This is a genomic window from Spirosoma sp. SC4-14, from assembly GCF_037201965.1.
In the GTDB taxonomy this organism is placed as follows: domain Bacteria; phylum Bacteroidota; class Bacteroidia; order Cytophagales; family Spirosomataceae; genus Spirosoma.
In genome coordinates this window covers 4632544-4747886 of record NZ_CP147518.1, presented here as the reverse complement: position 1 = coordinate 4747886, position 115343 = coordinate 4632544, and the positions used below count along the sequence as shown (strand labels likewise).

At 48.6% G+C, this 115343-nt stretch carries 86 protein-coding genes and 2 pseudogenes (1 of these 88 running past the window's edge); 47 read left to right on the top strand and 41 right to left on the bottom strand.

What is annotated here, in order from left to right; genetic code table 11:
- Positions 1–96 precede the first annotated feature (96 nt).
- The gene (locus WBJ53_RS19290) at positions 97–996 is read left to right on the top strand and encodes a DMT family transporter (protein WP_338869111.1); all 900 of its coding nucleotides are present in this window, start codon (positions 97–99) and stop codon (positions 994–996) included.
- Complete coding sequence (locus WBJ53_RS19285; RefSeq protein WP_338869109.1) at positions 993–1928, top strand: hypothetical protein; 936 nt, start codon at positions 993–995, stop codon at positions 1926–1928. The genes WBJ53_RS19290 and WBJ53_RS19285 overlap by 4 nt, the downstream gene beginning before the upstream one ends.
- Before the next feature lie 15 nt (positions 1929–1943).
- Here the strand turns inward: WBJ53_RS19285 and WBJ53_RS19280 are convergent, their stop codons facing one another.
- Positions 1944–2693, bottom strand: a complete 750-nt coding sequence (locus WBJ53_RS19280) for a GntR family transcriptional regulator (RefSeq protein ID WP_338869107.1) — start codon at positions 2691–2693, stop codon at positions 1944–1946.
- Positions 2694–2901: 208 nt separating this feature from the next.
- Here WBJ53_RS19280 and WBJ53_RS19275 point away from each other — a divergent pair, with 208 nt between their 5' ends.
- The 20 genes from WBJ53_RS19275 (at position 2902) to WBJ53_RS19180 (ending at position 28769) form a co-directional block, all read left to right on the top strand.
- Complete coding sequence (locus tag WBJ53_RS19275; RefSeq protein ID WP_338869105.1) at positions 2902–3690, top strand: SDR family oxidoreductase; 789 nt, start codon at positions 2902–2904, stop codon at positions 3688–3690.
- A 52-nt stretch (positions 3691–3742) separates the two neighbouring features.
- On the top strand, positions 3743–4627 hold the full coding sequence (locus WBJ53_RS19270; protein ID WP_338869103.1) for an ROK family protein: 885 nt from the start codon (positions 3743–3745) through the stop codon (positions 4625–4627).
- Positions 4628–4743: 116 nt separating this feature from the next.
- A complete protein-coding gene (locus WBJ53_RS19265) occupies positions 4744–5571 on the top strand; it encodes an SIS domain-containing protein (RefSeq protein WP_338869101.1) in 828 nt (275 codons plus the stop codon).
- Complete coding sequence (locus tag WBJ53_RS19260; protein WP_338869099.1) at positions 5568–6458, top strand: sugar phosphate isomerase/epimerase; 891 nt, start codon at positions 5568–5570, stop codon at positions 6456–6458. Before WBJ53_RS19265 ends, WBJ53_RS19260 begins: the two co-directional genes overlap by 4 nt.
- Before the next feature lies 1 nt (position 6459).
- The gene (locus tag WBJ53_RS19255) at positions 6460–7878 is read left to right on the top strand and encodes an FAD-dependent oxidoreductase (protein ID WP_338869097.1); all 1419 of its coding nucleotides are present in this window, start codon (positions 6460–6462) and stop codon (positions 7876–7878) included.
- 173 nt (positions 7879–8051) lie between these two features.
- Complete coding sequence (locus tag WBJ53_RS19250) at positions 8052–9008, top strand: aryldialkylphosphatase (protein WP_338869095.1); 957 nt, start codon at positions 8052–8054, stop codon at positions 9006–9008.
- Between the two features lie 27 nt (positions 9009–9035).
- Complete coding sequence (locus WBJ53_RS19245; protein WP_338869093.1) at positions 9036–10454, top strand: Gfo/Idh/MocA family oxidoreductase; 1419 nt, start codon at positions 9036–9038, stop codon at positions 10452–10454.
- A 67-nt stretch (positions 10455–10521) separates the two neighbouring features.
- Positions 10522–11724 carry a Gfo/Idh/MocA family oxidoreductase gene (locus WBJ53_RS19240; RefSeq protein WP_338869091.1) on the top strand — a complete coding sequence of 401 codons (1203 nt, stop codon included), beginning with the start codon at positions 10522–10524 and terminating at the stop codon, positions 11722–11724.
- Positions 11725–12006: 282 nt separating this feature from the next.
- Entirely contained in the window at positions 12007–13731 is a 1725-nt protein-coding gene (locus tag WBJ53_RS19235; RefSeq protein ID WP_338869089.1) for a GMC family oxidoreductase, read from the top strand.
- A 257-nt stretch (positions 13732–13988) separates the two neighbouring features.
- Positions 13989–15485 (top strand): glycosyl hydrolase family 28 protein, encoded by a 1497-nt coding sequence (locus WBJ53_RS19230; protein ID WP_338869087.1) that lies wholly within the window; start codon positions 13989–13991, stop codon positions 15483–15485.
- Between the two features lie 86 nt (positions 15486–15571).
- Positions 15572–17746 carry an SUMF1/EgtB/PvdO family nonheme iron enzyme gene (locus tag WBJ53_RS19225; protein ID WP_338869085.1) on the top strand — a complete coding sequence of 725 codons (2175 nt, stop codon included), beginning with the start codon at positions 15572–15574 and terminating at the stop codon, positions 17744–17746.
- Between the two features lie 11 nt (positions 17747–17757).
- Entirely contained in the window at positions 17758–18741 is a 984-nt protein-coding gene (locus WBJ53_RS19220) for a hypothetical protein (protein WP_338869083.1), read from the top strand.
- A gap of 79 nt (positions 18742–18820) precedes the next feature.
- Positions 18821–20287 carry a hypothetical protein gene (locus WBJ53_RS19215; protein WP_338869082.1) on the top strand — a complete coding sequence of 489 codons (1467 nt, stop codon included), beginning with the start codon at positions 18821–18823 and terminating at the stop codon, positions 20285–20287.
- 23 nt (positions 20288–20310) lie between these two features.
- Entirely contained in the window at positions 20311–21414 is a 1104-nt protein-coding gene (locus tag WBJ53_RS19210; RefSeq protein WP_338869080.1) for a hypothetical protein, read from the top strand.
- A gap of 47 nt (positions 21415–21461) precedes the next feature.
- Complete coding sequence (locus WBJ53_RS19205) at positions 21462–22535, top strand: hypothetical protein (RefSeq protein ID WP_338869078.1); 1074 nt, start codon at positions 21462–21464, stop codon at positions 22533–22535.
- Positions 22536–22621: 86 nt separating this feature from the next.
- Positions 22622–24010 carry a choice-of-anchor Q domain-containing protein gene (locus tag WBJ53_RS19200; RefSeq protein ID WP_338869076.1) on the top strand — a complete coding sequence of 463 codons (1389 nt, stop codon included), beginning with the start codon at positions 22622–22624 and terminating at the stop codon, positions 24008–24010.
- Between the two features lie 104 nt (positions 24011–24114).
- The gene (locus WBJ53_RS19195; RefSeq protein ID WP_338869074.1) at positions 24115–24957 is read left to right on the top strand and encodes a sugar phosphate isomerase/epimerase; all 843 of its coding nucleotides are present in this window, start codon (positions 24115–24117) and stop codon (positions 24955–24957) included.
- Between the two features lie 20 nt (positions 24958–24977).
- Positions 24978–25733: a ThuA domain-containing protein gene (locus WBJ53_RS19190; RefSeq protein ID WP_338869072.1), complete on the top strand. Its 756-nt coding sequence runs from the start codon at positions 24978–24980 to the stop codon at positions 25731–25733.
- Between the two features lie 39 nt (positions 25734–25772).
- Positions 25773–26579: a TIM barrel protein gene (locus tag WBJ53_RS19185; RefSeq protein ID WP_338869070.1), complete on the top strand. Its 807-nt coding sequence runs from the start codon at positions 25773–25775 to the stop codon at positions 26577–26579.
- 99 nt (positions 26580–26678) lie between these two features.
- Complete coding sequence (locus WBJ53_RS19180; protein WP_338869068.1) at positions 26679–28769, top strand: alpha-galactosidase; 2091 nt, start codon at positions 26679–26681, stop codon at positions 28767–28769.
- Positions 28770–28869: 100 nt separating this feature from the next.
- Here the strand turns inward: WBJ53_RS19180 and WBJ53_RS19175 are convergent, their stop codons facing one another.
- On the bottom strand, positions 28870–29781 hold the full coding sequence (locus WBJ53_RS19175; RefSeq protein ID WP_338869066.1) for an AraC family transcriptional regulator: 912 nt from the start codon (positions 29779–29781) through the stop codon (positions 28870–28872).
- 162 nt (positions 29782–29943) lie between these two features.
- On the opposite strand from WBJ53_RS19175, the gene WBJ53_RS19170 reads away from it, so the two are divergent.
- The 5 genes from WBJ53_RS19170 to WBJ53_RS19150 all read left to right on the top strand — a co-directional run bounded on the left by WBJ53_RS19170 (position 29944) and on the right by WBJ53_RS19150 (position 36378).
- Complete coding sequence (locus WBJ53_RS19170; protein ID WP_338869064.1) at positions 29944–32061, top strand: alpha-galactosidase; 2118 nt, start codon at positions 29944–29946, stop codon at positions 32059–32061.
- Positions 32062–32244: 183 nt separating this feature from the next.
- Complete coding sequence (locus WBJ53_RS19165) at positions 32245–33084, top strand: phytanoyl-CoA dioxygenase family protein (protein WP_338869062.1); 840 nt, start codon at positions 32245–32247, stop codon at positions 33082–33084.
- A gap of 216 nt (positions 33085–33300) precedes the next feature.
- Complete coding sequence (locus tag WBJ53_RS19160) at positions 33301–34677, top strand: sugar porter family MFS transporter (protein WP_338869060.1); 1377 nt, start codon at positions 33301–33303, stop codon at positions 34675–34677.
- Positions 34678–34686: 9 nt separating this feature from the next.
- Positions 34687–35322 carry a sigma-70 family RNA polymerase sigma factor gene (locus WBJ53_RS19155; protein WP_338869058.1) on the top strand — a complete coding sequence of 212 codons (636 nt, stop codon included), beginning with the start codon at positions 34687–34689 and terminating at the stop codon, positions 35320–35322.
- Positions 35323–35379: 57 nt separating this feature from the next.
- On the top strand, positions 35380–36378 hold the full coding sequence (locus tag WBJ53_RS19150) for a FecR domain-containing protein (RefSeq protein WP_338869056.1): 999 nt from the start codon (positions 35380–35382) through the stop codon (positions 36376–36378).
- A gap of 27 nt (positions 36379–36405) precedes the next feature.
- Here WBJ53_RS19150 and WBJ53_RS19145 read toward each other — a convergent pair whose 3' ends face one another.
- On the bottom strand, positions 36406–36966 hold the full coding sequence (locus tag WBJ53_RS19145; RefSeq protein WP_338869054.1) for a transposase: 561 nt from the start codon (positions 36964–36966) through the stop codon (positions 36406–36408).
- 196 nt (positions 36967–37162) lie between these two features.
- On the opposite strand from WBJ53_RS19145, the gene WBJ53_RS19140 reads away from it, so the two are divergent.
- From WBJ53_RS19140 to WBJ53_RS19095, 10 genes are all read left to right on the top strand, one after another.
- Positions 37163–40672, top strand: coding sequence for a SusC/RagA family TonB-linked outer membrane protein (locus WBJ53_RS19140; RefSeq protein WP_338869052.1), 3510 nt, complete (start codon positions 37163–37165; stop codon positions 40670–40672).
- Positions 40673–40683: 11 nt separating this feature from the next.
- Positions 40684–42513, top strand: a complete 1830-nt coding sequence (locus WBJ53_RS19135; protein WP_338869050.1) for a RagB/SusD family nutrient uptake outer membrane protein — start codon at positions 40684–40686, stop codon at positions 42511–42513.
- A gap of 98 nt (positions 42514–42611) precedes the next feature.
- Positions 42612–45521 (top strand): TonB-dependent receptor, encoded by a 2910-nt coding sequence (locus WBJ53_RS19130; protein ID WP_338869048.1) that lies wholly within the window; start codon positions 42612–42614, stop codon positions 45519–45521.
- A gap of 22 nt (positions 45522–45543) precedes the next feature.
- A complete protein-coding gene (locus WBJ53_RS19125; protein WP_338869046.1) occupies positions 45544–47274 on the top strand; it encodes a RagB/SusD family nutrient uptake outer membrane protein in 1731 nt (576 codons plus the stop codon).
- A gap of 227 nt (positions 47275–47501) precedes the next feature.
- On the top strand, positions 47502–48782 hold the full coding sequence (locus tag WBJ53_RS19120; RefSeq protein ID WP_338869044.1) for a polysaccharide pyruvyl transferase family protein: 1281 nt from the start codon (positions 47502–47504) through the stop codon (positions 48780–48782).
- Positions 48783–48837: 55 nt separating this feature from the next.
- The gene (locus tag WBJ53_RS19115) at positions 48838–49785 is read left to right on the top strand and encodes a nucleoside hydrolase (RefSeq protein ID WP_338869042.1); all 948 of its coding nucleotides are present in this window, start codon (positions 48838–48840) and stop codon (positions 49783–49785) included.
- 18 nt (positions 49786–49803) lie between these two features.
- Positions 49804–50550, top strand: coding sequence for a DUF1080 domain-containing protein (locus WBJ53_RS19110; protein WP_338869040.1), 747 nt, complete (start codon positions 49804–49806; stop codon positions 50548–50550).
- A 24-nt stretch (positions 50551–50574) separates the two neighbouring features.
- Complete coding sequence (locus WBJ53_RS19105; protein WP_338869038.1) at positions 50575–51891, top strand: Gfo/Idh/MocA family oxidoreductase; 1317 nt, start codon at positions 50575–50577, stop codon at positions 51889–51891.
- A 337-nt stretch (positions 51892–52228) separates the two neighbouring features.
- On the top strand, positions 52229–52807 hold the full coding sequence (locus tag WBJ53_RS19100) for a TetR/AcrR family transcriptional regulator (RefSeq protein ID WP_338869036.1): 579 nt from the start codon (positions 52229–52231) through the stop codon (positions 52805–52807).
- An 88-nt stretch (positions 52808–52895) separates the two neighbouring features.
- Complete coding sequence (locus WBJ53_RS19095; protein ID WP_338869034.1) at positions 52896–53759, top strand: SDR family oxidoreductase; 864 nt, start codon at positions 52896–52898, stop codon at positions 53757–53759.
- Positions 53760–53825: 66 nt separating this feature from the next.
- On the opposite strand, the gene WBJ53_RS19090 is transcribed toward WBJ53_RS19095, so the two are convergent.
- The 4 genes and pseudogenes from WBJ53_RS19090 to WBJ53_RS19075 all read right to left on the bottom strand — a co-directional run bounded on the left by WBJ53_RS19090 (position 53826) and on the right by WBJ53_RS19075 (position 56625).
- A complete protein-coding gene (locus WBJ53_RS19090) occupies positions 53826–54107 on the bottom strand; it encodes a hypothetical protein (protein WP_338869032.1) in 282 nt (93 codons plus the stop codon).
- Between the two features lie 771 nt (positions 54108–54878).
- Positions 54879–55724: an NmrA family NAD(P)-binding protein gene (locus tag WBJ53_RS19085; protein ID WP_338869030.1), complete on the bottom strand. Its 846-nt coding sequence runs from the start codon at positions 55722–55724 to the stop codon at positions 54879–54881.
- A 550-nt stretch (positions 55725–56274) separates the two neighbouring features.
- A pseudogene (locus WBJ53_RS19080) lies at positions 56275–56344 on the bottom strand (hypothetical protein); the annotation flags it as partial.
- Positions 56345–56433: 89 nt separating this feature from the next.
- Positions 56434–56625: a hypothetical protein gene (locus tag WBJ53_RS19075; protein WP_338869028.1), complete on the bottom strand. Its 192-nt coding sequence runs from the start codon at positions 56623–56625 to the stop codon at positions 56434–56436.
- Between the two features lie 744 nt (positions 56626–57369).
- On the opposite strand from WBJ53_RS19075, the gene WBJ53_RS19070 reads away from it, so the two are divergent.
- The gene (locus WBJ53_RS19070) at positions 57370–57954 is read left to right on the top strand and encodes a Crp/Fnr family transcriptional regulator (protein WP_338869026.1); all 585 of its coding nucleotides are present in this window, start codon (positions 57370–57372) and stop codon (positions 57952–57954) included.
- A gap of 89 nt (positions 57955–58043) precedes the next feature.
- On the opposite strand, the gene WBJ53_RS19065 is transcribed toward WBJ53_RS19070, so the two are convergent.
- A complete protein-coding gene (locus WBJ53_RS19065; RefSeq protein ID WP_338869024.1) occupies positions 58044–59186 on the bottom strand; it encodes a haloalkane dehalogenase in 1143 nt (380 codons plus the stop codon).
- Positions 59187–60270: 1084 nt separating this feature from the next.
- Here WBJ53_RS19065 and WBJ53_RS19060 point away from each other — a divergent pair.
- Positions 60271–63381, top strand: coding sequence for a PVC-type heme-binding CxxCH protein (locus WBJ53_RS19060; protein WP_338869022.1), 3111 nt, complete (start codon positions 60271–60273; stop codon positions 63379–63381).
- A 201-nt stretch (positions 63382–63582) separates the two neighbouring features.
- Here WBJ53_RS19060 and WBJ53_RS19055 read toward each other — a convergent pair whose 3' ends face one another.
- Positions 63583–67620, bottom strand: coding sequence for a two-component regulator propeller domain-containing protein (locus tag WBJ53_RS19055; protein ID WP_338869020.1), 4038 nt, complete (start codon positions 67618–67620; stop codon positions 63583–63585).
- 599 nt (positions 67621–68219) lie between these two features.
- On the opposite strand from WBJ53_RS19055, the gene WBJ53_RS19050 reads away from it, so the two are divergent.
- The 3 genes from WBJ53_RS19050 (at position 68220) to WBJ53_RS19040 (ending at position 78338) form a co-directional block, all read left to right on the top strand.
- Positions 68220–71213 carry a TonB-dependent receptor gene (locus tag WBJ53_RS19050; protein WP_338869018.1) on the top strand — a complete coding sequence of 998 codons (2994 nt, stop codon included), beginning with the start codon at positions 68220–68222 and terminating at the stop codon, positions 71211–71213.
- Between the two features lie 14 nt (positions 71214–71227).
- A complete protein-coding gene (locus WBJ53_RS19045; protein WP_338869016.1) occupies positions 71228–72856 on the top strand; it encodes a RagB/SusD family nutrient uptake outer membrane protein in 1629 nt (542 codons plus the stop codon).
- A gap of 85 nt (positions 72857–72941) precedes the next feature.
- Positions 72942–78338: an Ig-like domain-containing protein gene (locus WBJ53_RS19040; RefSeq protein ID WP_338869014.1), complete on the top strand. Its 5397-nt coding sequence runs from the start codon at positions 72942–72944 to the stop codon at positions 78336–78338.
- A 258-nt stretch (positions 78339–78596) separates the two neighbouring features.
- On the opposite strand, the gene WBJ53_RS19035 is transcribed toward WBJ53_RS19040, so the two are convergent.
- The 4 genes from WBJ53_RS19035 to WBJ53_RS19020 all read right to left on the bottom strand — a co-directional run bounded on the left by WBJ53_RS19035 (position 78597) and on the right by WBJ53_RS19020 (position 81281).
- Positions 78597–78854 carry an integrase core domain-containing protein gene (locus WBJ53_RS19035; RefSeq protein ID WP_338869012.1) on the bottom strand — a complete coding sequence of 86 codons (258 nt, stop codon included), beginning with the start codon at positions 78852–78854 and terminating at the stop codon, positions 78597–78599.
- A 290-nt stretch (positions 78855–79144) separates the two neighbouring features.
- Positions 79145–79882 (bottom strand): DUF4386 domain-containing protein, encoded by a 738-nt coding sequence (locus WBJ53_RS19030; protein WP_338869010.1) that lies wholly within the window; start codon positions 79880–79882, stop codon positions 79145–79147.
- Between the two features lie 32 nt (positions 79883–79914).
- On the bottom strand, positions 79915–80577 hold the full coding sequence (locus WBJ53_RS19025; RefSeq protein WP_338869008.1) for a hypothetical protein: 663 nt from the start codon (positions 80575–80577) through the stop codon (positions 79915–79917).
- 125 nt (positions 80578–80702) lie between these two features.
- Positions 80703–81281: a Crp/Fnr family transcriptional regulator gene (locus WBJ53_RS19020; protein WP_338869006.1), complete on the bottom strand. Its 579-nt coding sequence runs from the start codon at positions 81279–81281 to the stop codon at positions 80703–80705.
- A gap of 291 nt (positions 81282–81572) precedes the next feature.
- Here WBJ53_RS19020 and WBJ53_RS19015 point away from each other — a divergent pair, with 291 nt between their 5' ends.
- Together WBJ53_RS19015 and WBJ53_RS19010 are read left to right on the top strand one after the other, a co-directional pair.
- The gene (locus tag WBJ53_RS19015) at positions 81573–81920 is read left to right on the top strand and encodes a transposase (RefSeq protein WP_338869004.1); all 348 of its coding nucleotides are present in this window, start codon (positions 81573–81575) and stop codon (positions 81918–81920) included.
- Positions 81839–82132: pseudogene (locus WBJ53_RS19010) on the top strand (DDE-type integrase/transposase/recombinase); the annotation flags it as partial. The gene WBJ53_RS19015 and the pseudogene WBJ53_RS19010, both read left to right, overlap by 82 nt.
- Before the next feature lie 446 nt (positions 82133–82578).
- Here WBJ53_RS19010 and WBJ53_RS19005 read toward each other — a convergent pair.
- Genes WBJ53_RS19005 through WBJ53_RS18995 form a run of 3 tightly spaced genes read right to left on the bottom strand, consistent with a single transcriptional unit; the run spans position 82579 to position 84756 of the window.
- Entirely contained in the window at positions 82579–82974 is a 396-nt protein-coding gene (locus tag WBJ53_RS19005; protein ID WP_338869002.1) for a hypothetical protein, read from the bottom strand.
- A gap of 12 nt (positions 82975–82986) precedes the next feature.
- Positions 82987–83865 carry a universal stress protein gene (locus WBJ53_RS19000; RefSeq protein ID WP_338869000.1) on the bottom strand — a complete coding sequence of 293 codons (879 nt, stop codon included), beginning with the start codon at positions 83863–83865 and terminating at the stop codon, positions 82987–82989.
- A gap of 21 nt (positions 83866–83886) precedes the next feature.
- The gene (locus tag WBJ53_RS18995; RefSeq protein WP_338868998.1) at positions 83887–84756 is read right to left on the bottom strand and encodes a universal stress protein; all 870 of its coding nucleotides are present in this window, start codon (positions 84754–84756) and stop codon (positions 83887–83889) included.
- A gap of 258 nt (positions 84757–85014) precedes the next feature.
- On the opposite strand from WBJ53_RS18995, the gene WBJ53_RS18990 reads away from it, so the two are divergent.
- Positions 85015–87639 (top strand): cation-transporting P-type ATPase, encoded by a 2625-nt coding sequence (locus WBJ53_RS18990; RefSeq protein ID WP_338868996.1) that lies wholly within the window; start codon positions 85015–85017, stop codon positions 87637–87639.
- Positions 87640–87933: 294 nt separating this feature from the next.
- Here WBJ53_RS18990 and WBJ53_RS18985 read toward each other — a convergent pair whose 3' ends face one another.
- The 6 genes from WBJ53_RS18985 to WBJ53_RS18960 form a co-directional block, all read right to left on the bottom strand.
- The gene (locus WBJ53_RS18985) at positions 87934–88809 is read right to left on the bottom strand and encodes a universal stress protein (RefSeq protein WP_338868994.1); all 876 of its coding nucleotides are present in this window, start codon (positions 88807–88809) and stop codon (positions 87934–87936) included.
- Between the two features lie 100 nt (positions 88810–88909).
- Entirely contained in the window at positions 88910–89935 is a 1026-nt protein-coding gene (locus WBJ53_RS18980) for a zinc-dependent alcohol dehydrogenase family protein (protein ID WP_338868993.1), read from the bottom strand.
- 96 nt (positions 89936–90031) lie between these two features.
- Entirely contained in the window at positions 90032–90400 is a 369-nt protein-coding gene (locus WBJ53_RS18975; protein ID WP_338868992.1) for a spore germination protein GerW family protein, read from the bottom strand.
- Positions 90401–90992: 592 nt separating this feature from the next.
- Positions 90993–91349 carry a LytTR family DNA-binding domain-containing protein gene (locus WBJ53_RS18970; RefSeq protein WP_338868991.1) on the bottom strand — a complete coding sequence of 119 codons (357 nt, stop codon included), beginning with the start codon at positions 91347–91349 and terminating at the stop codon, positions 90993–90995.
- Between the two features lie 377 nt (positions 91350–91726).
- Complete coding sequence (locus WBJ53_RS18965) at positions 91727–91981, bottom strand: hypothetical protein (RefSeq protein ID WP_338868990.1); 255 nt, start codon at positions 91979–91981, stop codon at positions 91727–91729.
- A 303-nt stretch (positions 91982–92284) separates the two neighbouring features.
- Positions 92285–92494, bottom strand: coding sequence for a hypothetical protein (locus tag WBJ53_RS18960; RefSeq protein ID WP_338868989.1), 210 nt, complete (start codon positions 92492–92494; stop codon positions 92285–92287).
- Between the two features lie 367 nt (positions 92495–92861).
- On the opposite strand from WBJ53_RS18960, the gene WBJ53_RS18955 reads away from it, so the two are divergent.
- The gene (locus WBJ53_RS18955; protein ID WP_338868987.1) at positions 92862–93416 is read left to right on the top strand and encodes an RNA polymerase sigma factor; all 555 of its coding nucleotides are present in this window, start codon (positions 92862–92864) and stop codon (positions 93414–93416) included.
- A 78-nt stretch (positions 93417–93494) separates the two neighbouring features.
- Here the strand turns inward: WBJ53_RS18955 and WBJ53_RS18950 are convergent, their stop codons facing one another.
- Positions 93495–93986, bottom strand: coding sequence for a hypothetical protein (locus WBJ53_RS18950; RefSeq protein ID WP_338868985.1), 492 nt, complete (start codon positions 93984–93986; stop codon positions 93495–93497).
- A 728-nt stretch (positions 93987–94714) separates the two neighbouring features.
- On the opposite strand from WBJ53_RS18950, the gene WBJ53_RS18945 reads away from it, so the two are divergent.
- Complete coding sequence (locus tag WBJ53_RS18945; RefSeq protein ID WP_338868983.1) at positions 94715–95518, top strand: WecB/TagA/CpsF family glycosyltransferase; 804 nt, start codon at positions 94715–94717, stop codon at positions 95516–95518.
- A gap of 32 nt (positions 95519–95550) precedes the next feature.
- On the opposite strand, the gene WBJ53_RS18940 is transcribed toward WBJ53_RS18945, so the two are convergent.
- The 18 genes from WBJ53_RS18940 to bla form a co-directional block, all read right to left on the bottom strand.
- Positions 95551–96738, bottom strand: a complete 1188-nt coding sequence (locus WBJ53_RS18940; protein ID WP_338868981.1) for a glycosyltransferase — start codon at positions 96736–96738, stop codon at positions 95551–95553.
- 11 nt (positions 96739–96749) lie between these two features.
- Positions 96750–97883 carry a glycosyltransferase family 4 protein gene (locus WBJ53_RS18935; protein ID WP_338868979.1) on the bottom strand — a complete coding sequence of 378 codons (1134 nt, stop codon included), beginning with the start codon at positions 97881–97883 and terminating at the stop codon, positions 96750–96752.
- The gene (locus WBJ53_RS18930) at positions 97862–98986 is read right to left on the bottom strand and encodes a glycosyltransferase (RefSeq protein WP_338868978.1); all 1125 of its coding nucleotides are present in this window, start codon (positions 98984–98986) and stop codon (positions 97862–97864) included. Before WBJ53_RS18930 ends, WBJ53_RS18935 begins: the two co-directional genes overlap by 22 nt.
- A gap of 33 nt (positions 98987–99019) precedes the next feature.
- Positions 99020–100117, bottom strand: a complete 1098-nt coding sequence (locus WBJ53_RS18925; RefSeq protein WP_338868976.1) for a glycosyltransferase family 4 protein — start codon at positions 100115–100117, stop codon at positions 99020–99022.
- Between the two features lie 2 nt (positions 100118–100119).
- On the bottom strand, positions 100120–100674 hold the full coding sequence (locus tag WBJ53_RS18920; protein WP_338868974.1) for a hypothetical protein: 555 nt from the start codon (positions 100672–100674) through the stop codon (positions 100120–100122).
- Positions 100675–100680: 6 nt separating this feature from the next.
- Entirely contained in the window at positions 100681–101466 is a 786-nt protein-coding gene (locus WBJ53_RS18915; protein ID WP_338868973.1) for a glycosyltransferase family 2 protein, read from the bottom strand.
- On the bottom strand, positions 101459–102673 hold the full coding sequence (locus WBJ53_RS18910; RefSeq protein ID WP_338868971.1) for a hypothetical protein: 1215 nt from the start codon (positions 102671–102673) through the stop codon (positions 101459–101461). Before WBJ53_RS18910 ends, WBJ53_RS18915 begins: the two co-directional genes overlap by 8 nt.
- Positions 102674–102748: 75 nt before the next feature.
- On the bottom strand, positions 102749–104119 hold the full coding sequence (locus WBJ53_RS18905) for an oligosaccharide flippase family protein (RefSeq protein ID WP_338868969.1): 1371 nt from the start codon (positions 104117–104119) through the stop codon (positions 102749–102751).
- A 136-nt stretch (positions 104120–104255) separates the two neighbouring features.
- Complete coding sequence (locus tag WBJ53_RS18900) at positions 104256–104924, bottom strand: sugar transferase (protein WP_338868967.1); 669 nt, start codon at positions 104922–104924, stop codon at positions 104256–104258.
- 93 nt (positions 104925–105017) lie between these two features.
- Complete coding sequence (locus tag WBJ53_RS18895; protein WP_338868965.1) at positions 105018–107348, bottom strand: polysaccharide biosynthesis tyrosine autokinase; 2331 nt, start codon at positions 107346–107348, stop codon at positions 105018–105020.
- Between the two features lie 11 nt (positions 107349–107359).
- Positions 107360–108166 carry a polysaccharide biosynthesis/export family protein gene (locus tag WBJ53_RS18890; RefSeq protein ID WP_338868963.1) on the bottom strand — a complete coding sequence of 269 codons (807 nt, stop codon included), beginning with the start codon at positions 108164–108166 and terminating at the stop codon, positions 107360–107362.
- A gap of 16 nt (positions 108167–108182) precedes the next feature.
- Positions 108183–109367 carry a YjbH domain-containing protein gene (locus WBJ53_RS18885; protein WP_338868961.1) on the bottom strand — a complete coding sequence of 395 codons (1185 nt, stop codon included), beginning with the start codon at positions 109365–109367 and terminating at the stop codon, positions 108183–108185.
- A complete protein-coding gene (locus WBJ53_RS18880; RefSeq protein WP_338868959.1) occupies positions 109360–110172 on the bottom strand; it encodes a YjbH domain-containing protein in 813 nt (270 codons plus the stop codon). The genes WBJ53_RS18885 and WBJ53_RS18880 overlap by 8 nt, the downstream gene beginning before the upstream one ends.
- Before the next feature lie 126 nt (positions 110173–110298).
- Positions 110299–111027, bottom strand: a complete 729-nt coding sequence (locus WBJ53_RS18875; RefSeq protein WP_338868957.1) for a hypothetical protein — start codon at positions 111025–111027, stop codon at positions 110299–110301.
- Positions 111028–111067: 40 nt separating this feature from the next.
- A complete protein-coding gene (locus WBJ53_RS18870) occupies positions 111068–112144 on the bottom strand; it encodes a hypothetical protein (RefSeq protein ID WP_338868955.1) in 1077 nt (358 codons plus the stop codon).
- 906 nt (positions 112145–113050) lie between these two features.
- Entirely contained in the window at positions 113051–113194 is a 144-nt protein-coding gene (locus WBJ53_RS18865) for a hypothetical protein (RefSeq protein ID WP_338868953.1), read from the bottom strand.
- A 204-nt stretch (positions 113195–113398) separates the two neighbouring features.
- Complete coding sequence (locus WBJ53_RS18860; protein WP_338868951.1) at positions 113399–114547, bottom strand: cellulase family glycosylhydrolase; 1149 nt, start codon at positions 114545–114547, stop codon at positions 113399–113401.
- 615 nt (positions 114548–115162) lie between these two features.
- Positions 115163–115343, bottom strand: the 3' end of a protein-coding gene (bla, locus tag WBJ53_RS18855; RefSeq protein WP_338868949.1) for a class A beta-lactamase. Its footprint extends 863 nt past the window's final position; only the last 181 of its 1044 coding nucleotides appear in the window; its start codon lies beyond the right edge, outside the window; the stop codon is at positions 115163–115165.

Genomic DNA, 115343 nt, shown 5'->3' with positions numbered 1-115343 from the left:
AGCGGGCTGGCACCCCAGCGAATGGATGGCATATAATTCTTGTTGACGCGCCAGCCCGCTCTTTCACTCATTCACTCTTTCACTCATTCAATTTATATGAAACACTGGATTCTGTATTCGATAGCAGCTGCCTTTTTCTGGGGCACATGGGGCGTTGTGGCCAAGCTGATCTCTGACCAGGTCAGCCCGTTTACCAACCATGTGCTGTTCAGCATAGGAATGCTCCTGACCCTGCCGCTGGTGATCAAAAAGGTCAGAATCACGACGCCTAATCGTAAAGGTATTCTGTGGGGTCTGGTCGCGGGTGTTCTGGCGGTCATTGGCAATGTTGCCGTATACCAGGCCTTTACGTCGGGAGGACTGGCCGCTATTGTAATACCCGTAACGAATCTGTATCCCCTCGTGACCATCGGAATAGCCTTGCTAGTGTTCAGGGAAAAGCTGAACTGGGTCAACGGGATCGGCATTTTGCTGGCCATTCCTGCTGTGGTCATGCTTTCGGGCGAATCACTGTTGTTCGACAACCCAACCGCTTTTTTTAGTAGTATCGGTCTGAACTCCTGGCTGCTGTATTCGCTGGTGGCGTTGTTTTTCTGGGGGGTGTTTAGTGCGGCCCAGAAAGAGACAACCAACTATATTTCAGCCGAATGGTCGTATGTGAGCTTCATCATCTCCTCGGTGCTGATTGCGCTTTTATTCGTTGTTTTTGGCTGGGCAGACTTTGCCATGTCCACCAAAACGCTGGCAATCGGTTCGCTGGCAGGTATGCTCAATGGCCTTGGCGTGCTGGCTAGTTTTGCGGCTTACAGCGCCGAAGGCAAAGCGTCTAAAGTGACCACAATTGCGGGTGCCTTGCAGCCTGTTTTTACAATAATACTGGCGATGATTTTCCTGAACGAAAGTCTTTCCATAATTGAATCGCTGGGCATTGCGCTGGCGATCATTGGTGCACTAACCTTATCGTACGAAAAACCACCTCTAACCCAACCGCTATGAATCCTATTCTGAACGAAATTCTGGAAATACCGGCCCGAGCCAGGGACGTGTTGAACAGCCCCACTACTTCCTTGCCGGTATACGTACCCTACCTGGGTATGGGGTCATCCTACTTTGCTCCATTAGCATTTAAGTACATGGGGGTACCAATCCAGCCCGAGCTGGCGTCAGAATATGTATACTACAGCACTAAAGGCCAGAAAGCGCCAATGGCCGTATTGCTCTCGCAATCGGGCCGAAGCAGCGAAGTACTCTGGTGTCGGGAAATAGTCGATCAGTACGTAGCGGTATCGAACTACTCAACCAGCGATCTGTGTACTGCGCCGAATGTGGCCCGCGTAGTACCTATCATGGCGGGGGAAGAATACTACTCATCTTCTAAAACCTACGTCAACACGCTGATTGCCCTGTTCAAAGGGTTTGGACTTTCGCCCGATGCAGCCGTAACTCTGATCGCTGAAAACTTTCAGCAGTACCGCGAGCAGGGCCACAAACTGGCCGAAGAGGTGCTGGCGGTCCGTAGCCAATTTCCTATTCACGGCATGTACGTAACGGGTAGCGGTCCCAACATTGGCACGGCTTACGAGGCCGCCCTTATTCTGAGCGAGAGCACAAAACTGAATTTTCACGGCCTTCCAATGGCGCAGTACGACCACGGTCCAAAAGAAACGGCTAAAGACAGTATCGTGATTCAGATTCTGGCGAAGGGACCAGCCTATGAACGGACACAACGACTATCGGAGATGATCACAAAAGCGGGAGCACATGTGTTCACGGTTGAAGTCCCCGTTCAATCGGCTAATGCGGTTGACGAACACTTATCTATCCTTCACAACATTATCCCGTTCAATTTCATGGCCTATTACATGGCCGAGAAACTAAATATCGGCGAAACGTTTGTGGTGGGGGGTAAGGTCACCGAAGCGGATTGATAGCGGTTAAGGGTGTCAGAACCGCCCTTGCAGCAAAAACTGGTCGGTACGGGCGAATAGGAGCGAATAAAAACTAAAATCACTTTTATTGGTGTCAATCCGTTTTTCCAGCCTCAAAACGGGACTGCCCGGTTCAACCTGAAGTTGATTGGCTATGTGGTTCTCAGCAGGCAAGGCCTGAATTTTTTGCTCCCCCCCCGTGACCACCAGGCCATATTTTGTTCGCAGCAGATCAAAAAATGAGCGGTTCGTCAGCCGTTGACGTGATAAATTGGGTAGATACCGATTCGGTAAAATCAACTTTTCGAAAAACACGGGATTACCGTTCACCGACCGAAGTCGCTCCAGACAATAATATTGGGTATCTGGCGTCTCATCAGTGGGGTAAAACAACAGTTCGTTAGGAAAGGGGCATAGAATGGGTTTGGCCAGGATGATCGTGGTAATCACTTCAGCGGAAAGCCCTTCTGAGACTGCCTCGTTCTCGTCAATATGCGCAACATGCGTTTGCAGCGACATGACCCCCAACCCGATCGGAATCGCCTGTACGATGCTGCCTTTTCCCTGATGTTTCTTGATATAGCCCTCCTGGACTAGTAGCGATAGCGCTTGCCGAATTGTAGGTTGCGTTAGCCGGTACTGCTGTTGTAGTACACTTTCGGAAGGCAATAAATCCCCCGCTTTGAATACCCCCCGGATAATGTCCTGCCGGAGCGTTTCATATAAATATTGGTACTGTGGAATGCGGTTGGGCTGGTCAGTCATATCACCTATAAAGATAATACATCAAGTATAAATGTTGCTCCAAGTCTTGGGTTACTTATAATAATATATACTGTAATATATATTTTAAAACACTGATAAACAGATTTATATACTATATATTGATAACTTATTATAATAAGTTATTTGGTTTGACTAGGAATGTTGCTACCTTCGTCATAGAAAAAAGGGAAGCAACGAATTCGATGACATGGGTCAGTGGTTAGCGCAGAAACGTATTGTAATTATCGGCGGAACGACCGGTCTGGGTTTCTCGGCGGCTAAAGCGTTTGTCGAAGAAGGGGCATCAGTCATCGTAGTCGGGCGTGATGCCGGAAATGGTCGGCTAGCCGAAGTCCAGTTGCAAGGTAGGGGCATTGCCATCAGTGGTGACGCAACAGAGCCAGCCACAGCTCAAACGGCTATAGAACGCTGTCAGGAGGCTTTCGGTGGATTCGACGGGCTCTACCACGTAGCGGGTGGCAGCGGCCGACGCTTTGGTGATGGTCCGCTCCACGAACTGAGTATCGACGGTTGGAATTACACCTTTTCTCTGAATCTGACATCGCTCATGCTGTCCAATCAGGCGGCTGTGCAGGCGTTTCTGGAACAGGGAACCGGCGGCACTATTTTGAACATGGGGTCGGTGCTGGGTTCACGACCTTCGCCCGCCTATTTCGCTACCCATGCCTATGCCGCCACTAAATCGGCGGTGATTGGCTTCACCAAATCAATCGCGGCCTATTACGCACCGAACAATATACGGATCAACGTACTGGCTCCGGCCCTGGTCGAAACACCCATGGCCCAGCGGGCCGCTCAGGATGATACTATTTTGTCGTTTATCCAGACCAAACAGCCGCTGGACGGCGGACGCATTGGCCATCCCGGCGACCTCGATGGTGCGGCCGTCTATTTTCTGTCCGACGCGTCCCGGTTCACCACGGGTCAGGTGCTGTCCGTCGATGGCGGCTGGAGCATCAGCGAAGGACAGATTTAGTGATTAGTGGCTGATCACCAAAACCTCAATAATCAATAATTCAGTAACCAATTTGACTCAGGCAATCGGCATTGATTTAGGCGGTACCCGCATCAAAGGCGTACTGATCGACACGATCACAGGAACGGTTCTCCATCAGTTGATTACGCCAACCGGCGACGGTGAGAACGGGAATTGGCAACGAGCGGTCGCGGATACTGTTCAGGCGTTGAGCCAGCAGACCACCGAATCGATTCTGAGCATTGGCTTGTCGGCACCGGGTTTGCCTACGCCCAATAACACGGCCATTGCCTGTATGCCTGGCCGGTTGCAGGGGCTCGAAGGATTCGACTGGTCAGCCTATCTGGATAAGCCCGTTCGGGTGCTGAACGACGCCCATGCAGCTCTGATGGCCGAAGCTCGTTTCGGAACTTTAAAAGGCGTACAGCATGGGCTGATGCTCACGCTGGGCACGGGCGTAGGAGGTGGCCTGTTGCTGAAGGGACAACTCTACCAGGGTTTCTTCCAGATGGCGGGTCACCTCGGACATACAGCCATCCATGCCGATAGTGTGCATCTCGATATTACCAACATGCCTGGTAGTGTGGAAGATGCCATCGGTAACGTAACGGTGGGTCGGCGGTCGTTTGGCCGCTACCAGACTACACATGAACTGGTCGATGGGTATCAGCAGGGCGAACCGCTGGCCACTCAGGTCTGGCTCACGTCGATCCGGCAACTGGCCGTGTCACTGGCCTCGCTCGCCAATGCGTTCTCGCCGGAAGTCATCGTGCTGGGTGGCGGTATCATGCAGGCTGACCGGGCTTTGCTGGACCCGCTTCACACCTTTTTTGATCTGTTTGAATGGCGACCGGCGGGTAAAAAGACGACGATACGTAAAGCTTATTTTGAAGACTGGGCCGGGGCTATCGGTGCTGCGGCCTTTTTGAAAGAGTGAAAAAGAGTCAGGAAATAGTCAGGGATTGTCAGGAATTGACCACACCTGACCAACCTTGACCACATTTGACAATTTCTTACCAATCTTGACAAGTCCTGACTATCAATCTACAAATCATGAACCTCACATCACAATACATCCAGCAGAGCCGGGCTTTGCTGGACACCATAGAAGCACAGTCACAAGCCATTCAGCAAGCCGCCGACTGGTTTAGCCAGACCATTCTCGCCGGACGCATGGTGCATCTGTTTGGTAGTGGCCACAGCCGGATTATGGTCGAGGAAATGTGGCCGCGATACGGCTCGTTTCCAGGCTTCAATCCCATTGTCGAACTATCGCTTTCGTTTCATAACCTCGTAGTCGGGGCTAACGGGCAACGGCAGGCCATGTTTCTGGAAAACGTACCGGGACTGGCCCAGCGTATCCTGCGTAATTACGACCTCTCGAATCTGGATTCAGCTCTGATTATCTCGTCCAGTGGCTGTAACGTAGTGCCCATCGAAATGGCTGAATTATTTCAGCAACAGGGCGTAAAGGTTGTGGCGCTGATCACCAAACAACACGCTGAAAAAAGCACCAGCAAACGAGCTGATGGTAAAAAATTAAGCGACTTTGCCGACCTGATTTTGGACACGGGCGCGCCCGTTGGCGATGCCATGATTACCGTTCCGGGGCTGGATACACCCGTAGCGCCGGGTTCGACCGTAGGCGGGGCGGTGGTCGTGAACTGCATCAAAGCCGAAACAGCCCAACGGCTTACCGAGGCCGGGCATCCGCCAAACGTCTTATCCGCAGCCAACGTGGTCGGTTCGGAGCGGGCCGTTACGCTGTTCGAAAGTGCTTATGACGAACACGCCCACCGGCTCGCCAGACTATACCAGAACGTGGGCATACCGTCCTACGTAAGCGATCAGGCAGATACCCTTACACCAGAGCAGCTATGATGAACCGACGCACATTTTTAGGAACGGCGGCCGGGTCGTTGGCCCTCGCTCAACAGGTGTCGCTTGCGGATATGCCCCATCAAAAACCGCTGGTGAGTGCTCATGTATGGGTATTCTCGTCCGATATGCCAAAGTATGACTGTTTTTCAGTGCTCGACAGCGTCTTTGCCGATGTGAAATACGCCGGGTTTGACGGCATTGAATTGATGGATGTAGCCTTACACCATGACGATTCCGTCGCGAAAATTGGCGATCTGATGCAGAAAACCGGCGTATCGCTGATTGGGGCATCGCATGGGCAGAGCATGTGGGACAAAAACAAACAGGCCGAAAACGTAGACATTGCTGGAAAAGTCATCGAACGAATTGCGAAACTAAACGGGCGGGTATTGGGCCTGTCAGTCGGGGATGCCCGACGCAAAAAGACGCCCGAGGAGTTCGACGTACAGGCTGAGACGCTGAAACAGATTCAGACCATCGGCAAACAATATAAGGTCGTTCCGAACCTGCACAACCATACCTACGAAGTAGAGAATGGGCTATATGATCTGACAAATACCCTGCAACGTGTACCCGACATTGCCCTGGGCCCTGACCTCGACTGGCTATTTCAGGCCAAAGTCGACGTGCCCACCTTCCTGAAAACCTACGCGGATAAGATTGTGTACATGCACCTGCGCGACCACCTTTGGACGGGTGTCTGGTCGGAAGCGCTGGGCGAAGGCATTATGGACTTCGGAGCGATTGCTCGCCAGTTGAAACAGCTTGGCTATACGGGCGATATGACCGTCGAATTGGCTTTTCCATATGGGTACAAGCCCACCCGGCCCATTCGTGAAAGCCTGAAAATGAGTCGACAGGTGGTAAAAAAACAGTTTGGTGTATAAGATGGCAACCGTTTTCAATCATCTCCATATTCCGCTATTAGCCGAAACCGATATTCTGGTCATCGGGGCGGGTTCGGCGGGTTGCGTGGCCGCGCTGTCGGCTGCGTCCCGCGATCAAAGCCTGTCGGTGATGCTGGTCGAGCGGTACGGGTTTCCGGGCGGTACGTCTACCCAGATGCTCGATACGTTTTACGGCTTTTTTACGCCCGGCGCTACGTCCCGCAACGGCGGACCGCGCAAAATTGTGGGCGGCTGGCCCGACCGCATCGTGAACGAACTGGATAAAGTGGGCGCAGTGTTTTTGCGGCCTAATACCTACGGTGCCGGAACGGGCGTGAACTACAATCCCGAACGCCTGAAACTCATCTGGGATCAACTGATTCAGCAACAGGGCATTCGGTACCTCCTGCATACCACGCTGATCGACGTAGCAACCGAAGGAGAGCACTATGCCTGTATTTTCTGGAATAAAGGCGGTTTTCAGAAAGTACTGGCCCGGCGGGTCATCGACGCATCCGGCGATGCCGATTTCTGTCATCTGGCGGGTTTTGCCTATGAAACTGCTGGAGAACACGAACCCGCCCAAAGCCTGACGACGACCTTCCGCATGAGCAATGTCGAACTGGACGAGTATGAGCGGGCGGGTGGCAAAACGATGCTGACCCAAAAAATGAACGAGGCCGTTACCAGCGGACGCCATCCCTTGCCCCGAAAAGAAGGGTCAGCCCACGAGATGAACGCGCAAAAGTGTATCTCAACCGTAGCCGTGAAAGTAGCCGGTCTGTCGGCGCTGAATGCCGACGAATTGACCAAAGCTGAAGTGGAAGGGCGACGACAGGCGTTCATTTACGAAGACTTTTTTCGGGACGACGTACCCGGTTATCAAAACGCCAATATCATTGGTTTGTCGCACCAGATTGGCGTTCGCGAAACCCGGCGCGTGTACGGCGAACATCGATTAACGAAAAAAGAATGCCTGGCGGGACTGTTGCCCGACGACCGTATTTTTCTCTGCGGAGCACCCATCGAAGACCACCGATATGATGCCAGCGGAGCCGACGAAACCTATTGGGAGTATATTCCCGGTTCAGGGATCTATGGCGTTCACTACGGTACGATTGTGCCGAAAGGGAGTCAGTCAGTTTGGGTCGTTGGTCGGTGTTTTTCGGCCACGCACGATGCCCACGCGTCCTGCCGGTCGATGGCCCAAACCATGTCGATGGGGCAGGCGGCCGGACTGGCGGCTGTGCAATCACTCCGAAACGATGAAGCTGCTAATGGCTTGAATGTGAAGCAGCTTCAACAGGATTTGTACGAACTGGGTGCCATTCTTGACATTCCTGATAATGTAGCCGATACGTCGCGAAACGGCTGGCGAAATAATGTGGTGCCGCAGACAGAAGTCAACGTTCAGCACTAACCTGATTTACCTTAAGTACTCAAGTCTAAAAAGCTTAGGTTATTTTTTGTCATGCTGAGGCACGAAGCATCTTCGGTACTTGGATTGGTGCTGCTACCGAAGATGCTTCGTACCTCAGCATGACAAAAAAATCTCAATTGAAAATATGCTACTGTAAATTAGCCGTAGTACTTATGTCCTTTATCCGAACCGTTTTAGGTGATATTCCGCCCGCACAGGCGGGCATTACGTATGCCCACGAGCACCTCATCATTGAGGAAAGCTTTCCGACGCTGGCGAACCCGGATTTTCTGCTGAACGATGTCGATAAGGTATCGGCAGAACTCACACAGGTGTACGCGGCTGGCGGACGAACGATGGTCGATACGATGCCCGCTAACTGCGGTCGGAACGTACTGAAACTGGCGGAGGTATCGCGCCGAACCGGGATTCAGATTGTGGCCCCAACGGGCATTCACCTGGAGCAATATTACCCGCCATCCCACTGGCGGTATCAGTATTCCGAAGATCAGTTAACGCGCCTGTTCATCGCCGATGTAGTCGATGGTATTGATCGCTACGATTACAACGGGCCGATTATTGACCGAACGCCACACAAAGCCGGGATGATCAAACTGGCCACGGGTGATGATCCGATAAGCCCGCACCAGGAGTTGATTTTTCGGGCCGTGGTCAATACCCACCGCGAAACGGGCGTACCGATTCTGACCCATAGTAATGCGGGTCGTCATGCGCTAAAACAAGCCGAGCTGTTCGCTAAACTCGGTGCTGATCTGAGCCACGTGGTCATCTCGCACGTAGATCGTTGTCAGGACGTAGCGTATCATCGGGAGCTGTTGAAAACGGGCGTTCGGGTTGAATTTGATAGCGCCTTTCGGTGGAAAAAAGGGGAAGAAAACGGGACGTATCGACTACTTGAAACGCTGCTCCCCGATTTCCCTGATCAGATTACAGCCGGAATGGATGCCGCCCGAAACACGTACTGGCGTTCCTACGGCGGCTCACCGGGCCTAACGTACCTGCTGACAACCTTCCGCGACGAACTCGACCGACGCGGGCTGAGCGCGTATTGGAACCGCCTGATGATCGAAAATCCAACGGCCTTGTACAGCTTTGTTAACTCCTTATAAATCAACGAAATTCTTATTCTTAAATAGATGAATTCAAGACGTAAATTTCTCCGACAACTGAGTGGCACCACCGCCTTGCTGGCGGGTGGCACCGCACTGGCCAATGCCGAAACAAGGTGTCTACACGCTGGCTCAGGTCATTTGATTACCCCGCTAAAACCACGCTCAGCGGCTGATACGATCAACATTGGCCTTATTGGCGCGGGTATCATCGGCCATTACGATCTCGATTGCGCGCTGAAAGTACCTGGTACAAAAGTCGTTGCCGTGGCCGACCTCTACGACCCGCGACTCGTTCGGGCAAAAGAAGTTTGGGGCAATGACCTCTTCACAACCCGAGACTATCGGGAAGTGCTGGCCCGAAAAGACGTTGATGCCGTACTGATTTGCGTACCCGACCACTGGCATGACAAAATCTCGATTGCCGCTCTCCAGGCTGGCAAACACGTCTACTGTGAAAAACCGATGGTTCACCATATCGACGAGGGGAAAGCGGTAATCGATGCCCACAAAAAATCAGGCAAAGTCTTTCAGGTGGGTAGCCAGCGGGCAAGTAGTGCCGCTGTGCTGGAAGCGAAGAAACGGTACGAAGCCGGTAACATTGGCGAGCTGACCTCCGTAGAAACGTTTCTGGACCGGACGGATGCACTGGGTGCCTGGCAGTATACGCTGCCGCCGAATCTCGACCCGAAAGACGTGGACTGGGACCGCTTCCTGGGCGATGCGCCCAAACGACCCTTTCAGGCCGAACGCTTTTTCCGTTGGCGCAACTACAAAGAATATGGAACGGGTGTGGCCGGGGATTTATTCGCTCACCTGCTCACGGGTGTACACACCATTACGGGCTCGCAGGGGCCGACCCGGATTTTTGCCCTGGGCGATTTGAATTACTGGAAAGATGGCCGGGATGCCTACGACCTTGTCACGGCGATTATGGACTATCCCAAGACCGATAAAAACCCCTCGTTTCAGTTTACCACCCGCGTCAATCTGGCAACAGGTGCCGGGGGCGACATTCACACGCGCCTGGTCGGGACGGAGGGCGTCATTGATATTGGCTGGAATTCGTTTGTGATGAATCGGCTCAAACGGCCCAATGCGCCCATGTACAGTACCGGCTACGACGCGTTGTTTACCTACCCAAAGACAATGCAAGAGGAGTTCATCCGTCAGTATGACCAGAAATACCCGGCGGGGCAGTTTACCCGGCAAATACAAAACGAACCCGCCGTAGCGTTCAACACCCCGGCTGGCTACGACGACCGGCTGGATCACATGATCGTGTTCTTCAATGCCATTCGGGAAAACAACCCGTCGCTCGTAAAAGAAGACGCCGAATTTGGCTTACGGGCAGCTGCGCCTTCGCTGGCGGCAAACCTGAGCGCCGAGCAACGCAAGGTGATCAACTGGGACCCCGTCGGCATGAAACTTATCAAAACCACCTAACTGTTAACTTTCAACTTTGACAAAGTTTTAAACTTTGTCAAAGTTCCTAAACCACTAACATATAGATATGCAACGAATTGCCATGCTGGGGGGCGGCTTCATTGGCCGCTTCTACGCCGAATCTCTTCACGGGCAGCGGAGCCGCGACCGTGTCATTGCCATCTATGCCCGCCGGGAGGAAACCGCCCAAAAATTTGCCGCCGACTACGGTTGCGCCATCTGGTCGACGGATATGGAGGAAGTGATTGCCCACCCCGACGTAACGATGGTGTGCATTGCCCTGCCCAATAACCTCCATGCGGTAGCCGTGTTGCTGTGCGCCAAACACAAAAAGAACGTCGTCTGCACCAAGCCCCTGGGACGTAACGCCGATGAAGCCCTACACATGATGCAGGCTGTTGAAGAAGCCGGTATTTTTGGGGGTTATCTGGAAGACCTGTGTTACTCGCCCAAGTTTTTAAAGGCGCTGGAAAGCGTTAAAAGTGGGGCGCTGGGCCGAATTTTATGGGCGAAATCCCGCGAAGCGCACCCTGGCCCGCACTCCAACTGGTTCTGGGACAAAGAGCAGGCGGGTGGCGGCTGTATGCTCGATCTGGGTTGCCACTGCGTCGAAATCGCCCGGAGTTTTATCGGGAAAGATGTTCGGCCCGTGGAGGTGATGTGCTGGGCGGCTACGCAGGTGAAGCCCATCGATGCCGAAGACCACGCCATTGCGCTGGTAAAATACGAAAACGGAGCCATCGGACAGTTTGAAGTTAGCTGGGTGTTCCGGGGCGGTATGGACCTGCGCGATGAGGTCATGGGTACCGAAGGCACCATCTGGATCAACAATTTTCTGCGTACCGGTTTCGAGATGTACACATCCGGTAAAGGGGCGGACTACGTTGCGGAAAAGGCCGAATCCAACTCCGGTTGGCTCTTTCCGGTCGGTGATGAGGTAAATGACCTGGGCTATAATCACATGTTTACCGACATGTTCAAATCCTGCGAAGAAGGGCGGCAACCCGCTGAAACCTTCTACGATGGCTACGTAGTGAACGCCGTGCTGGATGCCGCCTACCGCTCGGCGGAGTCGAAGCAGTGGGAACCCGTCAACTTACCCGTCTGGCGTGGGCAGGAAGGCTTGTCGTTCGAAAAAACGTTGACGGAATACGATGCCGATTTTTACCTGATCAAAGAAGAAATCACCCACGACGGACGCCACAAACTGATTCTGAAAGATAAAGTGAGCGGGAAAATCGTGGAGAAAGATTTGCTTGATGTAAACTGATTTTTTTTTGACAGGATTAACAGGATTTACAAGATTTTTTCTAGAACCTGTTTTAAACTTTCATAATTGAGTTGGCAATAAGTGCTTTTGTCATCCCGAGGAACGAGGGATCTTCGGTAGAAATAAAAAACAATCCTACTACCGAAGATCCCTCGTTCCTCGGGATGACAAAAACGCCTAATTCACCTTCCAGAAAAAAAGTTTAAACAGGTTCTTAATCTAATTGAAAAGAAAATCCTGTTCATCCTGTCGAAAAAACCGTACCCTAAACCTAAACACCACATGAACCTCATAGGAAAAGCGAACCAGCAAAACACATACGACGCCATTGTCATCGGTTCGGGTATAAGTGGCGGATGGGCCGCTAAAGAGCTAACCCAGAAAGGATTACGGACACTCGTGCTGGAACGTGGCCGACCTGTCGAGCATGTGAAAGATTACCCAACCACTATGTCCAGCCCCTGGGAGATGACCCACCGGGGCCGCTACCCGCTCGATGTACTCGAAAAAAGCCCTACGCAGGCTAAAGTAGGCTATGCTTTTAACGAATATTCCGGGCAGTTTTTCATCCGGGATACCGATCATCCGTACCAGCAGACCAAACCATTCGACTGGATTCGGGGCTATCAGGTGGGCGGTAAGTCGCTGTCCTGGGCGCGGTGGACGCAACGCTGGGCACCGTTTAATTTTGAGGATAATCTGAAAGACGGTCATGGTGTCGACTGGCCAATTCGGTACCCGGATTTAGCTCCCTGGTACAGCTACGTTGAAAAATTCGCGGGAATCAGTGGCAATAAAGATGGCCTGTCGACGCTGCCCGATGGCGAATTTCTGCCGCCTTTCGAGATGAACTGCATCGAAAAAAGCGTGCGCGATGCCTGGAAAAAAGAGTACGCTGATCGCCATCTGATCATCAGCCGGACGGCTAATCTGAGTAAAGCGCAACCTGTTCATCTGGCGCTGGGCCGGGCCGATTGCCAGTCGCGCAACTGGTGTGGCCGGGGTTGTTTATACGGCGCGTATTTCAGCAGCAACTCCGCTACGTTGCCCGCAGCGGCTAAAACCGGCAAGCTGACCGTCCGCCCGTTCTCGGTGGTTCATTCCATTATTTATGATGAAGCGAAACAACGGGCAACGGGCGTTCGGGTAATCGACACCAACACGAAAGAGATGACCGAGTATTACGCCCGCATCATTTTCGTGAATGCCGCTACGCTCAACTCCACGCTGGTGCTGCTCAATTCGACCTCGAACCGATTTCCCAACGGGCTTGGCAACGACAGTGGGGCGCTGGGTCATTATCTTATGGATCACAATTACCGGGGCCGGGTAGCTGGTGTTTACGAAGGCAAGGATCTGGATGACAACTATTATTACGGACGTCGGCCAACCGGCACTTACGTACCCCGATTCCGTAACGTACTGAATGACAGTCAAAAAGATTTTGTTCGTGGCTACGCGTATGCCTGTGGCGGAGGCCGGGCCGGTTGGGAGCGGGGCCATTCGGTGGCGGGTTTCGGGGCTGAGTACAAAGAAGCGCTGACCCATCCGGGCGAATGGTCGTTCAGCATGACGGCCATGGGCGAAATGCTGCCGCGCTACGAAAATCATGTTAAACTGAATCAGGCCAACAAAGATCAGTGGGGTATGCCCACTCTTGACATTGATTGCAGTTGGGGCGACAACGAAGATAAAATGACGGCTGATGCCATCGAACAGGCCAAAGCGATGATGGAAGCCGCTGGCATTCGGATAACGGCTGCGTTTGATAATCATCAGGCACCAGGTCTGGCCATTCACGAAATGGGAACCGCGCGCATGGGTCTCGATCCCAAAACGTCGGTGCTGAACAAATGGAACCAGATACACTCGGTCAAAAATGTGTTTGTAACAGACGGTGCCAGTATGGCTTCCTCGGCTTGTCAGAATCCATCGTTAACGTACATGGCCCTGACAGCCCGCGCGGCCGATTATGCTGTCCGGCAGCTGAAAGCGGGTAAGCTCTAGTAGCCATTAATCTGGCTTCATCGGTTGTCAGCGCTTTCGTTGGCACTCCCCAAAGATTTACTTGTCGAAAAGATGGGAAAAAACAGAATGGTGTCTGTTTAACAGGTATCCCCTGAGGCCCACGTATGCTGACTCATTCCATTGACCGGCTAAGGCCAACAAAACACCTGTTTCCATAGTGCAACCGCCGGAAAAAGGGTGAATGATAAAGTTGATGGTATCCGGTTTGTCAACCGGATAATGGGGCTTGTTCTACTATGAAGAATTACAACGTATTGACCCTGGTTATTGCCTTCCTGTTGAGTTGTCAGGCGTATGCCCAGACGTACGATATTCGTGATTTTGGGGCCAGAACGGATAGTACGTTTCTGAACACGAAAGCCATTCAATCGGCTATTGATCAATGCTATAGCAAAGGTGGGGGTGAGGTACTGGTGCCTGCCGGTACGTATTACACAGGCACAATTTTCCTGAAGTCAAACGTCTATCTACACTTGTCGGCGGGCGCGGTTCTACAGGGGAGCTACAAGCCCGCCGATTATCCCGAGCATACCATTCTGTCGGCCAAAAAATTCGGGACAATCACGCACAACGGCCTATATGTCGAATCCATGAAAGCCCTGGTTATTGCCGACAAGGCAACGCATACCGGAATTATTGGGCTGGGTACGTTACGCGGTCCTGGCGAAGGGAAGGCGTTTCAACTGGGGCTGAACAAAGACGGCAAGCCCAAGAACATCTTCTTTATCGGCTGTCAGGATGTGCTGATGGAAGGCATCAATATTCTCAACTCGGCGCAGGTAACCGTGTCTATATCGGGTTGTGAGCGCGTCACTATCAATAAAATATACCTCCGAAGCTGGGTGAACTGGAATTGCGACGGGCTGGATATTGACGGAAAAGACGTCATCATTTCCAACTGCCGCATCGACTCGGAAGATGACGCCCTCTGCTTTAAAAGCGAGTACCTCGATAAATTCTGCGAAAACATAACGGTCACCAACTGTGTGCTGTCGAGCATCTGCAACGGGATCAAATTTGGCACCGGCTCCCGAACGGGCTTCCGAAATATTACCGTCAGCAATTGTGTCATCAAAAAAGGATCGGTGAACGGGTATCGGCACTGGCCAATGCCTGCCAGCATTGTGCATAGGCCCGAAGAAACGAGTGTCAACACGGGTATTGTGATTCTGGGTGTCGATGGCGGCATCGTGGAGAACATTACTATCTCCGACATTATCATGACGGACGTATTGAGCCCAATTTTTATCCGGGTGGGCAGGCGGTTCCTGAACCCGGATAAAAAGCCGTCGGTGATGCGGCACATCAACATCCAGAACATCAGGGCCGAAACCCGTAGTATTATCCCAACCATTATTGCCGGTCTGGAAGAAAGTCCGGCCGAAGATATCCGGCTTTCCAATATTCGGATAACGGTGCCCAAAGGCGTTTCTGCTGATTCAATCAAAACGTTTCCGGCGATCATCCGCGAAGACGTAAAGGGGTATCCGGAAAACAGGCTGACATTCGGGACAAAGCTGCCAGCGAGTGCTTTTTATGTCAGGCACGTAAATGGGTTAGTCCTTGATGACGTGACAGTTACCTGCAACGAACCCGATGCCCGGCCCGCTTTTTATGTGGACGACGTACGGGGCATAAAACTAAAAAACGTGGCCATTGGTGATAAGAAACTGGAGAAAACAGGTGCGATGCTAACACAAAAGAATAGCGAGCGAATTGAGGTAATGAATTGACGGAGATTCTAGTGGCGTGTTAGTGGCGTCAGGTTTAAGAACCTGACGCCACAGAAAGAAGAGATTGTTTTTTTATGAAAAGCAGTATGCTCAGAAAGGGATTTGTCAGTTTTTGGATGTTGTGTTGCTGGGCGGGAAACACGTTCGGACAAAATAGAAATGCCCTTTCTGAAAAGTATTACCAACTGATTGAAGCGCCCACGGCACCGGACAAATGGGATGCGTGGCGTTCTGAATTACGGGCCTGGAAAGATTCGACGCTATACTCCCTGAATTACAAAGGTGAGAACTACCAGAAAAACAAGTACAAGTGGGCGTCCAGTGCCTATGCTACGTATTTCCTGATGGCTAACGAAACGACCCTGTATGATAAAAACGGGAGATATGACATCAGGAACTGCCTGAAAAAATACGAAGCCAACTACGGTGGTGTCGACGTAGTGGTTTTGTGGCCGACCTACCCGCAACTGGGCTTCGACAACCGGACTCAGTACTCGTTTTATCGAAATCTGCCGGGTGGTGTTGCAGGGCTCAAACAGTTATGTAATGAGCTGCATCAACTCGGCAAAAAGCTGATGATTGCCTACAATCCCTGGGACAACATCGCCCGGAATCAGGGCAAAACCGATGAAGACGAGCTGCTTGATCTGCTCACCGAAACGGGCGCTGACGGCGTGTATCTGGATACGATTTCAAACTTCGACGGCTTTTTTCAGAGAATGCAGCAGGCCAATGCCGGGGCTATTTTTCAGTCGGAAATACCGATTCGGCCGGAGGTGCTGAATCAGGTGCATCAATCGTGGCTGGAAGTGGGCTGGAATGAGAAATACAAAAACCTTGAGTTTGGTGAAGTGCCCCTGCTGGTACGCAATCGGTGGCTGGAACAGCGGCACATGATTTACCGGCTTTCCCGTTTCAGCCACGAGCAATCGACACTGCTCCAGAATGCCTGGATCAACGGCTGCGGTATTGTGATTTGGGAAAATGTGTTCGGTACGGTCAACGAAGTCAATCCGCGCGATCGGTCGCTGCTCCGGGCCATGCTGCCCATTCAACGGCGCTATTCCCAATTTTTTACGGAAGGCACCTGGACACCCCTGTTCCTGATTCAACTGAATCGGGTATTCGCCAGTAGCTGGCAACTGGGTAAAAATACATTATGGACAATCGTCAACCGGCAGGAGCAATGGACGAGGGGTAAACTTTTTGAGCAGGACGACGTACCGGGCGTCCGCTATTTCGACCTGCTGGCGGGGAAAGAGCTAAAACCAGGCCGCGCCAACGGGAAGATGAGTTTGTATGCCGAATACGGTCCCAAAGCGATTGGCTGCATTCTGGCTGTTGCCGAGTCGGAACTGACCGCCGACTTCCTGGCCTTTCTGAAAAAGCAGGCTGACATCCGCCAACGAGCCGACTATAGCACCACGTTTCACTTGCCAAAACCCCAGTTGAAACCCGTAGCGGCTACCCAACGATACGCAAGAAATAACGTACCGAAAGGCATGGTATCTATTCCTGTCGCCCCGGATTCGGTACGTATGACGTTCAGCTTCCGGCAGCGGGAGTGCGGTTTTTATCCGATTGGCCATTTTGTAGACTATTCCTACAGCCAGGCCCGCAACGAACTGACAACCGGCGAGGTGACCGTAAAACTCAGGCCGTTTGCCATGGATGAAACCCTCGTGACGAACGCGCAATTCGCCCAGTTTTTAAAAGCCAGCCACTATCAACCACCGCAGCGCGACAACTTCCTGAAGCATTGGGTGAATAACGCTCCGCCCGCTGGTCAGGAGAATTTTCCGGTGGTCTGGGTGACGCTGGACGATGCCCGTGCCTACGCCAAATGGGCCGGGAAACGACTTCCTACTGAAGCCGAATGGCAATGGGCGGCTCAAAACGGGGCGGCTCAGACCCGCTATCCCTGGGGCAATTCCTTCGATTCGACCGTAGTGAACACCGGACAATGGAAAGGAGCAACGGCCGTCAACCGCTTCGACAAAGGCCGAACAAAACAGGGATTGTTCGACATGAGCGGCAACGTCTGGCAACTGACCGAAAGCGAGCGCACCGACGGCTACAACCGATTCTGCATTTTGCGGGGAGGAGCCTGGTACGTCAATCGGGCTTCGGAGTGGTACGCCGATCAGGGCGCACAGGACACCCGTTTTGGTGCCAAATACCTGCTGACATGGCCGGGCCTGGATCGCTGTGCCACGGTGGGGTTCCGATGCGTAGTGGATGAGCAGGTAGTAAACCAGTAACCAATGTATCGATGTCTAAATTATTGCTAATCGGACTCCTGCTAACGGCTGCTTTGTGCCACGGCCAGGCGAAAAAGACAGTTGAGGAATTAATTTTTCAGACTGGTTTTGAGGGCGGTAGCCGCGTGGTGAAGGCTATTGGCAGCAATGACCACGGCGCTATGATGGAATACCTCGACGGGGTGGATACCAGCTTTCCCACCAAGAGCGATTGGCGTACCGATTGGCGATCTGTCGTGAAAAATGGCCGTATGCAGGTGCAGTATACGGGTGGCGATTCGACCAAACGGTTTGCGCGCGTCATTGCTGAACCGGGTAACCCCACCAATAAAGTGCTTCAGTATTGGTTAAATGACTCGTGGGTTGCTTCCGAAAACCAACAGAAAGCTCGTATTCAAACCAATCTGTATGGTATTCAGAGCGGCTACACCGAGTTTTATCAGTCGGTGAGGGTGTTTTTAACGGACGATTTCAACGCGCTGAAAACTTATCCCCGCCCCATAAACTGGTGTACGATTTCTGAATTCTGGAACAACGAATGGTGGGTTAAAAGCGAACCGTATGGATTTCGGATAACACTTGGCATTGGCAAGCCCAAAGGCGAAGTCAACGCGCTGAACTTCATTTTAAACGCTGAAAATGCGGGGCAAAAGGAAGTCTGGCGGGCAGACCCCACCACCTCAAACGTGGCAGTGCCCATCGGAAAATGGTTTACGATGGAGTATTATTTTAAAGAAGGTGACCAGAAAACAGGACGGTTTTATCTGGCCATTACGCCGGAGGGTCAAGCCCGGCAAGTGGTATATGACATCACCAATTTCACGCACAACACCGCCGACCCGGCCCCCAATGGGTTGACAGGCTATAATCCGATGAAACTGTACACCTCAAAGGAACTTATAAACCACGTGAAAGCACAGAACAAAACGCTCCAGGTGTACTGGGATGATTTTAAACTTTGGAAAAACAAACGGCCCAGCGATCTGAAAAACTAGGGAATACAGGCAAACACGAACACCCGTCAGTGCTGGTTTAACCCGATACCAGCACTCGTGACTCATTCACAAACTTGATATGAACAGCCGATTTATCTTTTTTCTGTTGCTGCTTTTTGGAGGAACACAAAGTCTCGCCCAAATGGTAAGGCCACATCCGGTACCCGACGAGTTTAGATCAACGTATTATGAGGTCAAGGTCAATGGACAGGTTGTTCCCGTTTTTCATGCCGGTCTGAATGTCTATTTCGCGAGTTTTGACTTTACCGGAAAGGCTGACGTGGTGGTTATGGCAACGTATAAACTGGCCGGTTATTCCGGTCAAACGGCGAACAAAGAAGCCATAACAATTGATGACAAAGGCTATTGGCGGGGAGAGGCTTTCGTACGGCCGTTGTCGAAAAACAGCCGCCCCATCCTGAATGGAAACGAAGTTCGCTTTGCTCTTTCAGAAGCGGGACAATATTCGGTAGAGCGCGCAGGAACGAGTCAGTATAAAGATGATGCGCTCTTGCTATTCGCCAACCGCCCCGACGCAAACGCTTCTGATCTATCCTCGGAAAACGTGCTTCACCTGAAGCCGGGCATTCATTATCGGAACGTTGATTTGACAAGCGGGCAGACGCTGTATCTGGATGCCGGAGCCGTCTTATTCGGTAGCATCAACGTCTGGGATGCGAAAAATGTCAGCATTTTAGGGCGGGGAGTTGTTGTGTATTACGGACCGCAGTCTGAAACGCACGACGATGGTTGGAAAAATCAGAAAAACTGGCATCCGCTCACAACGCATAACGTAGAGGGGCTAACCGTCAGGGGCATTACGTTCGTGGGCCGTAGCCGCACCTGGTCGCTGCAAACACATACGACCTTCGACGCTACGTTCGATAATATCAAAATCATCGCGGTCAACCCCCAGAATATCAATGGCGATGGCATCGACTGGTATGGCGGTGGACGTACCAACGTGATTAACAGCTTCATTCGGTCGATGGACGATTGCTTTGCTTTTTTTACGCCAGCGAGCAGCCAGGATATGTGGGCAACCACTAAAAACACCGCCGGTGAAGTCAGTGATATTACCATCGAAAACTGTGTGCTGTGGACCACGCTGGCCAATGTGTTTCGTATTGGTTTTAACGGACAAGCCCTGACCACCCGTAACATCACCATGCGCAATACAGACGTGATCCACATCTCCATAGGTAATTGGTTTGCACCGAACGCCCTTTTCTGCATGGTCAGCCCGAACAGCAAGGGTCAGGCGCAGCATAGCAACTACGTGTTCGAAAACATCCGGTTCGAGGAGCCAGCAGCCTTGTTTGGATTGCAAAACCCGGAATCTCAATTCAGCGGATTGACCCTGAAAAACATTACGATGAGTGGCGAACCGGTGCCCTCGCTCATTAAAAATAAAACCCGTGGCGTCACCTTTGAGAACGTACTGCTGAATGGAAAGCGAGTAGGGTCTGAGGCCGATATTCCCCTTCGGACGGGGAGCCTGCCCATTGAACAACCGAGCTGGCAACCCACTTCACCACTACGTTGACACACCGGAAAAGTAGAACCAATATGAACCACCTACGTATCTATTTCTGGCTCAGTGCGGCTTTGGCGGTGCTATCCATAAACAATCAGGTTGTGGCCCGGCATTATTTTGTCAATAGCGTTTCGGGCAACGATGCTGCCGCCGGTACCGAGCCGGGCAGCGCCTGGAAATCACTGGCCCCTGTTCACGCAAAAGACTTTGTGCCGGGCGATACCATCAACTTTATGGCGGGGTCAAGTTGGGACACGGGGCTGGACATAAACGACAGCGGAACTCCGCAAAAACCCATCGTTTTTCGGACGATGGGAGCGGGGCCAAATCCAGTATTTAGTCATTCGGGCAACATGGCAAAAGCCATTAACATCACCGGGAAATGGGTTATTGTCGACGGTTTTTTTGCCAAAGATACCCACCTCGCCGGGGTTTATCTGGAAAAAGGTGCCGACCACAACATCATCCGAAACTGTGAAATCGAAAACTGCGGGGGCGGGGTTATGGTCCATAGTCGTTACAACCTCATTACGCAGAACTACGCCCACGACCTGATAATGGTCAAAAACACCCAGGGCGGTGATGATGACTATGGTGCTGTAGCCTATTGGGTATTTGCCCCCAACAACGAAATTGCCTACAACCGGGCGGTGCGGTGCCGGGCGCAAAGTTTTGATTATGAGGCCGACGGTGGTTTTTTTGAAGTATACACCAATGGCGACAGTACGTATGTGCATCACAACTACGCCGAGGACTGCAACGGCTTTCTGGAAATAGGCGGAGGATCGGCGCGCGACATACTTGTGACAGATAATGTCTCCGTGGAAAATGGCGAATGGACTTTCCACCTTACCGGAAAGTTCCGGGCTGATATTCACAATTTCAGGATGACACACAACACCATCATCTCCAGAAAAGGCACCAAATGGAACAATCTATTGGGTATCGGGAAAGGAGACGTTCCGGCTAACGGGTTGATTTTTAGTAACAACCTGGTCGTTTTGGGTGGAGAAGCTGCCGAAAAAGTAGCGCGACACGGCAACTTTACCCACCACGACAATACGTACTTCCTGCTTGATGGGGCCCAGCTCGGTTTTCCAGCCGCTCGCGGAGAACAGATCAGTGAATCGCACTAACGGGAAACCAACTATCTGTCATTGCTTACTTAACTTGTCTGAAGGCTATGCATGATAAAATGGATTACCTCACACGCCGAAGCTTCCTGCAATCGGTTAGCGTTGGCACGGCTGCCGCGCTGCTCCCTGTACCACTAGTCATGGCTGGTCAGGATAGCAGTCGGCTCGCACCCTTACGTAGTTTGACGGGCAAAGTCATTCCCACCGCTACGGGTACGATCATGTCCGATCAGATGGGCATCACGAGCGTACACGAGCACATTGTGATGCCGAGTGATCCGGTTCAACGGAAAAAAAGCTTTGATTTTGCCGTCAATGATCTGAAGAAAGCAAAAGCGCTGGGGTTGAAAACGATTGTCGATGTTGGACCCACCGACGATGTTGTTGGCATACAGGAGGTATCGAAAGCATCGGGCGTGAACGTGATCTGCTGCACCGGGTCTTACCTGCTCAAAGATGAACAGCAATCCATGACGGTGGCCGATTTCGAAACCCGCATGGTTAAGGACATCGAAGAGGGGATTCAGGGAACGCAGATTCGGCCGGGCGTTATTAAAGTAGCCGCCCGAAAATTGCCCATCACACCGGCAGAGAAGAATTTGTTCATAGCTGCGGCTCATGTGCAGAAGCGCTACAGCTTACCCATTTGCACGCACGCGGTGAGTGGCTGTGTCGAACAGCAGCAGATACTGGAAGAAGCGGGTGCCGACCTGAAGCACTGTTACTTTTCGCACGTAGAAGCCACCTTTGGCTGGAGCGGACGTACCGTTCAGCAGGAAATTGACTATTTAGAGACAGTGGTTAAAAAGGGAAGCACCCTCAGTTTCAATAACTTCGGCAACTGGAACCACACCAAACCCAACGATCTGGCCCTGATTATCCAGGAACTGACCAAACGTGGCTACGACGACCGCATGGTAGCAACCATCGACCTGACCTGGACATTTGTGGATGGCAACATCAAAATACTGTGGGAAGATACCAACGAAGAGGGCAAAGACCGCACCTATTCCTACCCACTTCGAAAGGTCGTTCCCTGGTTGCGGGACAAAGGAATACCTAAATCCACCATCAATAAATTCCTGATCGATAATCCCCGACGAATTTTTACCTGGTCCTGAAACCATAGAGCCGGGGGCGGTACAGAATACGAATCAAGTAAATACGTAACAGCCTGACTAATAAGATCAATAAGTCGTTAATCGTCATGAAAACAACCGTTCTGTTTTTTATTCTCTTTTCAATCAATACGTTCGTGTATGCTGTAACCTGGCATGTTTCCGGGTCGGGGAACGATGCAAACGATGGTAAAACGCCCGAAACCGCTTTCCGGAATCTGCAAAAAGCCGCCGACCTGGTCCAGCCCGGCGATGTAGTACTGGTTGGCAACGGTACGTATACCAACGTCGATAAAGGCAACGGGAGTGCCGTACTGAACATCACACGCTCTGGTACGTCTACCGCCTGGATTACGTGGAAGGCTCGTCCGGGTCATCGACCGGAAGTGCATCCCGTTGGCTGGTGCGGCATTCAGATTTCGGGCTCATACAATATCATTGATGGATTGAGCGTCATCGGCAACAACGATTCCATTGTGCTGCTGAAAGCTCAGGAAGACGGTAAAAAACCAACGCCCGACCCTTATTACAACACGAACGGAATTTTCTTCAATGGCCGGGGTAAGAAACCGGACGAAAAACCGCACCATTTGATTGTTCGCAATTGTGTAGTTGGCAAGTGTGCAGGTGGTGGCATTGTCGGTATCGAGATCGACTATTTCACGGTTGAAGATTGTAAGGTGTTTGACAATGCCTGGTTCATGCGCTACGGCGGCTCGGGTATAACGACATTGAACAACTGGGCATACGATGATGCGCCAGGTTACCACATCGTGATCCAGCGTAATTTTGTCTGGAACAATAAAACGCTGGTGCCCTGGGAGAAAATCGGCAAACTGAGCGACGGAAACGGAATCATTCTCGACGTAACGGATCAGGAACAGGGGCAGGGTGCCACGAATCCCAACGCCGATGCGGTTGTCAAACCAGCCACCAGCCAGACGGCGGTTTCCACAACTACCGTTGCCGGTGCACCAGCACCAGAAAAGCCAAAGCGGCCTGAGTGGAAAGGGCGGGCGCTGATAGCGAATAATGTGAGTTGCTTCAATGGCGGCTCGGGCATTCACACCTTCCGCACGAGGCACGTCGATATTATCAACAACACAACCTACTGGAACGGCGGGATTGTGGGGTATCAGGAGTTGTTTCCGAACCGTTCTGAAGATGTGGTTATCCTGAATAATATCATTGTGCCACGTCCGGGTGGAGCCGTAACCTCCAACTACCGCAATACCAGTATCCGCTGGGACTATAACATCTACCCAACTGCTCAGACTGTTTTTGCCGGAGCCAACGACATTGTGGCCGACCCCAACTTCATCGACATTCAGCCCGACCCAACGAAAGGTAATTTCCGGCTGGCGAAAAACAGTCGTGCCGTTAATTCGGGTAGTAACGATGTTCCCTTGCCCAATGATATTCTGGGAAAGGCCCGCCCCAAAACTTCCGGACGGGATCGGGGTGCGTTTGAACAGTAAATCAGGCTAGTTTTTTTGTCATGCTGACGAAGCCGGGCGGCCGGTGCCGAAGCATCTTCGCCAGCATGACAAAAAATAATCTAATTCGTTTTGACTAACCAATCATGAAAAAAATCCTTCTCGCTTTCGTTATCCTGCTGAGCTTTAGTGTTGCTCAGGCGCAGAAAAAGGTGTTCCCACAAACGCCCGGCATGGTGTCGTACACGTACCGAAATAGCTTTGCTAAAAACGTATCGGCCACCCTCGATACCATTAAGGCGCTGGGTATTACCGATATGGAGTTTTCCAACCTCTTCGGCAAAACAGCCGCCGAACTGCGTAAACTCCTCGATGAACGCGGTATGAAATGCTCCTCGTTCGGCGTGGGCTATCCCGATCTGCAAAACAAATTGGCTGAGGTAGGTAATAATGCCAAAACACTGGGCGCTACGTTTGTCCGCGTTGCCTGGGTGCCGCACAAAGGGCCGTTCACGCTCGATCTGGCCAAGCAAACAGTGGCCGACTTTAACAACTTCGGGAAGCAGTTGAAAGATGAGTTTGGCCTGACGTTCTGCTACCATAACCACGGCTACGAGTTCGAGAAGTTCGAGGACGGCACCCTGTTCGATTACATCGTTCAGCATACCGACCCACAGTACGTTAGTTTCGAGCTGGATATTCTCTGGACATTTTTCCCCGGTGCCGACCCCGCTGCACTGATCAAAAAATACCCGAAACGTTTTAAACTGATGCACCTGAAAGACCTGCGCAAAGGGGTTGTCGGTAACTTGTCGGGGGGCACACCAGTAGAGAACGACGTAGCATTGGGAACCGGTCAGCTCGATTTGCCCGCCATTCTGAAAGCCGCTCAGAAATCGTCCATTGAACACTATTACATCGAAGATGAAAGCCCCAGCTATGCCACGCAGGTGCCCCAAACGATAGCCTATCTGAGCCAACTGAAGTGACGAAAAAACGCCTGTTATTTATGAAACATTGGCTTATCGTACTCGTCTGTCTGCTGATGACAGTTGGCCGGGTAACCGCTCAGGACGTACTGATTGTTGCCGACGAAATTCCGGCGATGGAAGTGCTGGCCAAAGGGATTCAACAGCAGGAAGGCCTGACTTCTAAGATTGTGACGCAGGCCGACATGCCCGCAACTCTGGCTAATTTTCGGGCGGTTGTTGTCTATATCCATAAAGATCTGGACTCGATACCCGAACGAGCCTTTATCCGGTACGCCCAAAACGGGGGGAAACTGATTTGCCTGCACCATTCCATTAGTTCGGCTAAGCGAAAGAATAAAGAGTGGTTTTCGTTTCTGGGTATCGACCTGCCCAAAAAAGACGTAATGGAAGGCGGCTACAAATACGTGGGCGATATAGACATGGCCGTCGTGAATCTGGCTCCGCAACATTTCATTACGTCGCACAAGATTACATATGCCTCCACGATTGCCTACACGCGGGAAGGCGGCCAAAAAGAGGGCCAGTTTCCGGGCTTTGTTTTGCAAAAAACAGAGGGCTTTCTGAATCACCAGCTCCTTAGTCCCCGGACCATTTTGCTTGGGTATAAATTCACAGATGCCGCCGGAAAGGTATGGATGCAGGATCGGTCGGCCTGGTGTATGCCGGAGGGAAAAGGCTGGCTTTTCTACAGTCAGCCAGGCCACGCGGTCAGTGATTTCGAAAATCCTACATACACGCAACTCATTGCGAATGCAATACTCTACAAACCTTAATCATTACTGCCAGGCCAAAAGCCATTCCTATTAATCCGTATGCCGATCAAATTTTACGCGCCCCACTGGGGGAATACCTTACCGTTTGCTACGTTCTGTCAGAACGTGAAAGACGCTGGTTACGATGGTGTTGAAATGGCTTTGCCGCTCGAAGCCGATGAGAGTCGGGAAATCGTAGCTACCCTGAAAGACCACGACCTCGAACTGATCGGTCAGTATTGGCAGTCGTTCGAGAGCGATCTGGACGAACACAGCCGTAACTACGAAAAATACCTCCGGCATCTGATTGCAGCCAGGCCCGTTTTTATCAATTGCCAGACCGGTAAGGATTTCTTTACCTTCGAGCAGAACAGACATCTATTCGATCTGGCAGCCCGTATTTCGGAAGAAACGGGCGTGAAAATTATCCACGAAACGCACCGGGGGAAATCCCTCTTTGCCGCCCATATCGCCCGGGATTATTTCACCAGACTCCCCGACCTGCGCATATGCCTCGATATTTCGCATTGGTGTAACGTTCATGAATCACTCCTCGAAAACCAGATAGAAGCCGTAAATCTGGCTATTTCCCGAGCCGACCACATTCACAGTCGGGTAGGACACCCCGAAGGGCCGCAGGTCAATGATCCCCGTGCGCCGGAATGGGAAGATACGCTCAATACGCATCTGGCCTGGTGGGACAAAATTGTGGAAACGCACCGGGCAAACGGTACGCAACTAACCGTTACCACCGAGTTCGGACCGGCCAACTACATGCCCGTGATGCCCTACACCCAGTTGCCAATCGGTAATCAATGGGAGATCAACGTGTTCATGATGAACCTCTTAAAGCAGCGGTATGCCTAGATCTTCTGACAGGCTTGAAAAGCACTTGTTAATCCGAACGTTGGCCCGGCTGTAATCCTGCCAAATAAAAACTTTATCCAGTAACGGAAAACCTGTCCAATGAAACGACACCTATTCCTTATTCTGCTTCCATTTTTTTCGCTCCTGGCAGGCCAGTCAGTTGCTCAATTGCAAAGCTGCCGGGCTAGCCTGAGTAACGATACGTTAGTGCTCGAAAACGACCTGATTGCCCGTCGATTCCGCTGGAATAATGGTCAGTTGATTACCCTTAGCCTAACCGATAAAAAACGGAAACAGAGCTGGGAATGGATCAGCAAAGACCCGGACTGTGCCTTCCCCGGCCATACCAGCCCGTCGGGCAAAGGCGAGCTGACAACCAAGCCTATACAAGGTCAGCCGAACCAGACCGATCATCTGGAAGTGAGCGTAACCACCCGGCTCGGTACGCTGGATGTTCGGCGGGTATTCCGGATTTATCCCAACATCGCCACACTGAGCTGTACGTTTTACCTGCGCGGCAAAGCCTCGCCTGAGTGGCAACAGGCGGCTGGTCAGTCGGCTGCCGGGCTGGATTTTAAGAACATTGAGTCGCAGGCTGATTTGAACAAACGTACCGCAACTGTTCCGGCGATGGATAAGCTGGCCTTGCCCGGCAATCACTGGCGGGGGCGGGCCGTCGAATTTGCCGATATGACCGACCGCAACAATACGCTCGTTACCGAAGTGCCTTATAATCTGTATCGTCAGCCCGGTTTTCTGAAAGGAAATTTGTTGTGGCTGACCGATGGACTTTCCGGCTCGTCGTTGTTTGTGCTAAAAGAATCACCCGTTTCCGCTATTCAACTGGCCAATCCCGGTTTCGATTTTCTGGTGAAGAACGGCAGTGTTCAAACCGTGGGCGCTGGTATTCTGCCAACAGACGTAACGGAAACAGACTGGGTGCGGGGTTACGGCTACACGCTCGGGTTGGGCGGTATGACAGAACTGGACGGACTCCGAACGCTACGTAGCTATCAGGATGCCAATCGTCCTCGTCGGGCTGACCGCGACGAGATGATTCTGATGAATACCTGGGGCGACCGCAACAAAGACACGAAAATTAAGGAGCAGTTTATCATCACTGAGTTGCAGAAAGCGGCTCAGTTAGGCATTACCCGTTTTCAGATCGACGACGGCTGGGAGTTGGGCAAGTCGATGAATTCGGCGACGCCGGGCGGCAGTAGTGAGGCCATCTGGAAAAATCCGAAGTACTGGACACCTGATCCCGACCGGTTTCCCAATGGGCTGAAACCCGTGATCGACGCAGCTAAAAAGCTGAATATCGAGCTGGGCTTATGGTTCAGTCCCAGTGTCGACAGTAGTTTTAAGCACTGGGACAAAGACGCGCAGACGCTCATCGGGCTTTATAAAGAACATGGCATTCGAACGTTTAAAATCGACCTCGTTCAGATTCCCGACAAAACGGCCGAAGTCAACTTTCGGAAATTTCTCGATACGGTGATGGCAGCTACCAACTACGAGGTGATTTTCAACATGGACGTAACAGCGGGTCGGCGCAACGGGTATCACTTCATGAACGAATACGGCAACCTGTTTCTGGAAAACCGCTACACCGACTGGACTAACTACTATCCGTACTGGACGCTGCGCAACCTCTGGAATCTGTCGAAATATGTACCACCCCAGAATCTTCAAATCGAGTTTCTGAACAAGTGGCGAAACGCTGATAAGTACCCCGCTGGCGACCGCTTTGCCCCGGCCAATTATTCGTTTGATTATTTGTTTGCCATAACGATGATGGCGCAGCCGCTGGCCTGGTTCGAGGCTACGGGCCTGCCAGTCGAAGCTTTCCAAACTGCTAAACTGATCCAGACCTACCGAACCAATCAGACGCAGATACATGCGGGGCACATCCTCCCCATCGGCGACGAACCCAGCGGGAAAAGCTGGACCGGATTTCAGTCTATCACATCGGATACAGAAGGGTTTCTGCTGCTTTTTCGGGAAGATACGCCTGAAGGACAGGATATGATCAAAACGTGGTTGCCCGCTGGCAAACGGGTGAGCTTAGAGCCAGTGGCTGGAGCCGGGAAAGCCACTAATTTAGTGATATTGAAGGAAGGCCGACTTTCCGTTACGTTGCCGACGCCTAATAGCTTTGGGCTATATCGGTATAAGGTGCTGAATTAGGATAAACGAAACGCAAAGACGCCAAGGGCAGGCGCAACGAACGCAAGGAATATCTTAGCGACCTTTGCGTTTACCCTTGGCGTCTTTGCGTTTTAAAAAACTACACTCTCCGTTGAACACCTTCACTTTTTCGATACTCAGCGGGAGAGACGCCCATTTGTTTTTTGAACAGCCTCGAAAAGTAGAAGGGATCATCGATGCCCAGTTGTGACGCTACTTCATTAATGCGCAGATCGCTGAAATGAAGTAACTGACAAGCCTTCTGGATACGGAGGTGGTTAAAATACTCGATAGGGGCATAGCCGGTATCCTGTCTGAACTTGCGGGAAAAAAACGACGTAGACAGGTTGGCCGCCTGAGCAATATTGTCCAGTATTAGGGACGTAGAGAGGTTGTTCTGCATATACAGAATGGCCCGGTTGGTTGGCGTGGCTGTTCCGCTGCCTACAATTTCTTTCTGAAAGTTTTCGGGCAAAATGAACGAGGCCAGAAAAAACGGGATGGTCAGGTTCGCAAACAGCAGGTTCGAGGTACTGTAGCCTTTCAAAAACGTATCAAACATCCGGTCGAATAAGGCAATACGCTCCTCAGAATACGGGACACGGATAGCCTGGGGGGAGTTGCCCCTGTCGTCCATAATGGCACTGACTACGTCCCGGCAACGTGTACCACTGAAGTGAAACCAGTGAATTGTCCAGGGATTTTCTGTATCTGCACCGTAAGAGTGGGGAGTGTCGGGTGTGATAGCAACTACTTTACCTGCCTGCATACTAATCCGGTTTTTTGCTAATTGAATCCAGCCCTGTCCGTCTGTGCAATACAGCAGAATGACTTGCGAAATCCCTGTTGGGCGCTGGTAATAGTGATGCAGCGCTTTGGGATAAAAACCCATCCGGGTAATGAACAGGCTGCTGATCAACGGCATCGACAAACATTTATCAACGGTTTCTTTGGGAATCTCAATGATTCGCTCCCCGGCAAATCCACGGCTTTTACGGGTTAATGGGCTCATCTTTTTTGCTTAATCGATAAAACGATATAAAGATAAAATAATCCATGTTTAGGCTAAAATACTTCATTTGGGTCTTCTTAAGAAAACTGAATTTTGTACATATAAAATATAACTAGAAGTAGGCGTTCAGGCGTGATAGCATCGTATCAGAAGCCGTTTTTCATGAAAAAACTCATTCCTCTTTTTCTACTGAACTGCCTGGCATCAGGCTTTACCCTGGCGCAGAATCCGCCCTTTGCGAAATGGACCCGTTCGGAACTCATCCTGAACAATGGTGTCGTTCAGCGAACCATCAAACTGCCTGCTTCAGACGCTCATTTTCTGACGACCGAATACAAACCCGTTGTGGGCGAGTTCAGGTATTTTCAGAAAACGAATCCCGATTTCCAGTTTGAGATAAACGATAAAATATATAGCGGCTCCGGCGACTGGAAGCTGGTAAAAACGGAGAAGATTACCGACGCCAAGCAGGGCGACGGAGCAGCCGTTACACTGCAAAGCAACGACGGGAACGTAGAACTCACCCTGAATTTTTTACTGTATCCCAACCTGTCCGTTATCCGCAAAAGCCTGACCATAAAAAACCTTGCCAACGAGCCGGTTCGGCTGGAATCGGTTGATGTCGAGAAGTTTGTGGTAACTAATTACAACGCCACTACGTTTAGCTGGATTTGTCACGACTATGGCCGACGGCGGTCCATAGGCCCTTATGATGGAAACTTTCAGGATGCCTTACTCACCGTTCACAACAGCGACTGGCAACAGGGAATCGCGATCGGAAATGAAGCCGCTGGTGTTGTGAAACATACGTCGGTTTTCTGGGATGAACCCGCCATTCTCAGCGGACTAACGCACAAAGACGCCCGTTTCCCCTTTCGGAAATACATCGCGGCAGGCGAGTCATATACGACTCCGCAGGTATTCACGATGGTGTACAACAACCACAAAGATCCCGACGAGATACTGAATACGGCCGTTCCGGAATTTGTGCGGAAACACATGGGCATCCGCCTTTCAGAACTCGCCCAGAAACCCACGTTCGTCTATAACACCTGGGTGCCATTTCGCAAGAATATTGACGAGAAGCTGGTTATGGAACTGGCCAAGGCAGCCGCCGATGCGGGTATGAAAGAGTTTATCATCGACGATGGCTGGGCCGATAATTATGGCGACTGGATTATCGACAAAACCAAATTCCCCAATGGCCTTAAACCCATTTTCGACTACATCAAATCGCTGGGCATGAAGCCGGGCATGTGGGTTAGCGTGGGCAGTGCCTCCCCGGATAGTAAAGTCTACAAAGCCCATCCCGACTGGTTTGTGCTGGATGCTAACCAGCAGCCGGCCAACCTGCACGAAGATGATCTGAAAATGCGAACCGCCTGTTTTGGTACGCCCTGGCGCGGCTATATCAAGGACGTACTGCTAAAACTGGCGCTGGAATACGGGCTGGAATACCTGAAACTAGACTTTACGGTGGTCACCAGTACGTACCGGTTCGGGAACAAGGTGACGGGCTGTTATGCCACCAATCACAAAGGGCATAAAGATCATCATGAATCCTTATCCACCAATTACGAGGCCGTCTGGAAGCTGTTCGATGAGTTGCATGCCGCCAAGCCCACGCTGTTTATCGACTGTACGTTCGAGACGATGGGCGGTTTGCAATTGATCGACTACGCTATGCTGAAACATGCCGAAGGCGACTGGCTGTCTAATTTCTACGGCCCACCCGATGCCAATGTCGACCTGCGCGTCCGGAATATGGCCTGGTGGCGTTCGCCCGCCATCCCTGCTACGGCACTGGTCATCGGTAATCCCGAAATGCAGGATGCAGGCTGGGAAATGCACATCAAATCATTAGCCGGTGCCTTGCCCATTATGCTGGGCGATCCCCGGAAATTGTCAGCGCCAGACCTGAAAAAATACCGGGCCTACGCCGATTGGCTGCAACGGATGGAAAACAAGCATCAGATTATGAGCTACCGTCAGGATCTGGCCGGGTTTGGTGAACCGATGGACGGTATGTGGGACGGTTTCCAGCGAATCAACACCGATACGAAACAGGGCGGCATCGTTGGCATATTCCGCCATGGTGCTACAGAAACAAAGCGGATGGTGACCGTGCGGCATCTTGACCCGGCCAAACGCTATCAGGTAAAATCAATGGATGGAAAGGTAGTAGCCTCCCTGAGCGGGCAGGACCTGCAAACGATTGGTTTTCCGGTAACCCTGACCGAGCGGTATACCGGTGAGCTTTTTGAGATCAGCGCAAATTGAGGAAACCGTGTGTCAGGTTCTCAAACCTGACCGTGTGCGGGTTCTCAAACCCTAACGGTATTTGGTGAAATGAGGTTTTGAGAAACCTCGCTGTGTCGGGTTGGAGAACCCGACACCACTCGTAGAGAGCCTGAAGCTATTTTTAGAAAACAAAGTAAACAAGACATGTAAAACTCAATCAACATGACAAACGAATCATTAACACCCGAACAGATTAAGCAGTATCAGCAGGACGGTTATCTGATTATCAGAAGTTTCCTGAATGCCGAAGAAGTTGAAAAACTTTACCACGTAGCCATAGACGATAGTGCGATCAGTAAACATGCGATCAATATCAACGATAGCACGGGGAAACGGAGCAAGCTGTCGCTCTGGTACAAACCCGGCGATGATGTGTATGGACTACTCACCCGTAGTCATCAACTTGTGGAGTCGGTAGATGCCTTGCTGGATAACCCCGCTTCCCCAGTTTGCCATTTTCACTCCAAGCTGATGCAGAAAGAGCCGCGGGTAGGAGGGGCCTGGGAGTGGCATCAGGATTACGGCTACTGGTATAAAAACGAATTTCTGCTGCCCGATCAGATGATGTCGGTTATGGTTGCCATTACGGATGCGAATCAGGAAAACGGCTGTTTACAAGTGATCAAAGGGTCGCACAAAATGGGGCGGGTCGAGCACGGTTTCGCGGGCGAACAGGTGGGCGCTTCGCAACGCTACGTCGATCTAGCTCTGAAAACAATGGAGCACGTTTTTGTAGAGTTAAAAGCGGGTGATGTGCTGTTCTTCCACAGCAACATACTTCACCGGTCAGAGGCCAACCTGTCGGATAAACCGCGCTGGTCGATGATTTCGTGCTACAACCGGCAGTCCAACATCGGCTACAACGAATCGTCGTCTTCGTCGGCAAGCATTACGCCCATCGATGTGGTTCCCAATGAAGCCCTGCTCACCTGGGATGCGGCCGGACTGGTTGAAGAGGGTGCTGGCTTCCTGAGTAAAGAAGCTGACGTAGCGTTGAAATAAGGTTTTGCCACAGAGAAGCACTGAGATACACAGAGTTTTCTTTGCTCCATGAATCAAGTTAAAATGAGTGATTTTGTCATCCTGACGAAGGAAGGATCTCTGAAGTATACGAATTCGAGAGATCCTTCCTTCGTCAGGATGACAAAATCACTCCAGAATAAAAGCTTAACCTCCTGCGTAACAATCCATTACTAAACCCAAAGACCTCAAGCTCTCATGGCAGTTATTATTCAGGTCCAGCCCGAAATCAGCGGGGGCGACGTAGCGGTCAACCGAAGTTACGTCTACCTCATCAGTGCCATTGCGGCTTTAGGGGGCGTTCTGTTCGGCTTCGATCTGGTCATCATTTCCGGCACCGTTCCCTTTTTTACGAAGCACTTTCAACTGGATGAGTTTCAGACAGGCTGGGCGGTGGGCTGTATCAACCTGGGTGCCGCCATTGGCGCATTGATTGGCGGTAAACTAAGCGATACGCTGGGCCGAAAAAAGCTACTGATGGGCTGCGCGGTGCTGTTTGCCCTGACAGGCGCAGGCACGGGCTGGGCCGGAAGTTTCCCTCTGTTCGTTACGTTTCGGATGCTCAGTGGCGTGGCCGTTGGCGCTGCGGCTTTGGTATGCCCGATGTACGTAGCCGAGATTTCGCCCGCACCCATGCGGGGACGTATGGTATCCTTTTACCAGCTCTCCATCGTGATTGGTATTCTGCTGGCTTACCTCTCCAATTACCTGCTCCTGAATAGCGGGGTCAATAACTGGCGGTGGATGTTTTCCTCACAGTCGGTCCCATCGATTCTGTTTTTTCTGGGTTTATTTTTTGTGGCCGAAAGCCCTCGCTGGCTTATTCGGAAACAGCGAATAGACGAAGCAGAGGCTGTTTTGAACCGAATTGGCGGGAGTAAGTATGCCACTACCGAAGCGGTTCAGATCAAGGCCAGTTTCTCGCAGGAATCCCGTGAATCCATCAGCGATCTGTTTCGGGAAAACCTGTGGCCCATTGTTTTCATTGGGATTGTCGTTGCGGTTTTCTCACAGGCCGTTGGGCAAAATTCCCTGTTTTCCTACGCACCTGAACTGTTTCGGCAGGCGGGTATGGCGCAGGATTCCGCCTTTTTACAGTCGATCATCATTGGCGTGATCAACTTCATTTTTACCTTCATTGCCATTACTACGATTGATAAAATCGGCCGAAAGAAACTCCTGCAATACGGATCGATTTTGCTTTGCTTAGATGCCCTGGCGTTATCGGGGGCTTTTTACTGGCAGTTGCCCGGTGCGTGGGTACTCGTTTTTGTGCTGGCGTTCATCGCTATTTATTCAGCTACGTTGGGCCCCGTTACGTGGGTAGCGCTCTCCGAAATCTTTCCGAACCGTATTCGGGGAAATGCAATGGCGCTGGCAACGCTGGCTCTGTGGATTACTAACTTCTTCACCACGGCTTCCTTCCCCGTCATGAAGCAATACTGGGGCTTGCCGGTAACTTTTGGCTTTCACGCCGTTTTGTGTTTCAGCTACTTTCTGTTCGTTCGGGTGCGAATGCCGGAAACAAAAGGGAAATCGCTGGAAGAAATTGAAAAGCAGCTAACTCAATCCTAATCCGCGCGTATGACTCCTCAACTTACCCCCGCCGAACATATTCGCCTGTGGAACGACTTTCGCGACGGAAGCCAGGCGGCTTTCTCCCAGCTTTATGAGTGCTTTTCGGTGGATCTGTACCGCTATGGCTACAACCTGATCCGAAACAAGCCGCTTGTCGAAGATTGCCTGCATGAGTTATTCCTGCACATCCATGAAAACCGCTCCCGGTTGGGTGCTACCGACAACATCCGGTTCTATTTATTTCGGGCCTTACGTCGGCGGCTACTGGATACGGTCGGCCGATTGAATAAGCTGGATTCGGACGACTATTTGTTCGATAACGCGGAGTTTCTGATTCAGCCCTACGAGCAGAGCCTGGTGGAGGAGCAGCTGGTTGAACAGCAAAAGCTGCTGGTGATTGCTCAGTTGAACAAATTGCCCAAACGTCAGAAAGAGATTCTGTATCTGGTATACATGAAAGGGCTAAGCTACCAGCAGGCGGCTGAGGTGATGGACATTACGATGAAGAGCGTTTATAACACCGTGAACGTAGCGCTGACGACCCTGCGGGCATATGTACGTACCTCCTTCGAGCAGGGTGGCGCTCTGTGGAGCCTGCCAGGGGCCATTCTAATTTACTTTATTAAGATTTTATTGGGATAAAGCCGGGAAAAAATAAATTGTGGGCTGTTTAACGAGTACGACCATGACGCCTATCCGATGCCGAATTCCGATTCTACCGTAGAAGACTTTTGCAAAGACCCCAATTTTATACGCTGGGTACTTACCCCCACTGACGAATCGAATCGGTTCTGGCAATCCTTCATGGCCGATTACCCCCATAAACGGGCTGATATTAGTCTGGCCATCGACTACGTCAAAACGATTCAGTTTCGCGAAATTGAGCCTACTCAACAGGACCTCGCCCGGCTTAAGCAACGTATCTGGGCCGATATTGACAAACCTGCCCGTCAGACCACCACAGTTCAGCTTATACACTGGTATCAACGTCCCTATTGGGCTGCGGCAGCCATTGTGATGCTTGTTGCTTCAATTGGTTTTGCCTGGTGGATCTATCAGGCCAATTTATCCCTGACGTATCAAACGGCTTACGGGAAAATTCAGGAGATCAAGCTGGTGGATGGGTCGGTGGTCACGCTCAATGCCAATTCCAGGCTTAAAGTAGCAGATAATATGGCTGATCGGCCTGTTCGGGAGGTATGGCTGGAAGGCGAGGCTTATTTTGATATTGCGAAACGGAAGGGAACCAAATTCATTGTTCACACGCCGGAAGCGCAGATCGAAGTGTTGGGTACCGAGTTTAACGTGAACACCCGACGCAATCAGACCCATGTTGTTTTAGAGGAAGGTAAAGTCCAGTTAAGTACGGATAATCAGTCGATGGTCGTCATGAAGCCGGGTGACATGGCTACGGTAACGCCAAAAAGCCGCCAGATTCAACTAAAACGCGTGCAGCCTGATCTATATGATGCCTGGAAGGCGTCCTATATCATATTGGACGGCAAAAGTTTACCCGAAATTATCAATAGCCTGGAAGATACCTTTGGGGTGAAAATCAACCTGAGCGATAGCCTGTTGATGAACCGAAAACTTACGGGTAAGCTACGTACCGATGTGGCCGACGACTGCATCGAGAATCTAGGCATCATTCTGGATGCCAATGTCAAAAAAACGGGCGATACGTATCGGTTTGAATAGGTTGTAGAGACAAGGCATGCCTTGTCTCTACGTGGTATAAAATTTATCCCCATCCCAGCGTTCAGGATTCTGTTCAATGTAATCGTTAATACGTTGATATTCGGCGTCGTTCCGAATGATGTGATCATGGAAACGGGCCTGCCAGCCGAAATCAAAACCCAATCGATGTGCGTGTTTGGTGACCGCCGATTTGTATCCCCCAATAATTGACGAAACCGTGTTTTTGCCCTGGTTTTGAAATCGTTGCGATAACGGCGTCGGCGGTAGAGACAAGGCATGCCTTGTCTCTACGTTTGCGTTTACGTTGTTGCCGTCGTCATTATTCAATATCAAAATGCCGTGAATATGGTTCGGCATGACCACAAACGTACCCAATTCGAGCTGTTGGGCATGATGGCGTATTTCGTGCCAGAATACATCCGCCAGAATACCAACCGACGATAATTGCATCCGGCCCTGGTTGATGTTGCCAAAATAATGATGCCGTTGTGCAGTGCAAATCGTGATAAAATAAGCCCCAGCCCAGCCATAATCCCACCAGGCAGCCCGCGCCGAAGCAATCCGGTATTTGTTTTGAAATCGTTCCATATGGCTGTGGACGTACAATCATACAATACGTAACGAATTAGGGTACCTATGAACCAATGGCATCGGATTGGCCGTAATCAACCCGAAAATTCAAAAAATTAACAGAAAATAATCATAGAAAAAACGGGAAAAGCGATACCCTCGCCTGTTTGACTACCAACTACAGCCTAGTCAATCACACGATCCGGTTTTACTTATGAAAAGACGTATCCTCTTTTATACAACCTTGTTGTTATCCTACTTTTATGGGATTCAGGAGGGAGCAGCCCAACAGACATTTGCCTCCCTGTATAAGCCGCAGGAGGGACTCCGAGGGCAGGACAATAGTACCAGTATTATAGCCCTGCTTAAAAAATTAGAACTGGCCCACCGAACGAGTTTCGTTTATCAAAAAGAACTGCTGGAAAACAAAACCTTTACGGGAACCGTCAATGAAAATGATAAACTGGAACAGGTTCTTGACCGGGTACTTACGCCCGCCAACCTGCGCTTTCGTAAACTCAAAGGCGGTGGGTACACCATACTCCCCCGGAAAGCTGCCAAAAATATACCGGCCGAAACCGAGCTGTTAAAGACATCCAGTATCCAGGAATTCCCGCAGGAAGTAAACAAAGACTTACCGGTAAATACTTTACTGTCGAAAGTAGAGGTGCAATGGGTGCCAGCGGTTAAACTCGCCGATATAGTGGTAAGTGGCAAGGTGACCGATAGCGAAAAAGGTGACCCCATTCCAGGTGCCAGTATTGTGCTGAAAGGCGCTACCAAAGGAACAACTACGGATGCCAATGGGGCTTATTCCATTTCAGTACCTAATGGAAATGCCGTGCTGGTTTTCAGCTTCGTAGGGTTTGAAAAACAGGAAGTTACGGTTGGTAACCGCACACAGGTAAACATCGCACTGAAGAATGATCTCAAGGAACTGAATGAGGTTGTGGTTGTCGGTTTCGGAACTCAGAAAAAGATCAATGCGACTGGCGCCATTTCAAGTATTGGGACTAAAGAACTGATACAGTCGCCGGTAGCCAATATCAGTAATTCGCTGGTGGGTCGTATGCCGGGCCTGTTCGCTACCCAATCAGGTGGGGAGCCCGGTAATGATGCGTCTAAAATCAGAATTAGAGGAGTTGGTACGTTTTCGGGCAGTACCGACCCGCTGACGCTGGTCGATGGCATACAGGTCGATAACTACAATAACATCGATCCGAATGAAATTGAATCCGTAACAATTTTGAAGGATGCGTCATCGACGGCGGTTTATGGAATCAGAGGTGCCAATGGTGTGCTGATCATTACCACCAAGCGGGGTAAAGTTGGGCCGCCCAAAGTGAGCTATACCTTTAACCAGGGGTTCAATTCATTTACCGACTTGCGGCAGATGATGAACAGTGGTGATTATGCCACTCATTTTAATGACGCCATAAAAGCAGATTCCTACGTAAATGGAACCGTTTACGTGCCCAAATACACAGACCAGGATATTGAACTCTACCGCAATGGGCAGGACCCGATTTTCCACCCCAATGTGAACTGGTTCGACGTGATGTTCAAGAAGGTATCGAAGCAATCGCAGCATAACGTCAACATTAGTGGGGGGCAGAACAAGGTGCGGTACTTTGTTTCAGCCGGGTACTTCAGTCAGGAAGGGTTGTTTAAAGACACAAAGGATGTCGTCGATGCGTTTTCTCCGCAGTCAATTTTTCAGCGTTATAACCTCCGGTCTAATTTTAATTTCGACGTAACAAGCCGGTTGAGAATGACACTCGACCTGTCGTCGCAGACAGAAGTTCGGAGCGGTAATAATGGGAGCAGTACGGAGCGTGTCGTTGGCGATATTGCCCGCGCCAGTCCCTTGAGCACACCCGGTGTTGTCGACGGAAAAGTGGTCAATATTCTGACCGGCTCACAAAACAACCCCTATGCCAGCTTATTATATCCTAACCTCGCCGGTGGGCTCAAACGGTCGTATCGGAACTACCTGAATGGGAATTTTCGCATGGATTATGACCTAGGTTCGTTGACTAACGGTTTGTCTGTTCACGCAAACGTGGCTCTGCAAACCTACAACGACCAGCAAATCACCAATACCAAAACGCTCATAACCTATCTGGCCGTAAAACTTCCAGACGGGTCAGTAAACTATGTGCCTTCTACAACGGAAGCGCAATTCGGGTTCAGCCAGACCGGAACCTATAACCGACGAATTACGGCCGAAGCGGGGATTGATTATAAACGAAGTTTTGGTGTACATAACATAACGGGCTTATTACTCTACAACCAGCAAAAGACCTTCGATCCGTCGCTGGCTTTTTTGGTCCCTAAAGGCTATCAGAGTTTTGTGGGTCGTGCTACCTACGATTATCAGGGTCGTTATTTAGCCGAAGTGAATGTGGGCTATAATGGTACAGAAAACTTTGCGCCGGGTAAGCGGTTTGGCCTTTTTCCGGCTTATTCGGTGGGTTGGGTAGCGTCGCAGGAACCATTTTTTCCAAAAGCAGGGTTCGTTACCTTCCTTAAGTTTAGAGGTTCTTACGGTGAGGTTGGTAACGATAACATCGGCGGAACCCGTTTCCTGTACCGGGAAACCAGCTACTCGTCAGTGGCCAATATCTATTACTTCGGAAATGTTGGGTCAACATTTAGTGGGTTTACTGGTATCCGGGAAGGGGCCACGGGCAACCCAGACGTAACCTGGGAACGGGCTGTCAAGCAGAATATTGGTCTGGAACTGTGGATGTGGAAAGATAAGATTAAGTTCACGGCCGATGTATTCAATGAGAACCGCAGTGATATTCTTGCTACACCCCAAACTATATCATCTATTGTAGGTTTGTCGCAGCCCGCCAGTAACCTGGGTAAAATGCAGAATAAAGGGTATGAAGGCGACATTACGTATACCGATAAGGTTGGGAGTGTTGGGTACCGCATTTCGGCTAATTTTAGTTTTGCACGAAACAAGGTTCTCTTCCGGGATGAAGTGCCCAATCAGTATCCCTACCAGAACCGTACGGGACAACGCCTGGGGCAAAACTTCGGACTTATTGCCGAAGGCCTATACAACACCTGGGAAGAAGTGAATGACCCCAGCCGACCTGTTTATTCCTATCAGAATAACAAAATTCAACCTGGCGATATCAAGTACAAAGATTATAACGGAGATGGGATCATCAACAACTTTGATGCCGTACCCATAGGCTTTTCAAACCTACCGGAAAAAACATTTGGGGCATCTATTGGGCTCAACTATAAAGGATTCGATTTGTCGGTACTGTTTCAGGGCGTTGGCAACGTCTCGCATTATTATACCCGCTTTCAGAGAGGTACCGGTTATGGCCAGGCACCACCCGAAGGGTCGCCCAGCTATATGAACGAAAGCTGGACCCAAGAACGCTATGATGCTGGCTTACCCATTCGGTTTCCGCGCTTTTCAGTGAGCAGCAGCCCCAATAATGAGGGTTCTTCGTATTGGCTGGCTGATGCCAGTTATGTGCGGATAAAAAATGCTGAACTAGGCTACCGGTTGAGCGAAGGATTACTCAAGAAACTGCATATCAGCGCGTGTCGCATTTATGTGAACGCCAATAACCTGTTTACCTGGAAACATATGTATCCGGGTATCGATCCCGAAAATACGGCAACTGGCGATACCAACACCGAGCCTTACCCTCTTGTCAGAACCATCAACACCGGTATAAATCTGAGCTTCTAATTACTGCCGTCATGAAAAAAATAGTATACGGTTTTACTCTCCTCTTCTGCTGTTTTATTACGACCTCCTGTCATAAAAACTTTCTGGATAAAGCGCCCGGTGTGGATCTGACCGAAGACAATGCGTTTTTGAATAAAGCCAACCTGGAGACCTTTATCACAACGATTTATCGCTATGGTGTCCATTCCAATTTCCGATACCGAGTTCAGGGCGAAGCGGTATCCTCTCCTGACAGAAACTACATCCCCTTCTCTGGTGTAAACACAACCGACTGTATTCATCCGAGTTCCAGCATCAGCGACGAAGGCGATGCATCGGAAGCCGCCTTTGTGAATAATAACCGATGGAATGAGGGTACGGTGCTTCCGGCTACCATCGTGAACGTCGAGGACTTTCGGTATTACATTCGGTGGATAGCCTTACGCCAGATTAACCTTGTTCTGAAACGGATCAACGAAGTGCCCGATGCCGATGAGGCCTATAAAAAACAGGTTATTGCCGAAGTGAAGTCCTTGCGCGCCTTGAATTACCTGGAAATGCTGAAACGCTACGGGGGTGTCCCGATTGTCGATAAGGTGTTTGAACCCGGTGAAAAAGCGATAGTACCCCGAAGCTCATTCAGCGACTGTGTAAAGTTTGTTGTCAAAGACATTGACGAATCGGTTCCCAACTTACCAGCCGCTTACTCGGCGTCGCAAACGGGCCGGGTAACGGCGCTGGTGGCACTGGCGATCAAAGCAGAAGTTTTGCTGTACGCTGCCAGCCCACAGTATAATACCGCAACGCCCGTGCTACCGATGGCCAATGCCGCCGACAATGCCCTGATCTGCTATGGTAATTTTGACCAAAACCGGTGGCAGTTAGCTGCCGATGCTGCAAAAGAGGCCCTCGATTATGCCCTGGCCAATGGCTACGGGCTGATTGATGAGCCAGCGAACCGAAATCCAAAAGAACTGGACAATGGCACCGTTGGGCCACTGGGCAATTATCGGGTATCGTGGGAAACGACCAATAACAAAGAGTTGATATTCATGTATCAGGGTGGCGGGAACAGCGCCGGAGCCATTACGAACATAGGCAATGCACCCCTGACCTTCTGGAATGCGTCCTGCTTTGGTTCGTTCTGGAGCGGCATTAGTGTGCCGTTGAATTTCCTGAAGAAGTACGAAAAACTAGACGGAACACCGCAAACCTGGGACGCTGCCGGTGGAACGGACCTGCTCGCAAAATATGCTGAGTTAGACCCTCGGTTCAAGCAGTCGATGATCTATACCAATGGCTATTATACGGCACGGGATCCTATTGCCCAGATCTATAGTGGTGGTAAAGATTATGTGAACTGTAAAGGCGGTTTGTGGCTGCGTAAATACATACCCCGCAATGCCACCAGTGGTAATTTTGTGATGAACGATGTGCTCTTTCGAGTCAACGAATTGTATCTCAATTATGCCGAAGCCTTAAACGAAGCCGCTGGACCCGTGCAGGCCGCCTATGATGCCGTCAATGCCATTCGGACTCGTTCCGGCATGCCCGATCTGCCACAGGGACTCACCAAAGAACAGTTCAGGCAGCGCGTTCGCAATGAAATTGCCATTGAAATGCTCAATGACGATCACCGGTTCTGGGACATCAAACGCTGGTTGATTGCCGAAGAAGAAGGGGTCATGAAGGGAAATATGGATGGGCTGCAAATTACCCGGACGGGAACCGCACCCAACTACAAATATTCGTGGAAGCCATACACATTTGAGACCAGGACGTTCAACAAAAATATGTACCTGCATCCGTTCCCGTTGACTGAAGTGCTTAAAGGAAATTTAGTCCAAAACCCCGGTTGGTAAGCATGGTATTTGCTGCTGGGCGGCATTCCGCTGGGCGATACCTCGCTGGGCGGCATTCCGATTACTGTCTCCACTTTTAACCAACTTCCTGAGCCACAATGAAACGATATTATACCATACATTTTTTTCTTGTCCTACTTTCAGCCCTGCTTCTGAGTAAAAACGCACAGGCGCAAAAGGGAACAAGTCAACTGTCTGCCCTGGACAGTGTCACCGTTTTGCCCATGTCAGCCAGTAAAAACATTGGCTATGGCACCCAGGCTGCACAACGGATCACCAGTGCTATTTCCACAGTATATGGGGCGGACCTGGAAAAAAACTTTTCCCTTAACCTCGGTAATACCCTGTATGGACGTTTGGCGGGTTTATCCGTTGCACAGGGCGGATCGGAGCCGGGGGTTTCTACACCCAGCCTGTTCGTGCGAGGGGTTAATACCTTCGGTGCAGCCGGTAATGCTCCGCTTTATGTGATCGACGGCTATATCAGCAATGGAGTGGGACCAGCCAATTCGTTTATGCAACTGGTGCCCGAAGAAATTGAAACGATCACGGTCCTGAAAGATGCTTCGGCAACGGCAATTTACGGGGCTCGCGGGGCCAATGGCGTTGTATTGGTTACAACCAAAGCGGGGAAAGAGGGCCCGCTGCGGATTTCATTTACCACCAAACAGGGATTCAATCAGGCGCAGTACGTACCAAAATTTTTAAACGCCTACAATTATGCCACGCTGTATAATGAAGCCCTAGCCAACGACGGTTTGCCATCTCGCTATACGAATGCCGACCTGGATGCTTATAAAAATGGGTCTGATCCCGTTTTTCATCCCGACGTGAACTGGTATAATCAGGTGTTGCGGCCAACAGCCCCGGTCTCCAGTTACAACCTGACCTTTGGTGGGGGCGACAAATTCGTTCGGTATTTTGTGACGCTGAATGCGATCAACAGCCAGGGTTTATTTAAAAAATTCGGCGAAATGAATGATGAAAGCTCCAATTCAAAATACGCGAAGTATAACTTTCGGACTAACCTGGATGTGAACCTCACCGACCGCTTGTCGGCCGAATTTAAAATTGCCGGTGCGTTTGAGCAGACCAACAACCCCAACAACTACACCACCGGGTCGACCTTTAGTTTACTGGCTCAATTGCCTCCCAACGCTTTTCCGGTTTACAACCCAAATGGTAGTTATGGTGGTAATGCGTTATATGCCAACCCAGTGGCCAACTTACTATCAACAGGGTTTTATCAGAACAACGCACGTACTGTTTTGTCGTCGCTAAAGTTAACGGAGCAGCTAGACATGCTGGTTAAAGGACTGAGTGCGTCTGTTGCTGTTTCGATCAATAACTACTTTAAATCGGGGTCGTATAAATCCAAACAGTACCCACGCTTTTCGGTGTCAAGCGGGCCAAACGGAGATGCCGTCTACAGTCCTGCCGTTGGACAGCTCACCTCGCTGGTAGGCACGGAAGAGACACTGGATCAATATCGAAACCTGATTGTACAGGGGTTTCTGAATTATAAACGGACATTTGGCAAAAGTGATGTTTCAGGTCTATTGATGGTCAATACCGATAACGTTACGGTTTTTGGCCCGGCTTCGGACCCCAGTACGCCAACCGCTAACTCAACAGATCCCTACAAGCATAATAGTGGAGCGGGCCGGTTTACCTATGCGTACGACAATAAATACATGGCCGAATTTTCGGCGGGGTATATGGGAAGCGATCTTTTCGCTCCCGGCAAGCGGTACGGGTTTTTTCCGGCTGCGTCAGTCGGCTGGGTTGTTTCCAGCGAGAAATTCCTAAATAAAAACAAAGCCGTTGACTACCTGAAACTGAGAGGTTCCTATGGGCTTGTCGGCAATGATAACATTGTTTCTCAAGGATTGTCGTCGCGCTATGCCTATACCGCAACCTTTGGTGGTGGTGGCTACTTTTTTGGAACGGGTAATACGGCTGTTGGCGGATTAGCCGAAAATGTAATTGCCAACCCCAACGTAACTTGGGAAAAAGAAAAATCGCTAAACATTGGTGTTGACGCTACCCTTTTCAAGAATTTCGACCTGTCAGTTGATGTGTTCAATCGGGATCGTTACGACATTGTTGTGGCGTCGGCGAGTACGACACCGTTGTTTTCTGGGATCGTTACACCAAGTCTGAACCAGGGTAAAGCGAACAATAAAGGGTTTGATGTATCCCTGCGCTACAATGGTACGCAAAAAAAGGATTTTCAATTCTTTGTCGAAAGTAACCTGTCCTATTTTAAGAATAAAGTGGTTTTCAATGCGGAGGCTATTCAGTTGAACACTGGTTTGTATAGTACAGGGTTAGCCATTGGCCAGCCGATTGGCCTGAAAGCCATTGGTTTTTATAGTGAGGAGGATATTGCCAGGCGACAGGTCGATCCCAAGAGCGTTCCCGGCGTGTTGAGTGAGATCATTAGAGCTGGCGACATAAAATACCAGGATATTGGCGGGCCTGATGGCAAACCCGATGGCATCATCGATGCCAATGACAGAATACCCATTGGTAACCCCGGCCTGCCTAATCTGTCGCTTGGTTTGCACACCGGTTTCCGGTATAAAGGATTTGATGCCGATCTGGTCTTCCAGGCAGTTACGGGCAACACCGTCTATTTAGGCGGTAATTATTTTCAGGCATTTCAAAGCAATGGGCAGGTAGCTGCCATTGCCCTGAACCGATGGACACCCCAAACAGCAGCTACAGCCGACTATCCACGGTTATCGTCAAAAGACAATTTGAATAACTACCAGTTTTCGAGTTTCTGGCAGCGGGATGGGCGTTTCCTTAAACTACGTAGTGCGGAAATCGGGTATTCGCTGCCAGCGGGTTTATCCGACAAACTCCGGCTCAAAACAGTGCGATTTTTTGTCAATGGTACGAACCTGTTCTCTCTCGACCGGATTCCGTATGGCGACCCCGAATCGTTGACGGGCTACCCCGTAACCAGAACCGTTACGTTAGGCCTGAAAGTCCAGTTGTAATCCATTTATAAGACACTGACGAATGAAAAAATATATCTATACGTTAACCGCTCTGGCTGCGCTGGCAGTAAGTGCCTGCCAGAATCTTGACCGTGAATTTGTGACGACTATCGGTCAAAAAGAGATTGAGCAATCCTTCGGGAATGTACAGGCCTTACTGAATGCCGTGTATGCCGATATTCCCGATGGCACCGTTTATATAGGGGGGGCAGCCATGATGGCCTCAGCAACGGATGAAGCTGAATTTACGGCTGAGACAAACCCGATTCAGAGTTTCAACACGGGTAGTTGGAATGCCGTCAATAACCCGGACCTTGTTTGGGGGACGTATTATCGTAGCATTCGGAAAGTAAATCAATTTCTGGTGTCGACGGGCAAGATCAACCTCGACCCCTGGAAACTCGACCCATCGGCATCGGCCCAGCAGGTGTATCAAACAAACCTGGCGGCCATCAAACGGTGGACCTACGAAGCCCGATTCCTGCGAGCGTATTATTACTTTGAGCTGGTGAAACGATATGGGGGCGTACCACTCATCAACAAAGCCCTGTCGCTGGACGAAGATCTCTCGAAAATACAACGTAATAGCCTGAGCGAATGCCTGCAGTTTATTACAGCTGAGTGCGATTCGGCGGCTGCTCAATTACCGCTCAATACCTCTACGTTGCCTTATGTGGCCGCTACCGACCTGGGCCGGGTAACGAAACTGACCGCGCTATCGCTGAAAAGCCGGGTGCTTTTATATGCGGCCAGCGATTTATTCAATACCCCTTCCTGGGCGGGTGGATATGGCAAACCTGAACTGATTTCATTACCAGCGGGCGATCGTGTTGCGCGCTGGAAAGCGGCTTCCGATGCCGCAAAAGCGGTGATCGATGCGGCTGCCCTGCCTACGCTGGGTGCTTATAAATCGCTGTTCAATACGTTCAACAATGGCGAAATTATTTTTACCCGAAGTAATGCGGCCAGCAATACATTTGAAAAAAATAATTCGCCGATTGGGTTCAGTTTAGGACAAAGTGGCAATACGCCTTCGCAGGATTTAGTCGATGCTTACGATGTAAAGGTGAATGCGACAACAGCGGCTAAATTCGACTGGAATAACCCGGCTATGGCGGCTGATCCCTATGCTAACCGTGATCCTCGCTTAGGGTTCACCATTGCGGTCAATAATACGCCCTTCGGTACACCCGCCCGCAACGTTCAGTTATGGACGGGGGGACTCGATGCCAGGCCAATTCCTTTTGCTTCCAAAACCGGGTACTATCTCCGCAAATACCAGATCGAAAGCCTAAATCTGATCAATGGCAATACGGGTGTACACAGTTGGATTCTTTTCCGGTATCCTGAAATCTACCTGAACTATGCCGAAGCCCTCAATGAGTGGAGTCCTGGTAATGCCGATATCAAGGCGTATTACGATCGGGTCAGGAATCGGACAGGCGTTGCCATGCCACTTTTACCGGCAGGCTTATCGCAGGCGGACGTACGGGAAAAAATACGTAATGAAAAACGGGTCGAGTTTGCGTTTGAAGATCATCGTTTCTGGGATGTTCGCCGGTGGATGCAGGCCCCCACCTACTTTAATGCGCCTTTGCGGGGGGTAGACATCACCCGGAATGCGGATGCTACGTTCACCTATAAGCCTGTTACCGTTGAAAATCGGGTATTTACCCCAAAAATGTATCTGTATCCAATCCCGCAGACAGACATCAATATAGCCGGGGGCTTAGCGCAAAACCCACTTTGGTAAGCCTATACATCTTTTTTGATCTAGATAAGTTTGCATCATAGGTTGGTTTCGTAAACGCTTCCCCACAGGTTTGGGGGAGCATTTTCTTTCCCTGAATGGCTCAATTGCTGAAACTGGCTCAGTATTCCTGCGAACGGGGTGATTTAACCGTTTTTGAACACAAATTAGTGGAATGGATAGTACACAGTTTGTTGCTATCAGCACTACCTAAAATGATATCCCTAGCTATGAAACCTAATCAACATCAAAACCGGAGAAACTTTCTGCGTCAGGCCAGTCTTTTAAGTGCGTCGTTGCTGGCTAGCCGGATCGTGCTGGCAACGGGTAAGCCTGATCCGGTTATTCTGTTTACCTCGGGCTGGCAGGATGTCAATATTGGCGATATTGCCCATACGCCGGGCCTGATTGCGCTTTTGAAAAAACGGCTGCCACAGGCCAAACTTATTCTCTGGAAACGTAGTAGTAGTGCCAAAGTGGAAACCATGCTGAACCACTATTACCCGGATGTGCGCATCATTCACAGCCAGGTGAAAGACAACGTACCGCAGGCCGAAGAGGTGAAGCAGGCGTTTCAGCAGGCTGATTTTTTTCTGCACGGCTCCGGTCCGCTGGTGGTAGCTGCCGACTATCTGGAAGCCTGGCATGCCCAGACTCATAAGCCTTTCGGACTGTTTGGCGTTACGATCCAGGATGTTTACCCCGCTCTGAAAACGCTGCTGGCCAACGCGTCGTTGATTTTTACCCGCGAAACGGCTTCTATCGAGGTATTGCGAAAAGCCGGGCTGTCGGGTAGCCATATCGCCTTTGCACCCGATGCTACGTTTGCGCTGACCATCCGGGATGACGAAAAAGCGAAGGCGTTTCTAGCGGCCAACGACTTAAAACCCCGTCAGTTTATCTGCGCCATTCCCCGCCTTCGGATGACGCCCTATTACAGGATCAATGCGAATTCCGGCTGGAGTGCGGAGAAAATAAAGGAAGTCGATACCCTGAACGATACGTGGAAAGAAGCCGATCATGCCAAACTCCGCGAGGCCATGATTGCCTGGGTACGGCAAACGGGCAACAAGGTGCTGGCTTGTCCCGAAATGACGTATCAGGTAGACATCATGGACGAGTTATTGATTGATCCGCTACCTGCCGACGTGAAAGCGAAGGTTGTCCGGCATCTGTACTGGCTCCCCGACGAAGCTGCGGCTGTGTATGCCCAGGCGCATACGGTACTCAGTTTCGAGTGCCATTCGCCCATTATGGCGGCCGTGAATGGTACGCCCTGTTTTTACCTTCGGCAGCCGCAGGATACAATCAAAGGACAAATGTATTACGATTTAGGGCTGGGCGACTGGACGTTCGAGATCGAGCAGACAACGGGACAGCAGATTACGGATCGACTGATGCAGGTTACGAAAAATTACAAAGCCGCCCAGCAGAATGTCCGGAAAGCTCTGTCCAACGTGAATGACCGATATGACGAAACGTTTCAGCTATTACGAAAAACCTGGTTATAAGGTAGTGCAGATTACAGCCTGAGTTTTTAGAATCGATTATGCCAATCGTCATCACATGTACATCAACCGCCAACTGTACTTAACTTTTAGCCTGCTACTCCTGCTTGGTTGCGCCAGCGTTTTTGCACAGAAGCAAAAAGTATGGCTCGACGCCGACACTGGTAACGAAACCGATGATGTGTATGCCATTATACGGTTGCTGGCCGAACCTTCCGTTGACGTAGTAGGACTAAGTTCGGCTCATTTCAACAATGCCGATCTGGTTGCTTTTGATAAGTGGAACCAATACCCAACGAAGAATATCAAAACGGTAGCGATCAGTCAGCAACTCAACGAAGAAATTCTGCGGGCAATGGGCAAACTATCCATTCCGCATCCGCTCGGGGCCGACCGCCAGATTGGACGGGCCTGGGGCGGTAGTGAACCCCGGCCATCGGCTGCTACCGAGCAACTCATTCGGACAGTTAAAACGTTACGGCAAGGCGAGAAGTTAGATGTAATCTGCCTGGGCGCCCTGACAAATATTGCTTCTGCTATACTGATTGACTCTACAATTCTTCCCCGAATCAGGTGGTTCGCGCTGGGTGCTAAATACAATGTCCAGACCAACGCCTGGAGCAAAAACGAATTCAATATCCGTAACGACCTGAATGCCTTCGATTATTTGCTGAATAACCGGAAGGTCGATCTTACCTTAATGCCAATAGATGCCGCCCTCCCATTCCGATTTATGCGGGATACGATCTATCATAGGATTGATGATACTGTTCTGGCCCAACGACTTCTTAAACAGCGCTGGCAGGAAACCAATCCACAGGATAAAATCCGTACGCTCTGGGATCTAGCGTTGGTGGAGGCTTATTTGCTGCCACAAAATGCAACAATACAGGGTGTGTCGACGCCCCCGGAAAACACAAAGCGGATAATAAAAGCGTATCGTAAACTCGACGAAAAAGCCTTGACGGATGATTTTTGGCGCGTCATCAGGCAATTGACAAACTGACTATTACGTCCAGAAGTTATGAAAAAGCAAATGATATTCAGTGTATTATGTCTATTGGTAGGTTTTGTGAGCCTGGCAACGGCGCAGCAGCCACCCAATACACTCACCGATGTTGAAAAACAAAACGGTTGGAAACTACTGTTCGATGGAGTCAGCTCGTCGGGCTGGAAAAGTGCCTGCAAAGATGGTTTTCCTGAGAAAGGATGGACATTAAAAGACGGTACAATTGGCGTGGCCGAAATGGGTGGACATGAACATATTGTAGGGGGCGACATCGTGACGAAAGACCAGTTCAACGCGTTCGATCTACGCTTCGAGTTTAAATTGGCTCCTGGCGGCAATAGCGGTTTAAAGTATTTTGTCACCCGTTCTGAAGGTGATAAAGGGGCCGTCATTGGGTTAGAATATCAGATTCTGGACGATAAATTACACCCCGATGCCAAACAGGGAAGAGATGGTAATCGCACACAGGCATCGCTGTATGATCTGATCAAAGCCAATAAGCAGGAGCAATTTGTGAACCCGCCTGGTCAGTGGAATACGGGTCGGATTGTGGTGTATCCCAACAACCATGTCGAGCATTATTTGAATGGCCTAAAAGTACTTGAGTACGAACGGGGTTCGCCTGCCTTTCGTGAATTAGTCGCCAACAGTAAGTACAAGGGCTTTGCCCATTTCGGCGAAGCACCAAAAGGGCGTATTCTGCTACAGGATCACGGCAATGCGGTGAGCTTCCGCAGTATTAAAATCAAAGCCCTTAACTAACCTTACCCGTTAAACCTTATTTCTATGGATCGTCGGACATTTGTTAAAAATACCGCACTGGCTACGGCCAGCACCACGATTTTAAACTTCCCTATTTACGGTAAAAATGCGCCCAGCAACAAGGTTGTTGTGGCCATAATGGGCGTCAACAGCCGGGGCGCTTATCATGCAAAGTCGTTTTCCAAACTGCCGAACGTGGAGGTGGCTTATCTGTGCGATGTAGAAGAAAAAGCCATCCAAAACGGCCTGGATGCGGTTAAAGACGCCAGCCGTCAGCCCACCATCATCAGGGACATTCGCGAATTGGTGACCAAAAAAGACTTCGATGCCCTGCTCATTGCCGCCCCCGATCACTGGCACGCGCCAGCGGCTCTGATGGGTGTTGCCAACGGCAAGCATGTGTACGTAGAAAAACCCTGCGGTCAGAACCCCTACGAAAGCGAGATGCTGATTCAGGCCCGCGACAAGTACGGTAAACTGATTCAGGTCGGTAGTCAGCGCCGGTCGTTCCCAACCCTCATCGACGCGGTAAAGGAAGTGCGGGGCGGGGCCATCGGCAACCCGTATTTTGCCAAAGCCTGGTATACCAATTCCCGAAAATCCATTGGGATCGGTAAGAAGGTAGCCGTGCCCTCGACGCTGGATTTTAACCTCTGGCAGGGACCCGCTCCGCGCCAGGACTACCGCGACAATCTGGTGCATTACAACTGGCACTGGTTCTGGAACTGGGGAACGGGCGAAGCCTGTAACAATGGTAACCACGAGATCGACTGCTGCCGCTGGTTTATGGGCGTCGATTTTCCGTCGAAAGTAACGTCGTCAGGCGGGCGGTATGCTTTTAAAGATGACTGGCAAACACCCGATACGCAGGTCGCTACGTTCGAGTTCGACAACGGGAAAGCCATCACCTGGGAAGGGCGCAGTTGCAGTTCATACCCCATCGACGGCAGTGGACGGGGCTTTATCATTTACGGCGACAAGGGTACGCTGGTCAACAAAGGTGGGGGCGATTACCAGATTTTTGATGACAAAAATAAACTGGTGAAGGAGATCAAGCCGAGTACCAAACTCGACCCCAACAACACGGTCAGCGCAACCGGTGATCTGGAACTGACGCACTTCACCAACTTCGTAGAAACTATCCGGGAGAATACAAAACTAACGGCACCGATTAACGAAGGACACAAAAGCGTGCTGCTCTGCCACCTGGCCAACATCGCCCAACGTACCGGCACAACCCTGCACTGTGACACGACGAACGGGCATATCAAAGACAATAAAGCCGCTACGCAACTCTGGAAGCGGGAGTACGAAAAAGGCTGGGAAATGAGAGTTTCGTAAATTTTTCTGGCAGGATTAACCGAATTTACAGGATTGATTCTAAAACTGTTCAAACTTTCCAATTTCGGTTAACACTAAACAGATTTTTTGTCATTCCGACATCAGGAGGAATCCGCTCCGGCGGCCCAGTCAAACTCCCAGTTAATCAAGCTTGAGATTCCTCCTGGCGTCGGAATGACAAAAAATAAGCTCATATTTTCTTTAACAGGAAAAGTTTAAATAGCTTCTCTGTTGATGCTGTCAGAAAAATACGTTCGCAAAGTGAAGAAAAATTCATTTAAAATTTGCCAATGAATTTTTCTTCACTTTCCTTTGCATCGTCAATACGCCAATCGGTATGCGCACTAAAGACGAAGCAAAAGAAAAGATCATACTCGATACGGCCCTGCGGCTCATTATGCAGACTGGACTATCGGGGCTCAAAATGTCGGACCTGGCCAGAGAAGCCGGTGTGGCTACGGGTACGGTGTACGTCTATTTCGATGATAAGCCTGCCCTGATTCAGCGGCTCTATGCCTATCTGCTTCGCAAAAGCCTCAGCGACCTCAACGCAGGGATTGCAGCTACTGATCCACTACGGGTTAAAATTCAGAAAATCACCCGTAACTATCTGGATGACAATTTAAAATATCCTGAGTATACCGCTTTTTTTGAGCAATATTTCCGCTCCCCTTACTTTGCAGAAACGGAGGTCATACGCGCCGAAGAAGCCAGCGTTATGCAACCTATTTATGATCTGGTGGTAGAAGGTCAGCAGCAAATGATCATTAAAGAAGCCAACCCGGATTTGCTGGTCACGCTGGTTTGTGGTATGCTTAATGAACTGGCTAAACAGGCTCTGTTTTCGCAGCAACCCATCAGCAAAAGCGACTGGGAGTTAACCTTCTCTGTTATCTGGGACGGTGTCAAACGATAATTATTTGTAGAGACGGCGTAGCATGTCGTCTTAATTTTTAACTTTTAATTGAATATTTTTTCACTATAGAATCGTTTATCAGATCATCATGAACAAGGCAACCAAAACCGTTTTTATTACCGGCAGTTCGTCGGGCATTGGCAAAGCTGCCGCACTTTATTTCGCTCAACAAGGCTGGAATGTAGCCGCTACCATGCGGACACCTACCAAAGAAACCGAGCTTAGCAAACTTCAAAACGTCAAGCTGTTTCGGCTGGATGTGCTGGATATGGACAGCATCCGGCAGGCACTCGCTGATGCCCGCACGGCTTTCGGGGGAATCGACGTACTGGTCAATAATGCGGGTTATGGGGCTGTGGGCGTATTTGAAGCGGCCAGCCCGGAACAGGTGCAACGCCAGTTCGACACCAACGTATTTGGCGTGATGAACGTGATTCGCGAAATTCTGCCGTACTTCCGGGAGAAACGTAACGGCCCCGACAGCGGGCCCTGCATCATCAACGTAACGTCGATGGGCGGACTCATTACGTTCCCAATCTACAGCATTTATCACGGCACGAAATGGGCCGTTGAAGGCTTCACCGAAGCGTTGTCGTTTGAGTTGCGGCCGTTCAACATCCGCGTGAAAAACATTGAACCCGGTGCAATTAAAACCGATTTCTACGACCGCTCGCAGGATTTGCTCCAAAAAGATGGGTTGACTGCTTACGATGAGTATGTGCGCGTTACGCTCGCCAACTCCCAAAAAGCGGGTGCCGATGCACCGGGCCCGGAGGTGGTGGCCGAGAAAATTTTCGTAGCCGCCAACGACCGCTCGTTCCGGCTTCGGTACCCGGTGGGCGGTCAATCGCCCTTGCTGCTGGCTATCCGGCGGATCATACCACTGAGTTGGTTCCACGGGATCGTCAGGAGTGTCGTCGAAAAAGGATTCAAACCAACGGTTGCAGCCTGAGTCAGGGATTAACCAGATACGCCCCATTCTCACGATAGGGCGTATCCATAATAAGGTCGACTTCGGTCAGGCAATAAATCGCTCCCGGATTATTTTGCCGTTCTGCCAATCCTGAATGGCTACCTCCGTCACATTCACTGTGCCTGAATCGGTCGAGTCAAAGTCGATGTGCCAAACCAGAAAACTGCGATTTCCTACAATTACTGTGCCTTTATGAGCAAAATCGCGAACGGTAGTAATGCTATTCAGCAGGTTCAGCCCCTGTTGGTAATTGGCGGCTAGCCCAACCAGGGTAACGCCGTCCAGATCTGTTTTTTCGAGATCGGGATAAACTGTGTTTAGAAGCAAGAGCTAAAGCCGCTTTTTATTAAATTTTACCCCTTGGCTAGTTACTGCAAGCATTGACGGACTAACTTATGATACCGCAATCAAGGCCACCAGATTGGGCTTGCTCGCCCCCACCAGCTGATCATACAAGGCCTTTCAAGCGGGGTTGGCTTTCTTGGCCTACATACTGGCTATGTACAACAAACTGCCGAATCCGGCTGTTGCCTATCTTACAAATATGACCTTTACCTTTCACCGAACGGCCTAACTCAAACACCCTGGGGGCTAGACCCGCAAAACTCACCAATTGTTTGGCTGACTCGAAGCGAGTAAAGCCCTGATTAAGCACTAGTAAGAATAAGGCCATCTTAGGGCCAATACCAGGAATACTCTTTAGATTAGCATACAGGCTGGCATAGTGGGTGTTGTAAAATGCTCCCAATTGGTTAGGCAGCTTTTAAACTAAATTAAGCTTGAGAAAGCCGGGGTAAAATTGTATTTTTTCTGGCCCTTCTGTTTTATTGATATACCACTAGGCAGGCGTCTGGTAGCCTTACGACTAGTGCTTACGCTGATAGTTGTAGAAGTAAAATAACGGTTTTTATATCGTTTAACGTCAGGTCAACACTTGCCGGGTTCCATACATCACCTATGATCCAGGTCAAATTGGGACGCTGTACCAGTGCCCGTTTTGAATTTCGGATCAACGCCTGAATTAAGTACCCCTAGTCAAGGGCTTTGTTCTGAAAATGTACGCCAGGACCTTCGCTTCCGCCGAAAATCGCGATTTTTTCAGGTCCATTCGGTTTTATGTTGATTGATGAATTGTGCCAGCTTATTGGGTTGTCGACCGGTCAGATACGTAAAATCAGGGCTGATGTACGGTGGTTTCTGAAACCGGGGCAGATAGTGCAGCAGGATCATCACCAGGATGAATCTCGAAGCCACGCCCTCCCGTCGTTTGGCCAGGTAGAAGCGGAGCAGGTTCGAGCTTACATACACGACGGTAAAGCCAAGATGAATTGTTAGTAGGGAACAAACCTGCTTAAACGAAAGTCGTTCAGTGCCGGTGATCGTATAGATTTTATATTGATGCTGTGTCCAGTTTTCAAGGACGACGGCAATAGCCCGGCCAATGTCCGAAACATCCACCCAAAGAAAAGGGGCCTGGCCCGCCGGTAAAAACAGGCGGTGATGACGGACAATATCATCCTTTAACGTGGTGGTCAGATTTTGCATAAAATAAGATGGCCGAATAAAAGTGTAGGAAATGCCGCTCTGACGAATAAGTTTTTCAAGTTTGGCGTGTGGAATAAACGCTAACTTGTCAGCCCCCTGGACCGATAGAAACACAATATGTTTGATGGATGCCCGCTGGCAGGCATTGATAAAAGGGATAAAATAAGCCTTCACATCGGCCAATTTAGGAGGCCTGAGCAGAAAAACAACCTCAATGCCCTGTAAGGCTGGCTCGAACGAATCAGGTTGCTCGAAATCCAGCCACCGTTCCATTTTACCCCTCGTATTGGATTGCCAAGTGGCTTTATATACCTGTTGCCGGTCGTTGCTTGGAAGATGTTCTAATAAGGCAGTTCCTACGTTGCCCGAAGCACCGGTAATCAAAAAAGTGGTTTGCATTCGCCCGATCGGAGTTGGTTTGCAAACATAATTAGTTTGATATATTTTTGAAAGTAGTTACAGAAAAGTAACCAGTTAATATGTCTACCGAAATTACAACCATACAGGACTGGACTTGCAACAGTATAGTGGAGATTTTTTAGGCGGTCATTGGGGTAGTGTAAAAATAAGATTCCTGTTGACTAGGTGTCCGGTAACATTTGGTATACTCAAAGATCGCTAACCGAGCCGCTGCCCGTGTCTCAAAATGAGTGTGGTTGACTAACCGCAACGGCGGACCGTTCGCTTTTAAGCGTCTTGAATCGGATCGCCGAAGCGAAAACTCTCGGCAACCGCGTTATCCCATCGGACCGATTTCTATGATCTAAACAAGGAGGAAGAAAAGTTTTCTTTATAATTTCGATCTTCTCGAACGCAAGCGAAAATGCGCAGCACAATCTTGTCACGAACGTTATTGAGCACCAGCATTTTGTCGCTTCGGCGATCCGATCTTGCCTTCACTCACTTTTCGCTCGTAGTAGGCCTTCAGTTGTGCACAATGTTGCACCGCCTACATGGTGCCCATATGCAACAACGATTTCACTTTTTTATTGGCCCGATGACTTACCTGGGGACGGCCTTTACGCTGACCTGAACTGCGTTCAAAGGGAACAACACCAGCGTAACAGCGGACGCCACGCGGGCAAACTTTTTGGGGTCGCTGATGGCTTTAAACCGCTACGGCGGGCCGCTCGTTCGTTGTAACAATGATCTCTGCAGCCGTTGTCTGACTAATACCCACCACAGGGGTGACCCGCTCAAAAAGTCGCTTGAGTTCTGGATCTTGCTTAGCGAGTTCAACAATTGATTTGTCGACTGATTTGAGCCGGGTCGCCGGGCGATCGGCTTTGAGTGATTTCAAGGAAGCAGCGCAAGCTTGCTGGTTTGCTTTTCGATCAGCCTTATCAATAAAACCTTCCGAGTCAGATAAGGGGGTCTGTAATATTTTGATCACCTTGACTAAGCGAGCTCGTTGGGCTGTCAACCGATGGCAGCGGCCAACCGTCCACGCCGATGAAGTAGTCAATCGGAGCGCCGAAGCGATTGCATAACTTTACAGGGTAAAAATAAATGAGTTGGCCAACGCTTAGACACCCGCTCAGGCGGCCCTTTTCAATACGCCACGGGGCGCCCCGCTTGCTTATGGGCCTCCAACCGCCCGGCGGCCCGGCCGCATTTCTATCTGAAGACAACGTCTAAAAATCCCAGCAGAGGCTTTACCGCGACGACGGACCGTTCGGTCCATAGATCGTCAGCCTTGCCGACGCGTTAAGGTATCTCTACTGGGGTTGCTCGCTCACAGTTTGTGAACGGTTCGCCGTGGCGGTGGCGTCAAGTTACACGGCTCAACTTGGAATCGTACAACGGCTCAAATCTAAAGGCCGATGCGGTTTATCCCCCAAATCTGTCCAAAAAAAGTCTCCAGTCAAATGTAGCAAGTCCAAAGTTGACCCATTCTTGACTAAGTTTGTGGAGCCGCAGTTAGGGCAATTGTGTTGAATAAACAGAATAAGTAGGTTGAGTTTGGCAACCCAAAACTACTACCTGGCTGCGGCCTTTTACTAATCATCATTACTTCTCAAGGACTACCCAAATATAATCTTATATGAATAAAATAGAAGAAACCTTAAGGTCGTATATTTTGCCATTAACTGATTTACAAATAATCGATCAAAACTTGATCGATTATTTGTGCCAAAAAGCCCTATTCAACAAATATTTAAGGGGAGAAAATATAATTAAAGCAGGTGAGCTATGTGAATACATCTTAATAATTCAAAAAGGATTTGTAAGGCGTTATTCTTTAATTGAAGGCTTGGAGATAACTCAAGAATTTGCCAAAGAAAACGAAATGATTACTTCTATGTATTCACTCGTCACTAACCTACCTTCATTAGATTATATTGAAGCAATTGAAAATTCAGAAATAATAAAACTAAAATTTAAGGACCTCGAAAAGATTCAGGAAATCTCTAAGCAAGCCTTCATGATAAGTCGGCTACTAAGAGATAAATATTTTTTAAATTTAGAAAAAAGAATCCTATCATTTCAACTCTCTTCTGCTAAAGATAGATATAATGAAGTACTAGAAAAAAAACCATATTTGCTACAAAGAGCTCCGCTGAATCAAATAGCTTCTTATCTTGGAATAACGCAAGAAACATTAAGCCGAATACGAAACAAAAGATGACAATTTCAGGTACATTTTTTAGGGTAATCCAAATAATATACCCCATAAAATGTAACATATTTTTTTAATTATTTCATCTTAAAACCCATTTAATTAATTGGGTTTTTTCTTATAAATTCTACAACTCTCCTCCCGATTTCCTCACCTTGATCTTCTTGCAAAAAGTGCGATGCTTGGCTTACTGTTGAGTGCGCTTGATTTTTAGCACCTGGGATTTGGTCAATGTATTTCTGATAAGTTTCGACGCTTCCAAGTATTCCTGGATCATTTGGCGCATAAATAACTATGAAAGGTTTTTTAAATTGCAGTAATCCTTCCCAAGCATCCTTATTTAATCCAGGCACTTGAAGCATCATTGAAGGCCAGTATCTTGGGAGAGCCATATACTTACGACTTGGGAAGGGCGCATCGTAAGCTTGCTTATCAGCTTCTGACAAGGGGAACCACGTCATTCCATCTACCGTATTATGTGGTTTGAAGGTTGGAGATTTTAATGTGTAAGCCATCCAACCTACAAATATTTTATCAAAATCAACGTCTATAATAAGTTTCCCATTCTCATCTCTGAATGGTACTTGGTTTCCATACATGTCATGCGGCCAATTTATATAAAATGGTTTTAAATCTGCGTCTAATTCATCCGGGTTGTCAACCTGTTTGTAAGGAATCATTCCTTCAGGAAGAACAGGCAACTGTCCATTCATAAGCACTACACGGCCAAAAGAGTTTGGATGCATCCCAACGGTTCGAAGACCAATATAGGCTCCCCAGTCCTGCCCTACAAAAGTGACATTCTCCAGTTGAAGTTTATCAATAAATTCTTTGATCTGATTACTCATTTTAATGTAATCAAAGTACTCAAGGTGTATCGGTTTATCGGAGCGGCCAGCACCAATAAAATCCATCGCAATGGCCCTGTATCCAGCAGCAGCCATAATTGGGAGCATTTTTCTATATAAATATGACCAAGTTGGCTCTCCATGTAACATTAATATTGGCTGTCCATCTACGGGTCCTGCCTCAACATAATGTACTCTTAATCCATCAATTTCAATATATTTTGGTCTATAATCAATTCCCGGGAACCTTACATTTTCAAAGCAACTGTCGGGCGTACGTACAAACTCAACTCCATTTGATGTTCTGTGAACTTTTAATGTATTTTCCATCGTTAAAATTGTTAATGTTTGAAATCCAAGCACAAAATTATTTTGGATCGACATGTTGTCCATTGATAAATGTCAAATAATGATGACCACTTCGACTAAAACAGCGTCGGGTTAGGCTATCTGCCAGAGTTGAACAGATTTATAGTCAGCCTGAATTTATAATCAGGCTGATTGAGGCTGTGGGTGAGCCGATCATAACTAAAATGTCCATCGGGCAAGTTGGCCATCGAGTGGCAGTTGCCTGTCTTTGAGTGACCACTAAGTGATCCGAATATAAATCGTGCTCCTGTGTTAGCCCATTCATGGTGTAAACTTTTAGATTGGCCAGAATGGATCTCACTACGTAACTTCAGTTAATCAGTAAGCTGGTTGGCATTCCAAGGTAGGCTTGCGTAACATCAGTTAAACAAGTAGGCTTTGTTAACATCGACGTCCCGAAAGATGAGAAACTTGTCGATGCAGTCGTCAGCATTGGTGTTTAGTTTTCAGGGGGAATTCGCTAATCGGGCATCTTTCTGCTTAAGGGTCAGGCTCGGGGTATCTTGCTAGTTATCGATAACGCCGTGGCAAGCTCCTACACCTTCTAGGCAATGTAGAGGTCAGGATGACTACATTGTAAAGGGATCTGCGGTGCTTCGGTGACACTGGCCAATCCGCCAGGTTTTCGGTGCTTAACTACATTTATTCTTTTCCAGAACACCATGGATCTTGTCGTGGCCTTATTGAAAGTGGTGAATTCACCTGCTTATGGCTGACGTTCACGGGTAACTTTCAACTCAATTAGGTCCAGAAACTAAGGAATAACTTATTGCCGGTTCGGGCTACTCTAAAAAAGCGGTTTCACGGCTACTCAGCAAGCACTTTCCTGCCGATGCAAACGGAAGACAACATTTTGTCGAGCCTGTGCACATTCTTCTCCTGGTTATACAGGATTTTTGCCACCATAAATGTAACAGAGGTATCAGCATACGATACGAGCATTAAGCCTGAAAGAGTTTATCGAATGAACCAGTACTAATAGTTGCTTTACGTTCTTTCAGGCGCTTAATATGGGTCTTGTAGCGAATGAGCAAGTGGCTTGTTGATTGATACGATACAGTCGATCAGAATGATTTGTAAACAACGTCTATTTATATTATTTCCAGTCATGAAACTCTTTCGCTTACCTTTCCTATCATCCCTTTCCCGACGGGCGCTAACCTTCTCCATAGCTGGGTCGATCGCAAGTGGCGTGTTTGTCGGCGCTTATCAAAACCGAAACCTTAATCAAGCGTCTGATCAATTTTTGAATCGGCTTTTTGCTAAGCTCAACGACGACGATAAACATGACCCCAAATATGCAGTCGGTAGCCTGAATATTGCGCCGGGGCTCGAAGCTACTCTGTTTGCCGCTGAACCGATGCTGATTAACCCCACCAACATCGATGTCGACGACAAAGGCCGCGTCTGGGTCTGCGAAGCTTATAATTATCGACCGGCCGTAAACGGCAATCCAACGCGTAAGGAAGGCGACCGCATTGTGATTCTGGAAGACCAGAACGGCGACGGGAAAGCTGATCTAAGTAAGGTATTTTATCAAGGTCCGGAGATCGAATCGCCCCTTGGCATATGGGTGATAGGAAATAAAGTAATCGTATCCAATAGCCCTAACGTTTACGTCCTGACGGATGAAAACGGCGATGATAAAGCTGATAAGAAAGAACTATTGTTTACCGGTATCGGGGGTGAGCAACACGACCATGGGATGCACAGTTTCGTGTTCGGGCCGGATGGCAGGTGGTACTTCAACTTTGGAAACGAAGGGGGGCAACTCCTGGATAAAGCCGGGAAGCCGGTGATCGACCGGATTACGGGTAAACCCATCAATAAAGAGAATTTCAGGCAGGGTATGGTATTCCGTTGCGAACCGGACGGAAATAATGTGGAAGTGCTCGGTCAGAATTTTCGCAATAACTACGAGGTGGCAATTGATTCCTATGGAACCCTTTGGCAATCGGACAACGACGACGATGGCAATAAAGCCGTTCGGATTAACTACGTTATGGAGGGCGGTAACTTTGGTTATACCGACGAGCTAACGGGTGCTGGCTGGCAGGCTAACCGCACCAATATAGAAAAGGAGATTCCAGACCGTCACTGGCATTTAAACGACCCAGGCGTAGTGCCAAACTTACTGCAAACTGGCGCTGGGTCACCAACAGGTATGATTGTTTACGAAGGAAAACTACTCCCCCCGCAGTTTCAGGGACAGATTATCCACTGCGATGCGGGTCCGAATGTAGTACGCGCTTACCCCGTTGAAAAAACAGGTGCGGGCTACAGTGCCAGCATCGTGAACATTCTGGAGGGAGCTCGCGACCAGTGGTTTCGTCCTTCGGATGTTTGCGTAGCCCCGGATGGTTCACTACTCATTGCTGACTGGTACGACCCGGGGGTTGGAGGCCACCAAGCGGGTGATCAGACTCGTGGTCGCGTGTATCGGGTTGCGCCCCCCAATACTCCATACAAAGCTCCTGCTGTTGATGTAGCGAAAGCCGACGGGGCCATTGTCGCACTGCAAAGCCCCAATATGGCCATTCGTCGCGCTGGCTGGATGGCTTTACACGACATGGGTAAGAAGGCAGAGAAACCATTAGCGAAACTGTATAAATCGGCGGAAGATCCACGAATGAAGGCTCGTGCGCTGTGGCTATTGAGCCAGCTACCAGACAAAGGAGAGAACTATCTCGAAGCCGCTTTGAAAGAGGCTAACCCAGATTTGCGGATTACAGCGTTGCGGGCGGCTCGTCAACTTGGCAGCGACCAGACATTGAGGGCTGTTAAACAGCTTGTCAATGATACCGATCCACAAGTACAACGAGAATGTGCCATCGCTCTGCGTCGTAGTCAGAGCGCTCAGGCTCCAGAATTATGGGCACAGTTAGCCGCTAAGCACGACGGTCGGGATCGCTGGTATCTGGAAGCACTGGGGATCGGAGCCAATGGTCAGTGGGACAGCTATTACGCAGCCTGGTTGACGAAAATGGGGAACGATCCGATTGCCAATGCTGCCGGTCGCGACATTGTCTGGCGTGCCCGGACGAAGCATTCGGTGCCGTTACTGGCCAGGCTGGCGGTTGATCCGAGTATTGACCAAAACAGTCGCCTTCGTTATTTCCGGGCGTTCGATTTCAACCCGGGTGGCGTCGAAAAATCGAATGCGTTGCTCAGTATTATTCAGTCGAGTCAGAACACAGATATTACCAGATTGGCGCTGCGTCACCTTGATCCGGCGTTTGTACAGGAAAACAACGTAGCTATGACAGCCCTACAGAACCTACTCGGCGAGGTATACGGCAAGCCTGAATATATGGAGTTGGTTACCCGCTACGAGCCTGTTACCGAAAACGCCCGTTTACGGCAGTTGGCACTTGATAAGCCTAACGATCTCATGGGCAGTACGGCAGCGAAACAACTATTGAAGCAGAACGGTAGCTCAATGGTTTGGGAGGTACTTAATGGTACAAACACCGACGCTGCCATTAGTATGGTTATGGCGTTGCGTCGTGTAGGCACCAAAGAGTCATTAGAGATGCTGAAAACGGTTGCTCTGGACAAAAACCGGCCAACTAATCTGCGTATGGAAGCGACCCGGGCTCTGGGTGGTAGCAACGACGGAGAAGATATGGTCATTGCGCTTTTGACGTCTGGCGATATCAATGGAAGCTATAAGAAAGCCGCCGTACAGGGGGTAAGTGGTGCCTGGCGTAAAAAAATTCGCCAGACGGCGGCCAGCTTCCTGGATGGTGACAGCAGTGCCGGAGGGAAGAAGCTGCCATCATTGAATGAACTGCTGGCCATGAACGGCGACGCAAGTCAGGGGCTAACCGTTTTCAAAACCAATTGCTCGATCTGTCATCAGGTCAACGGTGAAGGCATGGACTTTGGCCCTAAACTTTCAGAAATTGGCAGTAAGTTACCCAAAGAGGGGCAGTACTTAGCCATTCTGCATCCGGACGCTGGAATTAGCTTCGGTTACGAAGGATACGAGGTGAAATTCAAAGATGGGAGCACGATGGCGGGTATCATCGCCAGCAAAACTGAAACAGATTTACAGATGAAGTTTCCCGGTGGCGGTGTACAGAATTACAAAATGGGTGACGTCATCTCCATAAAGAAAATGGATTCATCGATGATGCCTTCGGGCCTGCAGGAAGCAATGAGTACGCAGCAGTTAGTTGATCTGGTTGAGTATTTAGCAAGTTTGAAGAAAAAATAAATCTGTTTTCTGCCAAATCGTCGAGTCAAGGCGGTTTGGCAGAAAACCTTGTAAGTCCTTTATACAATGATCTAACTTCGTAAAAGTGTAAAGAATAGACAAAATTGCTACCCCCTGACAGGCAAATTACCAGAAACGGTCTGTTAACCTCATCCCTAAGTCCTGTCAGGAAAGCTTGTGTAACGTGTTAGCCCGGCAGGATCAGGTTTTCTCTTTGGCCAACAGGTGTTCCGTTGGGGCGTGCCCAAACTGCTTCTTGAACGCCCGGCTAAAGTAACTCCGGTCATTGAAACCAACCCGGTAACCAGCTTCCGACACGGTTACCTGACCCGTTTCCAACAGTTGAGCCGCCCGCTGAAGCCGGATGTACCGGATGAAATCCCGTCCCGAGAGGTTGGTCAGACTTTTAAGTTTGCGATAGAGCTGCATCTGGCTCATGTTAAGGGACTCCTGCAACTGCTCAATATCAAAATTGGCATCGTCGATGTGTTCCTCAATACAAGCCGTCGCCCGTTGCAGAAATAACTCGTCCACGTTCGAGAGCTTCACGTCGCTCGGTCTCAGCCAAACCTCCTTGCCAAACGCCTGCCGTAGCCGATGTCGATTCATAATCAGGTTCTGTACCCGGCTACGTAACAATGTTGCACTGAATGGCTTGGTTACATAATCGTCGACCCCTTCCTGTAGGCCAGTTAACTGGCTCGGTAGGCTGGCTTTCGAGGTCAGTAAGACGATAGGAATATGGCTGGTCTTTTCATCCGTTTTCAGTAGCCGACAAAGTTCGGGGCCTTCCAGTGCTGGCATGATCCAATCGCTGATGATGGCATCGGGCAAATGATCGCGGGCTAATTGCAACGCTTGCTGACCGTCAGTGGCCGATAGCACTTGAAATTCGCTCGCAAAGTAGTCGGTTAAGTAAGCGTTCAGATCCAGATCATCTTCGGCAATTAACAGCACCAACGCCCCTGCCGGCAACGTACTGGGCTGATCGGGAGCCGATTCTTCGAAGAGTACAGTCGATACCGTCTCAGCTTTATCCAGCCAGTCAGGGTTAAAAGCCTCCGCCTTTGCGGGTAGCCGAACGATAAACGTACTGCCAGAACCGGGAGCGCTCGTAACCTGAATGGTCCCCCCCAGCCGGTCGATGAGTTCCCGGATTAAGGATAAGCCAATGCCAGTACCCGACGATTTGCGTTGCTCACCCTGATAAAAGCGCTCGAAGATGCGGGTTTGCTCCTGCGGAGTCATACCAGTACCTGTGTCGATAACGGTCAATTGTAGTTGATTATCAATGAGTTCGCCACGCAGGCTTATCTGGCCACCTTCTGGCGTATGTTTGAGAGAATTGGATATTAGATTCGTGACAATTTTCTCAACAAAATCAAGATCTGACCACACGCTGGCCAGTGCCGGTTCAAACCAGGTGTTGAGGTCAATGTCTTTTCCCTGCGTTATAGTGTCGAACGAGCGAACCAGCGCGTGCAGGTGCTGGATGAGGTTGTTAAGCCGGATTTGTGGCTGGAGGACTCCGTTTTCCAGCTTCGACAAATCCAGCAACTGATTAATCAATGTCAGCAGTCGACTGGCATTTCGGTGCATAACCCGAAACTGATGGAGCAACCGTTCGCCAGTGGGTAGCTCATCCGTTAATAGTTTTTCCAACGGGGTAAGAATCAGCGTCAGGGGCGTCTTAAACTCGTGCGAAACGTTCGTGAAAAAACTGGTTTTGGCATCGTCGAGTTGCCGGATAGACTGCGCCCGCATTTCCTGAATCCGGGCGTCGGCTTTCAGTTTTTCCTGAATCCGGATATTCCGTCGTATAAGCACAATGAGCCCCAGTAATAGCATTATATAGCCAGCTACGGCCCATCTGGTCTTGAACCAGGGCGGCTGTACCGTAATCAGCAACTGTTTTTCAGGCCCCCACTTTTGGTCGGTTTGTGCTGCTTTGAGTCGAAAGGTATACGTGCCGGGCGAGAGGTTTGTGTAGGTCGTATTTTTCTGCTGATCCGTGTAGCGCCAGTCCGAATCGAAACCATCCAGTTTGTAGGCATAGGCGAGGTGGCGATTTTGTCCCCAGCTCAGGGCCCCGAACGTGAGGGTAAACACGTTCTGACGTGGATTGAGGGTCAGTTCTTTGGTATTGTTGAGGGCCACCGTTAGGGGAGAATCGGTCTGGCCTGCCGCGACGGGTCGGTTAAACAACTCCAGACCAGCCAGGTACGCCTGCGGAAAAGGTAACGGTTTTGTCAACTGATCGGGGTGTAGCAGCACGAGGCCCTGGGTGCTGGCAAAGGCAATGTCGCCGTTGGGTAGCCGTACACTGCCCGGATTGACAAATTCGCTAGTAGGCAAACCATCGGCTTCACCGTAGACTGTCATCTGCCGGGTCGAACGATTCAGGCGGGTAAGCCCCTCGGTAGTGCTGATCCAGAGATTACCGTAACCATCTTCTTCTATAGCCGCAATCATATCGCCCGACAAACCATTGCGTTTCGTGTAAAGTCTAAAGCTGTCCTGATTCGGTTGTTTGCAATTGAGTCCGGCGCTGTTGGTACCTACCCATAGATTGCCCGCTGAGTCTTCGAATAAACAGGTAATATGGTTGTTACTGATGCCACCGGTACCTGAGGTAAACTCTTTCACTTGTCCGGTATGACGATTCCAGCCAATCAGGCCCTGGTCGTAGGTCCCGAACCAAAGCCAGCCACGCCGATCTTCCAGCAGGCAGGTAAACGTCGTGAACTTGCCGGTCCGCAGCAAAGCAAGGATAGGGCCGAGTGTTTTAATTTGATGGCTTTTGGGGTCATAGGTATACAGCCGCTGGTCGCTGGCAATCATCCAGACGCCCCCGGCCTGTTTGTTGGCAAACGACAAAACATGCCGACTGGCCGCGTGAGTCAGCGTAAGAACCTTTGAATGACCCTGCGCATCATACTGTACAACCCCACCGTTCCAGTAACTTACATAGAGATGGCCACTCCGGTCCGTGAACATCCGGTACACATCCTGACTGGCAAACGGTGCCGAAATAGGCTGTGTGGACCGACCATCGGCGCTAAACCGCAGCAGACCGCGTACCGAACCTACCCAGAGGTTGCCCTTCTGATCGGTACCTACAGCCGAAACTTTGGGTGAAAGCAGTCGGCGCGGACCAGTTGGGCGGTGACTAATGACTTCAATACGGGGCGGATTGTTGTACCACACGTTGATACCACCCTCCCAGGTGCCAACCCACACATTGCCTTGCTGATCGGTTAACAGCGACTGAACGGCGTGGGTTGACAGGGTCGACTCATCAGTAGGATTGGCCCGTAAGCACTCAACCTGATCCGGGTTATTGAGCGAAAAACGCCGGATACCATCGTCGGTTCCTAGCCATACCAGATGGTGTGTATCTTCGGTGATGGCTGTTATGAGGTTATCGCTCTGGTCTGAACCCACCTGCCCGTAAATCCGGTTCAATTGACCCTGGCGCTCATCCAGTACGTAAAGTCCCATATTCCGGGTTGCAATCAGCAACTGCCCTGACTGACTACGCAGACAGGACGTGATGCGTTTAGGCATTCGCGACTGTTGAACAGCAGAGGGCAATCGGTAACTACGGAAAAACCGTCCATCAGGATCGAAATGAACCAGCAGGCCATTGTCAAGACCAAACCACAGGCTGCCGTCCCGGTCTTTCAGGCCACAGGTCACGTGCCGCGCGTTCCGTAAGGAGTCGGGGAGCAGATATTGGCTGATTCGCTGTCGTTTCGCATCTACAATTAGCCAGCCACTTCCCAGGGTTCCGGCCCAGACCCGTCCCTTCCTATCGGTAACAATGCTTGAAATACCCCACTGGCTGACATCCAGGCCGTCGGTTGTCCGTACGATGTGCGTGAAAGTTCGACCGTCGGGATTAAGCTGTTGAAGGCCACCGTTGTCAGTTCCCACCCAGAGCCGTCCACCCAGATCTTCCCCTAACGCCATTACATCACCGCTTTGCAGGCTCGTAGGGTCGCCGTGGCGGTGCCGGAACGTTCGGAATACGTGCCCATCATAGCAGTTCAGGCCGTCGCGGGTGGCGATCCATAGAAAACCTTGCCTGTCCTGATAGATTTTGCGAACCGTACTCTGGGTTAATCCCTGAGCCGGACCAATTCGCCTGAAACGGATTGGCGGTACCTGAGCTGCCAGGTCAGCCGAAACCAGCAACCACAGGACTAGGCAGCAGAGGATTAGATATGTAAACCGCATGAAGTGGTTTAGGGTAGGGGAGTAGACAAGCATATCCCTAAACAGCCTATAAATTATATGATAAATAACCTTTTTAAAAGACAAATATCTATATATTCTAATGATTGTCTATAGTATCAGAACAGAATTAGAATCTAACCTCGCAGCACGGTTAGAAGCCGTCGTCGTTTCTAAAGCCGTGATTATGGCTAATAAACGCTCAACTCAAGCGATAAACTTAAGCGAAAGCGCCAGGAAACAGCTCCAGATTTAGCCTTTGCAAACCGAATCCAACAGTTTGCAAACCCAGTGAACGCCCGTCTGCAGCTACCAGCAGACTTTTGTTGCGCAATTCTGGTATAAAATATAACCCTTTCAAGTCGCAGGTTTCGCATGCTGCCGTTTCGACGAGCCACGTTCCGTTTTCGTTCATCTAGTGCTACTTCCAGACTGGTCTGGGGTGGGCACCTGCTGGTTAGTTTGTTGATGCTCGTTGTTGCGCTGCTCTTGTATGTATGGTTCTGATAAACCCTTAATTAAATCATAATATGACTAAACGAATACCTACTCTCCATCGAAGAGAGCATCTAAGGTTTTTATTCAGCTTCGTCTGGCTACTGATGTTGAGTATTCATGCCTTGGCTCAAACGGTAAACGGTCGGGTCACCGCAGCCGGAAATGGCGAATTACTCCCCGGCGTCAGTGTTATTCTAAAAGGCACTACGCAGGGAACGACCACCGATAATCAGGGCCGGTACACGCTTAGTATTTCGGGCTCTAACCCAACATTGGTATTTAGCTACATTGGCTACGTTCGCGAAGAGGTAATGGTGAATGGCCAGAAAACAATCGACCTTAGTTTGAAAGAGGATACTAAAGCCCTCTCCGAAGTGGTGGTGGTTGGTTACGGCGAAAAGCAGAAAGCGAACCTGACCGGATCAGTAGCGACTGTGAAAACCCGCGAAATTGTACAGGCTCCCGTTGCTAACATCAGCAATGCGCTCGTGGGCAGGCTACCAGGTCTAATTGCCGTGCAGTCCAACGGTGAGCCGGGTAGCGACGGCTCCAATCTACTCATCAGGGGCGTCAGTACATTTGGCAGCAGTTCATCTCCGCTGGTCGTCATTGACGGAATCCCCCGTCCTGATTATGGCTTTTCCCAAATTGACCCGAACGAAATCGAAACTATTTCAATACTAAAAGATGCGGCTTCGGCGGCTGTGTTCGGGGTTCGGGGGGCGAATGGTGTCATTCTGGTTACCACCAAACGTGGTAAAGCAGGCAAAACGAATCTGACGTTCTCGGCCCGCACTGACTGGCAGATGGCAACGCGTCTACCCAAGTACCTCGACTCTTACAACATGGCGCTACTGTTGAATGAAGGCTATCGCAATGAAGGTAAACCTGAACTGTATTCGGCTGACGCCCTGGAAGCGTTCAAAACAGGTTCCAATCCCGATGTATATCCGAACACAGACTGGGCAAAGGTGGCGCTACGCCCTTCGGCTCCGCAGCAGCAATACAACATTTCGGCTAGTGGCGGCACAGAGAAGATTCGCTACTTCATATCGGCAGGGCACCTTAACCAGCAGGGGTTGCTGGAGAACAACCAGTTCAAACGATACAACATCCGCTCAAACATTGACGCCAATATGACTAATACGACGCGTCTGACGCTTGACCTGAGCGGACGGATCGAAGACCGACGGTATCCGTACGAAGATGCCAACCAGACCTTCTGGTTTCTGAATCGTAACCGCCCCACAGCCGTAGCATACTATAGCAATGGGCTGCCCGGCAACTACATCGGCGAAAACCCGGCCGAAGCGCCCAAACACGGCTATAAGAAAGACGTGCGAAACGTGTTTCAAAGCATTGCGACCATTGCGCAGCAACTGCCGTTCGTACCGGGCCTATCCCTGAAAGGGGTGGTGGCGTATGATCAGCAGTTTCGGACGTACAGTGCCTGGTTTGAGCCTTATTCGCTCTATAATTATAACGCAACTACGGATACTTACACAGCTTTACCCACTGGTCCGGCCTCGCTGAACCAGACGTTCGATCAGATATGGAACCTGACGACAGAAGCACATCTGAACTACGCTCAAACGTTTGGCAAGCATGATGTATCCGGCCTGTTCCTGTTCACCCAGACCGACACCCGATCCAGCAACCTTGGTGCTACCCGGTCCAACTATACCCAGACGACTCTTGATCAGTTGTTTGCCGGTAACGATGCCTTTCAGACCAACACGGGTAGCGCCGACCAGCGCGCTCGCCGGGGATTTGTGGGACGAGTTTCGTACTCGTATAACAACCGGTACTTGTTTGAAGGGAACTTCCGCTACGACGGTTCAGAAAACTTCCCGCCCGCCACGCGCTGGGGCTTATTCCCCTCGTTTTCGGCCGGATGGCGAATCTCCGAAGAGCCGTTTTTCCAGAAGGCCTTAACGACTGTCGACTTCCTGAAGATTCGAGCGTCGTGGGGGCAGCTAGGTAATGATGCTATTGGCCGGTTTAAATTTCTCTCAACCTACTATTACGACCGGGGTTACGTATTCGGGCCGGATGCCCAGCAGGTGAAAGGGCTCCGACAGGGCGAATTGCCGAACCAGAATATTACCTGGGAAAAGGCTACCTCGTCGAACGTTGGTCTGGAGGGGAGCTTGTGGAAGGGTAAACTCGGATTTGAAATCGACCTGTTCTACAAACGTACCAGTAACATCCTGACCAAGCGGAGTCTGGCCGTTCCGGCTACGCTTGGGGCTCAGTTACCATTCGAGAATACCGGCATCATGGATAACAAAGGGGTTGAACTTGTCCTCACTCACCAGCACCGGATCGGCACCTTTACGTACAACCTACGTGGTAATCTGACATTTGTCCAGAACAAAGTTGTTTTTAAAGACGAGCCCGCCGACAAGAATCCAAACATCCGCGAAACGGGCCGTAGTCTGAATCAGTTTTTTGGTTATCGGGCACTTGGGCTTTTCCAGTCGCAGGAAGAAATTGATAACGCGCCCAAGCAGCCAAATTCAGTCAAACCGGGCGACATCCGCTACGAAGATATTAACGGAGACGGTAAAATTGACAGCAAAGATGTTGTGCAAATCGGGCGCAGCACAGTTCCTCAACTGATTTATGGCTTTAGCGCTGGAGCACAGTATAAGGGATTTGATTTGAGCATCTTCTTCCAGGGAGCTGGTCGCGTCAATGCCTACGTCGATTACGAAGCCGCCTGGGCGTTCTACAACAGTGGCAAAGCCCTCGAAAGCCACCTAAACCGTTGGACGCCCACCAACCCAAATGCGACGTATCCACGCATGACCACCCAGCCCACGGCCAACAACACCGAAACCTCGTCGTACTGGCTTAAAGATGCGTCGTACCTGCGCCTGAAAAACCTGGAACTGGGTTACACCTTACCGGCCTCCCTATCAACCAAAGCCCGGCTCAGTACGCTGCGTGTATTTGTCAGTGGCCAGAATATCCTGACTTTCGACAAGCTCAAAGTACTGGACCCTGAAGGGCCGGGCAACTCCGCAAACTCGACCCGGGGCGGGTTCTATCCGCAGCAAAAAGTGTACGCTGTAGGCATCAATGTCGGCTTCTAATCTTCCCTAAATCCATGAAATTATTACGTCTGTCATTACTCTTACTAACTGGTCTGGGCTTTTTTCTAGCTGCCTGCCAGAAAGATTTTCTGGACCGTAAACCCCTTAACTCGTTTTCCGATGCGGCCGTCTGGAGCGATTACTCTCTGGCCGAACAGTTTGCTAATAATATTTACTCGGGCATCATCAGCGGTTTTGAGCGGGGTGGTTATCACCTATCCGGGGCTACTGATGAGGGCGAAAATACGTTTCCCTGGCCCATCACGAACGATATGAACCGGGGCGACCTGAGTTATACGAATCCAGATAAATCACTGCGCTACGGCTACTTCTGGAATAACCCGCCAACCTACTGGACATACGGATACGACTACATTCGTCGGTGCAATATCTTTCTGGATAACGTCAGGTCGGTGCCTGGTGATACGGCCAAAATAGCAGCTCTAACCGGCGAAGTGAAGTTTCTCAGAGCCTTTTATTATCATGAACTGGTCAAATTCTACGGTGGAGTACCTCTGGTTACCCGGGCGCTGGGCGTTGAGGATATATCGCAGTTACTAACTCCGCGTAACACCTATACCGAATGCGTAGATTTCATTAGCAAAGAGCTGGCCGAAGCAGCCGCCTTGCTGCCTGCGACCCGTTCAGGTCAGTCGTTGGGTCGGGCTACCCGTGGGGCTGCTCTTGCCCTGCAGGGTCGTGTGCTGCTTCATGCTGAGCGGTGGGCCGACGCAGCGACTGCGTCCATGAAGGTTATTGATGCCAGAAACTATACCCTCTTCCCAAATTTTGAGAATCTCTTCAAAGCGGCCAATAATAACAATCAGGAAGTTATTTTCAGCAAGCAGTACAAGTCGACGCTGGTAACCCACGATTTTAACCGGAACAATGGTCTTATCAGTATTGGTGGCTGGGGGGGAGTCTGTCCGACGCAAAACCTCGTCGATATGTTTGAAATGACTGATGGCCAGACCTACGACAAGTCGCCCTTATACGACCCCAATAATCCGTACAAAAACCGCGATCCCCGTTTCTATGGTACGGTTATCTACGACGGAGCGGTACTGGGAACGGGGGGCGATGCCATTACGGTACAAACCCGCGTGAAAGGCAACAACGGCATCGACGGTGGCCCGAACCAAACCGACGGCAACGCGACGACAACGGGTTATTATCTGCGGAAGTACATCGATGAAGCATTCTTCAAGAACCCAACCAACGGCTACAATAACTGGATTCTGCTCCGGCTGGGCGAGGTATTGCTAAACTACGCCGAAGCACAAAATGAAGCTGTTGGTCCTGACGCCAGCGTATATGACGCTGTCAATACCTTACGCGCCAGAGTAAAAATGCCAGCCTTACCAGCCGGGTTGTCGAAAGAAGAAATGCGGGAGCGGATTCGGCGGGAGCGGGCCGTAGAACTGGCCTTCGAAGATCAGCGCTTCTTCGATCTTCGGCGCTGGAAATTAGCCGAAGAGGTGATTGGTGCGCCCATCTATGGTATGCGCATCAGTCAGGACGGGAAAACGTTTACTCGCTTCAAAGTAGAAGATCGGGTATTTCGAGACAGAGATTACCTCATTCCGATTCAACAGGACGAGCTGATCAAGAACTCAAAGTTACAGCAAAATCCGGGCTGGTAGGCATTTTGCCTACCCCTATCGATTCCCTTCTATCTACACCATACATATCGATTCTAAACAGTTCAACCTTTCCTTTATTTTACTGATGAAAACGACGATTCTGGGGATCGTGGCAGGGCTTATTATGCTCTGCTACCCCGCTCTCGCTCAACGCGACCCGCTCAAGTGGCCTTTCGCCAAAACGTCCATTTGGAACATTCCTATTCACAACAATGCTGTTTATGCTCCTGCTGGGATTCAGGATGCAACTTACTTTGAGGCCGATGAAGACGTTGTGATCTTTCGGCCTAATGAGCCGTTGATGAATGTAGAAACCAACTACGCTGGCTGGTCGGGGCAGGACCGTTGTCCGGTGCAGGGACCTACGCTGTTTTCCGCTCCTATCCCCACCAACTTTATCTATGATAAGAATGTATGGGTTGGCAAAACCCCCAATGCGGGCGTAGCTATCCTACAACCCGATGGCAAAATCTGGCAGGCCCAGCCATTTGCCAAATGCGGAACCGACGTTGCTACTGCCCAATACAAATGGGACCCCAGCGGCTGTGTGCTCACGGGCGAGTGTATCCAGGGCGCGCATGGCGGCAGCCATCTGTCCGCCATTGGCGGCACCATTCGAGTCGGGGAATTTACGTCGGGCAAGATTCCGCATGTGATCAAGCTTAACCTGTTTGGTAAAGAAAATTTTTACCATGATGCTACTGGTGGCTATCGCTGGCCAGCGACAAATCAGGACGGCGGCTACAATGATCCGACGGCCTACAACTATTACGGCGGAACCAACCCGGAGATGAAAATAGGGGCACTGTTAGCCCTAAATAAAGACGTAGTGCTCAACAGTGTGAGCGATAATAGCCTGGGCTTGAAAACGCAGGCGGGGCTGATTCTGGCTCGTACCCTGCGCGACTACGGCGGCTATACCGTCGATAATACAGCGGGTGATACCTATGCTTTCGTTACCGAAACAGGCCCTGAAGGGTCGGTACGTAATGAGTTCAAGCAGCTCTACGGCTATGATATAAACGGGGGGTTAGGCACATCTGACTGGGCGAATGACATCAAGCTCCTGTACAAAAACCTTTATGTCATCACCAACAACTTAGAAGGTAATCCGGGCGGTGGCCCGATCAGTGACCTAACCAATCGTCGGGCACCAGCCGCGCCCGACTTCTCGCCTGCTCAGACCTTCAAAATCATGCCTTTAGGGGATTCAAAGACGGAAGGGGGTGGGGGCGGTAATACGCAGAATAGCTGGCGGGGGTATTTGCGTACCCGGCTGATCCGAAACGGCTATAAACTGGATTATGTGGGCGACCGTCAGAACTACGCCGAGGGCGATACTATTCCTAACGATAAGGACCATGCTGGTCACGGGGGCTACACCATTGGTCCTGACACGCAAACTTTTTGTTCTACCTGCGAAACCACCGGATTATATGAGCATATTCAGGACTACCTGCCCCAGGCCAATCCGGATATTGTGCTGCTGGCCATTGGTATTAATGACATGTTTGGTGCTGATGCCCATCCGCCCGGCTACATGGCGTCGGCTCCGCAACGCTATCAGGATCTGGTTAATAAGATTCTGCAACTCAAGCCGGGCGTCCGGTTGATTTTAGGAACAATCGAGCCAGTCAAATGGGATAAAAACTGGGGCAGTAACCCCAGCGACAAGAGCCTGGGAGCACTCAATGCCAAGATTCGGGAAATTGCCAACGCTAGCGACACGGATAATATCTATCTGGCTGATATTTATCAGAAAATGTACGCTACCTGGGATCCTGGTGATTACTTCGACGATCTTCACCTGAGCAAACAGGGAGCTACTAAAGACGCGAATGCCTGGTTTGATGCACTTGTGCCGATTCTGAACAATACGCCTGCCAACGTTGCCCCCGCCATAACGCTGACTTCGCCGGTCCAGAGCGCCACCTTTTCCGCTCCGGCTACCATCAATTTCGAAGCAACGGCCAACGATTCGGACGGGAGTGTGACTAAGGTTGAGTTTTACAACGGTTCAGCGAAAATAGGAGAGGCTACTGCATCTCCCTTTCGCTATACCTGGAATGATGTCGATGAAGGTACCTATCTACTTAAGGCCGTTGCTACCGATAATCTATACGCTACGGCAGCGTCGGCCATTGATACGGTTACGGTCAAGTCGACGGATGGTTATGTGAAGTTTACCGGAACGGGCATCGGCTCACCGGGTTCGTACGAGAATAACGGCAAGACGTTTGCCAAGGCTCTGGACGGTGATCTGACAACCTATTTCGACGGGGCCTCGGCCTCAGGACAGTGGGTTGGGTTGGATATGGGGATAGCCAAAACCGTCAGAAAAGCGCGCATTGTACCCCGTACAGCCTGGGCGTTGCGAATCGTTGGCGGTAAAATACAGGGGTCTAATTCACCTGATTTCTCGAATGCGGTAGACCTATATACTTTTACCCAAACACCGATTGAAGGGTTTTATACCACGGCTCGTTTTGCCACCACGGGTTTGTATCGCTACTATCGTTTTCTATCGCCCAATAACGGGTATGGCAACATCAGTGAGCTGGAATTCTGGGGAAATCCGAACGACCCAACGAATCAGGTACCGGTTTGTAAGATCGACTCAACGCTCAATAATACCCGTCTCGCGCCGGGGGCCAGCCTTACCCTAACGGCCTCGGCCAGCGATCCCGATGGAACCATAACGAAAGTGGAGTTCTTCAGCGGCACGGCTCTCATTGGTACATCAACGGCCGCCCCTTACCAGTATGTATGGACAAATCTGTCCGTTGGTACGTACTTCGTTACGGCGAAAGCAACCGACAACGCGGGTGTCAGCAAAACGTCTGACGCGGTGAAAATTACCGTCGATAATTTAGGGTCCGATGTGCTGTACGCTGAGGACTATAATACGAATACGGCCGTTGGCTGGGTAGCCAATGGGGGCACTTGGACAGCCACCAATCAACGCTACGAAAGCACGAACACCAATGGAGAATTTACCTCGTTCTACAATGGAGCCTCCTTTTCGAACTACTCCTATGCGGTGGATGCCACGGCCAGTTGGGATAACAATATCGGGGTCGTATTCAATTACCAGAATACCAATAACTACTACCTGCTCACCTTCAATTCGAAGGCAAAAACAGTCGACTTGAAGAAAAAGGTGAACGGTACACTGACGACCATAGCCTCTACAACGTTTACCGGCGGAGGCACAGGCACCAGTCACGCGATTTTGATCACCAATACCGGTGGCACAACCACGGTTAAAATCAATGGTAACACGGTTTTCAACAATGTAGCTACGACCGACTTTACGAGTGGTAAGATTGGCCTGTACTCGTTCTATTGCCCTTCGCGCTTCGACAATGTTGTTGTTCGGTCGGTCGGCACTCAGTCGGCGCCGACGGTCGCGCTAACCAGCCCGGTAGCCAGTGCCACTTTTACGGCTCCGGCTACTATCACGCTAACGGCTTCGGCCAATAGTACCGGTGGCAGCATCAGTAAGGTGGAGTTCTACAACGGCACTACGTTACTCGGCTCTGCTACCACTAGTCCCTACTCGTTCGCATGGAGTAATGTAGCAACCGGCACCTATGCGCTGACGGCCAAAGCAACCGACAATAGCGGAGCAGTCGTTACGTCGTCGGTGGTATCGATTACAGTGGGTACGGCTACGGTACAGGAATCCATTGCGTTCAACAAACCGCCAATGGTGGTCAATCCGGGCCAATCCTACACGGTGAATGTCAATTATACGGCGGCCGCCAATCGTATTATCGACGTGTACCTCTTCAACAGCCAATGGCAAACCATTACGTCTAAGAATGTGCAGGTTAGCGCTGGTTCGGGAACGCAGGCCATTACGCTTACCATTCCGGCAGGTGCGGCTCCGATTAAGGGAGGGAACTGGTCGGTAAATTTATGGAAAAGCGACTGGTCGTCCGCTGTCAAGTCGAACTTGGTTTCAGGCGTTCGTGTCAATGCCCAGCCAACGGTTAATCTGACATCACCCGTGGCAAGCACGACATTCACGGCAGGAACCGCGGTTGAGTTAGCCGCCACGGCGAATGACGCTGACGGAACGGTAAGCAAGGTGGAGTTTTACAATGGAACTACGTTGCTCGGCTCTGCCACTACGTCTCCCTATGCATTTACGCTAACCAACGTATCGGCCGGTACGTACACACTGACGGCAAAGGCCGTTGACAATGACGGCCTGGCGGCTACATCGACTGCTCTTACCATCGACGTAAAGGCTGCGCCATCAGCTATGGTAAGAGTACTGCACAAGGATGCAGATAATGTCGTTGCGAACAACGTGATTAAGCCGACTCTTCAGGTTCTTAACGAAGGGGATGCGCCGTTAGTATATGGCCAGTTGACCCTCCGCTATTGGCTAACAGCCGAAAATTTTGCCCCGCTTTCTACGCTACCCGTTTATTACGCCCAGATTGGGAATAATAAAATTCGGGTGAAGTACGTGGCGCTGGACAAACCCCGGCAGGGCGCATGGGGCTACGTTGAGTACAGCTTTGATGAGTCGGCAGGTCAGTTGATGCCGGGTGCTAATTCGGGTGAAATTCAGAGCGGCATTGCTAAGCAGAACAACACAGACTTCAACGAAGCCGACGATTACTCCTACGCCAATGCGCAAAACCTGACGGCAAATGATCATATCACAGCGTATATCAATGGGCAATTAGCCTGGGGGACCGAACCAACTGAGGTTGCTGTTCAACAACGCCTGACGGTATACAACCAGAACCGGACCAACGGTGCTAACACTATCAATACGTATCTACAGGTACGCAACGAGGGCAACGTGCCGGTGAACTACCAGGATGTTAAGGTACGGTATTACCTGACGGCCGAAGGCAATCCGGATAAACTCCGGTTCTACCTGGATTATGCGCTGCTGGGTAACGCGAACGTTACCGGTCAGTTTGTCAAACTAAACCCGGTTCAAACCAACGCCGACGCCTATCTGGAGCTTAGTTTCAACGCTAATCTGGGCGCCCTTTATCCCGCCAGCAGCACGGGCGATGTTCAATACCGGGTAGCTAAAGACGACTGGACTGACTTCAACCAGAGCAACGACTATTCCTATCTGGCAGGAACAAACTGGCTTGAAAACAACCAGACAGTGATTTATCTGGCTGGTCAGCGGGTTTGGGGGCAGGAACCTGGCAGTGGCGCACGTGTGGCCGCTGAGGCCGAAATTCCCTTCCAGGTAACGGTACTGGGCAACCCAGTGAGTGGTCCGGAAGTAGCGGTTGAAGTGCAGGGCGCTGGAGGCCAACCCTTGCGTATTCAACTGACTGATACGAAAGGAACGCTGTTGAGCAACCAGCTTATTGAACAGGCTACATCAACCGAACAAGTTAGGGTATCCTTAGGTCAGACTCCTACGGGTATACTATTACTTCGCGTCAGTACTCCTTCGCAAAACAAAACAGTGAAGATCCTGAAAGAGAATCCTTGACAGAATGCATAGACTGCTCTAATTCATTCATGGTAACGTGAGCCATCCCGAACTTTATTTGGGTGGTTAAAAGAAGAACCTCTTTTCTTAAGTTTTGAACATTATTGCAATGTCAAAACCAGAAAAGAGGTCTTTTTTTAGGACATGTCCTCAAAAAGAATACTTGGCCCAATTGAGCGTATGCTACGGATTGAGTTGGACAGTTATTAAAATTAGCGGAAAGCGCACTCATATTGTACATTTCCGTACCGTACTTTTTTATAAGGGTACCAGTGCATCGGCGCTCCGACGAAGCTTGGACTTTCGCTTACGTTGATGCATATGATGGGGCGTCAAATAATTTAGCAATGCATGCGGGCGAACCGTATTATACGCATTAATCGCCCTTTCAATCGCTTCTTCGGCTGCTGAAAAAGAAGAAAAACCACGAGCCAACTTACAATCATCTTTTAAGGGGCGAAGTACCCGTTCAGCCATCGCATTCTCATTGGGGTCGCCTGACTCGGTCATGCTCATAATGGCAACGGCGGACCGTGATGTTTAGGATACAAAAGGGGAAGTAAACGGTAGCGAAAGTAATTGCAGTTGAGACGGCGTAGTTCCGTCATCGAGATGCCCGGAGTTTCTTCAAGCTCGGAGGCCTGGACTCGTTCGGCCCGACAGGCTTCGAGGACCTTCTAGCGGAACAGGTGTCAAGTTTTCTTTTTCTTATAGCCTGATAAATCATTAAGATGCGTATTCATATTGGTTTTTGACTAGATTTTCCAGTAGCATACGTTTCCGCAACATCATCGTCATTGGACAGTTTATTGACGCCCATGCTGTACAGCCAGCACCAGCATCCAGACTGACCAGAGCGTATTGGCGATAAAGTTGAGCAGGCCAAACAATCCGGCCTGTGCCGTACCAAAATGCTCGGCTATGCTGACCATAATCAATCCACCAATCAGAATGCCTGATGCACTAAACCAGCGGGCAAACCGGTTGGGCCGTGGTAACATGAGCGCCAGACAGATTGTCCAGCCGCCCATTGCCAGAAATCCCAGGTGTTCGCCAATGGTCATGCCTGCGTATCGGTTCAACGTGTCGTACAGCAGACTGATGGAGTCGCGCAGGGTTGGGTTGGCTGTAGCCTGTTCGTAAGCATCGGCCAGATAAGGCACCGCAAACAGCCAGCGACTGAAACCAATGGTCTGAAACAGCGCGGTGGCTACCCCTAACCCGACCAGCAGATTGCCTGCAGTCTGCGTTGCCGATGCGCTCAATTGCCTGCGCAACAATATCGACATCGGCAGGTAAAGCAACCCCGACAGCATAAAAACGTAGTACGCCGGTACAATCACGGACTGATTAGCCGCAAATAGCGGCAGGGCTACGCTGGCCGGTTCGCGCAGGATATCGGGAAAGTGGAAGCGGGCAGACAATACACTCACCGGAGCCAGTACAGTAATCAGTTCAGTAATGAGCAGGCCTACAAGCCACTGCTTCGTGACGAAGCGCCCGTAGCGCACAGCCTCAGTGGATACATCGAGCGTTGGCTGCATAATTATTGGGTTTTGACGTGAGAAAGGAACGGTTAAAAACCCAGACCAACATTCAGGCTGACGTGACTGTTGCGAAAAGGCTGGTTTTCGCCAACGCCCGTTACATCGCCCCGCCGGTTTGAAGTTTCGTATTCCAGGTCAATGTTGACAGCCGCTCGTTTTTTGAAGGCAGGAATCGAATAACCCACTCCCGCCAGCAGCGTGGTTCCTATAGCAAACTGATGGTCGTAGGTGCGGGTCTTGTTGTACTTCATTTTTTCGGTCATCTGCCCGATACCGAAGCTGCTTTTCACGTTGAAGCCTTTATTGAACACCCGGCTGAGTGGATAGTACCGCGCTCCAACGCCCACGTGGTAGTAGTTGTACAGATAGGTTTCGTCATTGCCCCCGTTGTTGGGCGTCGCGAAAAAGCCTTTTATACCCGTGCCCACGCCCAGCCCTTTCCAGCGGGCGGGAGCTACGTAGAACCAGGTCGTCAGGGTGTTGCCCTGGTTGCGCCCGAAGCCGCGTCCGTCGTTAAGGGTTTCCTTTTGGGCTAGTGTACCGGAGAAGAACGTATTACCGTAGCCAATGCTAATGTTGCCGTAGATAGGCAGTTTCGCTGGCGCTGGTTCGGTGTTCTGAGCGCGACCTGTAGTTGCCAGAGAGAAGAGAGCTGCGGTGCCCAGCGGCAGTAAAATACGAGACGTTTTCATGAAATTTGTCAGTTAGTTTTTGTGATTGAACTATGTGACAAAGTTGCACCCTGGCTTGAGCCGACCGCCTTGACTCTGGTTAGGTACGTCAGCTACTTACTTGATTTGAGTTAAGAAAAGACAATTTACCGACCATCGGCCAGCCGTTTGCGGATACGCGATAGACTTTCAGGCTTGATGCCGAGATAGGAGGCAATGTGATGCAGTGGAATCCGCTCGATGACTTTGGGGCGCTCACGCATCAGTTTGAGGTAGCGTTCTTCGGGCGTATCAAACAACAGCGAGGCCGTCCGGTATTGCGAACCGATGACCACATTTTCAGCCAGTTTCCGTCCGAAGCGCTCGAATTTGGGAATCTCGTCGTACAGTTTCTGCATATCGTTGTATTGCATCACCAGTAGTTGGGAGTCTTCCAGGGCGTCGATGTATTGTATGGCAGGCTGGCCCGTCAGGAAGCTGTGGTACTCGCCGAGCCACGAGCCTTCAAAGAAAAACTGGCCATTAAACTCGTCACCGTCTTTGAGGTAGTAATACCGAAGGCACCCCTGATTGATGAAGGCAATCTCGCGGCACACCTCGCCAGCCCGCAGAAACGGCTCGTATTTGGTCAGCTTGCGTGGGGTCAGCAACGTCACGAAGTAGACAAACTCCTCACGGGTAAGGGGTAACAGACGCTCCAGGCTATTTTTGAGTTGGTCGAACATGGGCCCAAGCTACAAATTTTGTCTGAGTAAGCTAATATCTTCTCAGATGCACGGACGCCGGAATTTTGTCGATATAATTTGCGCTCGTTGACTGCAATACTAACGAAAAGCAATGATCATCCTGATCTGTCAAAATCCTTTTACAGCGCTAAGCCTGTCGTTTGTACAAAGCAAAAACCTGAACTTGCTACATTTGACTGGAGACTTTTTTTAGGCAGATTTGGGGGACTAACTGCTTCGGCAGTCCGATCCAAGTTGATATGGTTAAACGACCGCAATGGCGGACCATGTATGTATGACGAAGCCTTCAAGGGAATGGCCCGCCCCGGCGTACCGGTCGAGTTGTTATATGCAAAAGGATCAATTCAGGATGCTGCTCGTGAATTAGGTATTGATCCTGGTCGAATCCGCAAATGGAGGCAACGCCATCAAAAAAATGATCAAATCCAGCCTGCTAATGCTACACTTTCTGATGAGCAGCAACAGATTAGAAGGTTACAGCGGGAGCTTAGAGAAGCTCAAATGGATCGGCCGGCCGAAGCCGCGCGACATACTAAGAGTTTTCAGCCGACAAGCCTAGTCAAAAGTGGGTGTCTGATATTACCTATATCCGGACCGGCGAAGGCTGGTTATACTTGACCGGTACGCCGGAGCGGGCTATTTTAGATTTAGCTGACAGGAAGGTGGTGGGCTGGGCGTTGAGTGATACGTTAAAAGCCGTTGATACCAGCATTGCGGCTTTTCAAATGGCTCTGAAAAATAGGCCGCTAGATGGTGAACTTATCGTTCATCGCTCCGGTGACCCGGTCAGACCGTGGGATTCAGTACGCCTGCACCGAATTTCGAGATGAGTTGAGTGGCTGGTCTGTTGAACAAAGTATGACCGGGCTGGCGTACCAGCCGAAAGGGAACTGCCGCGTCGGCGGTCCGATGGGACAATGCCGTGGCCGAAAGCTTTCGCTTCGGCGATCTGATTCAAGACGCTCAAGAGCGAACGGTCCGCCGTTGCGGTTGGTCAACCATGCTCGTTTTGAAACACGAGCAGCGGCCCGGTTAGCTACGTTCGACAGGGCTGCCTGAGCGGTACATTGAAGGTTGGTACAACGGCACAGGCCGCCCTGCGTCGACGGAAACATTCGGTGCTGGGCTACCGCACCCCCTGTGAACAGGAATCTTATTTTTTCACTTCCTCAATGGCTGCTTAGAAAATCTCCACTATACTATTGCCAGTCCATACAAAATCTGATCGCTCTAAGCAGCGATCAGATTTTTCATTAACAAGGGCTATATCAGGCAATCAGAACGTAGGGGTTGCAACCGTATACCGTCGTATCTCATTTTTGAACGCCCGGAAATCGGCATGAAAACTATCCATTTCTTCGCGTAGATACTGATGATCGAGCCGGGTGTCGGCATCGAGGACGTGGTCGGTGCGAACGCTCATGGCAACCTCTTTTTCGACCCCATCGATTTCTTCCATCAGCCGTTTGGTCAGCCGCCGGAAATGGTGGAGCTGACCGATTTCATGTTGCCAGTTTTCGATGGCCCGCTGGTTAGGATCAAGGTTTTCGTTGAGCGTACCAAGCAGGTCTTCCCAGAAATTGACTTCCTGAAGGGCTAATTCCAGCTCGCTATGCCAGATGCGGTGCAACAGATGAACGTCGGTAAGCTGACGATATTTTTCAGTTGTCATCGTAGTAAGGAGTTATAGGTAGGTGGTAAAGGGAACTCGATTGGCGGCTGAATCGTCAGATGCCGACGCAGCCGGAGCGTCGTAAAGCGTTAGCAGCGGTACGGTTGGTCGATAGGCTACAGCCCGACTAAGGCTCCGGTTGAAAATCACATCCATGAAACTCGTATGATGCGGTAACATTGCCAGCAGGTCGACGGTATGAACGGCAAGGTAATCCTGAATGCCATGTAACACATCGGTGTCATGAATGGTGTAGGTCTCGGAGGGGATGTTCTCGAAGGCGCTGAGTACATACTGCCGATTCGGTTCGGAGGCCAGCGTTTCCGGATGGTCGGTGTTTTCGATGGTCAGCAGGGTTAGCTCAGCCGCTTTCCGGCTGAGCAGATCGGTCAGGATCGTCAACGACTCTCTATTGTTGACAGAGGTATAATCGGTAGCCAGCACAGCGTGTTCTAGGGGGCGGATTGGCGCTGTGGCGGGCACCACGAGCACATTGGTGGTTGCCTGTCTGACCAGACCCGTTGCCACACTGCCAAAAAGCTGGCTGTTGCCCGACCCGCTGGCTCCCAGCACAACCAGATTGAAGAACTCTTCGCTCAGCAATTGCCTGACTGCACCAACCGGATCGCCCAGCATTACTTTAGTCGTATAGGTATGATATTCTGGTTCGGGCTGTTGCGTAATCGATTGCCTGAAGGTTTGCATACCAGCTTCTATGGCTCGCCGTCTTTCTTCCAGCAGCATAACACTGCTGTAATCGATTTCTGGCTCGACCAGATAGGTATTGAGCAGGCAGAAAGTAGCGGCAGTATCGGCAAAAAGCGCCTGGGTAAAGGCGATCGCGTGGCGGGAAGCTGCCGAAAAATCAGTCAAAAGCAGGATCTTATACATAGTGCTGTGTGGTTAGGGTGGCTATAGGGCATAGTCCAGATTGGACAGATCGCTCATCGTATGCGCCTGATCGCTCAGCCCGTTGTCGTATAGGGTTAAGAGGGGAACCGGTGGTGCAAAGGCCAAAGACCGGGTCACGCTCGATCCGGTGAGTATATCAGTCCAGCCTTTGTGCCGCGGAATCATTACCAGCAGGTCGACCACATGACCGTCGAGGTAGGTGTCGATTCCCTGTCGGACATTGGGAGCCTGTATACGCGCTACCGTCGGAATGACGGGCGTAAGGTATTGCCGCAGGCAGGTTTCGCGCTCGGGGTGAACATTCTTCCGGCCGGGAGTATCGATCATCAGCAGCGTTAGCTCAGCCTCTTTCTGAATCACCATATCCTTCACGGGAGCCAGCAGGTTGCAGCCTTTCTGGTTTCGCACATCGGCCGCCAGCACAATATGCCGAACCGGTTGCGGCACAGAATCACTCGGAACAATCAGGACATTGGTTTGTAATTGCCGAACCAGCGTTGTGGCACTATTGCCAAACAGAACGTTTGTTCCTTCTTTTTTTGAACCCAGCACCACAAGGTCAAAAGCATCTTCGTCCAGCACCGATTGTACGGCATCGAGCAGGGTGCCGGGCAACGCAGTTGAGCGAAAGGTATGCGTAGCCAAAACGGGCTGCGTGCGCATAGTTTGAGCCAGTTCCTGCAACGAATCGGTGAAGGCCGTGCAGGCGGTTTCTTTAACATGTTTTTGCCCATAAAACCCGTCGGGCTCAATAGGGTAGACACACAGCAGATGAAAATCAGTGTCTGTATCGGCAAACAGACTTCGGGTGAACCGAAGCGCATTGTGTGAGGCTTCCGAAAAGTCGGTCAGAACAAGTACCTTTTTCATAAGTTGTTTGGGTGTTGGCTGTTAGGAATGGATGAGTGGGCAGGGCTTGTTAAGTCTAATCGCCAGTAACCCGCATCCAGTACGTGACGTCTATCGACAGAACAAAGTTTATCGATAGACGGGGCGCAGGGTATGACGGCTGTCAGCAACTTGTCTGATTGAATTCAGTTGTGATTTTAAGATGAAGATTAAAAAAGGATTAAAGCAAATTGTGCACCTTTGTAGCTTCTGCTCAACAGGTATTAACACGCTGGTCTGATGCCGCCACACACTACGGATTCATTACTGCCAGCCACCGACCCGGCTACAGGACTTTCGGCTGCCGAAGCCCGGCAGCGTTTGATCTACTACGGTCCTAATGCCCTCGACGCTACTAAGCCCGAAAGCTGGTTTGCCGTCTTTTTTCGTCAGTTCAGGAGCCTCATCGTTGCCATACTGGCACTGGCCGCCGGTTTGTCGTTTGTGCTCAACGATTCGCTGGAAGGCTGGGCCATCCTGGTCGTACTGGCAATCAATGCCCTGACGGGGTTTGTATTGGAATGGAATGCCAGTCGGTCGATGCAGGCACTACGCCAGTTGGATACGGCCCCGGCGCGGGTCATGCGCGCGGGGCAGGTACAGGAAATTTCGTCAGAAGCGATTACGGTTGGCGATCTGCTCCTGGTCGAAGCGGGCGATCTGGTTATGGCCGATGCCAGACTGATAGAGGTCCATCAACTTGAAGTCGACGAATCGACGCTGACCGGCGAGTCATTGCCCGTTGCCAAAACAACAGCGCCAACCCCAACGGAGGCCCCATTAGCCGAAAAACATAATCAATTGTTTAAAGGAACAGCCATTACGGCAGGCACTGGCCGGGCTCTTGTTGTGGCCATTGGTAGCCAGACAGAACTGGGCAGGATCAGTCAACTCGTTGAAGGGGCCGAACGCAGTGCAACACCGCTGGAAAAAAAACTCGACGGCTTGTCCCGGGTGCTTATCGTTATCACGCTGGCCTTATCGGTGCTGTTTGTAATTGCCGGGTTAGTGCGTGGGCAGGCCGTTGTGCAACTGATCGAAACATCGGTTGCGCTGGCTATTGCAGCCATACCGGAGGGAATGGCTGTTGTGGCAACAATTGCCCTGGCCTATGGAATGATGCGGCTCGCTCAGAAAAAAGTGCTGGTGAAACGGCTGGCGGCTGTTGAAACGCTGGGTGGAACCAATGTGATCTTTACCGACAAAACCGGAACGCTGACCGAAAACCGGATCGACGTATTCAGCCTGCAATTGCCGGGTCCAGAGCAGGATGTGTATCTGGAGCTGAATCCGGCAAACACCTCCAGTACGACTATCCCGAAATCGACTGAACTGGATCGGCTCCTGGTGCTGGGGGTATTGTGCAATAATGCTGAGGTAGGGGGTGAGGGCGAGTCGTTTCGGGAAATTGGTGACCCCATTGAAGTCGCGTTGCTGAAATTCGCTATCCGTGCAGGAAACCACCCTACTACCTTGCGCACCGATTATCGGCGGCTGGCCGAGCAGGCATTCAGCGCCGATACGCGGCTGATGGCGACTCTCCACCAACGTCCGACAACCTACCTCGTTGCGGTGAAAGGCGCTATTGAAGAAGTGATGGCGCGTTGTCCGGCACTGACCGATGAGCAGCGGGACCGGCAGAACCTGCGGGCCAGCCAGATGGCACAAAGCGGTCTTCGTACACTGGCTTTCGCCTATAAGGAACTGAACGACCAACCCGATGAGGCTACCTTTGCGGATGCCGACCTGGTCTATGCCGGGCTGATCGGTTTTCTGGACCCACCCCGGCTACCGGTTACGTCGGCGCTGGAAGCGTGTCGAAAAGCCGGTATACGGGTCATTATGGTTACCGGCGACCATCCGGCTACGGCACTCACCATTGCCCGGCAGGTGAAACTTGTGCGGGCCAATGAGGCTCTGGTCATGACCGGGAACGAACTTCGGCCACTGGACCAACTCACCGAAAGCGATCGGGCGAAACTGCTTCAATGCCGGGTCTTTGCGCGGGTTAGCCCGGCTCAGAAACTGGCCCTGATCGATTTCTACCAGCAGCATGGAAATATTGTTGGCATGACCGGCGATGGCGTCAATGATGCGCCCGCCCTGAAAAAGGCCGATATTGGTATTGCCATGGGACTACGGGGAACTCAGGTAGCCGCCGAAGCCGCCGACCTGATTCTGAAGGATGACTCCTTTGCGTCGATTGTGCGGGCTATAGGGCAGGGGCGGGTTATTTTCGAGAATATCCGAAAGTTCGTCGTTTTTCTGCTGTCCTGTAACCTGAGCGAAATTTTTGTGGTGGCCGTGGCGGGGGTAGTGGGTCTGGGCAATCCTCTGTTGCCGTTGCAGATTCTGTTTGTCAATATTGTTACGGATGTATTCCCGGCACTGGCGCTGGGCGTTGGTCGCGAAAATGGTGTTCTGATGCAGCAGCCTCCGCGCGACCCGAAGAGCCCACTGCTGAATCGGGCCGACTGGCAACGGATTGTTCTGTACGCTATTGCGATCACCGTAGCCGTGTTGGGTACCTATGCCTACGCCCGCTGGGTGTGGCATTATAGCGAATCGGCGAGCAGAACGTTAACCTTCTACGCGCTTTGCTGGGCGCAGTTGCTGCACGTATTTAACCTGTATTCGGGGCGCAACGCTTCGCTGCTGGTCAATGAAATAACCCGAAACCGCTATATCTGGCTGGCGTTACTGTTGTGTGTCGGGCTGATGGTGCTTACTTATGCTGTGCCGCTGTTTCGGAAAGCACTGGCTATCCAGCCCTTCGATGCGCAGGCGCTGCTGCTCCTGATTCTGTCGGGAGTTGTGCCAATCGTGCTTGTCCGGCTTGTCAGAAACGTATTCCGGCTCGACTAGCAAAAGAAACCCCGTGGCAAACTGCCACGGGGTTATCTGAACCCTGCATGTGTTTATTACTCAACCAGAATCGCTTTACTTCCTCTCGCTTAGGCGTGTTTTCCGTGGCTATCGTTACGAATCGACATCACCCCGGTTGAGGGGTGTCTATCGACCGTTTCGGCCTCTAGCCAGACGTATGTTTGACTCCTTTGCAAACCTACCCGCAAACGGCAGGAAAGCCTATGTCGGCGGTCAGTTGCCGGGGTGATTATTGTCAGTTTGCGTTTTGAACAACGAGCCATGTCCTGCTCTTCAGAAAATGACCTCCCCTTTCAGGCTATGCTGGAGGAGGGTAGGGGCTACGGCCTCGGTTTCGTCGCTGACCAGTACTGCCAGCGGAACCATCGGTTTATAGGCTAACTGACGTGTTGTACTGCGGTTCAGGAGTAGGTCGATCAGCGAACGATGATGGCAAACCGTTACCAGCAAATCGACATAGTGCGATTCAAGGTAGTTTTCGATGCCATTCCGCAGGTCGGTATGCGATTCGATGGCTTCGGTTGTACTTAGTTCCTGAAACCCCGACTGAAAAGCCTGCCGAAGGGTTTTCGGAGGAGCCGATGTCAGCGTGTCTTTGGCCAGAATGGTCAGGAAGGTGAGCCGGGCATGATGGCGTTCGACCAGTTTATGGAGCGCATACCGGGCCGCACGAGCCAGCGGAGCATAATCGGTCGCAAAAACAGCATTGAGCAAGGGCAGGGGAGGAACCGTTGCCGGAATAACCAGTACGTTGCCGCGATTGGCCCGAATTACGGCCGTGGCGACACTCCCAAACGCAATGGCTTTTCCCGTTCCGGTTGCACCCAGTACGACCCAGTCGAATGGTTCGGCCCGAAGAAGCATATCGATCGCCAGTTCGGGAGTCGATGCCAGTGTAGCGGTGCGGAATCGGGAAGAAGCCGCGTTGGTATGGCGCTTAAGGTCGGCAATGAGTGTTTGTAGATTGGCTTCGCTCCGGCTCATCAGTTCGCCGTAGGCCGACCAGCCATCCGGCGAACTGATAAGCGATGTGCCAAGTGCCTGGAGCAGTACAAACTCGGTGTCGGAACCCGAAAAGGTATGCAGTGCATGTTGGATTGCATTGAGCGAGGCTTCCGAAAAATCGGTTGGGAGCAGGATCTTCGTCATGAGTATCAGAAATAGCGTTGCAGCAACAAACTACGTCTGCTTTCTTCGGATACACCATGACTTCCATTACCTCACCAACTGATTCCGCGCAGGTGTGGATTCACATTACCAGCACTTTCGCTCCACGGCTTTGTCCCTGTTTTATGGCCCACAAGGCTTCATTGGCCTGCGTGAGTGGGTAGGTCTGCACGGCCGATTTAATTGGAATCGTTGCCGCCAGGGTCAGAAAATTATGAACGTCGTCGCGGGTTACGTTGGCTACACTGACAATTTCTTTTTCCTGCCAGATATGATCGGCATAGTTTAGCGATAACAACGAATCCTTGTCGCGGTCTTCTTTTCGAATGGCGTTGATAACGAGTCGGCCACCGGGTTTCAACCGGCCAAGGGCTTCTACAATGGGTTTCCAGGCAGGCGTAGTATCGATAATGGCATCGAGCAGCACGCCCGGATCATCGCTGGTGTCGCCCGCCCAGACGGCCCCCAGCTCACGGGCAAACTGCCGTACGGACTCACTACGGGCAAACACATAGACTTCCGACTGCGGAAACTGGTGGGCCAGCAATTTCAGAACCAGATGGCCCGATGCCCCAAAACCAGTGAGGCCAATGCGCTGGCCATTGTGTAGATTGGTGAGCCGGAGCGATCGGTAGCCAATGGCGCCAGCACACAAGAGCGGAGCCGCCTGCGTATCGGAAAGATTGCCCGGAATAGGATAGGCAAACGCTTCACCGACAACCATATGGTCGGCATAGCCACCGTTCACATCGCGACCCGTTGCCCGAAACTGAGCGCATAGGTTCTCGTGGCCCGACCGGCAGAACGTACAATGACCGCAGGCCGAAAAAATCCAGGCAACTCCCACCCGATCGTCGATATGGAATCGGGTAACGTCTTTGCCCAGCGCATCGACACGGCCTACTACCTGATGGCCGGGTACGACGGGCAAATGAGGTGGAGCCGTACGCCCTTCAATCTCGTCAAGTTCGGTATGGCAAACCCCGCAGGCCGACACCCGTATCCGGATCTCGTGGGAATCGGGTGTCGGTATGGGCAGATCGGCCAGAATCAGGGGCGTATCGCCCTCCCGAAACGGGCCGGTTTGGGATAATAACATCGCTCGCATCGCTGAGTGGGTTTGGCTTCTGGTCTGGAGCGCCGGGTTTTATGGCAAGGACCATCGGGTTCCAGACCAGAAGTGTGGTGGGTGATTCGGTTGGTATTACCGGCGTCGTATGAGTCGGCTGAGGACAAAGCCCAGCGCTAGTCCGATGGCTATATAGCGTCTTTTGGCCAGCGGTATATAACGTGTGCCGGTAGCAGTTACTTCGTAAACACCAAGGGGTTTAATCATCAGACCGCCCCCAACGCCACCCCCTTCGCCCTGACCGCCTTCGGTGGGGTTGGTCGATGCTTTCGTGGAATGACCTTCTCCGTAGCCGCCACCGAACCCCACGCTCACGCTGGCAACGGGAATAATGGTTTTATCGGGGGTTACAATCGGGTCGCCGTACACCTTCTGCACGGAGGAGGTGCTGGTCAGATGCTCCGCCAGGTTCTGGAGCAATTGCTGGGTTGTCTGGATGCTCATGGTCGTAGGAGTTAGTTGATTGTTGAAACCCGTCGGGTGGGGAATACGCAAAAGCTGCTTAAGGGCGCTATCGGGCTGACAGGTAAACAGAATGAACGTAATGATTACTAATATAACCCAAACGACAGGATGCTGTTCAGAGAAACGCTAATTGCCGACTAATCAACGGCCATGCATAAACGGCAGAGGGAGGAAAAGGGGGAGCCAGGAAGGCAGACGCTAGCCTGTTCTCAATAACGTCGGTACGCGCCTGCACCACGGGTAAGGAAAAAGAGCGCACGGACGATCGGGTCTGCTAGTGGCACAGTAGCCCGCGCCCAGACCCATCGATAGCGGTTGTTTCTTCGCATCACCCGTTCATACGGCGATTGATCGGTCGGGGCAAAGTTGGTCCCTTTGGCCATGAACCAAAACGACGACCCTTAGGAACTGAATTGATTTTAATCAGCCGGGAAGCATTGAAAACGCAAAACGAACATTGTGGCCCGCTGTTGCGGTGCTGGCAAGTCTGAAGGGCGAATCGCGAACGATCCCATTGCTCCGTCGCTCATGCTGCCAGGCGAGTAAACCGGAGCCGCGCTGATCGGGTCGGTTAGGCCGATTGGCGAACGGGTTTGTTTTGATTGATCTGATTCATCCGATCGCGCACATCCTTAATGTTCCGACGCGAAACCTCCAGCCGCAGGCTATTGGTCATAACTACATAGCCAGATGGACGCTTACCCGTAATGAGGCTGTAGTGATGAATGTACTCGACATTGATCAGCGCGTTCTTATGAATGCGCAGCAGCGTAGGCCAGCGTTCGCTAAACCACTTAAGGGTACGACTCCGGAGCAGACAACTGCCGTTGACCAGATGCACGTAGCTATAATTAATGTCGGCCGTAATCGCAATTACTTGTTGGGGATCAAATTTATGGCGTACACCCGCGCCAGCATCCAGCTTCATAAATTAGGATAGTAAATAGGTTTGATCAGGAGTGGATTTCTCAAGTTAATACAGAATTATATATTCAGCGCAAGCCGTAAACGGCATACCGTCTTTTAATAATCCACGAATCAGGTATAGTTGATTGATTATTAGAAAGATAGGCCTGTAAATAAACTTTGTATTAAATAATGATTTTTAGATACTGATAACGATAAAATTAATATAAGTTACCGATTTTTAATTTTTTAAACATATAAATTCACTTATCCGAGCAGATTTTGCTGGCAAGTAAGTAGAGAGTGCAAGTATATTTATCTAAAAAAAACGGTACAGCCCTGGGTTTAGTCTAAGTCAATGAAACCGTCGGCATGGATACCATTGCCCTGACATCTGAATTAGTCGGTCAGCCAGCGGCTGCCGTATTTATCGATTGCCTTTTTGGCCATCGCAATTGAGCGCTTGACCCCATAGATCAGCTTGCTGTCGATACGCCTGATTTTGTAGACAGTTTGCTGGCCCTGTACAATGAAATCTGCGGTTGGCTCATCCCAGTTGCAAACGTCAATCTGGAATTCTTCTATGATAAACGATTTGTAGTGTTCAGGCATAAGGCAACTGGTTCCAGGGTCACGGACTAACGTGTAAAGCATACGGTGTGGAGTCGATATAAAGCTGGTTCAACATACTGATACGGTCTATTTTTTACCCCGGCGGGGTGTTCGTATTCTAGTAAAAAACGCATCCAGAACCCGTCCGGAGCCCCCGGAACTTAACCGCCCGACCTAAAAGGGATTGGCGAATGTTCTGAACGGGTTATACATGGTCATTGAGCCCGGTTAACCCGTTCCTTCTAACCACCATGCCTGGTAACCGAAAGGTAAGGGCAAAGAAACCGGTGCCAACGCTGATTTACAAACCTGTTTTAGCGATCGGTTAAGTCGTGATAACCGTGTTTATCTGGCACGCCAGCGCGCTCCGTTTTTGTCAATCGCTTTCCTGGCCGCTTCAACTGACCGTTTAACATCATAGACCAGATTTGATACGGAATCTTTTATTCTGTAAACTTTATGGATGCCAACTACATATAAGGTGTTGGTTTGTGAATTTAAAGTACAACTTTCAATGGTTTGGACTTCGATTGAAAAACCTTTATAGCTCATCATGGTAAGGATTTAAGTGCAGGTATATACGAGTCAGTCGATTTTTAGGATTTATGGATGAGCAACTTTTACGATTATAAAACGGAAAAGTTGCCTGAATAGGTCGGCCAACGTATGCCTTTCCATAAATTTAGACGCCTATAACCCGACTTTTATACCCAGATTTATTATATGGTATCCGAAAATAAGTTTACAAATAATAATAAAAGTAGAATTATTTATTGAATGATGAATGTGAAGCATAGGTAGATCGGTAATGTAATTTTTAATCTATTATGATAATATTTAGTTTATAAAAATCGATTATAGTATCTTTAAGTCACCATCATTAACCAATGATCGGTACTCACCATTTCCTCTGTAACCGTATATGAAAAAGGCTGTGCTGGCCGATGAACAAGTGATTGCGCAGTATCAACATACGCATGCGTCTGCTTGTCTGGAAATTCTCTACAAACGCTACGTCGATCGGGTGTACCACTACTGCCTGACGCTGATTCAGGATGAAGAAGATGCGCAGGACTACACACAGGAGATTTTTATCAAAATCCTGACGAAGCTCGACACGTTTCAGAACCGCTCGAAATTTTCGACCTGGCTTTTTTCGATATCGCACCATTACTGCATCGATCAGATCCGGCTCCGAAAGCAGATCCAGCCAGCCGTCGATACCGATACATCGGCCAATCAGTTGCTACTGATCAGCGAACCGATGGACAGCATGGAACAGCAGTTGCAAAGCCTGGCCCTGGCCATGACCTACCTCCCCGCCGACGAAGCCAACCTCCTCCGGCTCAAATACGAACAGGGGCTGTCGATTCAGCAGCTATCGCAGCAGTATTACGTAACCCATAGCGCCATTAAAATGCGCCTGAAGCGCTCCCGCGAGAAACTGCTGGCGTTATATCAACTGGCGGAGAATTGAGAAGCCTTTATTGTCTTGAACAACAGGGGCAGTTTTAAGGCAAAAGCTAAGTCATGTTTAAAGCAGAATAAAATTGAACTACTTTACTGCCTTTACATACACATGCTTACGTATATTTTTAGTATAGGTTATTTTCTCCCCAGTCGGACTGGTAAGACCTGTGCTGCTGGTAGTCACAAAGCGATCGTATTCAATTATATTGCCGACTACTTTTCCAGAGCTACTTTTATCGAGTGATCCGTAGTAGGTTGTGTAACCAACTTTAGTTCTATCTTGTACAGACGCGATAGAAAAGCTCAGATTTTGCTCTGATACCTGGAAATATAGAATCCCCAGGTTCGTGTTTTCATTAAAAAAGTAGTCTCCTTCCTTAGCTTTATAAACTGTCAACGTTCCAGCAATTGGCTGCGACGATACAGCCTCTTCAATAGTATAGGATACTGTTCCAGTGATCTGATAATTACCAGGTGAAATCCCTGGCCTTTCCGTCTGAACAATTTTTTGCTCGCAACTCATCAGCAGACCCGAAGGAATTGCCCAAACTGTGCAAACGAACAGGAGAGTTTTCATTAGATTCTGTGATAGTCAATTAAGTATAATTAAATCCGTCCATAAACTTCTGGATACTAATTAAACTTGCTACTAAATCATCGAATAATCTATATAGTTATTCTTAACACATATTACGGATATTACTGTAAGTAATGTTTAAATTAAAATTAGTAACATTTGCATTTACATAATCCCTGCTTATCAAATTATTCTCTATGAATAAAGGGTGGAGTGTTACCACGTCGCAAAGCTTAAATTCTACCTGGTTTGATTCAATACTTATTAACAGTATCAATGGGAAATGCTTAATTGACGACAGGTAAATGTTACTAAAGTCTGACAAAAAAAAACATAAGACCCGGCAATCAGAGCCGTTCTGAAATAAAAACCATTTTGTTTATTAATATTTTAATAAGTAACAAATATTGTTTGATAAGTAGTGTTTTATGCCTATTTTTGATTAATACTAGATAGATAGTAAATAAAAACAACGATATGTATATGTTTACTTAGCTAGTATTCTTTATTCTATAAATGGCTAATTAATTGTGTAGCCATTATCTCCTGTTTCGATAAATAGCCGAACTACTAACCCCAAGTCATAAAGGCCAGTGGGCATGTAAACGGACGTTAATATACTCTATATATCCTAACGATTACATTAAGCCAATCGTCTTTCTGTCTATTAGGCCGATTGAAGGCTGGCTACGCAATACCTCTATCATATCCATAATTACCATAAATCGATGCTACTCGAAGAACAGCCGATTACAACCAATCAACAGTCAGTAGACAAGCGTATCCGATTAATCAGCCTCGACGTTTCAACAGGATCTTACGAACAGACCCAGGAGTGGATTATCAATGCCGCTCATCGCCATGAGTCCCGAATGGTCTGTTTTGCCAACGTACACATGACGGTTGAAGCCGAACGAGACAAAGCCTTTGCTCAGGTAGTGAATTCGGCCGACCGGGTATGTACGGACGGACTCCCCTTAACCTGGGCCATGCGGCTACTCCACAAACGGCATCAGGATCAGGTAACAGGCCCCGATACCCTCAACAATATGGTGAAACGGGCAGCCGAAGAGCAATTGCCAATATTCTTTTATGGCTCAACGCCTGATGTGCTGGCCAAAGCAGTGGCCGTATGCCGCCAACGTTACCCTAACATCCAGATTGCCGGTACCATTTCTCCACCTTTTCGAAAACTAACACCAGACGAAGAGGCTGACATTGTCGATCAAATCAACCAATCGGGTGCCAGGCTGGTATTTGTGGCCTTAGGATGCCCGAAGCAGGAGCGCTGGATGGCACACATGCGGGGGCGGGTACAGGCCGTCATGTTGGGTATTGGCGGAGCCTTGCCCATTTTAGCTGGTGTAACGACCCGGCCACCAAGATGGATTCAACGAATCGGCATGGAATGGTTTTATCGTTTAGCCCTGGAACCCCGTCGCTTATTCAAGCGCTATGCGGTTACGAATAGCTTATATATTTGGTATGTAGGGAGAAAGTGGGTAACAGGAGTTACTCAACAGCCTGCTTAATGATAAAAAAGAAAACGAAGCAGCCAGAAGCTTTATACAATAGCTTCTGGCTGCTTCGTTTTAGCATGGCTATCAATTACAGCTTGATAAATATCCATCAACATCTCATAATTGGCTTCAGGTGTATAGTTTTTCCGATAGGTATCCAGGGCATTCTTGTAGAAAAGTTGCTTCTTCACATCCGTCAGGGACGACCATTTATCAAGCATTGTAAGCAATGAGTCAGAATCGCCAGGAGTGAAGTGAAAACCATTGTAGCCATCCTGGATCATAGACGCCATAGCACCAAGATTACTAGCAATTACAGGCGTGCCCAATGAAAATGCCTCAATAATAGTCATAGGCATACCTTCATACCAAATAGACGGAAAAATCAGAGCCTGACATTGCTGCATTTCTTGAATAACTTCTTCCTTATTCAGAATCCCCAGATAATGAATAGTTGCATTAGCCTCACTGACCTTTTTTACCTTTTCAACAAGCGGGCCATCACCCGCAATTTTAATAGTATAATGAGAGTTGAGAAAAGTATTTAATAATACTTCTATGCCTTTTTCTTGACTTAAGCGGCCAATAAATAAAAAATGAGGCTTACGCTCTGCTGAATAAGAAATTGGTTGAGTAACAAAATTCGGCTTTACAACAAACTTTTCAGATGGAACACCAAGCGAAGATGAAACAAAAAGATCTTTAGCAAATTCTGATAATACAATATATCGGTCAACAAGATTCCAGGTACCAATACGTTTGTGAAACCAAACAACAAACGCAAGCCAGAAAGTCATAAGATAAGAATTATGAAAAACTTTTTTCTGAATCGCCTTCCAAGGAAAAGAAGAATTAACACTGTCTGTGAAAATTTCACCATTATCCATCAGCGATCCAGATGGGCATAATAGCCTATAATTGTGTATAGTAAGAACTACAGGAATATTCAATGAGCGTGCAGTTCGTATAATAGTTGGACTAGCAGAATAATGAAAGTTATGAATGTGAATTATGTCTGGATGATATTTTTTAATAATTGATGCTAATTTTTTTGAAGAAATAAAATTATAAACACTAAAAATAAATTGAAAAAAACCAATTACTCCAGACTTATTGTTGAAAATAAGAGACTTAGTATTATGAACTTGCTTGAATAAATTAAATTCCTGTTGAAAAACATTGTCTTCTCCTCCTTTAATTTGATAAAAAGTATGAATAAAAAGAATTTTCATATTGAAAATTATTAGCTAACAGTCAAGTTAGAATATATTTTAGAATAATTATTAATCATTGTATCAAATGAAAATTTATCTTTTACATAGTTGAAAGCATGTGCTTTTAGTTTATTCAAGTCATATTTATTGTTAACAAGAGAATCAAATATATCTAAAAGTTCTATTTCATCATCCAGCTTAAAGAATAATGGCCAATCTTGAGGAAGTGTTTCAGTTAGTCCAGGTGCATAAGCTGCAATGACGGGTACCTTAGCAAAAGAGGCTTCGACAGATGTAATAACTAACCCTTCAAATCTTGAAGGCATAATTATAAAATCAAAGTTATGAAACTTGTCAGCAATATTCAATATAGGTTTGTAAATATAAACATTAGTATGTGAATCAAATATTTTCTTTAGTTTTCCCTCATAAGTGCCATGTCCAATAAGATAAAAGTTAAATAAACTATTATATTTTTGATTAATAGATAAAATTCTATCTGCTAACACATCAATTCCTTTTTGATGCTCAAACCTAGCACAGAATGCAATATTAATTTTAGAAGGATCAATTTCAAATGGTAGTGTATCGGTTTTAGGCGTTTTAGAGGAGTTATAAATTATACGTAGATCATTGCATATACTTTGTTTAAAACTTAACCGCATTTCTTTATATGCTTGTAAAGCATTCTCAGATACCCCAACTACAACAGAATCGGCAATATAGGATTCTGTAAATTTTCCCAATTTTGGATGAGTGTCCCACAATTTAGTATTCTGAATTGTTCTAACAATTTTGGGCTTTACTCTAGTCAACAATGATAATAGTCGTAAAGTGTTAGAGAGAACAAAATCGGGTAAGTCCGTATGAGAATGTATTATGTCAGGTTGTTCCTTATTTACAAAATGAAATAAACGAAATGGTGCAAACAGTAAAGCTACTCTTTTAGAAGCATTTACTAAAGTTATTAGCTTTATGTCTTTTGCTTTTAATTCTTCTCTTTTTTTAATAGCATATTCACTACTAGAAGGAAAAAGTTCTATAATAAAAATATCATGCTTGTCCCCTTTCTCTGTTTGGTTGCAAAACTCAGATAACTGGAAAGCAATGTTCTCTGCGCCACCTAAATTAATGGAAGTAATTAATTGAAAAATTTTTGCCATTCTGACTCGAAGTTATTTTCGGATAATTCCATTAACGATTGATGTAAATTAATATCTATATTAGACACAATTCTAACCTGTTCTAAAAATAGATCTAACCTCTCAACCGTCTCAATCTTATCTAGTGGGTCATACGTAATACCAGTATTATGATTAATTAAACTAGATGCGCCCGCATATTTAGAGCAAAATACAGGCAAACCAAAAATTAGGGCTTCATTAACAACAGCTCCAAAAGGTTCGAAAGTACTGGGTAAAAAGAAGGCTGATGCAGTTAAATACCATGCATAAAGCTCTACTGATTCATATCGACCAGGAAGAATAACTTTTTGCTCAAGATTAAATGATCTAATATAATCTTGAATGCACTCGTATTCTTCTCCATCACCAACAATAACAACTGATAAATCGTTATTCTTAATTAATAACTGTTTAATTGTACTTATAAAATTAAAAACCGCTTTTTCTTTAATTAGTCTCCCAACAAATAATAAAACTTTTTTATTATTTAATTCGTATTTATCCTGGTACACTTTAGCCATTACTTCCAATTCATACTTCTTTGCCTTAATTCTATTTTCATCTTGTAATATGGGCGAGGTTATAATTCTAGAAGACGGAAAAGAGAAAGTATTTTGGTAATATTCTGCAACTTCACGAGAGAGAACAATAAGATAATCTAAGTTATTAAGAGAAAACAATCTAGACAATGACCTTATCTTCGATTGTATATTTTTACAAATATCAATGCTATCATCAATAGTTGAAGCTAAAGGTGTTTTTACAAGTTTTAGCTTTCTAAGTAAAATCAAATAAAAAGTTATTATAGAATACTCATAGCTTATTATTAAGTCTGGTTTAAATCTATTAATGGTATTTAATATACCAAAACGAAAAACTCGGCCTTTATATCTAGGGCCAACTAATAAAAAAGAATATTCACAATTTAGTTGAGAAAGTAATTTTTTCTGATCAAACCGGTGGTTCCAAACATTATCGAAAACAAAAACTAAATGAACATTAAATAGCCTTTGTAAATTATTAAATTGATCAATCCTATATGGGGCAAGTGCAGGATGAAATATCAGAACTTTTGGTTTCATGTACAACAAAATATCAAAGAACAGAAAGCATCTTTAATTAACATTAACTAATTTATCATATAATAGGTCATGATTATTTACAAACCCACTTAAAGGGAACGTATTTAACGCTCTGTCATGAGCTTCATATGCCATCTGATTACAAAGCTGCTTGTTTTGTAAAAGCTCAATTATCTTTAAAGACCATTGCTTTTCATCATATGGATCTACTACATAACCTGTAACACCATCTACAACTAATTCTGGCAATGCGCCAGCATTAGATACAATTGATGGACACTTCATGTACATCGCTTCAGTAACTGCAATACCAAATCCTTCAGTATTAGCTGGATGAACATAAATCTTACAATCATTTAGATAGGTAGTTACGTCAGTTGAATAACCTACCAATATTACATTATTTGCCAAATTCAAATCCCCAATTAATGCTTCTAATTCTTTTCTTGAAGGACCATCACCTAATATATATAATTTGCAATCAATCTTATTATCAATTACAACAATTTTCATTGCTTTAATTAAAACAGCTAAATTTTTTCGCGCACAAAGACCTGATATTGATACTAATTTTTGTCTGTAATCAGGTTCTGATATATTTTCAGTTACATGTATGCCAGTATTATATATAATTGTATTTTTCTTATCTTTCAATATTGGATAATCAGTTTCATATAAATTTTTTATATATTTTGATATATGGATCATCTGATCTATTGGTTTCAGGACTTGGCCTAATAGATAGGACCTAGCCTTACTTAAAGGTTCATCAAATCCTACAATAGATCTTACTAAAATAGCTTTAGGGTATAATACTTTTAGGATTGGGGCAAACGTATTTTCAAAATTGAAATAGAAATGAATTACATCAATATTATTTTCTTTCGCAATTTCATATACTTTAAACGCATGCCTGATGAAATTTCTACCATAGAACCCTTCAAAAACTTTAACGTTTGATTCTCCTTTGAACCAAATCTTATTCTTAGGATAATCTTTAATTGCTTCTTTATCATACAAAGCAAAATAAACACTATGATTATGACGAGACTCCTCAATTAATTTTTTCAACTTAACAGTTGTTCCCCCTGCTTTTCCGCAAACCGAAATTACACTCAATATATTTGCCATAGTCAATTCAAAGTTCTATATGACCCGTCTTCTACAATAATATTCTTGCTCATTACATTGGATATATTAGAAACTATGCAACCAGAGTCAACATTAAAAGTTACAGTTGCATTCGCCCCGATTATACAATTATCCTTTATTGCTATAGGTCCTCCTACTAAACATCCTGAACAAAGAATTACATTATTACCAATAACCGGTCTTGTTACTAATTTGCCTTCAAAAATTTTTTTTCGTCTCATACTTCCACCAACAGTGACATTTTGGTCGATTTGACAATTATCACCTATTTCAACATTAGCATCGATAATAATATTATATGGATGGTTAAATACTAAATAATATCCCAATTTAATAGGGAACCCTATTTCTATATGATATTTACTTTTTAATATTCGACGCAATATAAAACTTAGAATATTATTATACTCAGAGCTATAATATATATATATAATAGCCCTACCTTTTATAGAAAAGAGCACATTATATATTATGCCTACCAAGCTTTTATATTTTAATTTATTAGATATAAAGTACGAACTAAGTCTTTTATTCATAACAAATTAACTTTTAATATATGTTACAACATTCCTAAAAAAAGCAATTCTCCTAAATGGTTCCTTAACAAACTGCCATGCTATCCAAAGATTGGATTTACTTAATAGAGGTGCATTATACTTCTTTTTTACTTTAATTAAATCTTTAAAAAATTTAATCTTAGAAGTATAACTTTTACTGTCTTCCCAAAATCTAAAATAAGACAGATCTTGATCTATAGTATAAACTTTATAAAACTTTGCTATTCTAATAAACAAATCTCTATCCATAGTATAATGTAAATCTTCATCAAGATATCCAGTCTTACTAAATATTTCTCTTCTAAAAAAAGTTGAATTCTGCATAACTGCAGACTTAACACCATTTAGTAGCCAATCGTAGGAGAAGGGTTTAGCCTTTATTGTCTTAATATACGCTCCATTTCTATCTATAAAAACTTGGTTTCCTACTAATACAGACTTATCAGGATTTTCTAAGAAAAAGTCATTTATTGTATGCAATGAATTCGGAGAAAGCATATCATCACTATTTATCCATGCAATGACATCACCAGTAGCTCTCTTAAAGCCTTTATTCAATCCGTCAGATTGTCCTCGATCTCTTTCTGATATCCAATTTAAGTGAGGATATTCTCTTAAAATTTCAATAGTATTATCTGTGGAGCCTCCATCTATAATAATATGCTCAAAATTATTATAGTTTTGAGCTAATACAGACTCAATATTGTCTCTTATAAATTCACCCTGATTATAAGATACAGTTACAATGGAAAACTTCAGACTATTATGCATGATATTTCAGATTAGGTAACTTTACAAAATAGAGACAGAACAGGAGAGGATAGTTTAAAAAGCTTTCTCCTTGTAGTAATAATATAAATAGCAATAGAACAAACAATGTTTCTTCTACTTTAAATGTTTTTTTAAAGGCCACAAATAGATTTATTATTAAAAAGAATAATGAACAAAGACCCATAGATGCAGCAAAGTTGCTAAAGCCATTTCCATGACCTAAATTCTTCCCATTAATACTTTCTAAGTACAAGTCAGTATGGTCTGACCATCTAGTCTTAGGATCAATCCCATTTCCAAAAAATGGGTGTTTCTCTATATATTGCAAATCAAAATAAAAAGCCCCCATACGTGTATTTGAGAAAGTATTGCCTTCCCTACCCATGGCATCTTCATATTGAGTAACTAGTTTCTCCCCTATAAAATCAATCTTTGTCAAAAAAACAGAGGTTAAAAGTAATATTACCGGAATAACTACAACAAGTTTTAGTATTCCGTTTTTTGAATTACTTACTATTTTATACATGCATACTAGAAAGAATATAATATAACCAGTAGTACTAAAAGTTGTTATTAAAGCCATTATTATTATTACAAGTTTTAATCTATCTTTTTTCCATACAATCTCTAAATCACTAAGAAATAAAATAGGTACTAATAATATATAACCAGCAAATGCTCCAGGCTCCCAAAAAGGGCCATTATTTCTATACTCAAGTATACTTAAGTCATATGGGTCACTTCTTACACTCCAAATTAATATATTTCTAACATTTGGAATATTAAATACATCAAACGTTAGTCCAATAGTATTTTGCAACGTCCAAAATATCAGACTCGCAGCACTAAAAAAAAATATTACATTAAAATACACATATCTAAACTTAGTACCCAATTTATAATATATAAATGCCCCAGCCAAAAGCATGGCTATCATGCCAAATGGATACTTTAGAGGCAAAGATCCTAAAGTTAAATACTGCCCAAATGATATAATTACAAAGAATAAGATTGAGGGAAGCACTTTCGAGATGTATGAAACTTTCTTTAATAGTATTATATAAACAATACCCATTAAAGCAGTTAAGTAAGTTGTACCAGGAAGTAAATGTATTACTGGGCTTCCACTAAGCAATATTAGCCAAAATACCAAGAAATAGTCATACAATGAAACATTGTCTACTTGCGCTACTTTTTGCTTTATCATATATATAAAATTAAGCCCCTAGTGTTTAATATCTACGTTATTAATATTTCTTTTGATAAACCAGACAATCTGAGCTTATTTATTCCAGATAGAATTAGCTTTATTATTTATTAACTTTTCAATTTGAATCTGGCTTATACAGGCATGTATTAATGATATTAATATATTACCCCATATTACCCCTTCTAACCCTTTCCACTTACATAATAGTATTACCATCGGAATATATATTGCACATAACATCATATAAACTATCAGTTGAAGTTTTATTTTTCCAATTCCATTAATCAAATATATAAATAAATTGAATCGCGTAAAAGCTAATACATAGATGCCCATTGCTAACGATACGGAAAACGGAATATGCACTTTATCTCCAATCCAGTATTTGTATAATGTGTTAGATATAAGGACCATTATTATTATTATTGGTATTGAATATAGCCAAGTTTTGTTTAGCTTTTTTACAGTTTTTTTCATCCAATAAAAATCTTGTTTAGTGTATGCTTCTGTAAATGCTGACCAAAATGGAGTTAAAATTATTATAGAAATCATGTTTAATGTAAAAAAATATTTGTAAGCAATATTATATATAGTTACTTCTGTAGGTCCTAAAAATTGCGCTATTACAATATTTGTTGTTTGGAATATAATAATTACTCCTATTTGGATAAAGAAAAATTTAACCCCAAGTCCCATTATATCTTTTGCATCATGTAATGAAAAGTATTTAATTGATGGCCTTAGTGGTTTATATTTTTCCTTGAAGTAATATATTGTTGCAAAAAATAGGACTACTACTGGAGCTAGACCCAGCACTATCGACACATGAATTAATGAACCTTTACTTACTTGTGTTAAAACAAAAATTGATATTAAGGCAATTAATTGGCCTATCATATCTGATAAGCCAGCTTTTGCAGACTTTTGATCAGCTATTAATATTATATTAATTGTTTTTAAAACTATTTGTAAACAGAAGAATGTAAAAATTAATATAGATAGTTTCGACAATTCGTCTGGATTCTTTTTTTGTACATTCAGTATTGCTCCCCAATCGATAAACTGATTTGTAATAAAAAATAACAACCAAACTACTGAAAATACAGTTATTAATGATATGTATGTTGTACTTATGTATTTTCTAATTTGCTCTATATTTCCCGAGGATTTTGCTTCTGCAAATTTATTGCGTAAACCATGACCAAATCCTATATCAAAAAATGCGAACCACGATATAATTGAGCTAAGTGTAAGCCAAATCCCGTAGTTACTTGGCTCTATATAATTTATTGTTAAAGGGACAAGTAAGAACGTTATTATTATACTTACACCCTTTATTAAAAACGATGCAATAATATTTTTTTTTGCAGCTATACTTCTCGGATGACCTTGATTCAGAAAGTTAACAATTAACCCTTTGGGATTCTTAATATATGATTCCATTTTTTCTTGTTACTATTTTTAAAGTGATATATCTACAATTCTAGAACATAGTTATATCACTTTAAAATCATCAATGACTCAGCTTTATCTACTTAGACTTTCTATGACTTGTGTTTACTTATTACTAAATCAAAAACTACCAAGCATTAATATTCCCTTTGAACATTGCTTTAACAGTTAACCAACAAATCCAAATATCTAACCAAGGTGATTTCTTACGGTTATAAAAGCGATCATATTTTACTCGATGTTGCATTTTAATAGGTACCTCTGTTTCTCCCCGGCAACCTCTTACTTGTGCCAAACCCGTAATACCTGGTTTTACGCGATATCGCTTACGGTAATCAGGCATTGTATTCCAAAATTGTGCACTATGCTGCAACGCATGAGGTCTGGGACCAACAATACTCATATCGCCAACTAATACATTCAGAAATTGCGGCATTTCGTCTAGATTGGTTTTACGTAGAAAGCGCCCAATGGGTGTTACCCGGTTATCACCTTTAGTTGCCTGTTTAAAGGATGCTTCCGGGTTGTGTGTCATGGTCCGAAACTTCAAACAGTTGAATGGCTTACCCCGGTAGCCGGTCCGTTTCTGGATGTATAAAATTGGTCCCGGCGACCCTAGTCGAATCAAGAGCCCTATTATGGGTATCATCCAGGATAACACTGTTATCGTAATTAGCAGAGAAAAGCATATATCAAATATCCGTTTTCCTGCTAATTGATACGTAAGGCTACCGTGCTGGGTCCGGGTTTCTGCATACACATACAGGGCTTTGTAGTGTGAATCTAGACTTAGCATAGGAGTAAACAGGTTTACGTTAAGTGGGTGGTTATAGGTTGACTTTTTATAATTTTGGGGAGCCGACCTTTTCAAATCGGCTCTTTATTGCAATTAGCTCTTACCCAGGCGACGGGTTTTGTCCGAGCCGGTACTTCCATAGTAATCACCGTAGTTGTAACTGTAGTAGTAAGACTCGCCTTCGCCCACTCCATTCAGAATAATGCTTAGTTTCTGGAAACGCTGCTCTTTATAGAGTGTATCGACCATTTTAATGTAGTTTTTTGGCGTATGATCGTGACGGACCAGGAACATGGTAGCATCGGCAAATGGAGCGATCAGTTGCGAGTCGGTTACTAAGCCTACTGGGGGCGAATCGACAAGCACATAATCAAAACGCTCTTTCAGTTCTTTGAAAAGCTCTGCCAGACGCGGAGAACTTAACAACTCAGCCGGGTTCGGTGGGAGTGGCCCGGCCGTTATGATATAATAGTTTTCGTAGCCCAGAATGGGGTGTAGTAGTTCGTCTATGGTAGCTTCGCCAATCAGATAATTGCTAAGGCCTGCATGGTTTTCTATATGCAAACTTTTATGGAGTTTGGGCTTCCGCATATCCATCTCCAGAATTACGGTAGTACGGCCTACTATTGCCAAACTAGCTCCCAGGTTTAGGGAAATAAACGATTTCCCTTCTCCGCTGATGCTGGATGTAAATAGGAGTACCTGGCTTTGGGTTGGATCGCTCCGTAAAAACTGCAGGTTTGTGCGGAGCGCCCGTATCTGCTCGCCTACTACCGATTGCATACGAGGTTTAAATACCAGATTATCACCAGCAATCTGACGGCTATTGACAACTTCACCCAGAATAGGAATTTGGGTGGCTTCTTCCACATCCGACCGGCGCAGAACTCGATTATTAAGTGCATCTTTTGCAGAAATAAACCCAATAGGGATCAATAGCCCTATTACTGCAAATATGCCAAAAATGGTCATTTTAACGGGTTTCACGGGCTTACTTCCGGTACGGGCAGCATCAACAGTACGACTATCCGACACGGTAGACGCAGCCGATAGAGCCGTTTCTTCCCGCTTTTGCAGCAGATACGTGTACAATCCATTTTTTATGGCCTGCTGGCGGCTAATGTTCAGCAGGGCCCGTTCTTTACCCGGAACCGTACGAATCATACCCTCAATACGCTTGTTATTCGCCAGCAATTGGTTTTTATTACTGGTTAGCTGTTGACGTATAGTTGATACGTTTTCGTTGATGCTTGCTTTTATGGTTTTAATCTGGCTATCGAGCGACTGGTAGGTAGGACTATTGGGGGCCATCGTTCTGGAAACTTCTTCTTTTTTAAGCTCCAGTTCAGATACTTTGGTTAACAGGCCGGTTAAGATTGGGTCACTCAGGCCCATGGTAGCTGGGGCTAATCCCTTCTCATCCGACTGTTTTTTAATGTAGCGTTCCACATCTTCCAGGGCCCCTAAGCGAATGTTCACTTCGTTCAACTGGCTGTCATTTTCCTGGACTGTTGTCAGAAACGTTTGCGATTGAGCACTAAGATCCGTAATGCCCTGAGTCGATTTGTAGAGTTCTACTTCCTTCTCAACTGTGGCTAACTCACCCGAAATTAAGCCAAGTCGTTCTTCTATAAAACTAAGCGTATTATTTGCCTGCTTGTTTTTGTCAACGATTGCGTCTTTGTTATACTCACTGATCAATTGATTCAGGATGGCTTCACCTTTATCGGGTACGGTTTCTTCCAGATTCATGACCAGTACCGTCGATTGCTTGGCCGTGGGTTCTACTTTTAGATTCGATAAGTAATCTTCAACAGCCTTGGTATGATCGGAAACAGAAACCAGGACAGGTTCCTGAGTTATATTGATGGGTTTGCGCGTAAAAATGCGAAGCTGACCGAAGGGTGTTTTAATACTCTGGTTAACCGGATAGACCTGACCATTTAGCTTTACTGTTTTATCATCGACAAACGTGATTTCCAGTTCCTGGTTATACAATTCCGAGTTAGGCTTTTCGACCAGTAGACGGATTGGTGATTCATTGTAAATCTCTTTCTTAAAGGTGCTGGTAGGATGGTAATACCGGACATCGAGCCCGAGATTATTGACAACCCGATCCATCAACGTAAATGACTTCAGGATTTCCATCTCGTTCTCCACTACTTTGCTGCTGCTAAAGAGATCGAGCTCTTTCATCAGGCTTTCGCCATCGATGCCTTTCTTCTCGTCTTTAATGAGCAGACTAGCCTGCACTTTATAGACAGGAGGCTGATAGAGCAAATACACATAAGCCGCAGCCAAAGCTACAAGAAGGGCACCTACAAACCAGGGCCAGTTGCGTACATAGCGCATCAAGAGGGCGCGTATGTTTGGCTGAGGTTCAACCTCATAGGCCTGATAGGGTGTATATGGGTTAGTTGTCATATTTTTTTGTGTTAAAAACGACTAACAATAATGGCGATAAAGGATAGAGAACTGACTATAATGGGTAGAAGCTGATAGATACGATCGGCGCTGGCTACCCGGTATTTCCCAGGTTCGACATAAACGATATCATTCGGGCGCAAATAGTAGTAAGGAGACTTAAAAAGATCTCGCTTAGTCAGGTCAACACGGTTAAACGTCCGCTGGCCATTCTCTTCCCGAATGATTAGCACATTGTCCCGGCGACCAAAGATGGTAATATCACCTGCCAAACCTAAAGCTGCCGGTAGCGAAATCTGCTCATTCGGAATCGAAAAGAGAGATGGTTTTGCTACTTCACCGGATACCGAAATCTGGAAATTCAGATTCCGCACATTTACGGTTGGTTCTTTCAGGTAATCGAGCAATTTCTGTTTTATCTGTGCTGAAGCTTGCGTATTGGTCAATCCCTGAACCGTTTGTTTGCCAATTAGCGGAAGTTCAATCTGCCCGTCTTCATTAACCAGATAACCCGGCGTATAGGGTAATGGCGTTGTTGGTGTGTTCATAGTCGGCGATCCTGCCCGCTCTGCCATCGCAATCGCTGCATAGGGATTAAAGAAAGCGGTAGCTTCCGGGCTAAGACTACTCACCTGTACCGATAAAACATCACCCGGTTTTATGGTTGGGATGTACCGTTGAACCAGTGCGAGTGTATCAGTCCCTTGTCCACTTTTCTGATAAAGGGCAAGTTCCTTACTGGAAATACAGCTCGACAGGGATACACATAACCCAATAAACCAAAAACACCCCCTAAGAACTAGTACGCGAACCTTCATAAACTTTATCTATGACTTATCGAAATTGATTCTGTATATAACTGGCATGGTATTGCCGGAGCAATGCATCCAGTTGATAGCCTAATCGGTAGCGGTTACCAATTTTGTAGCCTCGACTATAATTATATTCCCAGCGAAACTCTTCGGTACTCCGTAGCCGAAGCTTTTTTGTCTGGGCTATTTTGCCCGGTGGAATGGGTATCGCAAAGTTGAAGCCACCCGTTCCGCCGTTAACCGTCTTCATGGCGTAGAAACCTACTTCTACATTGCCCATTTGTCGGATTACGTCGAATCGTACGCCCCGATCCTGATACATATACTGCCCGCCAGATACTTTCAGTGTCAGGTCCCGACTTGGAATTCGGTAGGCCACATCGGCCAGCGCCATAAACTGTTGCAGGGGCTCATAGTAAAACCCATTGCTGGGGAAATAATAGAAACCCGTGTAGCTTGTTTCGATACCAAACGACCAGTTTTTTGTCAGATCAGCATGGCGGTATTGTACGTTTACGCCATATTGATCATTATAAAACAAGCCAGCCGACAGGCTCAAAAAGTTAACGCCATCCAGCGCCAGAAACTGGTTCAGGAAGGTCGGTGCTGGTCGCACATTCAGTGCCTGATTGTCCAGATCGTTAATGATCGGGAACAAGACCCCCCAGTTCAGTACCAACCCTCTACTCAGGTAAAGCTGGCTTTGCAACAGCAGGTTTGTTTTGCTTTCGACCGGATGTTCGCGATAACCAAACTGGGCAATAAATTCGGGTTGCAAGCGAAAATCGAGTTTGTACCGGCGACCATCGAACGGGTGCGAAATGGCCCAGTCTTTTCGTTCTGGCTTCGTAAGTGTGTACGTATTGACAGTTGGCGCTACCTGATAGCGGGCGATGGGTACGCCCTGAAAAAGCGGTACAAAGGTATTGATTCCTTTTGCCGAGAGTGGCTCTGCCAGTTCCATCATCCCAATGACCGGATTTCTATATAACCGCTGCTCATAATAAGCCGTATGCTGTACGCTATCGACCGTCAGGTTCTCGAAGTTCAGCAACACATTCCGCTGCTTCGTCTGCCCCCAACACACGCCCCCAACGCACATACTTAGCACACATACACACATCCACCACCCTGCTCTCCCCGCAACACCCCGCCCCTTAGGCCCCAAGCCCCAGGCTCTCCGCGCAATCCCCCCGCCCTTATTCATGCTTCCGTAGCCGTTTAGGTAACTGAAACAGATTTAACGAATAGGAGGTACCGGCCGTAAACTGATCGCCATTGAGTAGCCCGGCCTGAATGGTCCAGTGCTTAAACAAAGTTGTGTAAGCACCAACGTTGAGGTGTTGTGAATCCCACTCAACCATCAGGCCTGCCTTTTTAGCATAACTTAGCTTAATGCCGCCGAAAGGCCCAGCCAGGTAGTAATAGGGTCTATCCCGTTTGTCTTTTAGGGTATACCCCGAAAAAATATCTGAATCCTGATCGTTGCGCACATCTGCCCGATACAGCGAATAAGGGCTCCCCATGCCTACTGATACAGCCGCTTCAATGGACTTTGTCAACGAGATATGCTTTGTTGCAACCAGAGCATTTGTAATCAATGAGTTATCGATGCCAAACGGAGCCGAAAGAATAATTGCCAGAGCTGGTCTTTTTTCCTTCTCCAGAAGAACTACATATTTCAGATCAATTTGACGGTCGCCGATCCCTTTATCCTGAAAACGAATCGGTCCATTTGGATTCAATAGATTCAAATTTATTTCAAACCGGGGAAGCAGAGCCAGATTTACAAAGCTAATACTCTCCGAATTCTTTCTGTTGAATCGAAAAGCATAGTTCTCTGGGTTAAAAGTATACCCAAACGAGAATGTTCCCTCTTTCTGCACTTCGGCCGTTGGGATATACAGTAGCCCCGACTTACCAGAGACATTAACCTGTCCCCAGAGCCTGCCGGGATTCAACATGCCAAGCAGGAGAAGCCCAATCCATAAAACCTTTTTATCGGTCTTCATGTCTACTGTTATTCCTAACGATTAGGTATATACGTAACCTATTGCGGCTAGTCTACTACCTACTGAGTCAATTTTATGCTGGTTTTGTTCGAAGTAGCGGTGAGGCTACTTCGAACAAACTAAACCTTACTTAAACTTTACCTTCAGCGACAGCCCCGCTTCAAGGCCGTTCAGGCTAACTTTCTCCGTCGTTGTGGTCGACTCGGTCGTTACGACCTGGTTGTAGCTGCCCAGGTGATAGCGAACGTCGAGCGCCAGATACAGTTTCTTTACCAGTTGTTTTTCGGCACCCACAAACACCTGGAAGCCGTAGTTGTTACCCGCCTGTGTTTCATCGACCGAACCAGTGTTGTTGACCACCTGCCGGTTGAATTTGTTATTGACGAAATAGCGAGCCAGACTCACGCCCACGTAAGGCGTCAGGAATGCTGCTTTGGGTTTCTCTTCTGACGCATCGGTCGTGGCCGGTGCTGCTTTCTCGAAGGTGTATTTCAGATCGAGGGCCACCGGAACGATCGAGAGTGTAAACTTCTCGGTCCGGTTGATGCCACCAATGCTCAGCGCACTCGATGCCGATTTGCTCCAGTAGCCAACGCGGCCACCTACCGAGAACCCTTTGGTCAGGCCAACTTCAACGGCGGCTGTCGGCATAATGCTTCCGTTCAGTTTCGCGCCCTTACCACTGTTATAGTCGACCAGAAACGAACGATCGTTCCAGTAGTCGAGCGAAGGGCCCCAGTAGCTGGCACCAACGCTAATGCTTTTTAGGTTCACCTGAGCCTGAGCTGCCTTCGGCTGGAGGAAGAGTCCCAACGCCACCATAGCGGCTGAAAGGGACAGGTATCTTTTTTTCATATACTGATTGAAAAAGGTTGTGTCTTAGCGTGAATGGTTATTATTCGGCACCTACACGGCCACCGCCCTGGTTGTGACAGCTTGCAACAGCTTTGTCACGAGCGGTTGTCAGAGTCGCTACAGCGGCAGCGTAGTTTGTGTTGATCTTGGCCAGATCGGTATCGCGGGCGGCAGCAGCAGCAGCCAGTTTTGCACTGGCAACGGAGTCGCAGGCAGTGGTTTCAGCGGCTTCCAGTGTGGTAATGCCAGCGATGGTCTGTGCATAAGACACATAGGCAAACGCTTTCAGCAGGTCGTACAAACTACCCAGGGTTGTTTTAGCGGCTTCCAGGCTGGCCAGCGTGTTGTTCAACGTTTGCTGAGCGGCCGTTTTCATTGGGTCATACTTGGCCGGAATACCAGCTTTACAAGGCGCAGTTTCGGCAGCAATGGCCGCAGCTGCAGTCGAGTAGGTGGTGGTAACGGTAGCAGTCTGAGTGGCTTTCTTGGCATCGAGGGTGGCCAGTGCAGCGTTATAAGCGGCATTGGCGGCTGCTTTACAGGCATCATCGTCGGCCGTAGTAGCATAGGCGGTAGCCGCAGTCGATGAACCGTTGGAAGCGCCCGGTGTGGTAGCACCCAGACGTCCCCCTACTGCTTTGCCGTTTACGGTTGGCAGTGTGAAGGTGGGCAGATAGGCTTTCAGAGCCGGATTGCTGGCAATGGCATCGACCTGTGCTTTCAGATCGGCCGGAAGAGCACCGCCACTAGCCAATGTGCTGAGCACAGAGGGCGTAAACGCAGCCGACAGTTGAGCCGCCTGCGAAGCTGAAACCGCCTTGCTGATGTCGGTACCAGCCTGTTGCACCGAAGCCGGAACTACACCCGAAGCCGCAATGCCAGCCAGGTCGTTGTTCACCGCTGAAGCCAGCGTCGACGAGGTCACTGTGGCGGCCGTTACCGAAACCGATGCCGGAGTCGTTTGGGTGATGTCGGGAATTGTTACGTCGTCAAGCCCTTTGAAGGTGTAGGTAAATGGCGTAACAGCGGCTACGTCTTTCGTCTTACAGTTGTAGAGGACTGTTGCCAGACAAACCCCGTAAAAAAGCAGTCTGATTTTCGGATTTGTAGTTTTCATGTAAGGCTATTGTGTGATAGTGTTCTGAAAAAGTTTAGTCATGGTTGTATAAAGAATTGGGCAACTGCCACGTGGTAATGAGTGAATACAGGGCACCGGAGGTCGATTAAACATCTGTTGTTCTATAGAGTAATTGATTTTGAATCATAAAACGTTACGGTTTAACCAGCCTGGGCACACTGTACCCGCCTGCGAACTAGTTAGTTTCGCAGCGAAGAGGCCGTTTAGGGCCAGATTTAAGTCTTGTTTGCTGGTGGTGAGGAGCTGGTCGCAGAAATTTTCAGTAAAAACTTCCGGAGTAAATCCAAAGATCAGCGTCCTTCAGCCGCAGGCCGTTGCCTGGCTGTCTGTCTGCCACCCGCTTAGTTGTGAGTTGCGAAGCCACCGGTTCTCTGAATGGGTATGGAATAGAAAATAGTACGCAGTTCGAAGGTAAAATTTTGCATAGATGTAGATAGTTTACATGAACAATAACAGTTTCCCTACTTCATGATAGGACAAACATACTAAGAAATTGTGTGGATGGTAATTACTCAATTTGCCCCCCTAATTCGTATTTATTAACCGGAGTACCTGTTTTTCATGTCAGCCGTTGCCCGGCCGTATTTGCGGTTCCGTTTAGGAATAGTAAATATTGGAATAATTCTATACTGAACAGTAAAGAAAGCCGTTCGGGTGCTCTGGGCTATGAGGCAGCTAGACGATTGGTTGACGAAGTGAGATTAAAACGGCCAGGGTCTTTTAATCTATTTTTAATGTGTTACCTCTTTACTGAAACAGTATAATTTATTGCAAATTCGTAGGTGTTAAGTTTTTATTATTAAAAAATAAAAAACTTGATTGTTTAATAAATTACTATTCGTACATATATTAGTCATTTTAGAAAAAGCCCTTTCGACTACTTATTTAGGCCGTACGGAAGCATTCCCTGCCAAAGGCCGAATGGCAGAACGCCGAATAGACAAAATTGCGTATTGTCTGTAGGGGTTTATAAGCGGGTTTGTGGCCCAGAATGGCGGCCAGGCAGGTTTCCGGGCGCAGGGTGGCCAATAGCGCCCGGCTTGTCAGTGGCTTTCAGACCGTTAACTGTACATATGGATGAGAATTGATATTTAATAAGTTTACTAATGATCCTTTTGGTTAATTAGATGTTTTTTGGGCTTATCGCTAAAAAATGTTGTTTAAGTCCAAAATGGAATCGCTTCATTGGGTGAAAATATACTCATAGCAAACCACATGCCTAACCCCGTTTTCTCAGGCTTTCATGAGCAGGTTCAGTAGCTGTCGATCGAGTTTGTAACCGTGCCAGTCTTCGTAGGCAACGTCGGTCCGGCCTGAGTTCAGCACCCCAAAATCGCCGATAAACTCCCAGAGCGCAAAGCCAATCTGATGACTTCCCAGAATGTCGAGTACGTCGGTGAACCAGGCCAGAAAGACATCGTGGGGTGTCTTGTTCCAGCAGCCACATTCGCCACAGTGAACGCCCACACCCCGGTTGACGAGGTCGATCCAGGGCTGATAAAAGGTTTCGAGCATGGCGCGGCTGAGGTATTTGTCGCCCACCTGTCCCGGCCATTTGGGTTCGGGCAAATGCTCGGGATCTTTGTTGGCCCAGGGGGCTTTGTAGTGCGAAATAATGCCTGGATTGTAGCCCCGGCAGCTTTGGGCAATGTTGAGGTCGGTCAGTTCGGGGATAACGGTTGAGCCGGTGTTGTTGCCATCGGCAATGATCAGGTGGGCTGGATTTTCGGTCCGTATGGCTTCGGCAGCGGCCTGGGCCACGCTGCGGTAAACCGCACCCGGAACTGTGCTGCGCTGGGCGTGCTGGTCGTTCATGTCGGCCCGCATACTGGGTTCGTTGAGCAGATCGAAGCTGATTTTTTTGGAAGAAACGTGTTTATAGCGTTTGGCCCACAGGTTCCAGTGGAAGCAGAAGGCATCGAGTGCCGCCTGATCGGTCCAGAGGTTATAGGGTTCATGAAAGCCCGCATTGACGCAGTAGCCGGGGGCGCGGTGCAGGTTCAGACTAACGTGCAGGTGGTGCTTATGCGCCATCGCTACCAACTGGTCGATGCGGTCAACGGCCCGCGAATCGATCTGGTACACTTCATCGGGGGTAATCGGGCGGCTCCGGTCGAAGGTGAGGTAGTAGGGATAGGCCATCGGGATGCGGACAAAGTCGAACCCCCAGTCCTGCATCCATTTGAGGTGATCTTCCTGCGTAGCGCGTCGGCTGGCCGACGGATTGGGGGAAAAGAAATCCAGTAGATTAAAGCCTTTCCATCTGGGCAGTTTGTTTTTTCTGGCCGTTTCCAGGGAGGTTTGGGCCAATGTCTGTGGGCCGATTGTACCCATGGCTGCCGTCAGCAGACCTGTTTGCTGAATAAATGCTCTCCGTTCCATATTGTGGAGAGTCGGTTCATTCAGGCATCTACTCACGAACTGTTGTATACAGGCCTTTTTCCTAACTATGCCGCATTGGTTTTCACAAAATAACCGAGTAACTAAAACCTGGCAGGTCGGCTTGCTATGTACTAACCCCTAAAGGAGAAGACTCTACAACCCCGAAGGAGTGTCAGGCTTATAGGAAAGTAAGTAAGGCCAAGCTGAGAGCCCCGAAGGGGTGAAACTATGGGGCTCCGCGTTGGTAGTGGATGCGTTTTCCCCTATACTCCTTTCCCCCTTTCCGGGTTAAAGATTGGCACTTACCAGCCCTGCCCGTAGGCGCTTAGTAGGCGGGTAAGTAAAGTCCTGACGGGCAAGGTATAGTAATATGCCTACGCCATTTTTAGCAAAAGGTCACCCTATGGAGTGCTAAACGGGAATGCCCTTTGGGCTACCAAGATACCCGTGCTACGGCGGCCCTGCCCGTCAGGGAGCTGGCGATGAGACAATCTGGGCGAATTTCGATCGTTGACCGGCGTCAAAGTAAGTAAACCGGCCACAAACCAGGTGGGCGAACAGCAATTCAATCATTGACTCACATCGGCAACTAGCAGCTTTCTGGATTTTCCTGGTTCAGGGCTGATACAAAAAATAGTCGTAGATAGCGCGGGTAGCGTGGGCAATGGTTTGTTCGCGCTCGGCCAGCGGCTGGGGCGAAGCACCCACAAAAACGGCAATGGCGATATGACCGGCATCGCCCGGCAGGGTAATGATGCCCACGTCGTCGGTTGCGCTGCCATCCAGCGAACCCGTT

Coding starts and splice junctions, on each gene's coding strand:
- WBJ53_RS19290 (WP_338869111.1), top strand. CDS start 97: ATGAAACACTGGATTCTGTATTCGATAGCAGCTGCCTTTTTCTGGGGC.
- WBJ53_RS19285 (WP_338869109.1), top strand. CDS start 993: ATGAATCCTATTCTGAACGAAATTCTGGAAATACCGGCCCGAGCCAGG.
- WBJ53_RS19280 (WP_338869107.1), bottom strand. CDS start 2,693: ATGACTGACCAGCCCAACCGCATTCCACAGTACCAATATTTATATGAA.
- WBJ53_RS19275 (WP_338869105.1), top strand. CDS start 2,902: ATGGGTCAGTGGTTAGCGCAGAAACGTATTGTAATTATCGGCGGAACG.
- WBJ53_RS19265 (WP_338869101.1), top strand. CDS start 4,744: ATGAACCTCACATCACAATACATCCAGCAGAGCCGGGCTTTGCTGGAC.
- WBJ53_RS19260 (WP_338869099.1), top strand. CDS start 5,568: ATGATGAACCGACGCACATTTTTAGGAACGGCGGCCGGGTCGTTGGCC.
- WBJ53_RS19255 (WP_338869097.1), top strand. CDS start 6,460: ATGGCAACCGTTTTCAATCATCTCCATATTCCGCTATTAGCCGAAACC.
- WBJ53_RS19250 (WP_338869095.1), top strand. CDS start 8,052: ATGTCCTTTATCCGAACCGTTTTAGGTGATATTCCGCCCGCACAGGCG.
- WBJ53_RS19245 (WP_338869093.1), top strand. CDS start 9,036: ATGAATTCAAGACGTAAATTTCTCCGACAACTGAGTGGCACCACCGCC.
- WBJ53_RS19240 (WP_338869091.1), top strand. CDS start 10,522: ATGCAACGAATTGCCATGCTGGGGGGCGGCTTCATTGGCCGCTTCTAC.
- WBJ53_RS19235 (WP_338869089.1), top strand. CDS start 12,007: ATGAACCTCATAGGAAAAGCGAACCAGCAAAACACATACGACGCCATT.
- WBJ53_RS19230 (WP_338869087.1), top strand. CDS start 13,989: ATGAAGAATTACAACGTATTGACCCTGGTTATTGCCTTCCTGTTGAGT.
- WBJ53_RS19225 (WP_338869085.1), top strand. CDS start 15,572: ATGCTCAGAAAGGGATTTGTCAGTTTTTGGATGTTGTGTTGCTGGGCG.
- WBJ53_RS19220 (WP_338869083.1), top strand. CDS start 17,758: ATGTCTAAATTATTGCTAATCGGACTCCTGCTAACGGCTGCTTTGTGC.
- WBJ53_RS19215 (WP_338869082.1), top strand. CDS start 18,821: ATGAACAGCCGATTTATCTTTTTTCTGTTGCTGCTTTTTGGAGGAACA.
- WBJ53_RS19210 (WP_338869080.1), top strand. CDS start 20,311: ATGAACCACCTACGTATCTATTTCTGGCTCAGTGCGGCTTTGGCGGTG.
- WBJ53_RS19205 (WP_338869078.1), top strand. CDS start 21,462: ATGCATGATAAAATGGATTACCTCACACGCCGAAGCTTCCTGCAATCG.
- WBJ53_RS19200 (WP_338869076.1), top strand. CDS start 22,622: ATGAAAACAACCGTTCTGTTTTTTATTCTCTTTTCAATCAATACGTTC.
- WBJ53_RS19195 (WP_338869074.1), top strand. CDS start 24,115: ATGAAAAAAATCCTTCTCGCTTTCGTTATCCTGCTGAGCTTTAGTGTT.
- WBJ53_RS19190 (WP_338869072.1), top strand. CDS start 24,978: ATGAAACATTGGCTTATCGTACTCGTCTGTCTGCTGATGACAGTTGGC.
- WBJ53_RS19185 (WP_338869070.1), top strand. CDS start 25,773: ATGCCGATCAAATTTTACGCGCCCCACTGGGGGAATACCTTACCGTTT.
- WBJ53_RS19180 (WP_338869068.1), top strand. CDS start 26,679: ATGAAACGACACCTATTCCTTATTCTGCTTCCATTTTTTTCGCTCCTG.
- WBJ53_RS19175 (WP_338869066.1), bottom strand. CDS start 29,781: ATGAGCCCATTAACCCGTAAAAGCCGTGGATTTGCCGGGGAGCGAATC.
- WBJ53_RS19170 (WP_338869064.1), top strand. CDS start 29,944: ATGAAAAAACTCATTCCTCTTTTTCTACTGAACTGCCTGGCATCAGGC.
- WBJ53_RS19165 (WP_338869062.1), top strand. CDS start 32,245: ATGACAAACGAATCATTAACACCCGAACAGATTAAGCAGTATCAGCAG.
- WBJ53_RS19160 (WP_338869060.1), top strand. CDS start 33,301: ATGGCAGTTATTATTCAGGTCCAGCCCGAAATCAGCGGGGGCGACGTA.
- WBJ53_RS19155 (WP_338869058.1), top strand. CDS start 34,687: ATGACTCCTCAACTTACCCCCGCCGAACATATTCGCCTGTGGAACGAC.
- WBJ53_RS19150 (WP_338869056.1), top strand. CDS start 35,380: ATGCCGAATTCCGATTCTACCGTAGAAGACTTTTGCAAAGACCCCAAT.
- WBJ53_RS19145 (WP_338869054.1), bottom strand. CDS start 36,966: ATGGAACGATTTCAAAACAAATACCGGATTGCTTCGGCGCGGGCTGCC.
- WBJ53_RS19140 (WP_338869052.1), top strand. CDS start 37,163: ATGAAAAGACGTATCCTCTTTTATACAACCTTGTTGTTATCCTACTTT.
- WBJ53_RS19135 (WP_338869050.1), top strand. CDS start 40,684: ATGAAAAAAATAGTATACGGTTTTACTCTCCTCTTCTGCTGTTTTATT.
- WBJ53_RS19130 (WP_338869048.1), top strand. CDS start 42,612: ATGAAACGATATTATACCATACATTTTTTTCTTGTCCTACTTTCAGCC.
- WBJ53_RS19125 (WP_338869046.1), top strand. CDS start 45,544: ATGAAAAAATATATCTATACGTTAACCGCTCTGGCTGCGCTGGCAGTA.
- WBJ53_RS19120 (WP_338869044.1), top strand. CDS start 47,502: ATGAAACCTAATCAACATCAAAACCGGAGAAACTTTCTGCGTCAGGCC.
- WBJ53_RS19115 (WP_338869042.1), top strand. CDS start 48,838: ATGTACATCAACCGCCAACTGTACTTAACTTTTAGCCTGCTACTCCTG.
- WBJ53_RS19110 (WP_338869040.1), top strand. CDS start 49,804: ATGAAAAAGCAAATGATATTCAGTGTATTATGTCTATTGGTAGGTTTT.
- WBJ53_RS19105 (WP_338869038.1), top strand. CDS start 50,575: ATGGATCGTCGGACATTTGTTAAAAATACCGCACTGGCTACGGCCAGC.
- WBJ53_RS19100 (WP_338869036.1), top strand. CDS start 52,229: ATGCGCACTAAAGACGAAGCAAAAGAAAAGATCATACTCGATACGGCC.
- WBJ53_RS19095 (WP_338869034.1), top strand. CDS start 52,896: ATGAACAAGGCAACCAAAACCGTTTTTATTACCGGCAGTTCGTCGGGC.
- WBJ53_RS19085 (WP_338869030.1), bottom strand. CDS start 55,724: ATGCAAACCACTTTTTTGATTACCGGTGCTTCGGGCAACGTAGGAACT.
- WBJ53_RS19070 (WP_338869026.1), top strand. CDS start 57,370: ATGAATAAAATAGAAGAAACCTTAAGGTCGTATATTTTGCCATTAACT.
- WBJ53_RS19065 (WP_338869024.1), bottom strand. CDS start 59,186: ATGGACAACATGTCGATCCAAAATAATTTTGTGCTTGGATTTCAAACA.
- WBJ53_RS19060 (WP_338869022.1), top strand. CDS start 60,271: ATGAAACTCTTTCGCTTACCTTTCCTATCATCCCTTTCCCGACGGGCG.
- WBJ53_RS19055 (WP_338869020.1), bottom strand. CDS start 67,620: ATGCGGTTTACATATCTAATCCTCTGCTGCCTAGTCCTGTGGTTGCTG.
- WBJ53_RS19050 (WP_338869018.1), top strand. CDS start 68,220: ATGTTGAGTATTCATGCCTTGGCTCAAACGGTAAACGGTCGGGTCACC.
- WBJ53_RS19045 (WP_338869016.1), top strand. CDS start 71,228: ATGAAATTATTACGTCTGTCATTACTCTTACTAACTGGTCTGGGCTTT.
- WBJ53_RS19040 (WP_338869014.1), top strand. CDS start 72,942: ATGAAAACGACGATTCTGGGGATCGTGGCAGGGCTTATTATGCTCTGC.
- WBJ53_RS19035 (WP_338869012.1), bottom strand. CDS start 78,854: ATGAGCATGACCGAGTCAGGCGACCCCAATGAGAATGCGATGGCTGAA.
- WBJ53_RS19030 (WP_338869010.1), bottom strand. CDS start 79,882: ATGCAGCCAACGCTCGATGTATCCACTGAGGCTGTGCGCTACGGGCGC.
- WBJ53_RS19025 (WP_338869008.1), bottom strand. CDS start 80,577: ATGAAAACGTCTCGTATTTTACTGCCGCTGGGCACCGCAGCTCTCTTC.
- WBJ53_RS19020 (WP_338869006.1), bottom strand. CDS start 81,281: ATGTTCGACCAACTCAAAAATAGCCTGGAGCGTCTGTTACCCCTTACC.
- WBJ53_RS19015 (WP_338869004.1), top strand. CDS start 81,573: ATGTATGACGAAGCCTTCAAGGGAATGGCCCGCCCCGGCGTACCGGTC.
- WBJ53_RS19005 (WP_338869002.1), bottom strand. CDS start 82,974: ATGACAACTGAAAAATATCGTCAGCTTACCGACGTTCATCTGTTGCAC.
- WBJ53_RS19000 (WP_338869000.1), bottom strand. CDS start 83,865: ATGTATAAGATCCTGCTTTTGACTGATTTTTCGGCAGCTTCCCGCCAC.
- WBJ53_RS18995 (WP_338868998.1), bottom strand. CDS start 84,756: ATGAAAAAGGTACTTGTTCTGACCGACTTTTCGGAAGCCTCACACAAT.
- WBJ53_RS18990 (WP_338868996.1), top strand. CDS start 85,015: ATGCCGCCACACACTACGGATTCATTACTGCCAGCCACCGACCCGGCT.
- WBJ53_RS18985 (WP_338868994.1), bottom strand. CDS start 88,809: ATGACGAAGATCCTGCTCCCAACCGATTTTTCGGAAGCCTCGCTCAAT.
- WBJ53_RS18980 (WP_338868993.1), bottom strand. CDS start 89,935: ATGCGAGCGATGTTATTATCCCAAACCGGCCCGTTTCGGGAGGGCGAT.
- WBJ53_RS18975 (WP_338868992.1), bottom strand. CDS start 90,400: ATGAGCATCCAGACAACCCAGCAATTGCTCCAGAACCTGGCGGAGCAT.
- WBJ53_RS18970 (WP_338868991.1), bottom strand. CDS start 91,349: ATGAAGCTGGATGCTGGCGCGGGTGTACGCCATAAATTTGATCCCCAA.
- WBJ53_RS18965 (WP_338868990.1), bottom strand. CDS start 91,981: ATGCTTTACACGTTAGTCCGTGACCCTGGAACCAGTTGCCTTATGCCT.
- WBJ53_RS18960 (WP_338868989.1), bottom strand. CDS start 92,494: ATGATGAGCTATAAAGGTTTTTCAATCGAAGTCCAAACCATTGAAAGT.
- WBJ53_RS18955 (WP_338868987.1), top strand. CDS start 92,862: ATGAAAAAGGCTGTGCTGGCCGATGAACAAGTGATTGCGCAGTATCAA.
- WBJ53_RS18950 (WP_338868985.1), bottom strand. CDS start 93,986: ATGAAAACTCTCCTGTTCGTTTGCACAGTTTGGGCAATTCCTTCGGGT.
- WBJ53_RS18945 (WP_338868983.1), top strand. CDS start 94,715: ATGCTACTCGAAGAACAGCCGATTACAACCAATCAACAGTCAGTAGAC.
- WBJ53_RS18940 (WP_338868981.1), bottom strand. CDS start 96,738: ATGAAAATTCTTTTTATTCATACTTTTTATCAAATTAAAGGAGGAGAA.
- WBJ53_RS18935 (WP_338868979.1), bottom strand. CDS start 97,883: ATGGCAAAAATTTTTCAATTAATTACTTCCATTAATTTAGGTGGCGCA.
- WBJ53_RS18930 (WP_338868978.1), bottom strand. CDS start 98,986: ATGAAACCAAAAGTTCTGATATTTCATCCTGCACTTGCCCCATATAGG.
- WBJ53_RS18925 (WP_338868976.1), bottom strand. CDS start 100,117: ATGGCAAATATATTGAGTGTAATTTCGGTTTGCGGAAAAGCAGGGGGA.
- WBJ53_RS18920 (WP_338868974.1), bottom strand. CDS start 100,674: ATGAATAAAAGACTTAGTTCGTACTTTATATCTAATAAATTAAAATAT.
- WBJ53_RS18915 (WP_338868973.1), bottom strand. CDS start 101,466: ATGCATAATAGTCTGAAGTTTTCCATTGTAACTGTATCTTATAATCAG.
- WBJ53_RS18910 (WP_338868971.1), bottom strand. CDS start 102,673: ATGATAAAGCAAAAAGTAGCGCAAGTAGACAATGTTTCATTGTATGAC.
- WBJ53_RS18905 (WP_338868969.1), bottom strand. CDS start 104,119: ATGGAATCATATATTAAGAATCCCAAAGGGTTAATTGTTAACTTTCTG.
- WBJ53_RS18900 (WP_338868967.1), bottom strand. CDS start 104,924: ATGCTAAGTCTAGATTCACACTACAAAGCCCTGTATGTGTATGCAGAA.
- WBJ53_RS18895 (WP_338868965.1), bottom strand. CDS start 107,348: ATGACAACTAACCCATATACACCCTATCAGGCCTATGAGGTTGAACCT.
- WBJ53_RS18890 (WP_338868963.1), bottom strand. CDS start 108,166: ATGAAGGTTCGCGTACTAGTTCTTAGGGGGTGTTTTTGGTTTATTGGG.
- WBJ53_RS18885 (WP_338868961.1), bottom strand. CDS start 109,367: ATGAATAAGGGCGGGGGGATTGCGCGGAGAGCCTGGGGCTTGGGGCCT.
- WBJ53_RS18880 (WP_338868959.1), bottom strand. CDS start 110,172: ATGAAGACCGATAAAAAGGTTTTATGGATTGGGCTTCTCCTGCTTGGC.
- WBJ53_RS18875 (WP_338868957.1), bottom strand. CDS start 111,027: ATGAAAAAAAGATACCTGTCCCTTTCAGCCGCTATGGTGGCGTTGGGA.
- WBJ53_RS18870 (WP_338868955.1), bottom strand. CDS start 112,144: ATGAAAACTACAAATCCGAAAATCAGACTGCTTTTTTACGGGGTTTGT.
- WBJ53_RS18860 (WP_338868951.1), bottom strand. CDS start 114,547: ATGGAACGGAGAGCATTTATTCAGCAAACAGGTCTGCTGACGGCAGCC.